The sequence below is a fragment of the Leclercia sp. AS011 genome, from assembly GCF_037152535.1.
Taxonomy (GTDB): Bacteria; Pseudomonadota; Gammaproteobacteria; order Enterobacterales; family Enterobacteriaceae; genus Enterobacter.
Window position 1 is genome coordinate 57672 of the sequence record NZ_JBBCMA010000007.1, and the last position, 113896, is coordinate 171567.

Sequence of the window (113896 nt, forward strand, 5' to 3'; positions counted from 1 at the left end):
TGAGCCATGACAAACTCTTTCGCCAGCGTCTCCAGCGATTTGCCGGTCTTCTCTATTTCGTCTTTCATCATTTCGGCAAAGCCGTCCGACATGGTCGGGCCTGGCAGGACGCTGTTGACGGTGACGCCGCTCCCGGCGACAAATTTTGCCAGCCCGCGCGCCAGCGACAGCTGGGCCGTTTTCGTCACCCCGTAGTGGATCATGTCCGCTGGAATATTGCAGGCCGACTCCGAGGAGATAAACACCACCCGACCCCAGCCTTTTTGCACCATGCCGGGCAGCAGGGCACGCGACAGGCGCACGCCGGACATCACGTTGGTTTGCCAGTAGTTATTCCAGGTCTCGTCGTCAGTGGCGTAAAAATCCTGCGGCCCGTAAATCCCGGCGTTATTCACGAGGATATCGACGTCCGAGGCGACCTTCAGCAGGGTCTCCACGCCGTCAGCGGTGCTGAGGTCAGCGATTGCCGCCCGCACCTGCACCCCGGGTATCTCCTGCTGTAGCTGCTGGATCCCCCGGTTGACCGAGTCGGTGCTGCGTCCGTTAACAATCACCTCTGCACCGCTTGCGGCCAGCCCTCTGGCGATGGCAAAGCCAATGCCGCCGGTGGAGGCGGTCACTAGCGCCACTTTTCCCGTAAGATCGATTTTCACGCTCTGCTCCTTGTCATATTTGAAGTTCAGACCGTTAAGCGTAGCAGTTCACCTTGACGACGGCTGGCTGAAGAGGTGCAGCAAGGTTTCAACCTGTTCATCGAGGGGGGCGAGCGTGCGTTTCACAATCAGATGCAGCGGCGTAGCACGGCGCATGCCGTGGTTGAGGGGCAACGTTTTCAGCACACCGCTTTCCAGCTGTGGCTGAATTCGCTCTTCCGGCAGCCAGCCATACCCCACCTGATACATCACCGCATCGATCGCTGCATCGATGGTGGAGAAGGTCCAGGCTTCGCCACCGGGGATCGCGGCGTAGTTCTGCCCGGCGATCTGGATCAGTGGCCAGGGGCGGAGCATTTCATCGGTGAGCGGTGCGTCCTGTTCAAACAGCGGATGATCCCGGTGCGCCACCGCGACAAAATCGATATTCATCAGCCACTCGCCGCGCCCGGTCACATCCTGGCGGCGGGTAAGCACCATCACGTCGGCTTCGCTCTGGAGCGGTGCTTCACCGGCATTCTCCAGTATTTCGGTCAGATGCACCTGGGTTTGCGGATAGCGCTGTTGAAACTGGCGCAGAATGGCAAACAGATGACGGCGAGGGAAAATGCTGTCCACCACCAGGTCCAGTCGGGTACGCATCCCGTTGCGTAACGTCGTGGCGCGCGTCTCCAGCAAGGTAAAGGCGTTTAGCAGCGGTTTGACCTGATTTAACAGCAGCTCACCTTCCGGGGTCAGCACCGCCTTACGCCCCGCCTGAACCAGGAGCGCCACGCCCAGCCGCTCCTGCAACAACGCCAGGTTATAACTGACGGAAGACTGGCTGCGGTGCGTCTCCTCTGCGGCGCGGGCAAAGCTGCCCAGCTTAACGACGCGTTCAAGCAGCGCCCACTGCTCAAGGGTAGTTTTGTGCATAACTCATCTAATTTTTGAATGAATTTGATTAAATCATAGCGTTATTCATCCAATTTTTGCAGGCGTAAGATGGCCTCATTGAAACAGAGGAGACACAGTATGAGCCATTTTGATAAACATGATTTGAGCGGTTTCGTCGGCAAACATCTGGTTTACACCTATGATAACGGCTGGAACTACGAGATTTACGTCAAAAACGAACAGACCCTCGACTACCGTATTCACAGCGGGATCGTGGCAAACCGTTGGGTCAAAGATCAGCAGGCTTATATCGTTCGCGTAGGCGAAAGTATTTATAAAATTTCGTGGACTGAACCGACCGGTACCGATGTGAGCCTGATTGTGAACCTTGGCGACAAGCTGTTCCACGGCACTATCTTCTTCCCGCGCTGGGTGATGAATAACCCGGAAAAAACCGTCTGCTTCCAGAACGATCATATTCCGCTGATGGTCTCTTATCGCGAGGCGGGCCCGGCCTACCCAACCGAGGTCATTGATGAGTTCGCCACCATTACCTTTGTGCGCGACTGCGGTGCTAATAACGATGCTGTTATTGACTGTGCTGCCAGCGAGCTGCCGGCAGACTTTCCGAATAATTTAAAATAAGCGGTTACAGAACCTGAAGCGCACCGTCATGGAGGGGGAAGGGCGTTGGCGTACAGACGGCGAGGCTGAGCTCGCCGTGCTGGAAGTGGCTGACGCTCAGGGACGAGGTAAAGGTGCTGTCGATGCTGACAATCTGCCAGGCGCTGCCGCCCCGCTGTTTGACGATCGCCTCTTTACGCGTCCAGATGCGCCAGAAGGCCGCCAGTTTTGCCTCGGGCGCTTCCCGCTCCAGCTCGGCGTGTTCCCTGACGCTAAAGACGGCGTTAGCCAGCGCCTGCCAGTTATCCCGCGGGCGGATCACTTCGATGTCGCAGCCCACTTCGCCCTCATCGCTTAACAGCAGGGCAATATCATCCCCGCTGTGGCTCAGGTTAAACCAGTACGGATGAGCATCGACGAAGGCGGGTTTCCCCTGTTCACCGAAGATGATTTCCGGCACCGGAGAGGGCGCCAGCGCCCGGGCGAGCAGCGTCCGCCCGGCCAGCCAGGGGATGCGACGCGCCCCCTGGGGCGCCTGTTCGGCCAGCGCTGACGCCAGAGGGTCAGCGCTGAGGGTAGAAATTTTTCCCAGCAGGAACTGGTACATAGTCACGCCCAGCGTTTAATGATAATGGAAGTGTTAATGCCGCCGAACGCGAAGTTGTTGCTTTGCAGATATTCGCAGTCAATGTGACGGACTTTTCCCATAATATAATCTAACGCACCGCATTGCTCATCCGGTTGTCTTAAATTGAGCGTCGGTACGAACCAGCCTTCACGCATCATCTCCAGGCTCATCAAGGCCTCCAGCGCACCGCAGGCCCCTAACGTATGGCCGAAATAGCTCTTCAGCGAGGAGAACGGTACGCGGTCGCCGAATACCGCGGCGGTGGCCTGACTTTCGGCAATATCACCCCGGTCGGTGGCGGTGCCGTGCGCCGAAATGTAGCCGATCTCCTGCGGACTGAGTCCGGCACTACTTAACGACTTCTCCATGCAGATCTGCATCGTCTCCCGCTGCGGCTGGGTGATATGCGCCGCGTCGCAGTTGGTGGCGAAGCCGACAATCTCCCCGTAGATGGTCGCGCCACGCGCCTTCGCATGCTCCAGATCCTCCAGAATCAGGGTTCCCGCCCCTTCGCCAATCACCAGCCCGTCGCGCTGGATATCGAACGGGGCCGGGGTGGCTTCCGGGGCATCGTTACGCTGGCTGGTGGCGAAAAGCGTATCAAATACCGCTGCTTCCGAGGGACAAAGCTCTTCTGCGCCGCCTGCCACCATGACCGTCTGATAGCCGTGTCGAATGGCTTCCCACGCATAGCCAATCGCCTGGCTGCCGGAGGTGCAGGCGCTGGAGGTAGGGATCACCCGCCCGCGCAGGCCGAAGAACAGACCGGTGTTGACCGCCGTGGTGTGCGGCATCATCTGCACGTAGGTGGTGCCGGTGATGTTGTTGGTGTGCTTCTCGGTGAGCATGGTGGCGAACTCGCTGACCGGCCCGGTGCTGCCGGTCGACGAGCCGTAGGCAATGCCGGTTTCGCCCTGGGTCAGGATCGGATCGTCAATCAGCCCCGCCTGCTCCAGCGCCAGTTCGGTGGCGCGGGTCGACAGCAAAGAGACGCGGCCCATGGCGCGGATGCGCTTGCGGGTGTAGTGATCCGGCAGGGTAAAATTATCAATCGGCGCGGCCAGTAGGGTATGAAGACCCTCATATATCGTCCACTCCGGCATCTTGCGCACCGCGTTTTTATAGTCCAGCAGGCGGGCAGAAATTGACTGCCAGTCTTCACCAAAGGCGGTGACACCGCCCATCCCGGTAATTACCACCCGACGCGTCATAGCATTCCTCCATTAATGGAAATGACCTGACGCGTCACGTAACCTGCAATATCCGACATCAGATAGCTGGCCAGCCCGGCGACTTCATCCGCGTGACCCATACGCTGCATGGGGATCATCGCCATGGCTTGATCCAGCGCGGCCTCTTCTATTTCGAGCATCCCGGTATCAATCAGCCCTGGCGCAATGCAGTTAACGGTGATTTTGCGCTTCGCCAGCTCAATCGCCAGGGCTTTGGTGGCCCCGATAATGCCCGCCTTTGCCGCGCTGTAGTTCACCTGACCGCGGTTGCCCATGATTCCCGACACCGACGACAGGGTAATAATGCGTCCGCCCTTGCGGGTGCCAATCATGGGCATGATGCAGGGGTGAATGACGTTGTAAAAGCTGTCGAGGTTGGTGTGGATCACGCTGTCCCAGTCCTCATCGCTGAGCGCCGGGAAGGCTCCATCCCGGACGATCCCGGCGTTGCTGACCACGCCATACCAGGGGCCGTTGGCCGCCATATCCTGCTCCAGCACCTCCCGGCACTGGGCGCGGTTGCCCACGTCAAACGAGAGCAGACGCCCGTTGCCCCCCGCCTGTTCAATGGCGTTCAGCGTGTCCTGTGCGCCTGCGACGTCGCGGTGGTAGTGAACCCCGAGGATAAACCCGTCGGCGGCAAGCTTGAGGGCGATAGCCCGGCCAATGCCTTTGCTGGCACCGGTGACCAGTACGGAACGACTCATTAACTTACCCCCTGTTTGAAAAGTGATGCTAATTCTTGCTGGCTGGGCTGGAAGGTGTTCACCCGCCCGGTTGCCAGCGTGGCCTCCCCGGTGAGGATGGCGCACTCGAAGCTGCTAAAGCGTTCATCCTGCATCAACAGCGTGGCCGTGATGGTTAATTCGCTGTTGGCCGCAAAGTGCCCGGCGGCGCACACCAGCTCGCGCGCGCCCAGCACCATGCCGAGCGAAATGCTCTCCTGGCCCTTCTGCTGACGATGCCAGCCTGACCAGATGCCAACGGTCTGGGCCATCAGCTCAAGGGCGTACCAGCCCGGCAGATCCCCTGCGCGAGTCAGAAAGGGTGCCAGCACCCCCTGCGGCGTGACCGTTACCCGGCAGGCGGCAGCGTCGTCAGTAACGCTCTCGACCGACTCCAGCAGCAGCATGGGCGCATCATGGGGTAGATAATCAGTGGGTGAGAGATAACTCATGACAGGCTCCCCAGCAGGATGCTGGCGTTATTGCCGCCAAAGGCGAAAGAATTGGACAAAATCACCGGTTTTTTCAACGCGGTGGGCTGATGCAGCAGGCCGCAGGCGGCGAGCGTCGGATCCGGCGCATAGCGGCTGAAATCCTGGGCGGGCAAGGGCAGATCGCGGGTCAGGATCAGCCAGCTCAGCGCGGCCTCGGTGATCCCCGCCGCCCCCAGCGTATGGCCGGTCAGATGCTTGGTTGAACTGCAGGGCACCGCCTCGCCAAACAGGTCGTGCACCACCTGGGATTCAATCTGGTCGTTAAGCGGTGTCGCAGTGCCGTGCAGGTTGATATAGCCCACCTCATCCGGCGTTAATCCGGCTTCGTTCAGCGCCTGGGTAATGGCGCGGATCGCCCCCTCTCCCTGTGGATGCGGGGCGGAAATATGGTACGCATCGCTCGACTCGCCGCTACCCAGCAGTGCCACCGGCTGCGGCTCGCGGGTGAGCACCATCAGGGCTGCCGCTTCGCCAATGGTGATCCCCCGGCGGTCGCGGCCAAAGGGCTCGCACAGCGTGGTGGAGAGCGATTCGAGGCTGTTAAAGCCATTCACCGGCATCCGGCTCAGGGTATCCGCGCCGCCGACGATAGCGATATCTGCCAGCCCGGCGTCGATCAGCCGACGCCCGCTGATGATGGCCCGGGCGCTGGAGGAGCAGGCGGTCGACAGGGTATAAGCCGGGCCGTCCAGACTGAGCCAGTTCGCCAGAAAGCGCGACGGATCGCCCAGCTCCTGTTGGGCGTAGCGCCAGTTGCCGCTGGCTTCGCCGTTCATCGACAGGTGCACATGCTTATCGCCCTCATCCAGCCCGGAGGTGCTGGTGCCCATGACCACCGCGATGCGGTCGCGACCGTAACGGGTAATAGCCGCGTCGACGACAGGCTGGATCTGCGCCAGCGCCGCCAGCAGGAGCTGATTATTGCGCGAATGGTGCGCGACCAGGCTATCCGGGATGGCGGGCAGTTCGCCGTCGACGCCGCCCAGCACCGCGTCCTGACCCTGCAACCAGCCGCTGCGCAGGCGCATGCCAGGGGCCACGCCGCGCGTCAGGTTAGCGGCGATCTCATCAGGAGAGTTGCCCAGGGCGTTGACCAGGCCAACGGCAGAAATGTAGATCATCTCAGTCATCCAGATATTGAAGGGTGATGTGATAGTGGAACACCCGCTGTTCGATGCTGATCGGCACGCGTTTGCCTTTGCGCTGCAGGTAGACGATCTCTGTCACCAGCTTACCGTCGGCATTGCGCAGCTCGCGGCGGTCGCCACTATCCTTCAGCGTCCAGCCCGTCGGCAGCTGCGGCAGCCAGGCGCTAATCGGCCAGTGGCTGAGCATCACGTCCGCCAGCACCTGGCTGGCCGGAGGGATCTCTGGCGCAACAATCGACTGTTCAGTATGGATGCCCGTTTCATTATAGGTGGCAAGGAACAGCCGGATCCCCACCGATGACAGCCCGGCGAGGGTCACTTTCCGCGCATCGGCATTCAGCATCACCAGCAGCGACTGGGTTTTGCCGTTTACGCTGGCGGTCAATAGCTGCTGGGAGCTTAGCGGCGGGGTCAGGCCCGGCGGCGGCAGCGTTACCCGGGTGCCCGGCTGTAGCCACGCCTGCGGGCGGGCATCGTCACTTTTCCGGGCGGTATGGCTGCAACCGACCAGCAGCAGCGCGCCGATCAGGGCGACGGCGCGGTAAAAAGGGGTACTCATTGTTTGCTCTCTTTTTTGTCTGGCATCGCCAGCGGTGCCAGCAGGAAGGCGGTAAAAATACCGCTGACCAGCACAATCCCAAAGCTGCTGATGGCCTGGGTAGCGCTGAATACCAGCATGCCGAGGGTCAACAGGGTGGTCATCATCGCCAGGGTGATGGCCAGCAGGGAGGTCAATGGCGTGCCGCGCGGGTTGTTGAAGAATAGCGTGTAGTTGATCCCAATGCCGAGGACCAGCACCAGCGCCAGCAGCGAAAACAGGTTCACCGGATGGCCGGTTATCGCCAGCGCAGCGAGACCGCAGCCCAGCGACAGCAGGGAAGGCACCAGGGTGATCAGCCCCTTACGCCAGCCGAGGCGCAGCATGGCCCCCCCGGCGATGGCCGCCAGGGCGACGGCCAGCAGTCCGGTGAGCACGCTGCGGTAGAGGGCAAAGAGGCTGTCGAAACTGGCCTTGCGATCCACCCACACCACGCCCGGATGTTGATTCGCCAGGTCGCGCAGTCCCGGGCTGTTTTTTACGCCATCCACCGGCACCAGCACGCCGCTTTCGCCGTCGGGCAACGTGAGCCACAGCAGACGCCAGCCTTCGCTGGCCGGGCTGGCAAGCCAGGCGTCGACCTCAACCGGCATGGCCTTCAGATCCGGCGACACGCTCGTCAGCCCGGCGTGTTGCAGTACCCTGCTGACGGCTGGTGCCGCCTGATGCAGCAGGGCCAGATCGCTCTCCTGCCGCGCCAGCGAGTTCAGCGGCAGGGTGCGCCATGAGGTCAGGTCACCCGCCTGCTGCGCCCGGGCCAGCGCCGGGGTAAAGGCCTCCAGCCGCTCCAGCGTCTGCTGGGACGATGCGCCATAGATCACAAACCATTTCTGATCGACACTCTGCCCGGTCAGGGCGGTAATGCGTTTCTCCTGGGCCAGAATAGCCTGCGGCAGGGCCTGCAGCTGGGCGATATCATCATCTACCCGCAGCGTGGCAATGCCCGCAACGGCGACCAGCGCCAGCGCAACCGGCAGGCCAACCGACACGCGCCTGTCGCGCCATGCCGCCAGCCAGCGCAGCATGGGCGTCTGCATTGGAACCGGACGCACCGGTAAACCCCGGCACAGCCACGGATGCCAGAAGATGACCGTCAGGCAGGCGGCGCTCAGCCCGGCGGCGGCAAACACCGCCATCTGGCGGATGCCCGGGAAGGGGGCCAGCATCATGATCAGATAGGCCGTCACGGTGGTGAGCAGCGCCAGCAGCAGAGCATTACGCACTTTCGCCAGGCTTTGCCACGGCGAGGCCTGGCCGCCGTGAACCATCCGCTCGGTCAGGTAATAGAGCGTGTAATCCGCCGAGATACCGATGATGCTCATGCTCATCACCAGCGTCATCAGATGCAGCTCACCAAACAGCAGCAGGGTCGTGACCGTGCCCGCCAGCGCGCCCATGGCGATGGAGATCAGGCACAGAAGCAGCGGGCGCAGGGAGCGGAACACCGCCACAATCAGCAGGATCACCCCCAGAACGGTGGCAACGCCGAGGGTCGAAATGTCCCGTCTGGCCTGCTGGCTGGCGTAGTCGCTGTAAAACACCGTCCCGCGCGACAGCAGCTGTGCCCGGGGATAGTGCGTTTTCAGCTGTCCCTCCAGCTCATGCAGCCGGGTGACAAGTTTATGGGTTTGCTGCATATCGAACGACGAACCGGCCAGCTCGCCGTGCAGCAGATACCAGTAATTTCCGGCCTCGTCTTTGGTCACCAGCCAGCCGTCCATCAGCCGCAGCTTCTGGCTGTTTTGTGCCAGCGAAAGCTGCGAGCCGCGCATCAGCATCAGCGGGTCGTTTTGCAGCTCTTTACCGCTGACGCCAGAGAAGGCGGAGTAGAGCTGGGATAAAATCCACTGCGCCTGCGCTTCACCGCCGTTTTGCAGGCGTGCGCGGGTGGCGGGGTCGATCAGGCCGTTGCGGTGCTGCCAGAAAAATTCACCCCAGGCCTTCTGCCCGGCGGCGTCCATCGGCCCTTTCACCTCGTGCAGAGCGCCTGACCCCTGCAACAGGCTCAGCCACTGCCGGGCCACCTGCGGGTCGGGTTGTTTACCGGGGCTGACCAGCCACACCAGCTGGCGATCCAGGCGCGTAATAAAGCCGTCGTTCAGGGCCGGGGGGATGGCCCCGAGGCTCTGTTTGGGCAGCATCGCCAGCACGCTGCTGTTCAGCCGCGCCCCCGGCAACAGCGTCAGCAGGATACCCAGCAGCGCCAGGCACAGCGCCGCCCACGCCAGCGCCGCACGGCGAGCGTTACGGGGCGGCAAAGCGTTGACGTTCGGCATCGGTCAGGCTGGCGGGGGTGAGCTGGTGGCGGGAGAGGACGATATCGGTCCGGTCGCCCTGCTTATCGTTCAGCACAATGGATTCCAGATACGTAGCGCCCCCCAGATCCAGCGAGGCGAAAATCTTGTCCAGCGGGGTGGTGGTAGGGGTCAGCACCAGCGACCAGCGGCCATTGCCGAGGTCTTTAAAATCGATGCGGAAGTTCTCCTCCAGCACCTTGCGATCCGCCTGGAACAGGGCGCGCAGCAGGTGGTTGAACTGGAACATCTGCGGGTTGTTTTCCGCGGTGATGGTCTGCGGCGGCTGGCCGTTGATAACCTGCACCATCCGGTTGTCGTCCAACAGCAGCGTCATCGGGAAGGGGGCTTTTTGATCCCACAGCAGACCGCTGTCGCGGGCGATCAGCATCTCGCCGTTGGAGCGCAGCGGCTGGGGCAGATCCTTGATGGTGCGGGTCTGCTCAAAGTGGGCGCGCACCACCGGCTGTTCGGTAAAGCGCTGCTGCAAGTCGTCCAGCGTCACGGCGCTGACGAACGGGCTTGCCAGCAGGGCAAGCAGCGGTAGCCATCTCATCGCGTCACTCCCATGCGCTCAAACAGGATTTGCGGGCTGACAAAACAGAGCTCGCGGCTCTTCTCTTCCACCGCCACCTGAATGGTGTAGCCGGTGGTGGTCCTTTTGCCGCTGGTGGCGTCAAAAATCTGATAGGCGATGCGCAGACGGTTCTCAAACTCTTCGATATGGGCCCGGACGCGGATCCGTTGCTCAAAGGTGAGGACATCGCGGTATTTCACCCGGGTGTCCACCACCGGCCAGAGATAGCCGGACGCCTTCATCTGGCGATAGCCATAATCGAACTGATTGAGCAGGGCCTCGCGGGCGATCTCAAAATAGCGGAAATAGTTACCGTGCCAGACCACGCCCATCATATCGACGTCGTGAAACGGTACGGTCAGCTCTACTTCGGTCGTAAAGCGGGGATCGGTCAGCACCCTTTACTCCTTCTCTTTTGCATCCGGCAGACGCCAGAAATCGAAAAAATTGAACCAGTCCAGCGGGGCCTGCAGCGCATAGTGCTCCAGCCGTTGGGCATAGCGGTCGACGGTTTGCTGTAACGCCTGCTGGCGCTCGCTGCGCGGTAACAGCAGCGGATCGGCAAAGTCTTCGCAGTGAATATGCAGCTTCTGCTGCTGGTGCAGGGCGAAAATCAGCATCACCGGGCAGCGCATCAGCGAGGCGAGAATAAAAGGCCCCTCCGGGAAGGGGGCAGGCTGGCCCATAAAGTGGCTCCACACCACGCGCCAGTTGCCGCCGCGCTGTGGATCGACGGCGATCCGATCCCCGACGATCGCCACCCATTCCCCGCGATCGATCTTCTCTTTCAGCAGGATGGCGGTCTCGGGGCCAATATCGGTCACCGGGATCAGGTTCAGCCCGGCCTGAGGGGCCATCTCCTGCATAATCTGTTTGAATCGCTGGGCGTTATCGCTGAAGACCAGCGCATTGATGGTCTTGCTGCCTTCAAGCTGCGCCAGCGCGCGGCAGGCCTCCACATCGCCGAGATGGGACGCCAGCAGCAGCTTGCCCTCGGGCACGCGAAGATCGAGCTTCTCCCGTGCGCCGGGGGCAAACACCACGTCCCGGCCCAGCTTCAGCTCGCCCCGCCAGCTGGCGACCTTATCCAGCATCGCATTGCCAAAACGCAGGAAGTGGAAAAAGCTGTTCAGGCGCGCGGGCTGCGGCTGCTGGCGCTGCGCCAGCGTCTCGCGCACCCGGGCAAGCCACTGCTGCGATGCCTGACGTGCCGGACGGGCCGTCAGCCAGTAGACGGCAATCACCGGCCACAGCAGGAGGGTAAAGGCCCTGCGGCCCAACAGCTGCCAGACCCGCAGCATCAGGCGCATACCGTACAGACCTTTCACCTCCTGCTGCTGCGCCCAGTGCGGGCTGCGGCGACGAAAGAGCAGGGAAGGGATGCGCGGCAGCATGCCGAAGAACAGCCGGGTGTGCATCCAGGAGATGCGCAGGTTGTCGTGCAGGGCATCGAAATGGGAGAGGCCATCCTGGGGATAGGTCACCCGGGTGGGCAGGAAATAGCTGGGATTGCCCTGCCAGTAGAGGCGCACCATCACTTCGGTATCAAAATCCATTCGCTTGCCGATGGGGACGCTGTTGATGACCTGTAGCGTCGGCGCGACCGGGTAGACGCGAAAGCCGCACATGCTGTCCTTGAGCTGCAATGAGAGGGTTTCGATCCACACCCAGACGTGGGTGATCCAGCGGCCATACAGGCGCGAGCGGGGGATCGAATCATCAAACTGCGGCTGGCCGGAGATCAGCGCCTGCGGGTGGCGTTTGGCCAGCGCCAGCAGCTGAGGGATATCCTCGATGGCATGCTGGCCGTCGGCATCCACCTGCACCGCATGGGTAAAACCGGCTCCGGCACAGACTTTCAGCCCGCGGATCACCGCCGCCCCTTTACCGCCGTTGTGCGTCAGCCGCACCAGCGTCACCTGGGCATTGTCAGCGGCCAGGCGGTCCAGCGCCTGACGGGTGTGGGCATCGCTGCCATCATCGACCACAATCACCGGCAGGTGAAACGGCGCCAGGCGGCGCAGGACGCTCGCCATCATCGCCCCGTGGTTGTAGCAGGGGATCAGGATGCAGGGGCGGAAGGTCAGCGACATAAGCGAATCTTCCCGCTGCTGGCCGTGTGGCGCAGTTCGCCGTCGTGGCGCTGATAGTTAAAGCTGAGCATCTGGCGCTCCGCATTCCAGTCGAGGACCAGCGTCACGGTAGCGCCAGGGAGCAGCGGCGCCTGGAATTTTACGTTCTGAATACTGTGAAAACGGTACTCCGGTGCCAGCAGCGTGGTGGCGTAGTGCATCACCCAGTCGACCTGGGCGACGCCCGGCAGCAGGGGCTGTACGGCAAAATGGCCCTGGAACCAGAACAGGGCCGGATCGAGATACAGGACAATCTCCAGGTGCTGCGGATGTGCCTGATGGCGCTCGATTTCATGGATTTTCATGAAATAACTCCTGTAACTGCGCATAGACACGCTTGTTCATACTGTTCACCGGCATCTCATCAATAATGCGCCAGTAACGGGGGATCGCCACCGGCTCGAGCCAAGGCCGCAGGGCGCGTCGCCAGGCGAGGATCTGCGCTTTACTGCCGCGCTGCTGCCACTGCTGACGCGCGGCGTCGCTCAGCACCAGCAGCACGCCAACGCCCTGCCGTCCGCCGCGATTGACCGCCAGTGCCGCCGCTTCGCAGATGCCGTCCAGCGCCAGCAGCCGCTGTTCGACCTCGGTCAGGGAGATGCGTTTCTCTTCAATTTTAACCACCCGACCCCGACGGCCAAGAAGGCTGAACTGGCCGTTATCCTCGAGGTGCAGAATATCGTCGAGCAGCACGCCGTCCGCCTCAACGATCAGCGGCGAGGTGACGCGCAGGGCGTCATTATCGCGGCTAAAGGTCACGCCGGGGAAGGGCTGCCAGGGGAGCGCATCGGCCTGACGATAGCGCCAGCCGAGGACGCCGGTTTCGCTACTGCCGTAAATTTCATCCGGCCAGATCCCCAGCCAGCGCTGGGTGTCGCAGGCCGACTCCCACGTCAGCACGCCGCCCGCGGAAATCAGCACGGCGACCGGCGGCGGGGCGAGCTGCGTATCAAGCCGTTTGAGGAACGCCGGGCTGCTGATAAACAGGTAACGCTTCGTGCGATCCAGCGCCGCCAGCTGCTCGGCGTAGGCGAGCCTCTCTGCGTGCAGCGGCAGCCCCAGCGACATCGGCAACACAATGCGAAACGTCAGGCCGTACAGATGCTGCGGTACTACCGAGGAGACGACATGACAGCCGTTCAGCCGTTCGCCAAAGCGGGCAGCCAACAGCCCGGCCTCCCGGTCGAGCTGGGCGAGGGTCTTGACGATCCGCTCAGGCGCGCCGGTCGAGCCGGAGGTGAACAGCTCCACCACGCGGGCATCATCAATCGCCGGCAGCGGCGTGAACGTCGGGGCACGGCGCTGGGCAGATCTGACCACCTTCAGGCGGCCACGGACGCTCAGCGTCCTGTCGCTCAACACCCCGCTGAACAGTTCTTGCTGCTCCTCCAGCTGCGACTCGCGGCTGTGCCCGGGCAGCACCGGGGTTTTGCCCGCATGCAGCGTGGCCAGCAGGGCGACGATAAACAGATAGCTGTCATCAAAGCAGAGTGCCCAGCGCTCCCCTTCCTGCTGCTGTAAGCTGGCGGTCAGGCTGCTGACGTCGTGGCGTAACTCCCCGAGCGTCCAGCTGCCATCGCCTGACCAGGCGACAGGGGTGTCGTCCGGGCGAGGGGCGTTCAGCCACTGGCTCAATGGCAGAGGTTTATGCATCTTTTTTAATCATCCGTTGCCGTACCAGCCACTCGCCTGCCATTAAGGTTCCCATCAGGATGTAGGCGATCATGCCGTTCCACAGCGTCCAGAGCTGCATGTCACCCCGCAGTACGGTGAACAGCGCCACGCTCCCGTTGAAGATGAAAAAGCCGCACCACACTTGGGTGACGATGCGGGTATAGCGCACACCGGACGGGGGTAAATTCGGTTCCCGCAGTCGCGCCAGCCGTTCAACCAGCGGCATCGCCGTCCACAGCGAACCACCAAACACGATCAGCATCGCCAGGTTAACGATCACCGGATAGAACAGCAGCCAGTGATGCGCTTTCAGCACAACGCTTGCCGCGCACAGGACGATGCCCGCGAGGGCAACGCTCTGCGTCACATAGCGCATCGGTCCGGCGAGATGCCGCGCCTGGCGAAAACGGAACAGCAGCAGGATCGCCATCAGCGGCAGCAGCCAGTGCAGGCTGTGGTGCGCCAACCCGAAGCCAATCAGAAACGGCCATGCGACCAGCATCAGCCCCGTCAACAGGGGGATGGCCGGGAAGGATCGTCCGCCACGCATGGGGGTCTCAGGCTTCGCGCAGAAGTTTTTCTACCGCATCCACAACGTCCTGAACGGTACGTACCGACTTGAAGGTTTCCGGTTTGATGCGGGCACCGGTTCTCTTCTGCAGGTGAACAACCATGTCGACGGCGTCGATGCTGTCCAGCTCCAGATCCTCATACAGGCGCGCCTCGGGGGTGATGGCGTCCGGGGCAACCTCAAACAGGGTGGTCAGGAGAGAGGTGACTTCCTGATAAACGGATTTGTGTTCTGTAGTCATGGTTAATTCAATCTCAGGCGCGTTGGGCGGTGATGAAGGAGGCCAGGGTGGCAACGGAGTAAAAATGCTGACGCATCTCTTCGCTTTCGGCAGATAACACCACGCCGTACCGGTTTTTTATCGCCAGTCCAAGCTCAAGGGCATCGATCGAGTCAAGGCCCAACCCATCGCCAAACAGGGCGGCATCCGTATCGATATCCTCTGCGGTCAATTCGTCCAGATTAAGGGTAGTAATAATAAGATTTTTAATTTCAAGGTAGAGCGCTTGCATCATTAATTCCTGACAAAGATTGAAGACCGGCTGTTAAGCGATGCTGCAGGTGCCGGTTAAGTTGCCTTGCCGCCAGAGCGGGCTCGTGGACGGCTGCATCGTAAAAATCATGAATATTGACCCGCTCACGGACATCGACCGTGAAAAAGGGTTTTTCTGGCGGTATGTCATACCACCGGCTGTGTTTATCAAGCAGATGCTCGCTGCAGTGGATGAGCACCACCCGCAGATCGCTGGCGCAACGCACGGCAATATTGGCCGCACCGCGTTGCAGCCTGATGGCTTTTCCCGCCTGGGTGCGCGTGCCTTCCGGGAAGATCAGCAGGGTGTCGCCCTGGGCCAGCCGCTGCTGGCAGGCGCTTAACAGGGTGTCGGCTTCGCTGTTGATCAGGTAATCCGCCGCGCGGATCGCTCCGCTGAGAAAGGGATTACGCAGCAGGGCGCCTTTCACCAGGCAGTCGGTTTCCGGCATCACCGAGGCGATAAGCACGTAGTCGATCAGCGTCGGATGGTTCGCCACCACCAGACAGCCGCGCTCCTGGCGCAGCAGGTCAAGGTTGTCAAAGCGGTAATCCAGCACGCCGAGGGCGCGGGCGACGGTTAAAAAAGCCCGGAAGCTGGCGGCAATACTGCGTCTGGCGAGGCGACGACGACGGGCGCGATCGCGCTGAACCAGGTTCAACAGGTTGAACCACACCAGCGACAGCAGCAGGCCGCCCGCGCCAAACAGCACGAAGCATAAGCCGGTCATCACCAGCCGCCAGCCGCGGCTGAGGGCCGCCCGGATACGTATCATGCCCGCGTCCACTGCCACAGCAGGCGCTCGCCGGGTACGTCAAACTGCCGTTCGTCACGCAGGTAGTGGCGCAGGAACAGCAGGCTCTGGGGCAGGGGGAGTTCTTCGATGCAACGGGCGGAGCGGGTTTCGCAGTGCAGGACGTCACCGGCTTCAATGACCAGCGCCAGGGCATAGGGCCAGGTCGGCATCCGGGCCGGAAGTGCGGCGCGATAAAAATCCGGCAGGGTGCCGTCGAAATCGACCATCAACACCCGTTTATAACCGGCATGCAGCAGGGTCAGCACCTCGCACAAACCCTGCTGGAAGGTATCCATCCCGGCAGAGAGCGATGACGAGACAATGGGCTGACGCGCGGCAATCGTCAGATTGCCCACCGCAGAGTTATGGACCGACATGGCGAAATCGGTAGGGGAAACATCCTGCCCGGTCGCCAGCGCATGCAGGAGACGATAGTTACGCTCCAGCTCGCCATGACGGCTGGTATAGACCACGGCATCGATGGCATGTTTTCGCACCATCGCCAGACCGCAATCGACCGCCAGCTTACTGCCGGAACTGAGGCGGCGGGCGGTCATCATCGGCAGATCGGACAGGGTTGCCTGCGGCGCAGCAGGATCGATGGCATGCAAACCCTGTGACCATGCCTGCCAGTGGCTGGCATCACTAAGGCCTGGCGCTCTGGCTTGCCAGTCGAGAATGTTAAGTGCAAATTTCATCTGCGCGCGTCCGCGATAAACCCGTTATCCAGTAACGCAGCCGGAGATCAGGTCGCGTTATTGTTTATTTTCTGACAAATCAATAAGGTGTGGCCGACCCCGAGATTGTCCTGCCGTTGTTCTACCCGGAAGCCTGCTTTCTCCAGATAGAGGTAAAATTTCTCTACGCTGTAAAAACGGCTGTTGCCGTTCGCCATACAGGTGAAATAGAGCGAGGTGGCGTTCAGGCTGAAGGAGGCCGCTTCGAATTTTTGCGCATCCCAGAACGGCTCCAGGATGCACAAGCGGGCACCTGGCTTCATTACCTTCGCCACGTTGCTCAGCAGGGCAACAATCTGATCGGGAGAGAAGCAGTCCAGAAACTGGCTCATCCACCAGATATCAGCGTCATCCGGCAGGGCAGCGTCGCTAAGCATATCGACAGGGTAGAGCTCAATACGATGAGATAATCCTGCTTTTGCGATATTTTCCCGGGCCAGTGCAATTTGCTGCGGCAGATCGAGCAGCGTCACGGTGACATTTTCATCGTAACGACAGCAGCGTAGCGCCCATTTACCCGTATTTCCGCCGACATCGTACAATTTTGTCGGCCTGCTTGCGAATATAAGGGGTAGCGCGGCCTCAAATGCGCCATCGGAATAGAAGTGATCGAAAGCAAACCAGCTCCGCTGCGCCTGTTCGGGGAGGGCGGAGAGCGCCGGATAAATGGTCGGCCACTCGCCAAAGACGGCGAGTCCGGCCGGTTTTTCCGCTTTCAGGGCATCGGCAAGATGAAACAGTCCCTGGTAGCAAACATCCTGGGTGAAATCCATGTTGATGCGGGTCATGGTGTCATGCAGCAGATAATGACCAATTTTGGCCAGATAATAGCGCCCCTCGCTGTGGGTCACTATCCGCCCGCTTAAGCCCATATCCAGCAACACGCCTGCACCATAGTCACTGAGGGTGCTGTTAGCCACGATCTCGTCATGCGTCGCGCCGCGCGGCCCCTGTGTGTCCAGCCAGGCGAGCACCCCGGTGTTACGCAGACAGAGCGCGGTCTGAAACAGCATCGGGGCAAAGGCGATACGTTGCGCTTCGGTGATGGCCTCAAGCGCGCTGAGGTTGTCCTTTTCGTACATGCGTTATCCCGGTAAGCGGCTTTTCGGACGGCCCGGGCCGAGCAGGATCGCCAGCTTGCTACCCCCCTGGGTGGTCTCCATCCAGATCTTACAGACGCTGGTCAGCGGAACGGACAACAACATCCCCACCGGGCCGAGCAGCCAGCCCCAGATCAGTAACGACAGGAACACCACCATGGTGGACATCCCCAGCCGGTGGCCCATCATTCGGGGCTCAACGATATTGCCCAGCACCATATGGACGATCAGGAACAGCGCCCCGACCATGGCGCACTCATAGAGGCCATTAAACAGAAACGCCTGGATCATCGGCGGGACGGCGGAGATCACCGCGCCAATATTGGGTACGTAGTTGAGCAGGAAGGCCAGCACGCCCCACATCAGGGCGAACTGCACCCCCAGCAGCGTCAGCCCCAGCCAGACAATCGCCCCGGTCCACAGGCTTAACAATGTTTTCAGCGCCAGATAGTGGGAAACACCCTTCAGTGCCCGGTGCAGACCGGCGATGTGGATCTGCGGATTATTGAGGGCAAAACGCATTTTGTAGGGCACGTGGCGCACTTCAAACAGCATAAAGACCACGGTCATCACCAGCAGCAGGACGCTGGCCATCGCCCCGGAAAGCTGGGTCATCAGCGCGGTGGCAAAGGTCATCACCTTTTCCGAGTCCATCCGCTTCAGCATTCGCTCCGGGGAGATATGCAGGTTGAGGAACGGGAACATCTGCTGCAGATCGACGAGTTTGCGCGTCAGCTCTTTGTTGTATTTCGGCAGCAGGGCGGCAAATTCATTGAGCGAGGCCGCCAGCACCCCAAACAGCGCCGTCAGGCCGATCAGCATCACCACCACCACAATGGTGATGGCCAGCGGGCGGCTGAACCCGCGACGCAAAAACCAGGTGACGAGGGGGTTAAGCACGATGGCGAAAAAGAGCGCCAGCAGCAGCTGGACGAGAATATCCGCGGCGGCGTGGATACCGGCGAGGATCACCACCAGGCAGGCCAGTTTGAGCAGAATGTGAAGACCGGATTTATCAGGCTGTGTAAGACCCGGCTTACCGGGTGGCGTGGTTAACATAGTGTTTCCTCTTATAAGATGCTCATAAGTGTAGTGCGCGCGCAGCGCTTCGGCGGAGGCCGTTAATCTTAAAGTCGCTGCTGCATTTCGGCCCCTGTCATGGTAATAGTGAAACACTGTTGTAAAAATTCTGGTGAACCTGATGCCCGAACCCGCCGCCGAACCGGCACTGAGTGGATTACGCCTCAACCTGCGTATTGTTTCCGTCGTTATTTTCAACTTTGCCAGCTACCTGACCATCGGCCTGCCGCTGGCCGTCCTGCCGGGCTATGTCCATGACATCATGGGGTTTAGTGCCTTCTGGGCCGGTCTGGTGATCAGCCTGCAATACTTCGCCACCCTGCTGAGCCGCCCCTATGCCGGGCGCTATGCCGACCTGTTTGGCCCGAAAAGCATTGTGGTGCTGGGGCTCTGCGGCTGCTTCCTGAGCGGGGTGAGCTATTTCCTCGCCGGGTTAACCAGCGCCTGGCCGATGGTGAGTCTGGTACTGCTCTGTCTGGGGCGGGTGATCCTCGGGGTCGGGCAGAGCCTCGCCGGAACCGGCTCCACGCTGTGGGGCGTCGGGGTGGTGGGGGCGTCGCATATCGGGCGGGTGATCTCCTGGAACGGGATTGTCACCTACGGCGCGATGGCGATGGGGGCCCCGCTTGGGGTGCTCTGCTATCGCTACGCTGGCCTGAACGGGCTGGCGCTCACCATTATGGTGGTAGCGCTGCTGGCGATCCTGTTTGCCCTGCCGCGACCGAAAGTCAAAGCCAGCAAAGGCAAGCCGATGCCGTTTCGCGCGGTGCTGGGGCGCGTCTGGCCCTACGGCATGGCGCTGGCCCTCGGCTCGGCGGGCTTTGGGGTGATCGCCACCTTCATTACCCTGTTTTACGCCGATAAAGGCTGGGACGGGGCGGCCTTTGCGTTGACCCTGTTCAGCTGTGCTTTTGTCGGCACGCGGCTGCTGTTCCCGAACGGCATCAACCGGCTGGGCGGGCTGAACATGGCCATCATCTGCTTCAGCGTGGAGATTATCGGCCTGCTGCTGACCGGCATCGCCGATGCGCCCTGGATGGCGCGGATCGGGGTTTTCCTTGCGGGGGCGGGCTTCTCGCTGGTGTTCCCGGCGCTGGGGGTGGTGGCAGTCAAAGCGGTGCCGCAGCAGAACCAGGGCGCGGCGCTGGCGACCTACACGGTATTTATGGATATGTCGCTCGGGATCACCGGGCCGCTGGCCGGGCTGGTGATGGCGTGGGCCGGGGTGCCGGTTATCTATCTGGCGGCGGCGGGGCTGGTGGCGGTGGCGTTACTGCTGACGTGGCGGCTAAAAAAAGGGCCTCCAGTGGAGGCCCCTTCGTCGTGATGGCTTACTGAATCACGAGGGTATTGATGATGTTCTCTGCGGCAGTTTGCGCTTTCTGCTGATCGTCAGCAGGCAGCGTGATCTGCAGGGTCAGCAGTTTGTTGTCCACTTTACCCAGCACCACGGAAGAGTAAGCGGTCTGGCCTTTGGCAGAGATAATGCTGTCCAGCTGTTGCAGCTTGTGGCCTTTCAGCTCGATGGCTTTGTTGGTCACTACCTGCAGCTGCGGGTCGCGGCTGCGCTGCTGATCTTCGAGACGTTTCGCCAGCACGCCCAGGTCTTCATTGGTGTCATCACCGACGATCACAATCACCGCTTTTTGCCCGGTGGCATCGGAATAGACGTGCATGTTGTTGGCCTGGGTACCCAGTTTGCCGCTCTGATCGGTCATATCCGCAGGCAGAGAGAAGCTGAGTTTGCCATCCATCAGGCTGACCGGTTGACCCGTGGCGTTGCTTTCAGCAGACGCAGCCTGAGCAGGCGTTTTGGTGTCGCTGTTATCACAGGCTGCCAGCCCCATCACCAGCAGGCCAATCCCGACATATTTAACCAGATTGCGCATTACATTCTTCCTTTCGATAAACGGCCATAACGGCGCATCAATCCATCTTATCACAACTGTTCAGGGGAACCCTTAACCAGCCTGCAATCCCGGGATTTCAGATTTATCCGCGAATCTTTTCAGCAACATATTCAGCAGCACGCCGTACATCGGCAGGAAGAAGACCAGGCTGATAAGCACCTTAAAGGCGTAGTCCACGAGCGCAATTTCCATCCAGTGCTGCGCCATGAACGCATCCGGGCTGCGCCAGAAGGCGATGAAGAAAAAGGCGAGGGTATCGCTGACGTTACCAAACAGCGTGGAGGCGGTTGGGGCCATCCACCAGCGATGGTTCTGCCGCAGGCGGTTAAACACGTGCACGTCGAGGATCTGCCCCAGCGCATAGGCCATAAAGCTGGCCGCGGCGATACGGGCGACGAACAGGTTGAAGTGGGTCAGCGCCTCAAAGCCCTGCCAGCTGCCCATATAGAACAGGGACGAAATCCCGTACGAGACAAACAGCGCCGGAAGCATGACGGCAAAGATAATGCGTCGGGCCAGCGGGGCGCCAAAGATACGGACGGTGAGATCGGTCGCCAGGAAGATAAACGGGAAACTGAACGCGCCCCAGGTGGTATGAAAACCAAAAACAGAGATCGGGAGCTGCACCAGGTAGTTACTGGAGGTGATCACCAGCAGATGAAAAAGTGAAAGCCAGAACAACGCTTTTACGCGCTGCGATTGAGAGAACTGCGTCATATTGTGACCTTTTTGAGTGTTGGGGTGAGGGAACCCAATAAAAACCGCCGCATCATACTGCTTTCATTCGGCTTTGCAATGGCTAATTTTCACGCAATCGTTAACCTGGTTTGCTTTGCCCGGCCTGCGGCGTAAACTACTGCCGTTTTTTATCTGAATGAGACGACGATGACCGATCTGTTTTCCAGCCCAGACCATACTCTTGACGCCCAGGGCCTGCGCTGCCCGGAGCCCGTCATGATGGTGCGCAAAACCGTGCGCATGATGCAATCCGGCGAAACGCTGTTAATTATCGCCGACGATCCGGCCACCACCCGCGATATTCCGGGCTTCTGTACCTTTATGGAACATGAGCTGCTGGCGCAGGAGACTGATGCCCTGCCTTACCGTTACCTGTTACGTAAAGGGTAGTTTTTGTAGGCCGGGTCAGGCGTAGCCGCCACCCGGCATGCCCGGCGGCGCTGCGCTTGTACGGGCTTACGATTGCCATTTCGTTTGACCTTCATCACCAAAATAAACCACCATTTCATTTTTTGGCGCTTTTTGTGAAGTGCTTCACCCTCGCTTTCCAGGCCGTAGTCTAGTTATTAAACGTATAACTAAAACGACGTTTCGATACCTACCCTCACTACCCTGGAGTTGACTCGATGAAAACGACCCTCAAGCCGTTGCTGGCCGCTCTGTGTCTGTCTGCTGTCGCTGCCTCAGTTTCTGCTCAAACCATCAAAGCTGCCGACGTGCATCCTGAAGGCTACCCGAACGTGGTAGCGGTGCAGCACATGGGTGAAAAACTCAAACAACAAACCGACGGCAAGCTGGAGATGAAAGTCTTCCCCGGCGGCGTGCTGGGGGATGAAAAGCAGATGATTGAGCAGGCCCAGCTGGGTGCCATCGATATCATCCGCGTCTCTATGGCCCCGGTGGCCGCGATCCTGCCGGATATCGAAGTCTTTACGCTGCCCTACGTCTTCCGCGACGAAGACCATATGCACAAAGTGATCGACGGCGATATCGGCAAGCAGATCGGTGAGAAGCTGACTGCCAACCCGAAATCCCGCCTGGTGTTCCTCGGCTGGATGGACTCCGGCACGCGTAACCTGATCACCAAGAATCCGGTAGTGAAACCGGAGGATCTGAAAGGGATGAAGATCCGTGTTCAGGGCAGCCCGGTGGCGCTGGCCACCCTGAAAGACATGGGGGCCAACTCGGTGGCGATGGGGGTCAGCGAAGTCTACAGCGGCATGCAGACCGGGGTGATTGACGGAGCGGAAAACAACCCGCCGACCTTCGTTGCCCATAACTACATGCCGGTGGCGAAAAACTACACCCTCAGCGGCCACTTTATCACCCCGGAAATGCTGCTCTACTCCAAAGTGAAGTGGGACAAACTGAGCGCCGACGAGCAGGAAAAGATTAAGACCCTCGCCCGCGAAGCACAGATGGAGCAGCGCAAACTCTGGCAGGCCTACAACACCCAGGCGCTGGAAAAAATGAAGGCCGGCGGCGTGCAGTTCCATGACATCGACAAGTCGGTGTTTATCAAAGCGACGGAGCCGGTGCGCGCCCAGTATGGCGATAAGCATCAGGATCTGATGAAAGCGATCGCTGACGTTCAGTAACCCTCTGCGTGGAGGACGTATGTCCGAACACTATCTGAAGTGGATGGATCGCCTGTACCTGCTCGCCATGGCCGTGGCGGGCGTTTCGTTGCTGGTGATGACCATCGTGATCCCGATTGGGATTTTTTCCCGCTACGTCCTCAATCGTGGCGAGTCCTGGCCGGAGCCGATTGCCATCATCTGCATGGTGACCTTTACCTTTATCGGCGCAGCGGTGGGCTACCGCGCCGGATCGCATATCGCAGTAAACATGCTCACCGACCGTCTGCCTGCGGCGTTAAAAACGCTGTGCGCCAAGGTGGTGGATGTGCTGATGCTGCTGATTTCGCTGCTTATCTTCTGGTACAGCTATCTGCTCTGCATCGAACTGTGGGAACAGCCGGTGGCGGAGTTCCCGGTTCTCACCTCCGGCGAGAGCTATCTGCCGCTGCCCATCGGTTCAGCGATCCTCATTTTGTTTGTTCTTGAGCGCCTGCTGTTTGGCTCCCAGGAAAACCGCCCGGTCGTGCTGATCGGCAACCACAGTTAAGGGGTGAATTATGGATGCGTTTGTTTTGCTCTTCACCCTCGCCATTTTGCTGGCGCTGGGGATGCCGGTGGCTTTTGCCGTCGGGTTAAGTGCAGTGGCCGGGGCGCTGTGGATCGATCTGCCGCTGGAGGCGCTGATGATCCAGATCACCAGCGGGGTGAATAAATTTACCCTGCTCGCGATCCCGTTCTTTATCCTCGCCGGGGCGATCATGGCGGAAGGGGGTATCGCCCGTCGGCTGGTGAACTTCGCCTATATCTTTGTCGGCTTTATTCGCGGCGGACTGTCACTGGTGAATATCGTCGCCTCGACCTTTTTCGGTGCGATTTCCGGCTCGTCGGTGGCGGATACCGCCTCCATCGGCAGCGTGATGATCCCGGAGATGGAGAAGAAGGGCTATCCGCGCGAATACGCCGCAGCGGTGACCGCCAGCGGCTCGGTGCAGGCGATCCTGATCCCGCCCAGCCACAACTCGGTGATCTACTCCCTGGCGGCAGGCGGGACGGTGTCGATTGCGACGCTGTTTATCGCCGGGGTGCTGCCGGGGCTGCTGCTCGGGCTGTGCCTGATGATCCTGTGCCTGGGCTTTGCCCATAAGCGCGGGTATCCGAAAGGCGAGCGGATCCCCTTTAAGCAGGCGCTGAGGATTTTCTTCGATGCCCTGTGGGGGCTGATGACGGTGGTGATTATCCTCGGCGGCATTTTGTCGGGGATCTTTACCGCCACCGAATCGGCGGCGGTCGCCTGCCTGTGGGCCTTCTTTGTCACCATGTTTATCTACCGCGACTACAAGTGGAGCGAGCTGCCGAAGCTGATGTGCCGCACGGTGAAGACGGTGACCATCGTGATGATCCTGATCGGCTTTGCGGCGGCGTTTGGCGCGGTGATGACCTACATGCAGCTGCCGATGCGGATCACCGAGTTCTTCACCTCGCTGTCGGACAACAAGTACGTGATCCTGATGTACCTCAACGTCATGCTGCTGCTGATTGGCACCCTGATGGACATGGCACCGATCATCCTGATCCTGACCCCGGTGCTGCTGCCGGTAACCAACTCGCTGGGCATCGATCCGGTGCACTTCGGGATGATCATGATGGTGAACCTCGGGATCGGGCTGATTACCCCGCCGGTGGGGTCGGTGCTGTTTGTCGCCAGTGCGGTGAGTAAGCAGAAGATCGAGAGCGTGGTCCGGGCGATGCTGCCGTTCTACGGCATGCTGCTGGTGGTGTTGGGGATGGTGACCTACATCCCGGCGATATCGCTGTGGCTGCCGCGGATGTTAGGCATGCAGTAGTGAAAATGCCGGGCGGCGCTGCGCTTGCCCGGCCTACGGTTCAAGGATATTGCGGTTTTGTAGGCCCGGTAAGGCGTAGCCGCCACCGGGCGCTTTTTTACCGACGACGCAACAGCCGCAGCGCGTTCGCCGTCACCAGTACCGTTGCCCCGGTATCCGCCAGCACCGCCAGCCATAATCCCGTCATCCCCAGCAGGGTAGTCACCAGGAATATCCCTTTCAGCCCCAGCGCGATAGCGATGTTCTGACTGATATTGGCGCGGGTGGCGCGGGCCAGACTTATCATCTGCGCCAGCCCGGTCAGGCGGTTGTGGGTCAGCGCCGCGTCGGCGGTCTCCAGCGCCACGTCGGTGCCGCTGCCCATCGCAATTCCAAGCGTGGCCGCTTTCATCGCCGGGGCGTCGTTAATCCCGTCGCCGACCATCGCCAGCGGCATGTCCGCATTCAGGGCCGTCACCGCCTGCACTTTATCGGCAGGCAGCAGCCCGGCGCGGAAATCGAGCCCCAGCTCACCGGCAATGGCCGCGGCAGCGCGTGGGTTATCGCCGGTCAGGATCACGCCGTTGACCCCTAGCTGATTCAGGGCCTGCACGGCCTCTTTCGCGTCTTCCCGCAGGGTATCCCGCAGCGCCACCAGACCTTTTGCCACGCCGTCCTGGACCACCATCACCACCGTCTGCCCGGCCTGCTCCAGGGTCCCGATGTGCGCCGCCAGTTGCGGAGCAGGGAATTTATCCGCGGCACAAATCAGCACCTTGCTGCCCGCGACCACGGCTTCAATTCCCGAGCCCATCAGCGCGCGCTGGTCGGTTGCCGCCGGAACAGCCAGCCCGCGAGCCTGCGCTTCCCGCACAATCGCCTGCGCCAGTGGGTGAGTTGAACCTTGCTCCACCGCAGCGGCCAGGGTGAGCAGATCCTGCTCGCGGATCGCGTGCGGATAAATGCCCGTCACCTGCGGCTTACCCACCGTCAGGGTGCCGGTCTTGTCGAATGCCACCTGCTGCACCTGCGCCAGCTGTTCCAGCGCGGCACCGCCCTTAATCAGCGCCCCACGACGAGCAGCGGCGGCCAACCCGGAGGTGATGGCCGCCGGGGTGGAGATCACCAGCGCACAGGGGCAGCCAATCAGCAGCAGAGTCAGCCCTTTGTAGATCCAGCCCTCCCAGGCGGCACCGAACAGCAGCGGCGGCACGACGGCCACCAGCAGCGCAATCAGCATAATCACCGGGGTATAGATCCGGCTGAAACGGTCGATAAAACGCTCCACCGGGGCACGGCGCTCTTCCGCCTCTTCGATCAGCTTCAGGATGCGGTCGATGGCGCTGTCGCCCGGTTCGGACAGCACCGTCAGCTGCACCAGACGATCGACGCTGGTGGCCCCTGCGGGGACTTTTTCCCCCGCCGCGCGATCGACCGGAATGGATTCGCCGGTCAGGGCGCTTTCGTCAAAACTGGCCGCAGCGGTGAGCAGCGTCCCGTCGGCAGGCAGACGGCCCCCGGCGGCAACTTCAATCACATCCCCCGGACGCAGCGCGGCAATGGGCACGGTTTTACGCTCGCCATTAATCACCTGCGTAGCCGTTTCCGGCTTCAGCGCCATCAGGGCGCTGACCCCTTTCCGCGCCCGGCTGGCCGCCCAGCCTTCGAGCCGCTCGCCAATCAGAAACAGCAGCAGCACCATCGCGGCTTCCGCCGTGGCACCGATAAACAGCGCCCCGATGGCGGCCACGCTCATCAGCGTCTCAATGGCGAACCAGCTGCCGCTTTTCATCAGGCGCAGCGCCTGACGGGCAACCGGCCAGAGCCCGACCAGAGTGGTGGCGATAAAGGCGAGGTTGCCGAGCGGGTGGTTGACCTGTTCCAGCCCCCAGCTTATGCCCATCAACAGAACAAGCGTGATGAGCGGCAGGTTGTCGCGCAGCACGGAGGCTTTTTCGGCGGGGGCATTTTCATTGCGCAGCGTATAGCCCGCACTGATCACCGCCGCTTCGACCTGGGCGCTGACGTTGCTGCCTGCATCGACCAGCAGTTTTTCGGTGGCAAACAGCACCTGGACGTGATTGACGCCCGCGACCTGGCGGACGGCGGTTTCCACCTTGCGGGCGCAGGCGGCGCAGTCCATGCCGTTGACCACCCAGCTGTAACGCTGGCCCTGAACAGGGGCCTCGGCTTCGGGCTGCACAGGAGCATGATCCGCAGCGCAGCAGGTCGCTTTGGCGGGAAGGGGGGCGAGCTTAAGCGCCGAAAACTGCGGCACTTTTTTAGGTGTTTCTGGAGTCGACATGGCACTCTCCGGCAATGATAATTTTCTCATTAACCGCAGTATGCACTCTGGAGTCGACTCCAGAGTCAAGCGCTATTTAAATATACAGCGAACGCACAATCAGGAAGTGCCCGGCGAAGTAGCAGGCTGCAGCGATGGCGTTATCGGCGCGGAAACGACGGCGATAGTGGCTACCCAGCCAGACGATATTCCCCAGCAGCAGGAGCGTAGCGCCGATGAAGGCCGACAGGGCCGGTGCCGTCGGGCGGAAGAACCACAGCTCGCCCGCCAGCCAGACCATCACCAGGGTCATAGCGATAAAGGTACACACCGCCCAGCGCAGCTCTTCCAGACGCGACCAGATCACGGCGATCAGCAGCGCGCCAATCACCAGCAACGCCAGCGGCAGCGGCCAGAAGAACGACAGGGTCATCTGGCTGGCGAAATAGATGGTGTAGAGCAGGTGCGATAAGAAGAACGCCCCCACGGCATACAGCAGACGCTGGCGCGGCAGTAGGGTCAGGGCATCACCGGCCAGCGACGCGCAGAGCCCGGCGAGCACCAGATAGCTGATGGCGTTAAACATTGGTGCCTGCCAGGCCAGCAGCAGGAGCAGCAACAAGGTAACGGGTTTAAACAGCCAGCGCTGCCAGGCAGGGCCGCGGTAGGACGCATCGACATACAGCCATGCGGAGAAACAGACAGCGATAAATGACCAAAGCATATTAAGTCCCTGTATCTGTTATTGTTGAATAAACAGTTTCACTTCAGTGTAGTGGTGCAGACGGGCCAATAGCAATGCACAGCGTGGCACGCTATTCTGATTTCAGCCTGGTCTTAAGGATTGTCCAATGAGCAAGATGCCGCTTTTTTTTATTATCGTGCTGGCAATTATCATCATTGCCGCCTCGTTTCGCTTCGTGCAGCAGCGCCGTGAAAAGGCGGATAACGATGCCGCCCCGCTGCAGCAAAAGCAGGTGGTGGTGAGCAATAAACGGGAAAAAGCGCTCAACGATCGCCGCTCGCGACAGCAGCAGGTCACCCCTGCCGGTACCAGTATGCGCTATGAAGCGAGCTTTAAGCCGGAGAGCGGCGGTCTGGAGATGACCTTTCGCCTCGATGAGAAGCAGTACCATCAGCTGACGGTAGGGGATAAAGGGACGTTAAGTTACAAGGGATCGCGGTTTGAAGGGTTTAGTCCGACGCCATGATTTGCCGGGCCTACGGGTGTTGTAGGCCCGGTAAGTATCGCGCCACCGGGCAGAAGGCCGCAGGTTATTTCTTCGCCTGCGCCTTAAACTTATTCATCCACACCAGCAGCTCGAACACGCCAAAAATAAACACCCGCAGCTGCTGCCAGCCGGTCATTTTCGGGCCATCTTTTGGCATGCCGTTTTTCAGCATCACCATCTGCAGGGCATGCATAAATGAGGTGAAGATCAGCGCCACGTTGACGAAGATATTCATCGGACGCGGGAAGGGGTGGACGAGGTTGAGCAGCAAAAAGGCCCAGACCCCGATCATCAGCAAACGACCCAGATTAATCAGTACCGGCATCAGTCTCTCCTTGTGATTGACGGTGATAAAGACGATAGGCGACCTGTCCGGCCACTTTTTCCCGGTGCAGATCCCAGTGGGCGGGCACCGGCGGTAAACCGTTCTCGACCTCACTCTCGACGTAGATTAGCGCATCATCCGCCAGCCAGCCGTTGTTTTCCAGCAGCGTTAAGGTCTCTTCCAGCAGCCCTTTGCGGAACGGCGGATCGACAAACACTACGTCGTGCGGCTTGCCCGCCTGCGCCAGGAAGGCGAGGGTGTTGGTATTCTCCACCTTTGCGTGCGCGGCTTTCAGGGTCACCAGGTTTTGCTGCAGCTGCTGGGCGACGCTGCGATCCATCTCCAGCAGCGTGGCGCTGGCGGCATAGCGTGACAGGGCTTCGAGACCCAGCGCGCCGCTTCCGGCGAAGCAGTCCAGGCAGCGGGCATCTACCATTGAAGGGGCCAGCCAGTTAAACAGCGTCTCGCGAACGCGGTCGGTGGTCGGGCGCAGGCCGGGGCTATCCGGTACCGGCAGTTTACGGCCTCGCCACTGGCCGCCGATAATGCGTATCTGGCCCATGGCGGCACGGTTGGGTTTCTTCATATCTTTGCTCGGGTACACCGACGGCCTGCGCTTGCAGGCGGTGATGTGCGTTAAGTTAAGTGATAAACTATTTCATCATTTTTTTAGCTTCCATGTATATAGCGCCAGTAATTAACCGCGAGGGGTGTAGTCGCAGATGGCAAAAGAGAAAAAACGTGGCTTCTTTTCCTGGCTGGGCTTTGGTCAAAAAGAGCAGGAAACCGAGCAGCAGAACGAAGAACAACAGATCGCCGAACAGCCTGCCGCTGTTGAACAGCCGCAGCCGGAAACCCCTGTTGAGACCGTCGCTGACGTAGAAGCAGAAGCGCGCACCCACAGCCAGCAAGAGACTGAAGCCTTCGCTGAAGAGGTGGTTGAGGTTACTGAGCATGTTCAGGAGAGCGAAAAACCGCAGCCGGTTGAGCCAGAGCCTGTGGTTGTTGAGCCGGAACCGGTGGCCGTGGTCGTGGAAGAGAGTGCCGAGCCGGTCGCCGAGGTTGAACATGAAGAGCTACCGCTGCCGGAAGAGATCCTCGACGAAATAGAGGAAGCGATCCCGGAAGAGTACCTGCCAGAGACCGAGGGTGAAGACGCCATCAGCGATGAAGAGCTTGAAGCTCAGGCGCTGGCGGCCGCGGCGGCAGAAGAGGCGGTCGTCGTCGTCCCGGTAGCCGAAGAGGAAGAGCCGGTTGAAGAGATGGCTCAGGAGCAGGAAAAACCGACCAAAGAAGGTTTCTTCGCGCGCCTGAAACGCAGCCTGATTAAAACCAAAGAGAACCTCGGTTCCGGATTTATCAGTCTGTTCCGCGGGAAGAAAATCGACGATGATCTCTTTGAAGAGCTGGAAGAACAGCTCCTGATTGCCGACGTTGGTGTGGAAACCACCCGCAAAATCATTACCAGTCTGACGGAGAGCGCCAGCCGCAAACAGCTGCGTGACGCCGAAGCGCTGTACGGCCTGCTGAAAGAGGAGATGGGTGAAATCCTCGCAAAAGTTGACGAACCGCTTAATATTGAAGGCAAAATGCCCTTTGTTATTCTGATGGTCGGCGTTAACGGCGTGGGTAAAACCACCACCATCGGCAAACTGGCGCGTCAGTTCGAACAGCAGGGCAAATCGGTGATGCTGGCGGCGGGTGATACCTTCCGTGCCGCTGCCGTTGAGCAGCTGCAGGTGTGGGGCCAGCGCAACAACATCCCGGTGATTGCCCAGCATACCGGGGCCGATTCCGCCTCGGTGATCTTTGACGCCATTCAGGCGGCCAAAGCGCGTCACGTGGATGTGTTGATTGCCGATACCGCAGGGCGTTTGCAGAACAAATCGCACCTGATGGAAGAACTGAAGAAGATCGTCCGCGTCATGAAGAAGCTGGACGAAGATGCGCCGCATGAAATTATGCTGACTATCGATGCCAGCACCGGGCAGAATGCTATCAGTCAGGCGAAGCTGTTCCATGAAGCGGTAGGACTGACCGGGATCACGCTGACCAAGCTGGATGGCACCGCGAAAGGCGGGGTAATCTTCTCGGTAGCCGATCAGTTTGGTATTCCTATCCGCTACATCGGTGTCGGCGAACGTATCGAGGATTTACGTCCGTTTAAATCGGGCGACTTTATTGAGGCACTTTTTGCCCGAGAGGATTAACAATGATTCGCTTTGAACACGTCAGCAAGGCCTATCTCGGTGGGAGACAAGCGCTACAGGGGATTAACTTCCACCTGCAGCCGGGCGAGATGGCATTCCTGACCGGCCACTCCGGCGCAGGGAAAAGTACCCTGCTCAAGCTTATCTGTGGGATCGAACGGCCCAGCGCCGGGAAAATCTGGTTTAGCGGTCACGACATCAGCCGCCTTAAAAACCGTGAAGTGCCGTTTCTGCGTCGGCAGATCGGCATGATTTTCCAGGATCACCATCTGCTGATGGACCGCACGGTATTCGACAACGTGGCGATCCCGCTGATTATTGCGGGTGCCAGCGGGGATGACATTCGTCGTCGCGTGTCCGCGGCGCTGGATAAGGTCGGGTTGCTGGACAAAGCGAAAAACTTCCCGATCCAGCTCTCCGGCGGTGAACAGCAGCGCGTGGGCATCGCCCGCGCGGTGGTGAACAAACCGGCGGTGCTGCTGGCGGATGAACCTACCGGTAACCTGGACGACGCCCTTTCCGAAGGGATCCTGCGTCTGTTTGAGGAGTTTAACCGCGTTGGGGTGACGGTACTGATGGCGACGCACGACATGGGGCTTATCTCCCGTCGTTCGTACCGCATGCTGACGCTGAGCGACGGTCATTTGCACGGAGGCCTCGGTGAATAAGCGTGACGCAATAAACCAGATGCGGCAGTTTGGCAGCAAGCTCGACCGTTTTCGTAAGTCGGCGGGCGGCCCGGGTGACGGCAACCGCAATGCGCCGAAGCGCAGCAAATCCGCGCCAAAACCTAACTCGCGCAAAACCAACGTCTTTAACGAGCAGGTGCGCTACGCCTTCCAGGGTGCGCTGCAGGATCTGAAAAGCAAACCGCTGGCCACCTTCCTGACGGTGATGGTGATTGCCATCTCCCTGACCCTGCCCAGCGTCTGCTACATGGTTTACAAAAACGTTAACCAGGCGGCGTCGCAGTACTATCCTTCCCCGCAGATCACCGTCTATCTCGACAAATCGCTCGACGATAACGCGGCGGCGCAGGTGGTAGGGCAGCTACAGGCGGAGCAGGGCGTCGAGAAAGTGAACTACCTGTCGCGGGATGAAGCCCTGGGCGAGTTCCGTAACTGGTCCGGCTTTGGCGGCGCGCTGGATATGCTGGAGGAGAACCCCCTGCCCGCGGTGGCGGTGGTGATCCCGAAACTGGATTTCCAGGGTACCGAGTCGCTGAACACCCTGCGCGATCGTGTCTCCCGCATCAACGGTATCGATGAAGTGCGAATGGACGACAGCTGGTTTGCCCGTCTGACGGCGCTGACCGGCCTGGTCGGGCGCGTGGCGGCGATGATCGGCGTGCTGATGGTGGCGGCGGTGTTCCTTGTTATCGGCAACAGCGTGCGTCTGAGCATCTTCGCCCGTCGCGACACCATTAACGTGCAGAAACTGATCGGCGCAACCGATGGTTTTATCCTGCGTCCGTTCCTGTATGGCGGCGCACTGCTCGGTTTTTCCGGCGCATTTCTTTCACTGATTTTGTCAGAAATTTTGGTGATGCGTCTCTCCGCAGCGGTCACCGACGTGGCGCAGGTTTTTGGAACTAAGTTCAATATCAGTGGCTTAGCCTTCGATGAGTGCCTGCTATTGCTGCTGGTGTGCTCGATGATCGGCTGGGTGGCAGCATGGTTAGCGACTGTGCAACATTTACGTCACTTTACCCCTGACTAAAAAATCTCTGATATAATCTTTCCCTGCATTGAGAATCACCATGCAGGGAAAGAGCCCCTGTTGACTCTGACCCCGCATAATCATCCCCATGTCACATTTTGTGCGTAATTTATTCACAGTTTCACTCGGAACTTGTGGATAAAATCACTGTCTGATAAAAGAGTGAATGATATTCTCGTTGCTCATTAATTCTGGCATGTTCGTTGCCTGATGGGGACAAACCGCCGCCAGAAAGAATCGATTGAGAGGAATGAATGACCAAAGAAATGCAAACTTTAGCTTTAGCCCCTGTTGGTAACCTGGAATCTTACATCCGGGCTGCGAACACCTGGCCGATGTTGACGGCCGAGGAAGAAAAGGAGCTTGCTGAAAAGCTGCATTACCAGGGCGATCTGGAAGCAGCTAAGACGCTGATCCTGTCTCACCTGCGCTTTGTTGTTCACGTTGCTCGTAACTACGCGGGCTATGGCCTGCCGCAGGCTGACCTGATCCAGGAAGGTAACATCGGCCTGATGAAGGCGGTGCGTCGCTTCAACCCGGAAGTGGGTGTGCGTCTGGTCTCCTTCGCCGTGCACTGGATCAAAGCGGAAATCCACGAATACGTGCTGCGTAACTGGCGTATCGTGAAGGTCGCTACCACCAAAGCACAGCGTAAGCTGTTCTTTAATCTGCGTAAAACCAAGCAGCGTCTGGGCTGGTTCAACCAGGATGAAGTTGAAATGGTTGCCCGCGAGCTGGGCGTTTCCAGCAAAGACGTGCGCGAGATGGAATCCCGTATGGCCGCGCAGGACATGACCTTTGATATGTCCTCTGACGACGACGCGTCCGACAGCCAGCCGATGGCTCCGGTCCTGTATCTGCAGGATAAATCGTCTAACTTTGCCGACGGCATTGAAGACGACAACTGGGAAGAGCAGGCCGCTAATAAGCTGACCTTCGCAATGGAAGGCCTTGACGAGCGTAGCCAGGATATCATCCGTGCCCGCTGGCTGGACGAAGACAACAAGTCCACCCTGCAGGAGCTGGCCGACCGCTACGGCGTCTCCGCTGAACGTGTGCGTCAGCTTGAAAAGAACGCCATGAAAAAACTTCGCGCCGCTATCGAAGCGTAATTTCCGCGAAGTCCCCGATAACCCTCGAATGCAGATTCGGGGGTTTTGTTTTTTTAACGCCTGTTCAGGCCGAATTCCCTCCTCTTCGCAAACACTTATCGCACTGTTGTGCGCTGACTCGTTAAAGCCTCGCTTACCTTATATTCATATCAAAATAGCTATTCCAAATAGATAAAAATGGGGTATGTTTTAGCAGAGTATGCTGAAAAGGCGCCTGCAGCAGACGCATAATCGAAATAAAGCGCCATAAAACAACATCACAACAAACACAATAACCACCACAATGGGGATTCTCAGGATGAATATGAAGGGTAAAGCCTTACTGGCAGGATGTATCGCGTTGGCATTCAGCACCATGGCTCAGGCTGACATCAAAGTGGCCGTGGTTGGCGCAATGTCCGGTCCGGTAGCGCAGTACGGAGACCAGGAGTTCACTGGCGCAGAGCAGGCGGTTGCCGACATTAATGCCAAGGGCGGTATCAAAGGCGAAAAGCTGCAGATCGTAAAATATGATGATGCCTGTGACCCGAAACAAGCGGTTGCGGTTGCCAACAAAGTGGTCAACGACGGTATCAAATACGTGATCGGCCACCTGTGCTCCTCTTCCACGCAGCCTGCGTCTGATATCTACGAAGACGAAGGCATTCTGATGATCACCCCTGCCGCCACCGCGCCGGAACTGACCGCCCGTGGCTACAAGATGGTGATGCGTACCACCGGCCTGGACTCTGACCAGGGCCCAACGGCAGCGAAATATATCGTTGAGAAAGTGAAGCCGAAGCGTATTGCTATCGTGCATGACAAGCAGCAGTACGGTGAAGGCCTGGCCCGTTCCGTGCAGGATAACCTAAAAAAATCCAATGCCAACGTGGTCTTCTTCGACGGGATCACTGCCGGTGAGAAAGACTTCTCTACCCTGGTGGCGCGTCTGAAGAAAGAGAATATCGATTTCGTCTACTACGGTGGTTATCACCCGGAGATGGGCCAGATCCTGCGTCAGTCCCGTGCTGCGGGTCTGAAAACTCAGTTTATGGGTCCGGAAGGGGTGGCGAACGTCTCCCTGTCTAACATTGCCGGTGAATCAGCTGAAGGCCTGCTGGTAACCAAGCCGAAGAACTACGATCAGGTCCCAGCGAACAAACCTATCGTGGATGCCATCAAAGCGAAGAAACAGGATCCAAGCGGTGCCTTTGTGTGGACCACCTACGCCGCGCTGCAAACCCTGCAGGCAGGCCTGAATCAGTCTGCTGAACCGGCTGACATCGCCACCTGGCTGAAAGCGAACTCCGTAGAGACCGTGATGGGGCCGCTGTCATGGGATGAGAAGGGCGATCTGAAGGGCTTCGAGTTCGGCGTGTTTGACTGGCATGCCAACGGTACAGCGACCGACGCCAAATAATTTTCCCGTCGCCTTTCGCGCCGCAGGTGCGTTGGCTACGTTATTCAACCCCGGTCACTTACTTATGTAAGCTCCCGGGGATTTCATAACTTGCCGCCTTCCTGCAACACGAAATGCCTGGGAAAATGCTGCGGAGAATCCAGGCCGGGTAAGGCGAAGCCGCCACCCGGCGTTTTTTTACCGCTTCTCCCACCCGTTATTCTGCGCCGTAAACCCCAGCGCCTGCATAAAGGCCGCCATCACGCCCCGGTCCTCCACGCCGATATCCGCCATCCACCACGAGGCCACGCTCGGGTTATCGCGCATCACTTCCTCAATCAAATATTGCCCCACGCCGCGACGGCGGGTGACTTCCCGCACGCGCAGGGAGTCCAGCGCCCCTTGCGTACCGCTCAGCGTCACCCGCACCGCGCCTAACAGCCGCTCGTTAAAGCGTGCCGCATAAATCCGGTGAGTTTCATCGACGGTGAGCGAGGAAGGAGAATATTCCGGCCAGATCTTGTTAAGGTCGATATGATCCTGGTCGCTAAAGTTCTCCAGACGGTGGATGGTCAGTTTCATTAGCTGCTTGTCCAAATCAAAAAGAGTGCTGGCAGTGTCTCAATTTATTCTGTCAGATGCTTCCACTTTTTAAACCCATTCCCTAGCTGATTACTTTTTTAGCGTTACGTTGTGCAGTCTTAAAACGTAGGGATCGAAAAATAAGCAGAATTTTAACCTAAAAGGCAGCGTTTTATTCGGCGCATTGTCCCGTTATTTTATGCTGCCAGTCGCGCGTTTAGTTGTTTATCTCTGCCTGATTTCAGAATATTATCTTTGCTTAATCGCCTGAAATATAGAGATTTTAGTCCGGTTTTTGCTAAAAAACTGCGCTAAACCATTAAAGGCAATAGCAAAAGTTGCGTTGTTTAATAAAAGTACAGAATGCTTTTTAACCATAATAAAACAAAATATATACATCACGTCACGAATGGGGATTCCTGGATGAGAATGAACGCGAAAACAGTAATCGCGGGGATGGTTGCACTGGCGATCTCCCATACCGCTGCGGCGGAAGATATTAAAGTTGCCATTGTGGGTGCTCTGTCCGGCCCCGTCGCCCAGTGGGGCGATATGGAGTTCAACGGCGCGCGTCAGGCAATTCAAGACATCAACGCCAAAGGCGGCATTAAGGGCGACAAACTGGTCGGCGTGGAATATGACGATGCCTGCGACCCGAAACAGGCCGTCGCCGTCGCCAACAAAATTGTTAACGATGGCATTCAGTATGTGATTGGCCATCTCTGCTCGTCTTCCACCCAGCCGGCGTCCGATATCTACGAAGACGAAGGCATTCTGATGATCACGCCAGGGGCCACCAACCCGGAACTGACCCAGCGCGGCTATCAGAACATCATGCGCACTGCCGGTCTGGACTCCTCTCAGGGGCCGACCGCCGCGAAATACATCATCGAAAACGTCAAGCCGCAGCGCATCGCCATCATTCATGATAAGCAGCAGTACGGCGAAGGGCTGGCGCGCTCGGTGCAGGACGGCCTGAAAAAAGGCGGCGCTAACGTGGTCTTCTTCGACGGCATCACCGCAGGCGAGAAAGATTTCTCGGCGCTGCTGGCCCGTCTGCAGAAAGAGAATATCGACTTCGTTTATTACGGTGGCTACTACCCGGAAATGGGCCAGATGTTGCGTCAGGCCCGTGCTGTCGGCCTGAAAACCCAGTTCATGGGGCCGGAAGGGGTGGGTAACGCCTCGCTGTCGAACATTGCGGGCGATGCGGGCGAAGGCATGCTGGTGACGATGCCAAAACGCTATGACCAGGATCCGGCCAACGCTGCTATCGTCGATGCCCTGAAAGCAGAGAAGAAAGACGCAAGTGGTCCGTATGTGTGGATCACCTATGCCGCCGTGCAGTCTCTGGCGACCGCCATGGATCGTACCGGCAGCAAAGCACCGCAGGATCTGATTAAAGATTTAAAAGCTCACGGGGCAAACACCGTGATTGGGCCGCTGAACTGGGATGAGAAAGGCGATCTGAAGGGATTTGAGTTTGGTGTCTTTAAGTGGCACGCCGACGGTTCATCCTCGGTCGCCAAATAATCATTATCCCACCGCCCGGCATGACCGGGCGGGACTAGAAAGGTTACCTTATGTCCGAGCAGTTTCTCTATTTCCTGCAGCAGATGTTTAACGGCGTCACGCTGGGAAGCACCTACGCACTGATCGCCATCGGCTACACGATGGTGTACGGCATTATCGGCATGATCAACTTCGCCCACGGCGAGGTATACATGATCGGCAGCTATGTCTCCTTTATGATTATCGCCGCGCTGATGATGATGGGCATCGACAGCAGCTGGCTGCTGGTCGCCGCCGGGTTTGTCGGGGCGATTGTGATTGCCAGCGCCTACGGCTGGAGTATCGAGCGGGTGGCCTATCGCCCGGTGCGGAGCTCCAAGCGCCTGATCGCGCTGATCTCCGCCATCGGGATGTCCATCTTCCTGCAAAACTACGTCAGCCTGACTGAAGGCTCCCGCGACGTGGCGCTGCCAAGCCTGTTCAATGGCCAGTGGATTGTCGGAGCCAGCGAAAACTTCTCTGCCTCTATCACTACCATGCAGCTGGTGATCTGGATTGTCACCTTCCTCGCCATGCTGGCCCTGACCCTGTTCATCCGTTACTCCCGCATGGGCCGCGCCTGCCGCGCCTGTGCTGAAGACCTGAAAATGGCGAGCCTGCTCGGCATCAACACCGACCGCGTGATTGCCCTGACCTTCGTGATTGGTGCGGCGATGGCGGCGGTGGCAGGTGTGCTGCTCGGCCAGTTCTATGGCGTAATCAACCCGTACATCGGCTTTATGGCCGGGATGAAAGCCTTTACCGCAGCGGTGCTGGGTGGGATCGGCAGCATTCCGGGGGCGATGATCGGCGGCCTGATCCTCGGCGTGGCCGAAGCGCTCTCCTCTGCCTACCTGAGTACCGAATATAAAGATGTGGTGTCGTTTGCGCTGCTGATTCTGGTTCTGCTGGTAATGCCTACCGGTATTCTGGGTCGTCCGGAGGTAGAGAAAGTATGAAACCGATGCATTTTGCCATGGCGCTGCTTTCGGCGGCGATGTTCTTCGTGCTGGCGGGCGTCTTCATGGGCGTCCAGCTGGAGCTGAGCGGCACTAAGCTGGTGGTGGGTTCCGCGTCCGATATCCGCTGGCAGTGGGTCTTTGTCGGCACCGCGGTGGTCTTCTTCTTCCAGCTGCTGCGCCCGGTTTTCCAGAAGACACTGAAAAGCGTCTCCGGGCCGAAGTTTGTGCTGCCAGCCATCGACGGCTCGACCGTTAAACAGAAGCTGTTCCTCGTAGCGCTGCTGGTGGCTGCCGTGGCCTGGCCGTTCATGGTCTCCCGCGGCACGGTGGATATCGCCACCCTGACCATGATCTACGTGATTCTGGGTCTGGGCCTGAACGTGGTGGTGGGGTTGTCCGGCCTGCTGGTGCTGGGTTACGGCGGCTTCTACGCCATCGGCGCTTACACCTTCGCCCTGCTGAACCACTATTACGGTCTCGGCTTCTGGACCTGTCTGCCGCTGGCGGGGTTGGTCTCTGCCGCCGCGGGCTTCCTGCTCGGCTTCCCGGTGCTGCGTCTGCGCGGCGACTACCTGGCGATTGTCACCTTAGGCTTCGGCGAAATCGTCCGTATCCTGCTGCTCAACAATACCGAAGTGACCGGCGGTCCGAACGGTATCAGCCAGATCCCGAAACCAACCTTCTTCGGCCTGGAGTTCAGCCGCTCCGCCCGTGAAGGCGGCTGGGATACCTTCAGCAACTTCTTTGGCGTGAAGTACGACCCGTCCGACCGCGTGATCTGGCTCTATCTGGTGGCGCTGCTGCTGGTGGTCATCACCCTGTTCGTGATTAACCGTCTGCTGCGTATGCCGCTGGGCCGCGCGTGGGAAGCGCTGCGCGAAGATGAGATTGCCTGCCGCTCGCTGGGCCTGAACCCGACCCGCATCAAGCTGACCGCCTTTACCATCAGCGCCGCGTTTGCCGGTTTTGCCGGGACGCTGTTTGCCGCGCGTCAGGGCTTCGTCAGCCCGGAATCCTTCACCTTTGCGGAGTCCGCTTTCGTGTTGGCGATTGTGGTGCTCGGCGGGATGGGCTCGCAATTCGCGGTTATTCTCGCGGCGATCCTGCTGGTGGTCTCCCGCGAGCTGATGCGTGACTTTAACGAATACAGCATGCTGATGCTGGGTGGTTTGATGGTACTGATGATGATCTGGCGTCCGCAGGGCTTGCTGCCGATGACCCGTCCACAGCTGAAACTGAAAAACGGGCAAGCGAAAGGAGAGCAGGCATGAGTCAGCCATTATTATCCGTTAACGGCCTGATGATGCGTTTTGGCGGCCTGCTGGCGGTCAACAACGTCTCGCTGGACCTGCATCAGAAAGAGATTGTCTCCCTGATTGGCCCGAACGGGGCCGGTAAAACCACGGTATTTAACTGCCTGACCGGCTTCTACAGGCCGACAGGCGGCACCATCATGCTGCGCGACCAGCACCTGGAAGGGCTGCCGGGCCAGCAGATTGCCCGTATGGGCGTGGTGCGTACCTTCCAGCACGTGCGTCTGTTCCGCGAAATGACGGTGATTGAGAACCTGCTGGTGGCACAGCATCAGCAGCTGAAAACCGGGCTCTTTGCCGGTCTGCTGAAAACCCCGGCGTTTCGCCGGGCGCAGGACGAGGCCCTGGATCGCGCTGCCACCTGGCTCGACCGTATCGGCCTGCTGCAGCACGCCAACCGTCAGGCCAGCAACCTGGCCTACGGCGACCAGCGTCGCCTGGAGATCATCCGCTGCATGGTGACGCAGCCGGAGATCCTCATGCTCGACGAACCGGCGGCAGGGCTGAACCCGAAAGAGACCAAAGAGCTGGACGAGCTGATTGTCGAGCTGCGTAACCATCACGACACCACCATCCTGCTGATTGAGCATGATATGAAGCTGGTGATGGGCATTTCTGACCGCATCTACGTGGTGAACCAGGGTACGCCGCTGGCGAACGGTACGCCGGAAGAGATCCGCAACAACCCGGACGTGATCCGCGCTTACCTGGGTGAGGCATAAGATGGAAAAAGCGATGTTAACGTTCGATAAGGTCAATGCGCACTACGGGAAGATTCAGGCGCTGCACGACGTCAGCCTGCACATCAATCAGGGCGAAATCGTCACCCTGATTGGGGCTAACGGCGCGGGTAAAACTACCCTGCTCGGCACCCTGTGCGGCGACCCGCGCGCCACCAGCGGGCGTATCGTCTTTGATGGTAAAGACATTACCGACTGGCAGACGGCAAAAATCATGCGTGAAGCGGTGGCGATCGTCCCGGAAGGGCGTCGCGTCTTCTCGCGCATGACGGTGGAAGAGAACCTGGCGATGGGCGGCTTTTTTGCCGAGCGCGAGCAGTTCCAGACCCGCATCAAGCGCGTCTATGATCTGTTTCCGCGCCTGTTTGAGCGCCGTATTCAGCGGGCGGGCACCATGTCCGGCGGGGAACAGCAGATGCTGGCGATTGGCCGCGCGCTGATGAGCCAGCCGCGTCTGCTGCTGCTCGACGAGCCGTCGCTCGGGCTGGCACCCATCATCATCCAGCAGATCTTCGACACCATCGAGCAGCTGCGAAAAGAGGGGATGACCATCTTCCTCGTGGAGCAGAACGCCAACCAGGCGCTGAAGCTCGCGGATCGCGGCTACGTGCTGGAGAACGGTCGTGTGGTGCTGGAAGACACCGGTGATGCGCTGCTGGCCAACGAAGCGGTGCGGAGTGCGTATTTAGGCGGCTGAGCCGTCTGTACCGCCCGGTGGCGCTACGCTTACCGGGCCTACGGGATCGCCCAGGCCGGGTAAGGCGAAGCCGCCACCCGGCTTTTTCACACATACCCCTTCACACAACCATCATCCCCCTGACGCCCTTTTGTCATATCGCTGTAAACAAACGGTTATTTTTCTGTAATTCGAGCATGTCATGTTACCTCGCGAGCACAAAACGCGTGATATCGCGCATCCGGCACAATAAGAGAGATGACAATGACATCGTTACGACACACAGCTTTGGGTCTGGCAATGGGTCTGGCTTTTGCAGCTAACGCAATGGCCGTCACCACTATTCCGTTCTGGCATTCCATGGAAGGGGAGTTGGGTAAAGAAGTTGACTCCCTGGCGCAGCGTTTCAACGACACCCACCCGGATTACAAAATTGTGCCGGTGTACAAAGGTAACTACGAGCAGAGCCTGAGCGCCGGTATCGCCGCGTTCCGTACCGGCAACGCCCCGGCGCTGCTGCAGGTTTACGAGGTGGGTACCGCCACGATGATGGCCTCCAAAGCCATCAAGCCGGTCTACGAAGTGTTCAAGGACGCGGGCATCAACTTTGATGAATCCCAGTTTGTGCCGACCGTCTCCGGCTACTACACCGATTCCAAATCTGGCCATCTGCTCTCTCAGCCGTTTAACAGCTCCACGCCAGTGCTGTACTACAACAAAGACGCTTTCAGGAAAGCCGGTTTAGATCCTGAACAGCCGCCTAAAACCTGGCAGGATCTGGCCGCGTACACCGCCAAACTGAAAGCCGCCGGGATGAAGTGCGGCTATGCCAGCGGCTGGCAGGGTTGGATCCAGATCGAGAACTTCAGCGCCTGGCACGGTCAGCCGGTCGCCACCGAGAACAACGGTTTCAACGGCACCAACGCGGTGCTGGAATTCAACAAGCCGGAGCAGGTGAAGCACATCGCCCTGCTTGCCGATCTGAACAAGAAGGGCGACTTCAGCTACTTCGGGCGTAAAGACGAGTCCACCGAGAAGTTCTACAGCGGCGACTGCGCCATCACCACCGCCTCGTCCGGCTCGCTGGCGGATATCCGTCACTACGCCAAATTTAACTACGGCGTGGGCATGATGCCGTACGATGCCGACTCGAAAGGCGCGCCGCAAAACGCCATCATCGGCGGGGCCAGCCTGTGGGTGATGCAGGGCAAAGACAAAGACACCTACAAAGGCGTAGCGGAGTTCCTCGACTTCCTCGCAAAACCAGAAAACGCGGCCGAATGGCACCAGAAGACCGGCTACCTGCCGATCACCAAAGCCGCATATGACCTGACCCGCGAGCAGGGCTTCTATGACAAGAACCCGGGCGCAGACATCGCCACGCGTCAGATGCTGAACAAGCCGCCGTTGCCGTACACCAAAGGGCTGCGCCTCGGCAACATGCCGCAGATCCGCACCATCGTCGATGAAGAGCTGGAGAGCGTGTGGACCGGGAAGAAAACCCCACAGCAGGCGCTGGATTCAGCGGTAGAGCGTGGCAACCAACTGCTGCGCCGCTTCGAGCAGTCGACCAAATCGTAATGTGAAATGCCGGGTGGCGGCTTCGCCTTACCCGGCCTACGTGAACCTGTAGGCCGGATAAGCGTAGCGCCATCCGGCGCTGTTCAGGAACTCAATCCCCATGTCATCTTCCCGTCCGGTGTTCCGATCCCGCTGGCTGCCGTACCTGCTGGTCGCGCCGCAACTGGTCATCACAGTTATCTTCTTTATCTGGCCTGCGGGCGAAGCGCTGTGGTACTCGGTACAAAGTGTCGATCCGTTCGGGCTCTCCAGCCAGTTTGTCGGCCTGGATAACTTCGCTGCCCTGTGGCACGACAGCTACTACCTCGACGCCTTCTGGACGACGATCAAATTCAGCACCCTGGTGACCGTCAGCGGTCTGCTCGCCTCGCTGTTCTTCGCCGCGCTGGTGGACTACGTGGTGCGCGGCAGCCGTCTGTATCAGACCCTGATGCTGTTGCCCTACGCCGTTGCCCCTGCGGTCGCCGCCGTGCTGTGGATCTTCCTTTTTAACCCCGGTCGCGGGCTGATTACCCATTTTCTCGGCGAGTTCGGCTACGACTGGAACCACGCCCAGAACAGCGGTCAGGCCATGTTCCTGGTGGTCTTCGCCTCGGTGTGGAAGCAGATCAGCTACAACTTCCTGTTCTTCTTTGCCGCGCTGCAGTCCATTCCGCGCTCGCTGGTGGAAGCTGCGGCGATTGACGGGGCGGGCCCGATCCGCCGCTTCTTCCGGCTGGCCCTGCCGCTGATCGCTCCGGTGAGCTTCTTCCTGTTGGTGGTCAACCTCGTGTACGCCTTCTTCGACACCTTCCCGGTGATCGACGCGGCCACCGCGGGCGGCCCGGTGCAGGCGACAACGACGCTGATCTACAAGATCTACCGCGAAGGCTTTGCGGGGTTGGATCTCTCCGCTTCTGCCGCGCAGTCGGTGGTGCTGATGTTCCTCGTCATCATCCTCACGGTGGTGCAGTTCCGCTATGTCGAAAGTAAGGTGCGCTACCAATGATTGAGAACCGTCGCGGGCTGACGATTTTTAGCCACACCATGCTGATCCTGGGGATCGTGGTGATCCTGTTCCCGCTGTACGTCGCCTTTGTCGCCGCCACCCTGGATCGCAACGCCATCTTTGAAACCCCGATGACGCTTGTTCCGGGCGGTCATCTCTTCGAGAACCTGGCGACCATCTGGACCCAGGGGGTCGGCGTTAACAGCGCCCCGTTCTGGCTGATGATGCTCAACAGCTTCATCATGGCGTTTGGCATCACCGTCGGCAAAATCACGGTGTCGATGCTCTCGGCCTTCGCCATCGTCTGGTTCCGCTTTCCGCTGCGTAACCTGTTTTTCTGGATGATTTTCATCACCCTGATGCTGCCGGTGGAGGTGCGTATCTTCCCGACGGTGGAGGTGATCGCCAGGCTCGGGATGCTCGACAGCTACGCGGGCTTAACCCTGCCGCTGATGGCCTCGGCGACCGCCACCTTCCTGTTCCGCCAGTTCTTTATGACCCTGCCGGACGAGTTGATTGAGGCCGCGCGTATCGACGGCGCCTCGCCGATGCGCTTTTTCCGCGACATCGTGCTGCCGCTGTCGAAAACCAACCTCGCGGCGCTGTTTGTGATCACCTTTATCTACGGCTGGAACCAGTACCTGTGGCCGCTGCTGATCATTCAGGACGTCAACCTCGGCACCGCCGTGGCAGGCATCAAAGGGATGATTTCAACCGGCGAAGGCACCACCCTCTGGAACCAGGTGATGGCGGCGATGCTGCTCACCCTTATCCCCCCCGTAGTCATTGTTTTAGCCATGCAGCGTGCGTTTGTCCGCGGCCTGGTCGATAGCGAGAAATAAAATGGCAGGTTTAAAATTACAGGCAGTCACTAAAAGCTGGGACGGTAAAACCCAGGTCATTCAGCCGCTGACGCTCGACGTGGCGGACGGGGAGTTCATTGTGATGGTCGGCCCATCCGGCTGCGGCAAATCGACGCTGCTGCGCATGGTGGCCGGGCTGGAGCGCGTCACCTCCGGGGATATCTGGATTGACCGCCAGCGCGTTACCGAGATGGAACCCAAAGATCGCGGTATTGCGATGGTGTTCCAGAACTACGCCCTCTATCCGCACATGAGCGTGGAGGAGAACATGGCTTGGGGATTAAAAATTCGCGGGATGGGAAAAGGCCATATCGAGGAGCGGGTGAAAGAGGCGGCGCGCATTCTGGAACTGGACGGCCTGCTGAAGCGCCGTCCGCGCGAGCTCTCCGGCGGCCAGCGTCAGCGTGTGGCCATGGGCCGCGCCATCGTGCGCGATCCGGCAGTGTTCCTGTTCGACGAACCGCTCTCCAACCTCGACGCCAAGCTGCGGGTGCAGATGCGTCTTGAGTTACAGCACCTGCACCGTCGTCTGAAAACCACGTCACTTTACGTCACCCACGATCAGGTGGAGGCCATGACCCTCGCCCAGCGGGTGATGGTGATGAACAAAGGCATCGCCGAACAGATTGGCACCCCGGTGGAAGTCTATGAAAAACCGGCCAGCCGCTTTGTGGCGAGCTTTATCGGCAGCCCGGCGATGAACCTGCTGGAGGGACGCATCAGCGCCGCGGGCACCCACTTTGAACTGGAGAGCGGCATGGCGCTGCCGATCAACTGGTTCTATCGCGGCTATGCCGGACGCAAAATGACGCTGGGTATCCGCCCGGAACATATTGCGCTAAGCTCCCAGTCGGCAGGCGGCGTGCCGCTGGTGATGGACACCCTCGAGATGCTGGGTGCCGATAACCTGGCGCACGGACGCTGGGGCGAGCAGAAGCTGGTGGTGCGCATGTCGCATCAGGAGCGCCCGCACGCGGGCAGCACGCTATGGCTGCATCTGCCGGAAAATCATCTGCACTTATTTGATGGCGAAACAGGACAACGCGTATGAGTTACTGGCCTTATCCCCACATCGTCGCCCACCGTGGCGGCGGTAAACTGGCTCCGGAGAACACCCTGGCGGCGATCGACGTCGGTGCGCGTTACGGCCACACCATGATCGAATTTGACGCCAAACTGTCGCAGGACGGGGAGATCTTTCTCCTGCACGATGACAATCTCGAACGCACCAGCAACGGCTGGGGCGTAGCGGGGGAACTGCCGTGGCGCGATCTGCTGAAGGTGGATGCCGGAAGCTGGTTCAGCGGGGAATTCAAAGGCGAGCCGCTACCGCTGCTGGCGGAAGTGGCCGACCGTTGTCGTCAACACGGGATGATGGCCAACATCGAAATCAAACCCACTACCGGCACCGGGCCGCTCACCGGCAAGGTGATTGCGCTGGCCGCACGTGAGCTATGGGAAGGGATGACACCCCCGCTGCTGTCGTCCTTTGAGATCGACGCCCTGGAAGCGGCACAGGCCGCAGCTCCCGAGCTGCCGCGCGGTTTACTGCTGGATGAGTGGCGTGAAGACTGGCGCGAGTTGACCACCCGGCTGGGCTGCGTGTCGATTCACCTTAACCATCGCCTGCTGGATGAGGCGCGAGTGAAGACGCTTAAAGCCGCCGGCCTGCATATCCTGGTCTACACCGTTAATCAGCCCCAGCGGGCAGCCGAGCTGCTGCGCTGGGGCGTGGATTGCATCTGTACCGATGCGATTGCCCTGATCGGTCCGGACTTTCAACCCTAAGGGTTACTCAGCATAGAGCCGTTCTGCTGCTGGGGCAGCATATGTTGCTGCTGCACGCCGCCGGACGACTCTGTGCCGCTCAGCATCCCGCCGCTGGTGTTAGGCAGAACCTGCACTCCCGGCTGGCTCTGCTGAACCCGCAGGGTATCGTTGTTCATCTGCGTTTGCAGATGCTGCTGCTGAACGCGGGTCTGCGTCTGAAGCTGCTGATTGAGCATCCCTGTCTGCTGCTGCTGCTGGATCATCATCTGATTTTGCATCCGCTGCTGGCTGGGGTTTTCATAGCCCGGCTGGTTGGGGTTGTTCAGGGTGTTGATGGGCTGCGCGAGCACGGCAAACGGCAGTAACGCCGCAACAAGAATCAGTCGTTTCATTGTTACTCCCTCCTTCTGAGGCCTCATATAAGTTTACCTCGGATCCTGCACTACGATGATTTTTTAAGAGTTATGAACCAGGCTTAAGCGGGAGCATGAGTCCCTGTACCTGGAGAATAACAATGATGAAACCAACGTTTTTACGCTGGGTAGCCATTGCTGCCCTGACGGCAGGCGGTACGTTTGGCGTGGCAGCGAATCCGCCTGCCGCGCCCCCGGTCTCTTACGGTGTGGAAGAAGATGTGTTCCATCCCGTGCGGGCGCAGAAGGGGATGGTCTCTTCGGTGGATGCCCTCGCCACCCAGGTGGGGGTGGATATCCTCAAGCAGGGCGGTAATGCGGTGGATGCGGCGGTGGCGGTGGGCTATGCGCTGGCGGTGACGCACCCCCAGGCGGGTAACCTGGGCGGCGGCGGGTTTATGATGCTGCGTACCAAAGATGGCACCACCACGGCGATCGACTTCCGTGAAATGGCACCGACCCAGGCCACGCGCGACATGTTCCTCGACGACCAGGGCAATGCCGACAGTAAAAAATCCCTCACCTCCCATCTGGCGACCGGCACACCGGGTACGGTAGCGGGCTTCTCGCTGGCGCTGGATAAGTACGGCACCCTGCCGCTGAACAAAGTGGTGCAACCGGCCATCAAGCTGGCGCGTGACGGCTTTGAGGTCAACGACGCCCTGGCCGACGATCTGAAGACCTACGGCAGCGAAGTGATCCCCAACCATGAGAACAGCAAAGCGATCTTCTGGAAAGAGGGCGAACCGCTGAAGAAGGGCGACAGGCTGGTGCAGACCAACCTCGCCAAAAGCCTGGAGATGATTGCCGAGAACGGCCCGGACGCCTTCTATAAAGGGGTGATTGCCGATCAGATCGCCGAAGAGATGAGCAAGAACGGCGGGCTGATCACCAAAGCCGATCTGGCGGAGTATAAAGCCGTGGAGCGCACGCCGATTAGCGGTGACTATCGCGGGTATCAGGTCTACTCCATGCCGCCGCCGTCCTCGGGCGGGATCCACATCGTGCAGATCCTCAACATTCTGGAAAACTTCGATCTGCATAAGTTTGGTTTCGGCAGTGCCGATACCATGCAGGTGATGGCCGAGGCGGAAAAATATGCCTATGCCGACCGCTCGGAGTATCTGGGTGACCCGGACTTCGTCAAGGTGCCGTGGCAGGCCCTGACCAATAAAGCCTATGCCAAAACCCTGGCCGACCAGATCGATATCAACAAAGCCAGACCTTCGAGCGAGATCCGCCCGGGCAAGCTGGAACCGTACGAGAGTAACCAGACCACCCACTTCTCGGTGGTGGATAAAGACGGCAACGCGGTGGCAGTGACCTACACGCTCAATACCACGTTCGGTACCGGGATCGTGGCGGGCAACAGTGGCATTCTGCTCAACAACGAGATGGATGACTTCTCCGCCAAGCCGGGCGTGCCGAACGTCTACGGGCTGGTGGGCGGGGATGCTAACGCCGTGGGGCCGAAGAAGCGTCCGCTGTCGTCCATGTCACCGACCATTGTGGTGAAAGACGGCAAAACCTGGCTGGTGACCGGCAGCCCTGGCGGGAGCCGCATTATCACTACCGTGCTGCAGATGGTGGTTAACAGCATCGATTACGGGATGAACGTCGCCGAGGCCACCAACGCGCCGCGCTTCCATCACCAGTGGCTGCCGGATGAGCTGCGGGTGGAGAAGGGCTTTAGCCCGGATACGCTGAAGCTGCTGGAGCAGCGCGGACAAAAAGTGGCGGTGAAAGAGGCGATGGGCAGCACCCAGAGCATTATGGTCGGGCCGGATGGCGCGCTGTATGGCGCATCGGATCCGCGTACGCCAGGGGATTTAACGGCGGGGTATTAAACCTTTTACCTCTCCCCAATGGGGAGAGGTATCTATGCTTACTTCATCCGCGCCATAAAATGCGCATCCACAAACTCGCCGTTACGCAGGGCGAACTTCTTCCCGGTGCCTTCCACCACAAAGCCATATTTGCGGTACAGGGCGATGGCGGAGGCGTTGTCGGCGAATACCGTCAGCTCGATGCGCTCAATGCGCAGCCAGTTGTCGCACAGGTTGATCATCTCCCGCATCAACGCGCTGCCCGCGCCGCGACCCTGCACTGCGGCTGAAACGCCGATTCCGAACGTCGCCACATGGCTGCGGCGTGGATTTTCCATCACGTCCAGTACCAGATGCCCGATAACCTGTTCGTCCAGGCAGGCTACCAGCTGACGTCTGCCGGGTTTTTGCGCGACGCGTTCTTTCCACATGTCCATGGAAGGGTGAGGTAGTTGTAGCGTGTCGTGATACACTCCTGGATGGGCGTTAATCAGGCGTAAAGCTTCGGCATCGGCGGCTTCAACGTGGCGTATCACTATCTCACTCATTCCTTCTTCCTCAGTCAGTTAGGTTCCCTTTCAACATCCATGAGTTTGAAATGTGAGTCAACCAGCATTTTTTGCAAAAAAGAAGTGGACAAGTGCGAATGAGAATGATTATTATTGTCCTGCATTCAGGAAGACCTCTACGGAAACCTGAAAGCACGACATTGCTCACATTGCTTCCAGTATTATTTTAGCCAGCTTATCGCTGGCTTTTTTTTGCCCTAAAGCTTTTGCAGCGGAATGAGATCGAGCGCGTCAGGCGTACTCTCCTTCATCAGGCCCACCACGTTGGTCTTCTCCGCGACAGCCGGTAACACCTCTGCCTGACCGGAAAACTGACCGCCTTTTTTAACCGCCAGAGTGCGGTAGGCAAGGGTTCCCGTGACCTGGCCATTCTCACAGATTTCAATGATATCGCCGCTGCACAGGCCGATTACCTTGCCATCAACGATCAGCTCCCGGCAGGTGATATTCCCCTCTACCTGGCCCCCACGCATGATCTTAATCAGGCTCTCTTTGGCATCGATATTGCCGATCAGCGTCCCGTGAACGTAGACGTGTCCACCGGAAACGACATTACCTTCAAAGCGCACATCGCTGGCGATAACGGTGGTGCCGTGTTTCTCCGGCACTGTGGGCTCTTTTTCAATAGCGGGCACTGGGGGAAGGATGAGTTCTGGCTTGGCAGTCTCGGTGGTTTTGCTCTTTTTAAACATGATTTTAACCTGATTGAGTAGAAGGGAGAGGCCAAAGCTCAGCAAGGAAAAGGCTGCAAACAGCCACGTCAGGAAGAGGGCACCTGAGCACCAGGCGACCAGCGCGAGCAGCCAGAAGAGAAGGGCGCTATTTAAGGCGAGATATTTTCTGTCCATAGAAAATGAGCGCGACTCCTTTCGCGAGCATGGGGTTTTGGCCGTCTCCTTATCCTGGTAATCTCGGACAGGATCAAGGTCCTGACCACGATTTTAGGAATCGTTATAGAAATATATTTCGCCGCCAGGTTGCGCTATGGTTGAAAGCAGAGACCTAAGCCAGGAAAACCACTATGACACTACACTGCGCATTTATTGGATTTGGCAAAAGCACCACCCGCTATCACCTTCCGTATGTACTTACCCGTAAAGCCAGCTGGCATGTGGCGCATATCTTCCGCCGCCACCCGAAACCGGAAGAGCAGTCCCCCCAGTACTCCCATATTCATTTCACCAGCGATCTCGACGAGGTGCTGAACGACCCGGAGGTCAAGCTGGTGATCGTCTGCACCCATGCCGACAGCCACTTTGAGTATGCGAAACGCGCCCTGGAAGCTGGTAAAAATGTGCTGGTGGAAAAACCCTTTACCCCGACGATGGCCGAAGCGAAAGAGCTGTTCGAACTCGCCCGTAGCAAAGGGCTGACCGTGAGCCCGTATCAGAACCGTCGCTTTGACACCTGCTTCCTGACGGCGAAACAGGCGATTGAGAGCGGCAAATTGGGTGAGATCGTCGAGATCGAGAGCCACTTCGATTACTACCGTCCGGTGGCGGAGACCAAACCAGGCCTGCCGCAGGATGGCTTTTTCTATGGCCTCGGCGTCCACACCCTGGATCAGATCATCTCCCTGTTTGGCCGTCCGGACCATGTCTCCTACGACATCCGCAGCCTGCGCAATAAAGCCAACCCGGATGATACCTTCGAAGCCCAGCTCTTCTACGGCGACCTGAAAGCGATCGTCAAAACCAGCCATCTGGTGAAGATCGACTACCCGAAATTCATCGTCCATGGCACCAAAGGCTCGTTCATCAAGTACGGCATCGACCAGCAGGAGACCAGCCTGAAGGCCAACATCATGCCGGGCGAAACGGGGTTTGCGGCGGATGAGTCCGTGGGCGTGCTGGAGTACGTCAACGAGGCGGGCGTGACGGTGAAAGAGGAGATTAAACCGGGCACCGGCGACTACGGCCAGGTCTACGATGCGCTCTATGAAACCCTGACCAAAGGTACCCCTAATTACGTCAAGGAAATTGAAGTGATGACCAATCTGGAAATCCTTGAACGGGGCTTTGAACAGGCCTCACCTGCCACGGTAACCCTTGCCAGATAAGCCTGAATGACTCCTCTGCGTTTGTTCAGATATTTTGAACAGAGGAGTCAATTTTCACCCTCTATGATCCCAGGTCGATTGCGTCCACACTTACTCCATCGAAACGAACTGAGGGTAAAAACAATGATCTTCTTACGCAAAGCAAACGACCGCGGTCACGCAAATCATGGTTGGCTGGACTCATGGCACAGCTTCTCGTTTGCCGATTATTATGACCCGAACTTTATGGGTTTCTCGGCACTGCGCGTCATTAACGACGACGTAATCGATGCTGGCCAGGGCTTTGGTACCCACCCGCACAAAGACATGGAAATCCTGACCTATGTGCTGGAAGGCGCGGTTGAGCACCAGGACAGCATGGGCAACAAAGAGCAGGTGCCGGCGGGCGAGTTCCAGATTATGAGTGCGGGTACCGGGGTGCGTCACTCCGAATACAACCCGAGCAAAACGGAAAAACTGCACCTGTATCAAATCTGGATCATTCCAGAAGAAACCGGCATCACGCCGCGCTACGAGCAGCGCCGCTTCGATGCGACACAGGGCAAGCAGCTGGTTCTGTCGCCGGATGCCCGTGACGGCTCGCTGAAAGTGCATCAGGATATGGAACTCTACCGCTGGGCGCTGGCGAAAGACGAGCAGTCTGTGCACCAGATCGCCGCGAACCGCAAAGTGTGGATCCAGGTGGTGAAAGGCGAAGTGACCATCAACGGCACCAAAGCGACCACCAGCGATGGTCTGGCCATCTGGGATGAGCAGGCGATCTCCGTGCATGCCGACAGCGCCGCTGAGATTCTGCTGTTCGACCTGCCGCCGGTCTAAATCCTGAATAAAAAGTCTGGCCTTCCCCAATCCCAGGGGAAGGTTGGTCTTTGTCCGTGATAAACTGAGGGAATCTATCACTACCGGTTTCTCTCAGGACGATGAAAAAGAAAAGACCCGTACTTCAGGATGTAGCCGATCGCGTCGGTGTGACTAAAATGACGGTCAGCCGTTTCTTACGTAATCCGGAACAGGTTTCCGTGGCGTTACGTGGCAAGATTGCCGCTGCTCTCGATGAACTGGGTTATATCCCCAACCGCGCCCCCGATATTCTCTCCAATGCAACCAGTCGTGCGGTAGGCGTCCTGCTTCCCTCCTTAACCAACCAGGTCTTCGCGGAAGTGCTCCGCGGCATCGAAAGCGTTACCGATGCGTTTGGCTATCAGACCATGCTCGCTCACTACGGCTACAAACCGGAACTGGAAGAGGAACGTCTGGAGTCGATGCTTTCCTGGAACATTGACGGCCTGATCCTCACCGAACGCACCCACACGCCACGCACGCTGAAGATGATCGAAGTGGCGGGCATTCCGGTGGTGGAGCTGATGGACAGCCAGTCCCCCTGTCTCGATATTGCCGTCGGGTTCGATAACTTCGAAGCCGCCCGCCAGATGACGGCGGCGATCATCGCCCGCGGTCATCGCCATGTCGCCTATCTTGGCGCACGTCTGGATGAACGTACTATTATCAAACAGAAGGGATACGAGCAGGCGATGCTCGACGCCAGCTTAACGCCCTACAGCGTGATGGTAGAGCAGTCCTCCTCCTACACCTCCGGCATTGAGCTGATGCGCCAGGCGCGTCGCGAGTACCCGCAGCTTGATGGCATTTTCTGTACCAACGATGACCTCGCGGTCGGTGCCGCCTTTGAATGCCAGCGTCTGGGGCTGAAGATCCCCGACGATATGGCGATCGCCGGTTTTCACGGTCACGACATCGGCCAGGTCATGGAGCCGCGTCTGGCGAGCGTCCTGACCCCGCGTGAGCGCATGGGCCGTATCGGTGCGGAACGCCTGCTGGCGCGCATTCGTGGCGAAGCGGTGACGCCTAAAATGTTAGATTTAGGTTTCACGCTGTCACCAGGTGGATCTATTTAGCGTGACAAGTTTGAACTAGCTCACACTTATTCACTTCGCGCACGTTTGGATATTGCTTCTCGTCAGCCCCGGCAGGACAATGTTACCGATAACTGTTACCCGTAACAATCGACTGAGGGACATACTTTGAGCACCACAAATCCTGATCACCACGTTTATGTCCTGATGGGCGTTTCCGGTAGCGGTAAGTCTGCCGTTGCCAGCGAAGTGGCGCATCAAATTCATGCTGCGTTCCTTGATGGGGACTTCCTCCATCCGCGCAGCAACATCACCAAGATGGCCTCTGGCGAGCCGCTGAACGACGACGATCGTAAGCCGTGGCTGCAGGCGCTGAACGATGCCGCCTTTGCCATGCAGCGCACCAACAAAGTGTCGCTGATCGTCTGCTCCGCGCTGAAAAAGACCTACCGCGACCAGCTGCGTGAAGGTAACGCTAACCTCTCCTTTATCTACCTGAAGGGCGATTTCGACGTGATCGAATCCCGTCTGAAAGCGCGTAAAGGGCACTTCTTCAAAACCCAGATGCTGGTGACGCAGTTTGAAACCCTGCAGGAACCGGGCGCGGACGAAAGCGATGTACTGGTCGTGGATATCGATCAGCCGCTGGACGGTGTTGTCGCCAGCACCATTGAGGTCATTAACAAAAGGCAATAAGTTTTGAGTACGTTAACGCTTGTTTTAACAGCAGTCGGCTCCGTGCTGTTGCTGCTGTTTTTGGTAATGAAGGCCCGTATGCACGCCTTTGTTGCTTTGATGGTGGTTTCTATTGGTGCAGGTCTCTTTTCCGGAATGCCGCTCGACAAAATCGCTGCGACCATGGAAAAAGGGATGGGGGGCACGTTAGGCTTCCTGGCGATTGTGGTCGCGCTTGGCGCGATGTTTGGCAAAATCCTGCATGAAACTGGCGCGGTCGATCAGATCGCCGTCAAAATGCTGAAATCCTTCGGCCACAGCCGGGCGCACTACGCGATTGGCCTGGCCGGTCTGATCTGCGCGCTGCCGCTGTTCTTTGAGGTGGCGGTGGTGCTGCTGATTAGCGTGGCCTTCTCCATGGCACGCCATACCAAAACCAACCTGGTGAAGCTGGTGATTCCTCTGTTTGCCGGTGTGGCAGCGGCGGCGGCATTTCTGCTGCCGGGGCCTGCACCGATGCTGCTGGCCTCGCAGATGCACGCCGACTTCGGGTGGATGATCCTGATTGGCCTGTGCGCCGCGATCCCGGGGATGATTATCGCCGGTCCGCTGTGGGGCAACTTCATCAGCCGTTACGTTGAGCTGCACATTCCGGATGACATCACCGAGCCGCACCTGGGCGAAGGCAAAATGCCATCCTTCGGCTTCAGCCTGTCGCTGATCCTGCTGCCGCTGGTGCTGGTTGGCCTGAAAACCATTGCCGCGCGCTTTGTACCGGTGGGTTCTTCGGCTTACGAGTGGTTTGAATTTATCGGCCATCCGTTTACCGCGATCCTGGTCGCCTGTCTGGTAGCCATTTATGGCCTGGCGATGCGTCAGGGGATGCCGAAAGACCGGGTGATGGAGATCTGCGGTGCGGCGCTGCAGCCGGCGGGTATTATCCTGCTGGTGATCGGTGCGGGCGGGGTGTTCAAGCAGGTGCTGGTGGATTCCGGCGTCGGCCCGGCTCTGGGTGAAGCCCTGACCGGGATGGGCCTGCCGATTGCGGTGACCTGCTTCGTGCTGGCTGCGGCGGTGCGTATCATCCAGGGCTCCGCGACCGTGGCCTGCTTAACCGCCGTCGGTCTGGTGATGCCGGTAATTGAACAGCTGCATTACTCCGGTGCGCAGATGGCCGCGCTGTCTATCTGTATCGCGGGTGGTTCGATTGTGGTCTCTCACGTCAACGACGCAGGCTTCTGGCTGTTCGGTAAATTCACCGGCGCGACGGAAGCGCAAACCCTGAAAACCTGGACGCTGATGGAAACCATCCTTGGCACGACAGGGGCAATTGTCGGGATGATTGCGTTTACGCTATTGAGCTAGTGTTTCTTGTCTCCCTCTCCCTGTGGGAGAGGGTTGGGGTGAGGGCATCAGGCCGCAGAGCGGGTATGTTTGTCGGGTGGCGGCTTCGCCTTACCCGACCTACAAAACTACAAAACCTCGAACCGTAGGCCGGGTAAGCGCAAGCGCCACCCGGCTTTTTTGTGTGTGCAGGGGAACATGCGGCTCCGTTGGTAGTTCCGTTCACCTTACGTTCAATGCTTCTCTGTATGCCACGTCACCCGTGAACGTGTCAGGGAGGCTCGCCGCCGCCCCCCTGACCACCCCGGCTCCCGGCCAGGAAAATCGCCGCTTCGCGGTACCCTCAGCTTATTCCTTCCGGCTATCGGGTCGGGGGCGATCCTACATCCCTGTAGGTCGCCCCCTCTCGGCGCATCCCTGCGCCTCGCCCCGGCCTCCAGTCAACGCTTCGGCGATTTTCAGCCGGACCAGGGTGCCGCTGTAGCTTTTTCACTTAACTGTGATGTGTTAATTGCGTTAAGTACGCAAAAACTAAAGCAGCGGTACAACGCCTTCTTCGGTGCGCAGCCAGCGCTGTGCTTTCAGCGTATCGCTATAAAATTCCACCAGCTTCTGGAGTAAATCTCCCGCCACTCTTTCATCACTTTTTGACAGCGATTGATTCAGGAGTAGCTGTGTTAAAAGCTGGCAATAGCGTCCCACCGGATCCACTTCCGGTTCAAATACGGGCAGCTCCAGCGGTAGGTCAACCACCGTCAGGCTCGCTTTTAAATGCTCTGGCACAGGCTCAAGCAGCGTTGGCTGAAGCAGAGCAAGACAGGCGGAAAGGCGTCCGCACAGCGCCATCTTCTGAGTCGGATCGTCGCATTCAACCAGTACGTCAACAAATCGCGCGCAGTTGTCTGCCAGCTCGGTGAAATCAGTGTTGTGATCGAATGGTATAGTGAATAAAGAGTGAGAAAAGGTGTGTTCCATAAATATCCCTCTGATTGAGAAGCAATGATGAGATATTCAGGGGACCAACCCTGACGCATGATTTTGCAGGCGTGGCGAGAAGATACCCCTTTGCTGATGGTGTATCAAGCGAAGCTCTGGAAGGCTGCTCGCATAACCAGAAATTAAATCTTCAGCGACGAAAATAGTCCGTTAAGCACAACAGCCGCAGCGGCACCCTTGTCCGGCTGAAAATCGCCGAAGCGTTGACTGGAGGCCGGGGCGAGGCGCATGGACGCGCCGAGAGGGCATAGCCTGCATGGATGCAGGCTGGTGCCCGACCCGATAGCCGGAAGGAATAAGCTGAGGGTACCGCGAAGCGGCGATTTTCTTGCCGGGAGCCCGGGTCGCCAGGGTGGTGGCGATTGAGCCACCCTGGCACGTTCACCGGTGCGGATGTAACAGAGAAGCAAGGAACGTAAGGTGAACGGAACTACCGCCTGAGCCGCATGTTCCCGGACCGTACATCCTAAAGGAGCGTGCTACCCCCTCATCCATGCCCGAATCCCATCCAGGAACATCTGCGTTGCCATCATCACCAGAATCAATCCCATCAGCCGTTCCAGGGCATTAACCCCTTTCTCGCCCAGCAGGCGCAGGAACAGCGACGATTGCAGCAAAATGATAAAGGTCCCGCCCCAGGCGATCAGCAGGGCAATCACCAGATGGCTCATCTGATTCGGATACTGATGCGACAGCAGCATCAGCGTCGCCAGAATCGTCGGCCCGGCGACCAGCGGAATAGCCAGCGGCACAATAAAAGGCTCTTCCCCTGCAGGCAGGCCGCTGCTGCTGCCTTCGCTGCTCGGGAAAATCATTTTGATGGCAATCAGAAACAGAATAATCCCGCCGGAAATAGAGACCGTTTCAGCGCGTAAATTCAGGAAGGCGAGGATTTTTTCGCCAGCAAACAGGAAGATAAACATCACCAGCAGGGCGATGAGCAGCTCGCGGATCATGATTGCCCGACGGCGCTTCGGCTCGGTGTGCTTCAACACCGACATGAAAATAGGCAGATTTCCGAGTGGATCCATAATTAGGATCAATAAAACAGCGGCGGAAATGATTTCACTCATCGTAGGTTATCCCTGATACTTGTATGGTTATTACGATGATTAGCGCTTTTTCTGATAGCCGGACAATCATCGATTAATTTCGCTTGCGACTTTGGCAGCATTTTGTAATGTGAAGCATATCCCAGTTCAATACTGGCTTGCATAAACAGCACACACCCTCTGCAGGAAAAAAATGCTATGAAAAACGTTGGTTTTATCGGCTGGCGCGGTATGGTCGGCTCTGTACTCATGCAACGCATGGTTGAAGAGCGCGATTTCGACGCTATCCGCCCGGTCTTCTTCTCCACTTCCCAGCTTGGCCAGGCTGCACCGTCCTTTGGGGGTACCACAGGCACGTTGCAGGATGCTTACGATCTGGAAGCGTTGAAGGCGCTGGACATTATTGTCACCTGCCAGGGCGGCGATTATACCAACGAAATTTACCCAAAGCTGTGTGAAAGCGGCTGGCAGGGCTACTGGATTGACGCGGCCTCTTCGCTGCGCATGAAAGACGATGCGATCATCATTCTTGACCCGGTGAACCAGGACGTCATCACCGACGGCCTGAACAACGGCGTCAAAACCTTCGTGGGCGGTAACTGTACCGTCAGCCTGATGCTGATGTCGCTGGGCGGTCTGTTTGCCCAGGATCTGGTGGAGTGGGTCTCTGTGGCGACCTACCAGGCGGCCTCCGGCGGCGGCGCGCGCCATATGCGTGAGCTGCTGACCCAGATGGGCCAGCTGCACCACAGCGTCGCGACAGAGCTGGCTAACCCGGCGTCTGCGATCCTCGATATCGAGCGTAAAGTCACTCAGCTGACCCGCAGCGGCGAGCTGCCGGTGGATAACTTCGGCGTACCGCTGGCCGGTGGCCTAATCCCATGGATCGACAAGCAGCTGGACAACGGCCAGACCCGCGAAGAGTGGAAAGGCCAGGCCGAGACCAACAAAATCCTGCGTACTTCTTCCGCGATCCCGGTTGATGGCCTGTGCGTGCGCATCGGCGCGCTGCGCTGCCACAGCCAGGCGTTCACCATTAAACTGAAAAAAGATGTGTCTATTCCGACGGTGGAAGAGCTGCTGGCGTCTCACAATCAGTGGGCAAAAGTCATTCCTAACGATCGTGACATCACCATGCGCGAGCTGACGCCGGCTGCGGTCACCGGCACATTATCTACCCCTGTAGGACGCCTGCGTAAACTAAATATGGGCCCGGAATATCTTTCCGCTTTTACCGTCGGCGACCAGCTTCTGTGGGGTGCCGCCGAGCCGCTGCGTCGGATGCTACGCCAGCTGGCGTAATAAATACTTAATACTTTGGGGTGATTTATCACCCCTTTTTTTGCGTACTAAAGGACGAAAACGCAAATGATTCATTATTTTTCGGGAGTCATATAAAGCGTTGGCTATGCTTTATGCGGGATGTCACATATTCCGCCTGGAGGTTGGATGGAACAGAGAGGATGCACAAGGTGCTGTTCCGTCCAGGTCACATTAAGGTCGTACCCGGTGCGCGACAGGGGCGGCAACTAAAAAAACAGGATGAATACCATGTCCGTTCGTATTGATAGAGACGTGATTAATGCGCTTATTGAGGGTCACTTTGCGGATCCCTTTTCTGTACTTGGCATGCACCGCACTGACGCCGGACTGGAAGTCCGGGCACTGCTACCTGACGCGACGGAAGTGTGGGTAATCGAACCTAAAACCGGGCGCAAGGTCGGTAAACTCGAATGTATCGATTCACGCGGCTTCTTCGCTGGCGTGATGGCCCGCCGTAAGAATCTCTTCCGTTATCAACTCGCCGTCATCTGGCATGGTCAGCAGAACCTGATCGACGATCCCTATCGCTTCGGTCCGCTGCTGCAGGAGATGGATGCCTGGCTGCTGTCTGAAGGTACGCACCTGCGTCCCTACGAGACCCTCGGCGCCCACGCCGACACCATGGATGGCGTAACCGGCACCCGCTTTACCGTCTGGGCTCCGAATGCCCGCCGCGTGTCGGTGGTGGGGCAGTTCAACTACTGGGATGGCCGTCGCCACCCGATGCGCCTGCGTCGTGAGACCGGCATCTGGGAGCTGTTTATCCCCGGCGCGCAAAACGGCCAGCTGTACAAATACGAGCTGATCGATGCCCACGGCAATCTGCGTATCAAAGCCGACCCCTATGCCTTCGAAGCGCAAATGCGCCCGGAGACCGCGTCGCTCATCTGTGGCCTGCCCGAGAAAGTCGCTCAGAGCGAAGAGCGCGTCCGCGCCAACCAGTTCGATATGCCGATCTCCATTTATGAAGTCCATCTGGGCTCCTGGCGTCGCCATACCGATAACAACTTCTGGCTCAGCTACCGGGAGCTGGCCGACCAGCTGATCCCGTATGTGAAATGGATGGGCTTTACCCATCTGGAGCTGCTGCCGATTAACGAACACCCCTTTGACGGGAGCTGGGGCTATCAGCCGACCGGCATGTATGCCCCGACTCGCCGCTTCGGTACCCGGGACGACTTCCGCTACTTTATCAACGCCGCACACGCCGCCGGGCTGAACGTGATCCTCGACTGGGTGCCGGGCCACTTCCCGTCCGATGATTTTGGCCTGGCCGAATTCGACGGGACAAACCTGTATGAGCACAGCGATCCGCGCGAAGGCTACCATCAGGACTGGAACACCCTGATCTACAACTATGGCCGTCGGGAAGTGACCAACTATCTGGTGGGCAACGCCCTCTACTGGATCGAGCGCTTCGGCATTGATGCCCTGCGCGTGGACGCCGTCGCCTCGATGATCTACCGCGACTACAGCCGTAAAGAGGGAGAGTGGATCCCGAACGAATTCGGTGGCCGGGAAAACCTCGAAGCCATTGAGTTCCTGCGTAACACCAACCGTATTCTCGGGGAGCAGACGCCGGGCGCGGTAACCATGGCGGAAGAGTCTACCGACTTCCCGGGCGTCTCCCGTCCGCCATCCATGGGCGGCCTCGGCTTCTGGTTCAAGTGGAACCTCGGCTGGATGCACGACACCCTGGATTACATGAAGCTGGATCCGATTCATCGTCAGTATCACCACAACAAACTGACCTTCGGCATGCTCTACAACAGCACCGAAAACTTTGTCCTGCCGCTCTCTCACGACGAAGTGGTCCACGGCAAAAAATCGATTCTTGACCGCATGCCGGGCGACGCCTGGCAGAAGTTTGCCAACCTGCGCGCCTACTACGGCTGGATGTTTGCCTTCCCGGGCAAAAAATTAATGTTTATGGGCAACGAGTTCGCCCAGGGCCGGGAGTGGAACCACGATACCAGCCTCGACTGGAACCTGCTGGAAGGGGGCGACAACTGGCACCACGGCGTTCAGCGCCTGGTGCGCGACCTGAACCATACCTACCGTCACCACAAGGCCCTGCACGAGCTGGACTTTGACGATTACGGCTTTGAGTGGCTGGTGGTGGACGACAACGAACGCTCGGTGCTGATCTTTGTCCGCCGTGACAAGGTGGGTAACGAAATCATTGTCGCCAGTAACTTCACCCCGGTGACGCGCCATCACTACCGTTTCGGCATCAATCAGCCGGGCAAATGGCGTGAGGTGCTGAACACCGACTCCATGCATTACCACGGCAGCAACGCGGGCAACGGCGGGCTGGTGCAGAGTGACGATCAGGAGAGCCATGGCCGACCACAATCCCTGAGCCTGACCCTGCCGCCGCTGTCGACGATCTGGCTGGTCCGGGAGGGGGAATGACGCAGCTTGCTGCAGGCAACCCGGCACCGCTCGGTGCACGCTACGATGGTAAAGGGGTGAACTTCACCCTCTTTTCCGCCCATGCGGATCGGGTTGAACTCTGCGTGTTTGACGATAAGGACATTGAACACCGTTACGATCTGGTGGCCCGCAGCGGCGATATCTGGCATGGCTACCTCGAGCATGCCCGGCCCGGCACCCGCTATGGCTTCCGGGTACATGGCCCCTGGGAACCGGCCAGAGGGCTGTTCTTCAACCCGGCCAAGCTGCTGCTCGACCCCTGTGCGTATAAGGTTGAAGGCACGCTGGAAGACGATGTTCTGCTGCACAGTGGCAAAGTGACCGCCGATCACCGGGACAGTGCCCCGGTGGCACCCCGCAGCGTGGTGGTCAGCGACGATCGTTACGACTGGGAAGAGGACGCTCCCCCCAACACGCCCTGGGGCAAGACGGTCATCTATGAAGCCCACGTGAAAGGGCTGACGTATCTGCACCCTGGCATTCCGGAGGCGCTCCGCGGGACCTACCAGGCGCTCGGCCACCCGGTGATGATTGCGTATTTTAAGCATCTCGGGATCACCGCCCTGGAATTATTACCGGTGGCGCATTTTGCCTCCGAGCCGCGTCTGCAACGCCTGGGTCTCAGCAACTACTGGGGCTACAACCCGATGGCGATGTTTGCTCTGGATCCGCGCTATGCCTCGCATCCTGAGCGAGCCCGGGATGAGTTTCGTGATGCGGTGAAGGCGCTACACGAAGCCGGTATTGAGGTCATTCTGGATATCGTGCTGAACCACAGCGCGGAGCTGGATCTGGAGGGCCCGACGTTCTCCCTGCGCGGAATTGATAACCCTAGCTATTATTGGTTAAGAGAGGATGGCGATTACCACAACTGGACCGGCTGCGGTAACACCTTAAATCTCAGCCATCCGGCGGTGGTGCAGTACGCGCATGAATGCCTGAAGTACTGGGTGGAAACGTTCCATATTGACGGCTTTCGTTTTGACCTGGCCCCGGTGATGGGACGCACGCCGGAATACAGCCCGCAGGCACCGCTGTTTGAAGCGATTAAGAACTGCCCGCTGCTCTCGGGCGTGAAGCTGATCGCGGAGCCCTGGGATATTGGTCCTGGCGGCTACCAGGTGGGGAATTTCCCGCCGCTGTTTGCCGAGTGGAACGACCACTACCGTGACGCCGCGCGCCGCTTCTGGCTGGCGCGCGATCTGTCACTCGGGCAGTTTGCCGGGCGTTTTGCCGCTTCCAGCGATCTGTTCAAGCGCAACGGGCGACTGCCCTCCGCGTCGATTAACCTGGTCACCGCGCACGATGGGTTCACCCTGCGTGACTGCGTTTGTTTCAATCAGAAACACAATGAAGCGAATGGCGAAGAAAATCGTGACGGCACCTTCAATAACCACAGTTTTAACCATGGTATCGAAGGATTAAGTGGCAATCTGAATGTGATTGAGCGACGCCGCGCCAGCGTGCACGCGCTGCTCACCACGCTGCTTTTGTCGCAAGGAACGCCGATGTTGCTGGCAGGCGATGAACATGGCCACAGCCAGCACGGTAACAACAATGCATATTGCCAGGACAACCCGTTAACCTGGCTGGACTGGCAACAGGCCAACAGTGGATTAGCCGACTTTACCGCTGCGCTGATCCATCTGCGTCAGCAGATCCCGGCGCTCACCCTGAACCAGTGGTGGGAAGAGGGCGATGGGCATGTTCGCTGGCTAAATAAAAAGGCGCAACCCCTGGACGCGCGTGAGTGGCAGAGCGGCGTGCCGTGTCTGCAAATCCTGCTCTCAGAAAGCTGGCTGATTACGCTTAACGCCACAGATGAGGTCGCAGAACTTGTTTTACCCGAAGGAGAGTGGCGGGCTATCCCTCCCTTTGCCGGAGAAGATAATCCGGTCGTTATGACTGCCTGGCATGGGCCTGCGCACGGTGTATGTGTATTCCAGAGATGATAATAAAAGGAGTTGATCATGGTTAGGTTAGATAAGAACGACCCTCTCATGTTGGCGCGTCAGCTGCCATTGAAGTCTGTTGCCCTGATTCTTGCTGGCGGCCGCGGTACCCGATTAAAAGATTTAACGATTAAGCGCGCCAAGCCCGCCGTCCACTTTGGCGGTAAATTCCGTATTATCGATTTTGCCCTGTCAAACTGCCTGAACTCAGGCATTCGCCGTATTGGCGTCATCACCCAGTACCAGTCACACACCCTGGTGCAGCATATTCAGCGCGGCTGGTCGTTCTTCAGTGAGGAGATGAACGAGTTTGTCGACCTGTTACCTGCCCAACAGCGCGTGCACGGCGAAAACTGGTATCGCGGTACCGCCGATGCGGTGACGCAAAACCTCGACATTATTCGTCGCTATGACGCCGAGTACGTGGTGATCCTCGCCGGGGACCACATCTACAAGCAGGACTACTCGCGCATGCTCATCGACCATGTCGAAAAAGGGGCGCGCTGCACCGTAGCCTGTATGCCGGTGCCCGTTGCCGAAGCGACGGCCTTTGGCGTGATGGCGGTGGACGAAAACGACAAGGTGATCGAGTTCGTTGAAAAACCGGCGAACCCACCGTCAATGCCGGGAGATGACACCAAATCGCTGGCCAGCATGGGGATCTATGTCTTTGATGCAGATTACCTTTATCAACTGCTGGAAGAGGACGACAAGGATGAGAAATCCAGCCACGACTTCGGTAAAGATATCATCCCGAAAATCACCAAATCTGGCATGGCCTATGCACATCCATTCCCACTCTCCTGCGTGCAGTCCGATCCGAAGTCAGAACCTTACTGGCGTGATGTCGGTACCCTGGAGGCGTACTGGAAGGCTAACCTCGATCTGGCCTCGGTGACGCCGGAGCTGGACATGTACGACCATAATTGGCCGATCCGTACCCATATGGAGTCCCTGCCGCCGGCGAAATTTGTCCAGGACCGCTCGGGCAGCCACGGCATGACGCTGAACTCGCTGGTCTCTGGCGGGTGCATTATTTCGGGCTCGGTGGTGGTGCAGTCGGTGCTGTTCCCACGCGTGCGGGTGAACTCCTTCTGCAACATTGATTCGTCAGTCTTGTTACCCGACGTCTGGGTTGGCCGCTCGTGCCGCCTGCGTCGTTGCGTTATCGACCGTGCCTGCGTCATTCCGGAAGGCATGGTAATTGGAGAAAACGCGGAAGAGGACGCGCGCCGTTTCTACCGCTCAGAAGAAGGCATCGTGCTGGTTACGCGTGAAATGCTGCGTAAACTGCAGATCAAACAGGAGCGATGATGCAGGTTTTACACGTTTGTTCTGAGATGTTCCCGTTGCTGAAAACCGGCGGGTTGGCGGATGTGATTGGGGCGCTACCGGCGGCGCAAATTGCCGGTGGGGTCGATACTCGCGTGCTGTTACCCGCTTTTCCCGATATCCGTCGCGGCATCCCTGACGCCCAGATTGTCAGCCGCCGCGACACCTTTGCCGGGCGCATCACATTACTGTTTGGTCATTACAACGGCGTGGGCATCTACCTGATTGATGCCCCGCACCTGTATGACCGCCCAGGGAGCCCGTACCACGACACCAACTTATTTGCCTATACCGATAACGTGCTGCGTTTCGCGCTGCTCGGCTGGGTTGGGGCGGAGATGGCCTCCGGGCTGGATCCGTTCTGGCGTCCGGACGTGGTGCACGCCCACGACTGGCACGCCGGGCTCGCTCCGGCGTATCTGGCGGCGCGTGGCCATCCGGCGAAGTCGGTCTTTACCGTGCATAACCTGGCCTATCAGGGGCTGTATTTAGCCAAACATATGGATGACATCGATCTGCCATGGTCGTTCTTTAATATCCATGGGCTGGAGTTTAACGGGCAGATTTCGTTCCTCAAGGCCGGGCTGTACTACGCGGATCACATCACCGCCGTGAGTCCGACCTATGCGCGGGAGATCACCGAGCCGCAGTTTGGCTACGGCATGGAGGGGCTGCTCGCACAACGCCAGCGCGAAGGGCGTCTGTCGGGCATTCTCAACGGCGTGGATGAAAAAATCTGGAGCCCGGAGTCGGATCTGCTGCTGACCGCGCGTTACAACCGCGATTCCGTAGAAGATAAGGCCGAGAACAAACGTCAGCTGCAAATTGCCATGGGGCTGAAGGTCAACGAGAAGGTACCGCTGTTTGCGGTGGTGAGCCGTCTGACCAGCCAGAAAGGGCTCGATCTGGTGCTCGAGGCGCTGCCGGGCCTGCTGGAGCAGGGCGGACAGCTGGCACTGCTGGGCGCGGGCGATCCGGTATTGCAGGAGGGCTTCCTTGCGGCGGCCGCCGAGCATCCGGGTCAGGTTGGCGTTCAGATTGGCTATCACGAAGCGTTTTCGCACCGCATCATGGCGGGCGCCGACGTTATCCTGGTGCCGAGTCGCTTTGAGCCCTGCGGCTTAACCCAGCTGTATGGTCTGAAGTACGGCACGCTGCCGCTGGTGCGGCGTACCGGCGGGCTGGCGGATACCGTATCCGACACCTCGCTGGAGAACCTGGCAGACGGAATCGCCAGCGGATTTGTCTTTGAGGACAGTAATGCCTGGTCGCTGTTACGCGCGATTCGTCGTGCCTTCGTGTTGTGGTCTCGTCCTTCTTTGTGGCGTTTTGTTCAGCGCCAGGCGATGGCCATGGATTTTAGCTGGCAAGTTGCGGCGCAGTCCTACCGCGATCTTTATCAACGCTTGATGTAACAATGCTGGAATCAGAGATATGAATGCACCTTTTTCCTATGCGTCTCCCACGGTAAGCATTGAGGCGTTAAAGCACTCAATCGCTTACAAGCTGATGTTCATCATCGGCAAAGATCCGGTGATTGCTAACAAACACGAGTGGCTCAACGCCACGCTGTTTGCCGTGCGTGACCGGCTGGTTGAACGCTGGCTGCGCTCTAACCGCGCCCAGCTCTCACAGGAGACCCGCCAGGTTTACTATCTGTCGATGGAGTTCTTGATTGGCCGCACCCTCTCCAATGCGCTGTTGTCGCTGGGTATCTATGACGACGTCAAAACCGCACTGGAAGAGATGGGGCTGGATTTAGAGGAGCTGATCGACGAAGAGAACGACCCCGGCTTAGGCAACGGCGGTCTCGGTCGTCTGGCAGCCTGCTTCCTCGACTCGCTGGCGACGCTCGCCCTGCCGGGACGCGGCTACGGTATCCGCTACGATTACGGTATGTTCAAACAGAACATCGTCGACGGACGGCAGAAAGAGTCCCCGGACTACTGGCTGGAGTACGGCAACCCGTGGGAGTTCAAGCGTCATAACACCCGCTACAAAGTGCGCTTTGGTGGACGTATCCAGCAGGAAGGCAAAAAGAGCCGCTGGGTCGAAACCGAAGAGATCCTCGCCGTGGCCTACGACCAGATTATCCCGGGCTACGACACCGATGCCACCAACACGCTGCGTCTGTGGAACGCCCAGGCCAGTAGCGAGATTAACCTCGGTAAATTCAATCAGGGCGACTATTTCGCGGCGGTGGAGGACAAAAACCACTCCGAGAATGTCTCCCGCGTCCTGTACCCGGATGACTCTACCTACTCCGGGCGCGAGCTGCGTCTGCGTCAGGAGTACTTCCTGGTCTCTGCGACCATTCAGGACATCCTGAGCCGCCACTACCAGCTGCATAAAACCTACGCCAACCTGGCGGAAAAAACCGCTATCCACCTTAACGACACCCACCCGGTGCTGTCGATCCCGGAGCTGATGCGCCTGCTGATCGACGAACATAAGTTCAGCTGGGACGAGGCGTTTGAGGTGACCTGCCAGGTCTTCTCCTACACCAACCACACGTTGATGAGCGAAGCGCTGGAGACCTGGCCGGTGGATATGCTCGGCAAAATCCTGCCGCGCCACCTGCAGATCATCTTTGAGATCAACGACTTCTTCCTGAAAACCTTGCAGGAGCAGTACCCGCACGACACCGGCCTGCTGAGCCGCACCTCGATCATTGATGAGTCCAATGGCCGCCGGGTGCGTATGGCGTGGCTGGCGGTGGTGATTAGCCACAAGGTTAATGGCGTGTCGGAACTGCACTCCAACCTGATGGTACAGTCGCTGTTTGCTGACTTTGCCAAAATCTTCCCGATGCGTTTCTGCAACGTCACCAATGGGGTGACGCCGCGCCGCTGGCTGGCGCTGGCTAACCAGCCGCTCTCCGACGTGCTCGACGAGAACATCGGCCGCAACTGGCGTACCGATTTAAGCCAGCTGAGCGAGCTGGAGCAGCACGCCGATTTCCCGACGGTGAATAAGGCGGTGCGTGATGCCAAGCTGCTGAATAAAAAGCGGCTGGCGGTGTGGATGGCGCTGCATCTCAACGTGGTGGCCAACCCGAAAGCGCTGTTCGACGTGCAGATCAAACGTATCCACGAGTACAAACGTCAGCTGATGAACGTGCTGCACGTGATCACCCGTTACAACCGCATCAAAGCCGATCCGGATGCCGACTGGGTGCCGCGCGTGAACATCTTCGCCGGGAAAGCGGCCTCGGCCTACTACATGGCGAAGCACATCATTCACCTGATCAACGACGTGGCGAAGGTGATCAACAACGATCCGCAGATTGGTGACAAGCTGAAGGTCGTCTTTATCCCGAACTACAGCGTGAGTCTGGCCCAGCTGATTATCCCGGCAGCCGATCTCTCGGAGCAGATCTCCACCGCGGGCACCGAAGCTTCCGGCACCAGTAACATGAAATTTGCCCTCAACGGCGCGCTGACCATCGGCACGCTGGATGGTGCCAATGTCGAGATGCTGGAGCACGTGGGCGAAGAGAATATCTTCATCTTTGGTAACACCACGGAAGAGGTGGAGGCCCTACGTGCGAAGGGCTACTCGCCGCGTGATTACTACGAGCAGGATGAAGAGCTGCGTCAGGTGCTGACGCAGATTGGTACCGGGGTCTTCAACCCGGACGAGCCTGGCCGCTACCGCGACCTCGTGGATTCGCTGATTAACTTCGGTGACCACTACCAGGTGCTGGCAGACTACCGCAGCTATGTGGATTGTCAGGACAAGGTCGACGAGCTGTATCGCAAGCCGGAAGAGTGGACCACCAAAGCGATGCACAACATCGCCAACATGGGCTACTTCTCCTCCGATCGCACTATCCAGGAGTATGCCGAGACCATCTGGCATATTGATCCGGTGAAACTGTAAAAAAAGCCCGGTGGCGCTACGCTTACCGGGCCTACATGTTCGTCTCTTTGTAGGCCGGGTAAGGCGAAGCCGCCACCCGGCTTTTTCACGATGCTAACGACAACTCACGCTTTCCCGTACGCTCGGCCAGCCACAGGGCTACGCGGGACTGCTGCTCCGCATTCAGCCACATCCCCTCTTTGGTACGACGCCACAGCGCATCGTCCGCGCGGCGTACCCACTCGTGGTCGGCTAAATAGCGTAACTCTACCTCGTAGAACTCGTGACCAAAATGCTCGCCCAGATCGCTGAGATCCTTCGCGTCATTCAGGATCAGCTCACTGTTGCTGCCGTAGGTGCGGGCAAAGTGGCGGGCCATGGATTCGCTGATAAACGGATAGCGACGGCGCAACTTCGCTGCATAGTCATCGCGGTTGCCGCCGATGTCGCCGCCAGGCAGCACCGCGCCTTTGGTCCATGCCGGACCGATACCCTGATAGAACGGTGCCAGTTTTTCCATCGCATGCTCAGCCAGCTTGCGATAGGTGGTGAGCTTGCCGCCAAACACTGACAGCAGCGGCGCTTTGCCGTGGTCATCGTGAATATCGAGGGTGTAATCACGAGTGATGGCCTGCGGAGAGTCGGACTCGTCATCGCACAGCGGACGCACCCCCGAGTAGCTCCAGACCACATCGTCCCGCGCCAGCGGCTTCTTAAAGTGGGCGTTATAGACCTTCAGCAGATAGCTGATTTCACTCTCGTCGATAGCGACGCTTTTCGGATCGCCTTTGTACTCCACGTCGGTGGTACCAATGATCGAGAACTCATCCATCCACGGGATCACAAACACGATGCGCTTGTCTTCGTTTTGCAGAATATAGGCCTGCTTCTGGGTATGCACCCGCGGCACCACGATATGGCTGCCCTTGATCAGACGGATGCCATACGGCGACGGGAGCTGCATCCCCTGGTCGAAGAACTGCTTCACCCATGGGCCGGTGGCATTCACCAGACCGCGCGCCTGCCAGCTGAAACGCTCGCCGGTATCAATATCTTCGGCTTCGACGATCCACAGCCCGTTTTCGCGACGGGCAGAGACGGCGCGGGTGCGGGTTTTCACCTCGCCGCCTTTGCGTTCAACCATTTGCGCGTTAGCGAGCACCAGACGGGCATCATCCACCCAGCAGTCGGAATATTCGAATCCGCGCACGATTTCAGGCTTCAGCACCGAGTCTGCGCCAAAACGCACACCGGCAGAGGCGGGCAGGCTGGTACGTTTGCCCAGGTGATCGTACATAAACAGACCAATGCGGATCATCCAGGCCGGACGCAGATGCGGGCGGTGCGGCAGACGAAAACGCATTGGGGTGGCGATATGCGGGGCCATTTTCAGCAGCACTTCGCGCTCGGCCAGCGCCTCACTGACCAGGCGGAACTCGTAGTGCTCCAGATAACGCAGGCCACCGTGGATCAGCTTAGAGCTGGCGGAGGAGGTGGCACAGGCGAGATCCTGCGCTTCCAGCATCAGGACAGATAGCCCGCGCCCGGCCGCGTCCGCCGCGATGCCCGCCCCGTTAATTCCGCCACCGATAACAATCAGATCTTTGGTTTCCATTGTATCCTCACGCACTTTCGTAAAAGCTCAAAAATGTTCGATATCGCTCATATTAGCAAAGGAAATGGATTTTAGTAACATCAAAAAAACAAATTTGAGTGATATAGCTAACATAATGGCGTTTACCCGCCGCCAGGACGTACACTAGCCGATAAGATAGTGAGGGCATCAGGCCGCACTGCACCTGCACACATAACAGAGAGCACCATGGAACATTTTGAATGTATTAACGTAGAAGAAGCCCACCAGAAAATGCACCAGGGACTGGCGGTGCTGGTGGACATCCGCGATCCGCAAAGCTTCGCCATGGGCCATACGCCGGGCGCGTTTCACCTGACCAACGCCTCCCTGAGCGAATTTATGCGCGAGAACGATTTCGAGACCCCGGTGATGGTGATGTGCTATCACGGCAACAGCAGCAAAGGCGCGGCGCAATACCTGCTCCAGCAGGGCTTTGAAGCGGTCTACAGCGTTGACGGCGGATTCGATGCCTGGCACCGTCATTTCCCGGCAGAAGTCGAGCACGCGGACATTTAGGGTATATACTGTCCCCTTTTGTGTGGAATAAGCGACTGCCGCCGATGCTGATGATTACCTCTTTTACCAACCCGCGCGTCGCCCAGGCGTTTGTCGACTATATGGCGACGCAGGGTGTTATCCTCACCATTCAACAACATACCCAGACCGACGTCTGGCTGGCGGATGAGAGCCAGGCCTCCCGGGTCAATGCCGAGCTGGCGCGTTTTCTCAAGAACCCCGGCGATGCGCGCTATCTGGCGGCAAGCTGGCAGGCAGGCCATACCAGCAGCGGGCTGCACTACCAGCGCTTCCCTTTCCTGGCGACCCTGCGCGAACGCGCGGGGCCCTTTACGCTGGGGTTGATGGCGGCCTGTATCCTGGTCTTCATTCTGATGAGCGTGGTGGGCGATCAGCAGGTGATGCTGATGCTGGCCTGGCCATATGACGCCTCCGTTGAGTTTGAGTTCTGGCGCTACTTCACCCACGCGCTGATGCACTTCTCGGTGCTGCATATCCTCTTTAACCTGCTGTGGTGGTGGTATCTCGGCGGGGCGGTGGAGAAGCGGCTCGGCAGCGGCAAGCTCATCGTGTTGACGCTGATCAGCGCGCTGCTCAGCGGCTTTATCCAGCATAAGTTTGGTGGCCCGTGGTTTGGCGGCCTCTCCGGCGTGGTCTACGCCCTGATGGGCTATGTCTGGCTGCGCGGCGAGCGCGATCCCGCGAGCGGCATCTATTTGCAGCGCGGTTTAATGACCTTCGCATTAATCTGGATTATTGCCGGATGGTTTGATCTGTTTGGCATGGCGATTGCCAACGGCGCACACGTGGCCGGACTGGCGGTCGGGCTGGCGATGGCGTTTGCCGATACGCTAAATGCGCGAAAACGAACATAATTCTGGCAGGGAACTCTGATGAAACAAACACAACGTCATGATGCCATTATCGATCTGGTGAAAAAGCAGGGATACGTCAGCACGGAGGAGCTGGTGGAGCAGTTTGCCGTCAGCCCACAGACCATTCGTCGGGATCTCAACGACCTGGCCGATCAGAACCGCATCCTGCGCCACCACGGTGGCGCGGCGCTGCCGTCCAGTTCGGTGAACACCCCCTGGCACGACCGCAAAGCGACGCAGACGTCTGAGAAGGAGCGCATCGCCCGTAAGGTGGCGAGCCAGATCCCGAACGGCGCGACGCTGTTTATCGACATCGGCACCACGCCGGAAGCGGTGGCCCACGCCCTGCTGAACCATGAGAACCTGCGGGTCGTCACTAACAACCTCAACGTCGCCACCACCCTGATGCAAAAAGAGGACTTCCGTATCATCCTCGCGGGGGGTGAGCTGCGCAGCCGTGACGGCGGGATTATTGGTGAAGCGACCCTCGACTTTATCTCCCAATTCCGCCTCGACTTCGGCATCCTCGGCATCAGCGGCATCGATACCGACGGCTCGCTGCTGGAGTTTGACTACCATGAAGTGCGCACCAAGCGGGCGATCATTGAGAACTCGCGCCACGTGATGCTGGTAGTGGATCACTCGAAGTTTGGCCGTAACGCGATGGTCAATATGGGCAGCATCAGCATGGTGAACGCGGTCTATACCGACGTGATGCCGCCTGAAGGGGTGCTGAAAGTGATTCGGGATAATAAGTTGCAGTTAGAGCTGTGCTGAATTCATGTCGGGTGGCGCTGCGCTTACCCGACCTACAAAACCGTAGGCCCGTGCAAGCGTAGCGCCGCCGGGCAATGAATTACACCCCGTACCCCATCATCTTCAACAGCTGCTGCGCATGCAGCACCGCATCCTGGCGGTGGGCGACGCCCAGCTTCTGATACAGATTCCGGATATGCGTTTTGATGGTGGTGGCCGCCACGGCCAGCTCACCGGCGATCTGCTCGTTGCTGTAACCTGAGTAGATCAGCCCCAGCACCTGCCACTCACGCTGGGTCAGCGGGCTGGTGCGGATCAGCTCCGGGACTTCCGGATGGGTCAGCAGACGCTCCACGAAGGTCTCATCGAAATGGGCGAATTTGTGGCGGTGATGCTGGTTAATCTCCCGCAGGATGCGCTGGGCGCGGTGCTGGTCCAGCTCCGGCAGGGTATTAAGCTGAATGAGCTGGCGCAGCTGCTGCGCCATAGTCTCGCCTTCAATCACAAAGTGGCTGATAAACCCGGTGCGGTTCGCCAGCTGCAAGGCTTCCAGCAGCACGCGCTGGGCATCGTTTTTGCGTCCGGCCTGCCAGTAGAGCTGGTTCTGCAGCAGCAGGTTGCGGTTCAGATCGCTCATCAGACGCAGGCTGCGGGCGTTTTCGTTTAACTCTTCCAGCACCATCTCCGCCGGTTCGAATTCGCCTAACAGGATCTGCGCCCGGGCAATGTTGCGCCACTGGCTCTGCAGGAAGTGGTTATTGGCAAACTCCGGCTTCGGCGTCTGGCGCAGCCAGTTGGCCGCCGATTTCTTGTTGCCGGTCATCTGCCAGTAAATTACCCGGACCTTATCGGCGTTGGACACCCAGTCGCTGTGATACTGACCGTTGCCGAGCAGGTTCTCCAGACGGTTAAGGTGGTTACGGGCGTTATCCAGATCGCCGCGCGCCAGCGAGCACTGAACCAGCAGGCCCAGACACTGCAGCTGCTGCTGCGGCTGATAGGTGGAGAGCACGTCGACCCCATGACGGGCGGTGCTTTCGGCTTCGTCCAGGCGGGACCAGGCCCACAGCAGCTGAGCGCGAATGCGCAGCAGGAACTCGTGCATCGGCAGCTGTTCCAGGTGCTGATCTCGGATCAGGGTGAAGGCTTTCTCCTGGGTCTCCCAGGCGGCCTGCAGGAAGCCCTGAGCAAACAAAATTTCGCTCTGCTGGATCAGACTCCACAGGGCGTAGTGCCAGACGTCATGACGGCGCGCCATCTGCTCGGTTTGCTGCATCAGCGACAGGGAGCGGGTAAGGTCGCCCTTACAGTGCAGCACTTCCCCGTGCACCGAGGTGGCGACGATGCGGCTGTAGAAGTTCGCCAGCGGCAGCTCCTCCAGCGCCCCCAGCGCCAGGCGCTGAGCCTCATCCGGGTTACCGTCGTTAATGGCTACCTGCGCGCGCAGGGCGTTGAATTCGCCGTACAGGGCCGCGTCCATCTCGCCTTTCATCTCCTGCTCGGCGCGGGCCAGCAGGGTATTCACTTCGCTGTAGCGGTGCTGGCTCTGCATCAGCCAGGCCTGCAGCAGCACCAGACGCGGGTTCTCCAGCAGGCTCTCCCACGGCAGCGCTTTTAATGACTCCTCCAGCAGGGCCAGCTCGCTGTGGTTAAACAGGCTCCAGGCGTGGTTGAGCAGAATATCGCGCAGCATATGGGCATCCCCCGCCGCCAGGGCGTGGTGAATGGCCTCGCTCGGGAAGCCCTGGGCCATCCAGCTCTCGGCGGCGGCGCGGTGGACTTCCGGTAATTCGGTTGCCAGCTCCCACTGGCAGCGCTGGCGCAGGAAGCTGCCAAACAGCGGGTGGTAGCTGAACCACTCCCCGGAGTCGTCCATGCGCTGCAGGAACAACCCCTGACGTTCGATCTCTTCCAGACGCATCTGGCCGTTGTCTTCGCCGGTGACGCGCACAATCAGCGCATCGTTCATCGAGCGCAGCAGGGAGCTTTTCAGCAGGAACTGACGGGTGGATTGATCGACGCTGTCGAGCACCTCATCCACCAGGTAATCGGAGAGATGGCTGGCATTGATCCCCGACAGACGACGGGCGGACTGCTGCGTCGAACTGTTGTTATGCCGGGCCGACAGGGCAATCAGCTGCAGGGCGGTTGCCCAGCCTGCCACGTCGTCACACAGGCGGCTGCTCTCAGCCACCTCGATAGGGGATTTCAGGCGGCAGTCAAAGAACTGCTTCGCTTCCTGATGGGTAAAGGAGAGCTGCTGGCTGCCGATTTCCAGCAGCTGGTCGCGCACGCGCAGGTTGGCAATGCCCAACTGCGGCAGGTTACGCGACAGGATCACCAGGGTCAGGTTTTCTGGCTGGTGGCGCAGGAAAAAGCGCATCGACTCGTGAATAACCGGGTTGGTGATCAGGTGGTAGTCATCAATAACCAGATAGAGCGGGCGATGCCATTCGGCCAGCTCGATAAACAGTTGCGAAAACAGGGAAGAGAGGCTGGCGTACTGGCGCTTCTGCACCATCACTTCGCTGGTCACACAGTGGCCGTTGGTCGCCTGCTGAATGGCAGCGATCAGATAGCTGGCAAAACGCTCCTGCTGGTTGTCGCCCTCATCGAGGGAGTACCAGCCAAGATCGGTCTTGCCGGAAGCCCACTGTGAAATGAGCGTCGTTTTGCCGTAGCCTGCAGGGCTCGTTACCAGCGCCAGTCGGAAATTGTTCGCGCCGGAAAGTTTCGCCAGCAAGCGTTCGCGGACCACAGTATGGTCAAGACGAACCGGGCGACTTAATTTAGACGGAATCAACATAGTTTTCACTTCACTGTGTGGAAATCGAGATTTTTGATTTTTTTTGCGCTTCGTAATTAATGCATATAAGGTCGGTCAGAAACCCTTTTATTGCAAGTTATGTCCGGGTTTTATGTCCCTTAATTTGCACTCTGTCACAAAAATATATCGACGGGGGAGGGAACTTTCCCGATGGGCCTCGAAAGCGCATGGATACTGGCGTGGCGTGTTTTCGGGAGGTTAAGCATAAAAAGGAATATAGAAGCCGAAAGGCGGTGAAAAGTTAATAGCGTGGCGGGATGGTCACTCACCTGAAATAACATACTGCGATGCAGTAAATTCTGAACAATATTACGTCGGGTAAGTAATTATTTCTGTGTGCCTCTATTTCAGGCGAAACCGCATTTCATTTTTTTGATTCCCTTCCCGGAAATCGTGGCCTGAATGCCCCACACTTTCGCCGCAGAAAGTGGCCGCGATCACACTTTAGTGCTCATCCCCGCTACTCCTCCCTGTCTAATCCCCGGCAGGAGGAGGAAGAGGCATGAGGAGCCAGGCACACTAGCACCAACGCCTCATTTTCTCTCTACAGGATGCAGATTCCCTATGTCACAGCCTACTTTCAACAAAGCTCAATTCCAGGCTGCCCTGACGCGTCAGTGGCAGCGTTTTGGTTTACATGCCGCCGAAGACATGACCTCCCGCCAGTGGTGGCAGGCCGTCAGCGGAGCGCTTGCCGAGCTGCTGAGCGCTCAACCCGCGGTGAAGCCCGTCAAAGGCCAGCGCCACGTTAACTACATCTCCATGGAGTTCCTGATTGGCCGTCTGACCGGCAACAACCTGCTGAACCTCGGCTGGTATCAGGAGGTCAGCGATGTGCTGAGCACGCACAACATCCACCTGACCGACCTGCTGGAAGAGGAGATCGATCCGGCGCTGGGCAACGGCGGTCTGGGTCGTCTGGCGGCCTGCTTCCTCGACTCGATGGCGACGGTAGGCCAGTCGGCGACCGGCTACGGTCTGAACTATCAGTACGGCCTGTTCCGTCAGTCCTTTGCCGACGGCCAGCAGATGGAAGCCCCGGACGACTGGCATCGCGGCAGCTACCCGTGGTTCCGCCACAACGAAGCGCTGGACGTGCAGGTCGGCATTGGCGGTAAAGTGACCAAAGCGGGCCAGTGGGAGCCGGGCTTTACCATTACCGGCCAGGCCTGGGATCTGCCGGTGCTGGGCTACCGTAACGGCGTGGCACAGCCGCTGCGCCTGTGGCAGGCGACCCATGCGCATCCGTTCAACCTGACCAAATTCAACGACGGCGATTTCCTGCGTGCTGAGCAGCAGGGCATCGACGCCGACAAGTTGACCAAAGTCCTCTACCCGAACGATAACCATCTGGCGGGCAAGAAGCTGCGCCTGATGCAGCAGTACTTCCAGTGCGCCTGTTCCGTGGCCGACATTCTGCGTCGCCATCATCTGGCGGGCCGCAAGCTGGCCGAGCTGGCGGATTACGAAGTGATCCAGCTCAACGACACCCACCCGACCATCGCCATCCCGGAACTGCTGCGCGTGCTGATCGACGAGCACCAGATGAGCTGGGACGATGCCTGGGCGATCACCAGCAAAACCTTCGCCTACACCAACCACACCCTGATGCCAGAGGCGCTGGAGTGCTGGGACGAGAAGCTGATTAAAACCCTGCTGCCGCGCCATATGCAGATCATCAACGAGATCAACAACCGCTTCAAAAAGCTGGTTGATAAAACCTGGCCGGGCGATAAAGCGGTATGGGCGAAGCTGGCAGTAGTGTTCGACAAGCAGGTTCGCATGGCTAACCTGTGCGTGGTGAGCGGCTTTGCGGTGAACGGCGTGGCCGCGCTGCACTCCGACCTGGTGGTGAAAGATCTGTTCCCGGAATATCACCAGCTGTGGCCGAACAAGTTCCACAACGTCACCAACGGCATCACGCCGCGTCGCTGGATCAAACAGTGCAACCCGAAACTGGCCGCGCTGCTGGATTCCTCGCTGGAGAAAGAGTGGGCCAACGATCTCGACCAGCTGATCAACCTGGAAAAGTATGCCGACGATGCGGCGTTCCGCGAGACGTACCGCACCATCAAGCAGGACAACAAGGTGCGCCTGGCGGCGTTTGTCAAAACCCGCACCGGGATTGAAATTAACCCGAACGCGATCTTTGATATCCAGATTAAACGTCTGCACGAGTACAAGCGTCAGCACCTGAACCTGCTGCACATTCTGGCCCTGTACAAGGAGATCCGCGAGAACCCGCAGGCCGACCGCGTACCGCGCGTGTTCCTGTTTGGTGCGAAAGCGGCCCCGGGATATTACCTGGCAAAAAACATCATCTTCGCTATCAATAAAGTGGCCGACGCGGTGAACAACGATCCGCTCGTGGGCGACAAGCTGAAAGTGGTCTTCCTGCCGGATTACTGCGTCTCGGCGGCGGAGCTGCTGATCCCGGCGGCGGACGTCTCTGAGCAGATTTCTACTGCGGGCAAAGAGGCCTCCGGCACCGGTAACATGAAGCTGGCCCTGAACGGCGCGCTGACCGTCGGAACGCTGGACGGTGCCAACGTTGAGATTGCCGAGCAGGTGGGCGACGAGAACATCTTTATCTTCGGCCATACTGTGGAAGAAGTGAAAGCCATCAAAACCAAAGGTTACGACCCGGTGAAATGGCGTAAAAAAGACAAACTGCTGGATGCGGTGCTGAAGGAGCTGGAGAGCGGCAAATATAGCGACGGCGACAAACATGCGTTCGACCAGATGCTGCACAGCATCGGCAAACAGGGCGGCGATCCGTACCTGCTGATGGCCGATTTTGCCGGCTACGTTGAGGCGCAAAAACAGGTCGATGTCCTGTATCGCGACCAGGAAGCCTGGACCCGGGCGTGCATTCTGAACACCGCGCGTTGCGGCATGTTCAGCTCTGACCGTTCAATCCGCGACTACCAGGCCCGTATCTGGCAGGCAAAACGCTAAGGAAGCGCGATGGAAAGTAAACGTCTCGATAATGCCGCCCTGGCGGCGGGGATCAGCCCCAGCTATATCAATGCTCATGGTAAACCGCAGTCTATTGGTGCTGAGACCAAGAGGCGTTTGCTGGATGCCATGCACAAAGCCAAACCCGTCGCGAAAGCGGCGGTCACCGCCGTCCCGAACGTGATGGTCTATACCGCGGGCAAAAAGATGCCCCTGATGATTGAAGGCAGCGGCGACTTTAGCTGGCTGCTGACCACCGAAGAGGGGCATCAGCACAAGGGCCACGCCACGGGCGGCAAAAATCTCAACCTGCCGGCAAAACTGCCGGAGGGTTATCACACCCTGACGCTGACGCAGGATGCTCATCGCTGGCACTGCCGGGTGATCGTCGCGCCAAAACGCTGCTACGAGCCGCAGGCGCTGAAAGAGGGCAAGAAGCTGTGGGGTGCCTGCGTGCAGCTCTACACGCTGCGCTCCGAGGTGAACTGGGGCATTGGCGACTTCGGCGATCTGCAGAAGATGCTGGCCGACGTCGGCAAGCGCGGCGGGGCCTTTATCGGCCTCAACCCGATCCATGCCCTCTATCCGGCGAACCCGGAGAGCGCCAGCCCATACAGCCCGTCCTCCCGCCGCTGGCTGAACGTGATTTACATTGACGTCAACGCCGTGGAGGATTTCCGCAACAGCGAGGAGGCGCAGGCCTGGTGGAAGATGGATACCACCCAACAGGCGCTGCAACGCGCCCGCGACGCCGAGTGGGTTGATTATGCCAGCGTCACCGCGCTGAAGATGGCCGCACTGCGCATGGCGTGGAAAGGCTTTGCCCGGCGTGACGACGAACAGATGGCAGAGTTCCGGGCGTTTGTTGCCCGGGAAGGGGAGAGCCTCTACTGGCAGGCAGCGTTTGACGCCCTGCACGCGTATCAGGTGAAAGAGGACGAAATGCGCTGGGGCTGGCCGGTGTGGCCTGAGCAGTATCAGTCCGTTGACTCCCCGGCGGTGAAAGCGTTTTGCGAAACGCATACCGATGAGGTCGATTTCTACCTCTGGCTGCAGTGGCTGGCCTACAGCCAGTTTGCCGCCTGCTGGCAGGAGAGCCAGGGCTACGGCATGCCGATCGGCCTGTACCGTGACCTGGCGGTGGGCGTCGCCGAAGGTGGAGCAGAAACCTGGTGCGATCGCGAGCTCTACTGCCTGAAAGCCTCCGTCGGCGCGCCACCGGATATCCTGGGCCCGCTGGGTCAGAACTGGGGCCTGCCGCCGATGGATCCGCACGTCATCGCGGCCCGTGCCTATGAGCCCTTTATCGAGCTGCTGCGCGCTAACATGCAGAACTGCGGCGCGCTGCGTATCGACCACGTGATGTCGGTCCTGCGCCTGTGGTGGATCCCGTACGGTGAAACCGCCGACCACGGGGCCTACGTGCATTATCCGGTCGACGATCTGCTCTCCATCCTTGCGCTGGAGAGTAAGCGCCATAACTGCATGGTGATCGGGGAAGATCTCGGCACCGTCCCGGTGGAAATCGTCAGCAAGCTGCGTGACAGCGGCGTTTACTCCTACAAAGTGCTCTATTTTGAAAACGACCTTGAGAAGAACTTCCGCGCGCCGGAGGCGTATCCAGAACAATCAATGGCAGTCGCGACGACGCATGACCTTCCTACGCTTCGTGGCTGGTGGGACAGCGGCGACCTTACCCTGGGCAAAACGCTGGGCCTCTACCCTGACGAAGTGATGCTGCGCGGCCTGTATCAGGATCGTGAGCTGTCGAAGCAGGGGCTGCTGGATGCATTGCACGCGCACGGCTGCCTGCCGAAGCGTACCGGGCACAAGGCATCGTTGATGTCGATGACCCCGACGCTTAACCGCGGGTTACAGCGCTACATTGCCGACAGCAACAGCGCCCTGCTGGGCCTGCAGCCGGAAGACTGGATTGATATGGCGGAGCCGGTGAACATTCCGGGCACCAGCTATCAGTACAAAAACTGGCGTCGCAAGCTGTCTACCTCTCTTGAGGCGATGTTTGCCGATGACGGGGTGAACAAGCTGATTAAAGATCTGGATAAGCGGCGAAAAGCGGCTGCGAAGAAGTGATAAAAAAACCCGCCTGATGGCGGGTTTTTTATTGACCTTGTAGGCCGGGTAAGGCGTAGCCGCCACCCGGCAACGGTCACATCAAACCACCGTACCCAACAGCAGGCACCCAATCAGCCCGCACACGGAGATGATGGTTTCCAGCATCGACCAGGACCGGATGGTCTCGCCGATGGTCAGGTTGAAGTACTCCTTGAACAGCCAGAAGCCCGGGTCGTTAACGTGAGAGAAGATCACGCTACCGGAACCGACCGCGATAACCATCAGCTCAGGGCTGACGCCGGTGGTAGCAATCAGAGGGGCAACGATACCGCCCGCAGTGATAGCTGCAACGGTTGCCGAACCCAGCGCGATACGCAGAACCGCCGCGATAGACCATGCCATCAGGATAGGGGAGATGTTGGTTTCATGCATCATGGAGGCGATGTACTTGTCCACGCCGCTATCAACCAGAACCTGTTTGAACGCACCGCCACCGCCGATAATCAGCAGCATCATGGCGATGATTTTGATGGACGAGCCCAGGGTATCGTTAATCTGATCCATGGAACGACCACGGTTCAGACCGAAGGTGAACATGGCAATCAGGACCGCAATCAGCGTCGCCATCACCGGGTCACCGAGGAACTCCGCCACGCCGAGAACCGGATGGCCTTTCGGCAGGATCATTTCACAGACAGCACGCAGAGCCATCAGCACCACCGGAACCAGGGAGGTCCAGACGCTGACGGCAAAGCTTGGCATTTCTGCTTCAGTAAAGGTTTTCGCGTTGTACAGACCTTCCGGGATCGGCTTGTCGATGCCTTTCAGGGTGCGGGCAAATACCGGGCCAGCCAGAATGACGGTTGGGATCGCCAGGATGGTACCGAACAGCAGGGTTTTACCCATGTCCGCATGGAAGATGGTGGCGATAGCGGTCGGGCCCGGGTGCGGCGGCAGGAAGCCGTGGGTCACGGACAGCGCCGCAGCCATTGGCACACCGACATACAGCAGCGGGATGCTGGCAGAGGCAGCGATGGTGAACACCAGCGGCAGCATCAGCACGAAGCCCACTTCGTAGAACAGCGCAAAACCGACGGTGAAGCCGGTTAAGACCACGGCCCACTGAATGTTGTTTTTGCCGAATTTTGCAATCAGCGTGGTCGCGATGCGCTGTGCGCCACCGCAGTCAGCCAGCATTTTGCCGAGCATAGCGCCGAAGCCCATGATCAGCGCGAGGCTACCGAGCGTACCGCCGACACCGGCTTTAATGGAGCTGATAACTTTTACCAGCGGCATCCCTTGCATCAGGCCGACAGCAAGGGCCACCAGTACAAGGGCAATGAAGCCGTTCATTTTGAAACGGATCATCAGGAGCAGTAACAGGACTACACCGATAGCGACGATGACTAATGGCATGATTATCTGGCCTTTAAAATTGTTATGGGTAACGTCATTGTTTCAACGACATATTAATGTTGCCCCAACTGGGAACAGCGAACTTCCTGGCACAAAGACAGGCTGCCTTCTAAATCATTAAGCTTAGTCGGTCGGCGTAAGGTGTTTAAGTGCCCACGAGAATGATACGGGTAACATGGGCGGATTGAGAATCACCCTGGCGGCCAAAATGTGAATTCTGAGACGCAGGTCATGTTATAAGGCAGGGGAAAAAAGGGGGGATTAGCCCGGTAAGCGTAGCGCCACCGGGCAAACAGACGGGCAATCAGTAGTAGGAGTGTTCGCCACGCTGGTGTTCGGTGAGGTCGCGCACGCCTTTCAGCTCAGGGAACTCGTTCAGCAGCTGCTTCTCGATCCCCTCTTTCAGGGTCACGTCGACCATGGAGCAGCCGTTACAGCCGCCGCCAAACTGCAGAATGGCCAGACCGTCTTCGGTGATCTCCATCAGGGTGACGCGACCACCGTGGCCGGCCAGCTGTGGGTTGATCTGGGACTGCAGCAGGTACTCAACGCGCTCCATCAGCGGGGCGTCGTCGGTCACTTTGCGCATTTTAGCGTTCGGTGCTTTCAGGGTTAACTGGGAACCCAGCTGGTCGGTCACAAAATCAATTTCCGCATCTTCCAGATACGGGGAGCTCAGCTCATCGACATAGGCAGTGAGTTGCTCAAATTTCAGGGCAGTGTCAGTTGCTTCCACAGCATCCGGTGGGCAATAAGAGACGCCGCATTCTGCATTCGGGGTGCCCGGGTTGATCACGAACACGCGGATCTGGGTCCCTTCTTCCTGATTTGCCAGCAGTTTGGCAAAGTGCGCTTGTGCAGCATCGGAAATACGGATCATAGCATTGGCCTAATAGTTGACTAAAATACCTGGGTATAATACGCCCAACCTGAGGGCGCTACAAGGTTCGACACAGACACCATACCTGAACCGACGCCGCGCCGCTTCGCAAAAGCAGGCGGGAGAGCTCCGCGACGGTAGCGCCTGTTGTCACGACATCATCCACCACTGCGATATGGCGTCCGGCGACCGGTAATTCAAGCGCAAAAGCGTGCTGGAGGTTACGTTTACGCAGTCTGGCGCTGAGCTGATGTTGGACCGGGGTGGCGCGGATCCGGCGAATGGCCTCGGGAACATAGCGGCAGTTTAGCCAGCGGGCCAGCGGACGACAGAGCAGGTCGCTCTGGTTAAACCCGCGCCGCCAGTGACGCCGGGACCACAGCGGCACGCACACCAGCATATCCACACCCGGTAAGCCCCGGCTGCGCCTGGCGCGCAGGAGCGCCAGCAGTAACAGCCTGGCCAGCGGTTTTGCCAGCTGGCTGCGGCGGGAAAACTTCAGCTGATGCACCAGCTGGCTCAGCGGCGGCGTATAGCCGCTCACCGCCACCAGCGCCTGCCACGGCGGCGGTCTGCGCAGACAGCGCCCGCAGGGCAGGTGAGGGTGGATGGCCGGTAAGCCGCAGCGGGGACAAACGCCGCCACGCTCCGCCAGCCCCTTTTCGCACACCGAACAGACGCCCCAGTGGCTGAGCGTAAGCGGCATCCGGCATAGCCAGCACAAGCCGGGCACTGTTAGCATAGACAACCTCCTTGTGAAAAAAGAGAACAGTAATCGATGAACAACCTTTGGTGGCAGACCGTCGGGACAGGAAATTGTCATCTTGTGCTGCTGCACGGATGGGGGCTGAATGCCGAAGTCTGGCGTTGCATTAGCGAGGAACTCTCCTCGCAATTCACGCTGCACCTGGTGGATCTGCCGGGGTTTGGCCGCAGCCGTGATTTCGGTGCCATGCCGCTGGCCGACATGGCGGAGCAGGTGCTGGCTCAGGCCCCGGATAAGGCGATCTGGCTGGGCTGGAGCCTTGGTGGGCTGGTGGCGAGCCAGATTGCCCTGACCCATCCTGAGCGCGTGCAGGCTCTGGTGACCGTGGCATCCTCCCCCTGTTTTAGCGCCCGGGCAGAGTGGCCGGGGATCAAACCCGAGGTGCTGGCCGGGTTCCAGCAGCAGCTGAGCAACGATTTCCAGCGCACGGTGGAGCGTTTCCTGGCCCTGCAGACCATGGGTACAGAGACCGCGCGGCAGGACGCCCGCACGCTGAAGGCCACGGTGCTGTCATTGCCGATGCCGGAAGTGGCGGTGCTGAATGGTGGGCTGGAGATCCTGAAAACGGTCGATCTGCGTGAGCCGCTGGCGTCGCTGACGCTGCCGCATCTGCGCATCTATGGTTATCTCGACGGGCTGGTGCCGCGCAAGGTGGTGCCGCTGCTCGACGCCCTGTGGCCGCAAAGCGAATCGCAGGTGATCGCTAAAGCTGCCCATGCGCCTTTCATCTCGCATCCGGAGGCCTTTTGCGCCGCCTTAACGGCGCTGCGTCAGCGAATTCTCTGATTGTTTTATCTTCATAATGGAAAAAGTCGTCAGCCGCTACGATACTTATTTCTGTCGTGGTGGCGGTAACGCCAGCGATAAACACAATTACCAATCGATGGAGAGTATGGATATGAAACTTGTCACAGGAATTGTCGCTTCACTGGTTATTGGATCGCTGTCTTTTGGCGCTTTTGCGGCGAAAGAGCTGCAACGCGATGAAGCTAAAAAGATGAATCTGACGAAGGTCGGGGACGTTTCTACTTCTGACAAAACCGCGCCGATGGACGCCAAAAAAGAGCTGTCTGATAAAGCAGATGAAATGGGCGGCACTTACTACGTGATTACCAGCGGCACGAAGAACGAAAAAGATATTCGTGCCACGGCAGAAGTGTTCAAGTAACTTCCCGCTGATGGCCGGGTGGCGCTTCGGGTTACCGAAGCGCCCACCACTCCCTGAGGCAGGCTTTTCCTTCAGGACAGCTTTTACAGCTGCCGGATAAGCAGCCGTCGGCATCCTCCTGGATGCGCTGCGCTTTCCCCATCGCCTCCAGACGTTGCAGCATGGCCTCGATCATCGCCTGCGGCGTGCGCAGGACCTGGCTGAGCTGGGTGGCCTCCATTCTCCCCTGCAGCGCCAGTAAATCACGAACCTCAATTAACGATGCCATGTTGCCTCCTAATGACAGTCGCTGGCCGGGCTATCACAGCAGGCCGCTGCGGTTCTGCCTTTCGCCAGCAGGTTGACGTCCACGCGGCTGCGCGCCCGGCGCAACAGGCCCATCACCACTACGTTAAACAGCACCACCGCCAGGATACAGGTCATGCTGTACTGCGGATGCTGGCTGAAGTTCACCGTCTGGTAGTACACCGTTGCCAGTGACCAGGCGATATTCAGCCCCCACAGGACCGAGAAGCCCATCCAGCCGCGGCTCGATTCGCGAGCGATGGCCCCCATCACCGAGATGCACGGAATGTAGAGCAGGACGAAGATCAGGTAGCTGTAGGCCGCCGAGGCGCTGCCAAACTTCTCGCTCATCACGCCCATCGCGCCGGTTGCCATCTCTCCGTCGCCTTTGCTGGCTTCAATCGGGTTCGCCAGCACGCTCAGGCTGAAGGTCTCTTTCAGGCTCTGCCAGGTTTCATCCACGGCGCTGAACAGTTCGTCCCCGAGGTGGAACTCCGCCGGGTTGAATTCCTGTTCCTGAATATTTTCTGCGGTGTAGAGGGTGTTGAGCGTGCCGACCACCACCTCTTTCGCCATCGCGCCGGTGAACAGCCCGACGGTGGCCTGCCAGTTGTCTTCATGCACGCCAATCGGTTTGAACAGCGGGGTGATAACGCGGCTGACGGAGGCCAGCGCCGAGTCGTTAATGTTGTCCGCCGCCTGGCCGCTGAGGGTAAAGCTGTTCAGCGCGCTGAGGAAGATGCTGACCACCACAATCACTTTACCCGCCCGCAGAACAAAGCCTTTCAGCCGCTGCCAGGTCTGGATCAGCAGGCTTTTCAGATGCGGGACGTGGTAGACCGGCAGCTCCATCACGAACGGCGTGGCTTCACCACGCATAATAGTGTGTTTGAGCATCAGACCGGTGAGGATCGCCATCACGATGCCCAGCACGTACAGGGAGAAGACCGCCAAAGCCCCCTCCTGACCAAAGAAGGCGGCGGCAAACACCGCAAAGATCGCCAGACGAGCACCGCAGGACATAAACGGTGCCATCATGATGGTCATCAGCCGTTCGCGGGGCGCATCCAGGGTGCGGGCACCCATCACCGACGGGACGTTGCAGCCGAAGCCGACAATCAGCGGCACAAAAGATTTACCCGGCAGACCGAGGGCCTGCATCAGGCGATCCATCACGAAGGCCGCGCGGGCCATGTAACCGGAGTCCTCAAGGAACGACAGGAACAGATACATCATGCCGATCTGCGGCACCAGCGGCAGGACGGTGTTGATCCCGCCGCCCAGCCCCTGGGCGAGGAAAATGGTCAGCCACTCCGGCAGGTGCAGGGTGTAGCCCAGCCACTGAATGCCGTGAATGAAGATCGCCACCGAGCCGACATCAAACAGCGGCTGTAGCGCGCCGCCGATGTTGATGGCCAGCAGGAACATCACGTACATCACCAGCAGGAACACCGGCAGGCCGAGGAAACGGTTGAGGATGACGGTGTCCATCGCCCGGGTAAAGCGGCTCGGCTCGGCGGTGAGGGCGTTGCTGACCACGTCGCAAATGGCGGCGATGCTCTGATAGCGGGCATCGGCAATGTGCAGGGCCGGGTCGTCCAGCTCGTCGTTCAGGCGCGCGAGGGAGACATCCAGATACTGCGCGGCATCACCGGCATAGGCGCGGCTGTAGATGTCCCCTTCCAGCATCTGCAGGCCCAGCCAGTGACGCTGTTTAAACGGCATGCTGTGCGCCATCTCCTGAGCGAGGATCCCCGCTTCCCGCAGCAGCGGCTGGGCGTAATGCACCAGCTCCACGTCGGCATTGCGGGTATGGCGGTCGATGGCCAGCTTAAGGGCGTCGATCCCGCGGGCGCGGGTGGAGACCAGCGGCACCACCGGGCAACCCAGGCGGGCGGAGAGGGCGTCAACGTCGATGCGGATCTGCTGCTTCTCCGCGATATCGAGCATGTTCAGCGCCACCACGCAGGGGATGCCCAGCTCCAGCAGCTGCAACGTCAGGTAGAGGTTGCGCTCAAGGTTCGAGGCATCCACCACGTTGATCAGCAGGTCGGCGTCGCCGCTCAGAATGTAGTGACAGGCGATCTGCTCATCCAGCGAGGTCTGGGAGGAGATGGTGGTTAACGAGTAAGTGCCGGGCAGATCGACGAGGGTGACCTGATTATCGGTGGTCGCAAACTGGCCCTCTTTCCGTTCGACCGTGACACCCGCCCAGTTTCCTACCCGCTGGCGTGCGCCAGTAAGCTGGTTAAATAACGTGGTCTTGCCGGAATTTGGATTACCAATTAAGCCAATGGTGAGTTTTTTCATTCTGTTCGACTCGCTACGGGAGCTGGCGTGTTATTGAGACAGGGCTTCAACTTCTATTAAAGCGAGATCTTTCTTACGCAGAACCAGATTCACTCGACGGGTTTCGATATGCACCGGATCGCCCAGCGGCGCAACGCGCACCACCTGGAAAGAGGAGCCGGGTAGCATCCCTAAAGAGAGCAGTTTCTGCCGGTAGGCCGGGCTTATTTCGCGGGTGAAGCCGGTAATTTTCCACGCGCTGTCTGGAGTGAATTGCATAGTGCCTACTTAACGGAAGGTTAAATAATCAACAGACACAATGGTAATGAGAATGGTTTCTATCATCAATATTAAATATGTGACGGAATGTAGCCAGAGCCATTAATTTGCAGGCTGCTTGACCTTGCTCAATATTTGCGGAAGAAGTGAATGTGTTATTTGTTAATAAAGTGCTGACGAGGAGTTTTTTATTTGCGGAATGATTAAATAAAAAATAACAAATAAACCCTCTCCTCAAAGAGGAGAGGGGAAATGATTAACGCTTTTTACCCATCGCCGCCGCCAGCGCATCCATCATCGCGCTGTTGCCGGAGGGCTGTGCTTCACGCCCGCGCGGTTTCGCCGCCGGACGCTGCTGCTGACGCGCATCGCTGTTACCGCCGCCGCGACGGGCATTGGTCTCGCCAGGCTGCTCGTCCAGACGCATGGTCAGGGCGATACGCTTGCGCTGCAGGTCCACCTCCAGCACTTTGACCTTCACGATGTCGCCAGCTTTCACCACGGTGTGCGGATCTTCCACGAACTTGTCGGCAAGGGAGGAGATATGAACCAGACCATCCTGATGCACACCGATATCGACAAAGGCACCAAAGTTGGTGACGTTGGTGACTGCACCTTCCAGCACCATACCGGGCAGCAGGTCGTTCATGGTCTCCACGCCTTCGGCAAACTGCGCGGTTTTGAACTCCGGACGCGGGTCGCGGCCCGGCTTCTCCAGCTCTTTGATGATGTCGGATACCGTCGGCACGCCGAATTTCTCATCGGTGAAGTCGACCGCTTTCAGATTACGCAGCTCGCTGCTGTTGCCCATCAGGGTCTTCAGCGCCTGCTGGGTGGCCGCCAGAATACGTTCCACCACCGGATAGGCTTCCGGGTGAACGGTAGAGGCATCCAGCGGGTTGTCGCCGTGGTTGATACGCAGGAAGCCCGCGCACTGCTCGAACGCTTTCGGCCCCAGACGGCTTACCTTCAGCAGCTGCTGACGGTTCTGGAACTGGCCGTTCTCATCACGCCAGGCGACGATGTTCTGCGCCATCATGCGGGTTAAACCGGCCACGCGGGTCAGCAGGGCGACGGAGGCGGTGTTCAGGTCAACGCCGACGGCGTTCACGCAGTCTTCCACCACCGCGTCCAGCTTACGCGCCAGCTGCGTCTGGCTGACGTCGTGCTGGTACTGGCCCACGCCAATGGATTTCGGGTCGATCTTCACCAGCTCGGCCAGCGGATCCTGCAGGCGACGGGCGATAGAGACCGCACCGCGCAGGGAGACGTCCAGATCCGGGAACTCCTGCGCCGCCAGCTCGGAGGCTGAGTACACGGACGCGCCCGCTTCGCTGACAATCACTTTCTGGGCCGTCACTTTCGGGAACTGCTTTTGCAGATCGAGGAAGAAACGCTCGGTTTCACGGGAGGCGGTACCGTTGCCGATCGCCACCAGCTCCACGTTATGCTTTTCGCACAGCGCCGCCACGGCCACGGCCGCTTTGGCTGCCTGGCCGGTGTGCGGGTAGATGGTGTCGGTAGCAACCAGCTTGCCGGTGCCATCTACCACCGCTACTTTCACGCCGGTACGCAGGCCCGGATCGAGACCCATGGTGGCGCGCAGGCCCGCCGGAGCGGCCATCAGCAGATCGTGCAGGTTACGGGCAAAGACGTTAATCGCCTCATCTTCGGCGCGCTCGCGCACGGTGCCCATCAGTTCGGTTTCGAGGTGCATCAGCACCTTGATACGCCAGGTCCAGCTTACTACTCCTTTGCGCCAGCTATCCGCCGGGGCATTGTTCAGGCGCAGGCCGAGATGGTCGGTGATGATCTGCTCGCCGTGGCTCTCTTTCGGCGGCTCGTCAAACTGCGGGTCGGCGTTGAGGGAGAGCTGCAGCACCCCTTCGTTGCGGCCGCGGAACATCGCCAGCGCGCGGTGAGAAGGGGTGGTAGAAATCGGTTCGTGGTGATCGAAGTAGTCGCGGAATTTCGCCCCTTCTTCCTCTTTGCCGCTCACCACGGTGGAGACGATATGGGCATTCTTCCACAGGTAGTCACGCACTTTTGCCAGCAGGGCGGCGTCTTCGGCAAAACGCTCCATCAGAATGTAGCGTGCGCCGTCGAGAGCGGCTTTGGTGTCGGCCACGCCTTTTTCGGCATCGATAAACTTCGCGGCTTCGGTTTCCGGGTCGTGGGACGGCGTGGTCCACAGCAGATCCGCCAGCGGCTCAAGGCCCGCTTCAATGGCAATCTGCCCGCGGGTGCGGCGTTTCTGTTTGTACGGCAGGTAGAGGTCTTCGAGTTCGGTTTTATTCAGGGTACCGTTGATGGCTTTGGCCAGCTCGTCGGTCAGCTTGCCCTGTTCACCGATGGATTTCAGGATCGCCTGACGTCTGTCTTCCAGTTCACGCAGATAGCCAAGGCGGGTCTCCAGGTTACGCAGCTGCGTATCATCCAGACCGCCAGTCACTTCCTTACGATAACGTGCGATAAACGGCACGGTGTTCCCTTCATCAAGCAGGCGAACGGCAGCTTCTACCTGTTCAGCCCTGGCCTGAAGTTCACCCGCAATAATGCGGCAGAGCGAATCTTTCATCATGGCTATTTCATCTTGTGGGTCGAAAAATCAGGGGATAGTTATACGGACTGGCACGGCAAAATGCCAGCCGCTGCGCCAGGCTCTCAGATTGTTCCGGCGGGTTATTTCACATAGTCGATGGCGTTCACATACCAGGTCGCTTCCCCGGCGGGGGTCTGCACGACGGCCAGATCGCCGACCTCTTTTTTCAGCAGCGCCCGGGCCATTGGCGAGTCGATGGAGATGTAATCCTTACGACCAAAAATTTCATCGTAGCCGACAATTCGAAAGCGCTTGAGATCGCCGTCGTCGTTTTCGATCTCCACCCACGCGCCGAAGAAGACTTTGCCCTCCTGCTGCGGGGAGTAATCGACAATTTTCAGGTGCTCAAGGCATTTGGTCAGATACCGCACCCGGCGGTCGATTTCGCGCAGCCGTTTCTTGTTGTACTGGTAGTCGGCGTTTTCGCTGCGATCGCCCAGGCTTGCGGCCCAGGTCACTTTTTTTGTCACCTCCGGGCGCTCTTCCCGCCACAGCGTGTCCATCTCTTTCTTCAGATTTTCATACCCTTCGCGGGTGATCAGGGGCGTTTTCATACTCTGGCCTTACGACTTAGGTTGCATACCTTGCGCACATTACGTATCACTTAGCGTAACAGACAAGATTAATAATGAGTTATGTGACGAATTGTGCAGATAAGCTCCTGTAAAATATGCTTTGTAACAATTTCGACTAGAATTTATACCAGAATTAGCTGGTCGTGGACGTGCACTTTTTTAGAATACGCTGTTCAAGATTATCCGAACCTTTGGGAGTACTGACAATGCAAGAGAATTATAAGATTCTGGTGGTGGATGACGACATGCGCCTGCGCGCGCTGCTCGAGCGTTATCTGACCGAGCAGGGCTTCCAGGTTCGTAGCGTCGCCAACGCCGAACAGATGGATCGCCTGTTAACCCGCGAATCCTTCCACCTGATGGTGCTGGATCTGATGCTGCCGGGCGAAGATGGGCTCTCCATCTGCCGTCGTCTGCGCAGCCAGAGCAACCCGATGCCGATCATTATGGTGACGGCGAAAGGGGAAGAGGTTGACCGTATCGTGGGCCTCGAAATTGGCGCCGACGACTACATTCCAAAGCCGTTTAACCCGCGTGAGCTGCTTGCCCGTATCCGTGCCGTACTGCGTCGTCAGGCGAACGAACTGCCGGGTGCGCCGTCCCAGGAAGAGGCGGTGATCGCCTTCGGTAAGTTCAAGCTGAACCTCGGTACCCGCGAGATGTTTCGTGAAGATGAGCCTATGCCGCTGACCAGCGGTGAGTTCGCGGTGCTGAAAGCCTTAGTCAGCCACCCGCGCGAGCCACTCTCCCGCGATAAGCTGATGAACCTGGCCCGTGGCCGCGAATATTCCGCGATGGAGCGTTCCATCGACGTGCAGATCTCCCGCCTGCGTCGCATGGTGGAAGAGGATCCGGCGCATCCGCGCTATATCCAGACCGTCTGGGGTCTGGGCTACGTGTTTGTCCCGGACGGCTCTAAAGCATGAGGCGAATGCGTTTCTCGCCGCGTAGCTCGTTTGCCCGCACTCTGTTACTGATCGTCACCCTGCTGTTTGTCAGCCTGGTGACGACCTACCTTGTGGTGCTGAACTTTGCGATCCTGCCGAGTCTCCAGCAGTTTAATAAGGTCCTGGCCTACGAAGTACGTATGCTGATGACCGATAAACTGCAGCTGGAAGATGGCACGCAGCTGGTGGTGCCACCGGCGTTTCGCCGGGAAATCTACCGTGAGCTGGGGATATCGCTCTATTCCAACGAAGCGGCGGAAGACGCAGGCCTGCGCTGGGCGCAACACTACGAATTCCTCAGCCAGCAGATGGCGCAGCAGCTGGGCGGCCCAACGGAAGTGCGCGTTGAGGTCAACAAAAGCTCGCCGGTAGTCTGGCTGAAAACCTGGCTCTCACCCAACATCTGGGTGCGCGTCCCGCTGACCGAAATCCATCAGGGCGACTTCTCGCCGCTGTTCCGTTACACCCTGGCGATCATGCTGCTGGCGATAGGCGGCGCGTGGCTGTTTATTCGTATCCAGAACCGACCACTGGTCGACCTGGAGCACGCGGCGCTGCAGGTCGGTAAAGGCATTATCCCGCCTCCGCTGCGCGAGTATGGCGCGTCGGAAGTGCGCTCGGTAACCCGGGCGTTCAATCATATGGCGGCAGGGGTTAAGCAGCTCGCCGATGACCGTACCCTGCTGATGGCCGGGGTCAGCCATGACCTGCGCACCCCGCTGACGCGTATTCGCCTCGCCACCGAGATGATGGGCGAAGAGGATGGCTACCTGGCGGAGTCCATCAACAAGGACATCGAAGAGTGCAACGCCATTATCGAGCAGTTCATCGACTACCTGCGCACCGGGCAGGAGATGCCGATGGAGATCGCGGAACTGAATGCGGTGCTGGGCGAAGTGGTGGCCGCCGAGAGCGGTTACGAGCGTGAGATCGAAACCGACCTGCAGCCGGGTGATATCACCGTGCGCATGCATCCTCTCTCCATCAAGCGTGCGGTGGCGAATATGGTGGTCAATGCCGCTCGCTACGGTAACGGCTGGATCAAGGTCAGCAGCGGGTCTGAACTGAACCGCGCCTGGTTCCAGGTGGAGGACGACGGTCCGGGGATCAAGCCGGAGCAGCGGAAACATCTCTTCCAGCCCTTTGTGCGTGGCGACAGCGCGCGCAGCACCAGCGGCACCGGTTTAGGCCTGGCGATTGTGCAGCGTATCGTGGATAACCATAACGGCCTGCTGGAGATTGGTACCAGCGAGCGGGGCGGGTTGAGTATCCGCGCGTGGCTGCCGGTTCCGTTTACGCGTGGGCAGGTGAAAGAGAGCTAAAAAATAAGCCGGGTGGCGGCTTCGCCTTACCCGGCCTACGTTCAGGTTTTTTATAGGCCGGGTAAGCGCAGCGCCACCCGGCACAGTCTCTACAGCTTAGGCCCCGCACTCACCAATGCCGCACCCGCTGGCGTATCGGTGTACTTCTCGAAGTTTTCCACGAACAGTTTCGCCAGAGTAGTGGCTTTTTCCTGCCACTGCTCCGGTGACGCGTAGGTGTTGCGCGGGTCGAGAATATGGCTGTCCACGCCCGGCAGTTCGGTCGGGATCGCCAGGTCGAACATTGGCAGGGTGAAGGTTTCCGCTTCGTCCAGGGAACCGTTCAGAATGGCGTCGATAATGGCGCGGGTATCTTTGATGGAGATACGTTTGCCGGTGCCGTTCCAGCCGGTGTTCACCAGATACGCCTGAGCACCTGCGGCCTGCATGCGTTTCACCAGCACTTCGGCGTACTGGGTCGGGTGCAGCGACAGGAAGGCTGCGCCGAAGCAGGCGGAGAAGGTTGGGGTCGGCTCAGTCACGCCGCGCTCGGTACCGGCCAGCTTGGCGGTAAAACCGGAGAGGAAGTGATACTGGGTCTGGCTGGCGGTCAGGCGTGAAACCGGCGGCAGCACGCCGAACGCGTCGGCGGTGAGGAAGATCACCTTGGTCGCGTGGCCTGCTTTCGACACCGGCTTAACAATGTTGTCGATGTGGTAGATAGGGTAGCTGACGCGGGTGTTTTCGGTTTTGGACGCATCGTCAAAATCGACCGACCCGTCGGCACGCACCGTCACGTTCTCCAGCAGCGCATCGCGGCGGATCGCCTGGAAGATATCCGGCTCCGCTTCTGCCGACAGACGAATAGTCTTGGCGTAGCAGCCGCCTTCGAAGTTGAATACCCCGTCATCATCCCAGCCGTGTTCGTCATCGCCGATCAGGCGGCGTTTCGGATCGGTGGAGAGGGTGGTTTTACCGGTGCCGGACAGGCCGAAGAACACCGCCACGTCGCCTTTCTCGCCCACGTTCGCCGAGCAGTGCATCGAGGCAATGCCCTGGAGCGGCAGCAGGTAGTTCATCACCGAGAACATCCCTTTCTTCATTTCGCCGCCGTACCAGGTCCCGCCGATCAGCTGGATACGCTCCGTCAGGTTAAAGGCGACGAAGTTTTCTGAGTTCAGACCCTGCTCTTTCCAGTTCGGGTTGGTGCATTTCGCACCGTTCATCACCACGAAGTCAGGTTCGAAGCTCTGCAGCTCTTCATCGGTGGGGCGAATGAACATGTTCTTCACGAAATGCGCCTGCCAGGCGACTTCGGTGATAAAGCGAACGGAAAGGCGGGTGTCGGCGTTGGCGCCGCAGTAAGCATCGATGATGAACAGACGCTTGCCGGAGAGTTGTTGGGTGACGAGGGTTTTCAGCTGCTGCCAGACTTCCGGGGAGATCGCTTTATTGTCGTTCTTCCCTTTGCCGTTATCCGCCCACCACAGGGTGTCGCGGGTGGTGTCGTCACGGACAATGTACTTATCTTTCGGCGAACGGCCGGTAAAAATACCGGTGTCGACAGCGATAGCGCCGGTGGTCGTCAATATACCGCGTTCGTATCCTTCCAGTGCTGGATTGAGCTCTTCCTGATACAGCGTATCGTAATCGGGGTTGTAGACGATATCGTGAGCGTCGTTGATACCATAAGCCTTGAGATCCTGCGGGGTTAAACCATTAACACGCATATCACTGCTCCTTAGCCAATATATACTGCCTGAAATTGTAGGGTTTTTCCTCGAATGTTAACCGCGACCGGGCTCATAGATTTGCGTATCTGGACAAAAACCCTTTATGACGGAAAACGCTGTGACTCCTGTCACTTCGCGGAGCAGATTATGGCAGGAATCACTTTTTGGTTGGCGAAAATGTTCTGAAAAGGTTAATTGCTGGTAAATTTAACTACGAGAATGTGAGTGTAAGCGCATACATGAAAGAAAATTACGAAAGACTTACATTACTGATAACGATTCAGCAGAACTGGCAGGAATAGTGAATAAAAAGAAAGGGTAGCCGAGCAGAGGGAAAGGTCAACTGCCCCCTTCAGAGGGCAGTTAACGGGACAACTTAGTGCAACTGAGGATCGGCCGGGGAGGCGTTATTACGGATCTCAGCAATGTCCATCGCGTTGAAGACGTAATGCGAACCGCAATAGTCGCAGTGCATGTCGATCTCGCCCTCTTCGGCCATGATGCTGTCGATCTCTTCATCCGGCAGGGTTTTCAGCGCGCCCGCACAGCGTTCACGGGAGCAGGTGCATTTGAACTCGACGTCCTGCGGATCGTACAGCGTCACCTCTTCTTCGTGGTACAAACGCCACAGCACTTCGTTCGCTGGCAGAGTCAGCAGCTCTTCGGCTTTGATGGTTTCGGTCAGCGTTGCCAGATGCTCGAAATCATTGGTCTGAGCATCCTGCGCAGGCAGCACCTGGAGCAGCATACCGCCGGCTGCAGGCTGGCCATCCACTTCACCGGTACGGATGAACAGGCGGGTTGGCAGCTGTTCGGAACGCATGAAGTAATCTTCCAGGCAGGCGGCAAGCGTATCGCCTTCCAGACCGACCACGCCCTGATAGCGTTCACCCTCTTCCGGAGAGATGGTGATCACCAGGTAGCCGTTACCGACCAGGGTTTTCAGGTCTGCGCCTTCCGGGATCTCGCCCTGTACGCGCGCCACGCCGCGCATCTGCTGCTGGTTATTGCCGTTGATCACCGCCAGGCTCATCGGGCCATCACCCTGCAGCTGCACGGTAATATCACCGGCAAATTTCAGGGTGGCGGTCAGCAGGCTGGTGGCAACCAGCAGCTCGCCCAGCACGGTTTTGACCGGCTGCGGGTAGTTGTGGTTTTCCAGGATCTGTTTCCAGGTTTCGGATACCGTCACCAGCTCGCCGCGAACGGCAAATTGTTCAAACAGATAGCGGTGTAATTGGTCGTGTTGGGCCATAGTCATCTCTCGTTCAGCAAGAATCACTCATTCTCGCCATTTTTAAATTTAATCAGATCGCGACGCTCTTTCTTGTCCGGTCGCCTGTCGGGATGCGGCATGGTCAGGGCATTCAGCTTGCGCGCCTGCGCCATCTTCTCGCGCTTTTCAACGCTTTCTGCCGTCTCTTCATACAGGGTGCTGGCTTCCGTTGCCGGGCGACGCTGTTCGGTGACGTTTTTCACGATCACCGTCCGTTCGTCGTTGCCCTGACGCAGGGTCAGGGTGGCGTTCAGCTCCACGAGCTTGCTCGGTTTGCTGCGCTGCCCGTTGTAATGCACTTTGCCGCCTTCAATCATTTCCCGGGCGAGGGCGCGCGTTTTGTAAAAGCGGGCAGCCCACAGCCATTTGTCCAGTCTTACCCCTTCGGAGGGCTTCTCTTTCATGGCTTCTCCTTCACGGTGAGTGAGGGGATCATCCGGCGATAGTCGTTCAGCCCCGGATGCCGCAGATAGCTTTTTTCAGCCAGGCCAGAATCAGGATTGGTGACGCCAAGGCAATAGCGAATGCCAAATTTTGCCGCCGCATCCAGAATGGGTTCGCTGTCATCAATGAACAACGTTCTTTCTGGCTGCAGGCCGGTCTCTTCTGCCACCGCCTGCCACAATCGCTGATCCTCTTTCGGATAACCAAATGTGTGGGTGGAAAGTAATAAATCAAGGTGTGAGGCCAGGCCGGTATGTTCCAGCTTCACCGCCAGATTATGCGGATGCGCGTTGGTCAGCAGTATGCGCCGCTTGCCGCTCGCTTTCAGGGCATCGAGAAAGGGAACGGTATCTTCACGCAGCACGGCGTGCGGGCCCTGCGCGGTGGTCATCGCGCAAATATCCAGACCGAGGCGTTCGCTCCAGTAGTCCAGGCAGTACCAGTTTAGCGTATGTTGTACGGCGGTATATTGCTGGCGGATGAATTCCTGCGCCTCTGCCGGGGAGATCCCCTGCTGCTCGCCGTAGGTCTCCGGCACCAGTTTTTGCCAGAAGTGGTTATCAAAAGCGAGATCGAGCAGCGTGCCGTCCATATCCAGCAGGACGGTATCGACCTCCTGCCAGGCGATATCAAAATGCATGGGGGAAAACTCCAGCCAGAAGAAACGTGCGCGACAGGGTAGCATATCCTGCCGCGCGGGAGCGTTATCCGATCAGGCTCTCAGGCGCGGGGATAAGCTTCGGGTTGAGGCAATTTTCGTAGTATTGCTGAATATCTGCCAGGCGGGTGCGCGAGCGCTGGTAGCGGCGCAGCGCCATAAAGGCGTTCCAGAGCATGCAGACCAGCATCGTCAGCATCAGCAGCGAGGTGGCAATGTAGCGCCATAACCCGGCGCTGTCCGGCATGCTGTGCAGTTCGACATGGCGGGTGCCGTTAGCATCGGTAAAGAGGCCCGTCACAATCCCTTCGGCGCTGAACGGCGTGCGCATCAGCATCTGGGCCAGGCGCTGGAATTCTCCCCACTGCTCCTGGGCCGGGTAATCATACAGCGCCACTGACGGGTAGGGCTGATCGACCAGCTCGCTGCCTTCGTCACTGACGATCACAAAGCCGCCGGGAGCCGGGCTGTTAAGCGCCTGCGCGGCACGTGAGGTTTCGCGCATGACGAACGGCGCGGTGGAGGTGGCAACTAGGTTTTCCAGCGACTCCGCGCTGACCGGACGCAGCAGCACGTTGACGCCATCGAGACGGCCGCCATCGGCACGTTTCACCAGCGCCTCCCAGTCTTTGCTGTTGCCGAGGTTCACCAGCGCATTTTTCAGCCGGACGCACTCATCCTGTTCTGCACAGAGCTCCTGGGTTTTCATCACGATATCGCCGAAGTCATCCAGCAGGATCATGCCCGATTTCTGAATGGCCGAGCGTAATGCCGGACTGACGCGTGAATTATCTTCCGGTTTGGGATGCAACTGGCTCGACAGCGCCTGAGTCAGGGCCGTGGCTTTGTTGACGATGTCGGATTCCGGCAGCGGCAGGGGTGCCGCGTCATTCCAGATCACCTGCGAGCAATCAAACGGCGTAAAAGGTGAGCTCTGGCGGGCGTTCCAGGTGCCAGGAGCGTGGATATTACACATCCCGGTACCCTTCAGACGCAGCGTATCGCCAATGCGCACGCCCGCACTTTCGAGCTCCCCGACGCTGGTGGCCTCGATGGTCTGGGCACCTTTAATCCACGACAGGGTAAATTTGATCGGCATATCCAGCGGGACGAAGAGAACCAGCATCGCCAGCACCAGCCCGGCACCACCGGCAATTACCGTGCTGCGCAGCCAGTGCTGTAGCGGGAAGTTTTTGACCTCGTCATGCAGGGATAAATAGCGGCCCTGGCGCACGACGTGCCGATCCAGATAGATATCAATATCGGTTTTTTGCCCTAAATCCTGCGCCAGCCAAGGCTGCCAGTGGCGCGGATAGATCAGGTCGATAATCCCCAGCGAGATATTGTTGACGTGATCCTGATCGTTTTCGCCAAACAGGCCCCAGCGCTTTGGTGTGCCGCGCAGGCAGTGGATCTCACGCAGCGCAGTTTTAGCGGGCGGGGCAAATAATCCCCAGAGGCCCGCCGCCAGCAACAGCACGCCGCCTCCGGCAAGCCAGGGGGCAAAAACATCCGGGCTCATCAGACAGAAGAAGAAGAGCAGGAACGCGGCGACAATCAGCAATGCTTCGCGAATGCCGTCCGGGCGGCTCAGGGCGTACTCTTCGTGGGTCTCCTGACGAATATTCAGCAGCTCAATCTGCTCGGTCTCTTCGCCACGAATCGACGCCTGGGTGGAACTGACGTGCTCCAGTGAAAAGTGGGGCGCTTCCTGAACATACTCGGCGATGGAGTGACCATTGAGGGCAATCACCAGCGGGATGGAGTCGGTGTGGATCAGCTCAACGCTGTTTTCATCATTGATATACTGTTCCCAGGACGGCGGCAGATGGACCTCAGCCGAGTCGAGGTAGTAACGCCATTTATTGGGATCGTCAGTGGTAATACCGTAGCGGGTAATGGAGCGCGTCACGCAGAGCACGGTATTGCTCTGGGCATTGAGGCTTAACGAAACCGGCGCGGCGCTGGCACCTGTCGCCGGTGTCTGCTGGATACGGTTAAAGGACTCAAGATATTGCTCAATCGCGCTGCGTTCTTCAGCGGTGAGCTTACGGGTATTCGCCCCGGCAAAGGCATTGAGATAAGGCAGGCGATATCGACGCTGCGCCCGACGCCTGTACAACCACCCTGCAATGAATGCGCAGGCCAGCATAGCAGCGATGACAATCAAAATGGTGCTCATGCTTTCCCCATCTTACTTTTTCTTACAGGTGTAGTCAGTAGCACCTTTTTAACAGTGAACGCGTATCTGTGGTTGGCTATCGGCATGTAAGGTGTTGAACTTGAGCAATATGAAGCGCATCCCAGTGATCGCTGATGATAGCAAAGCTAATCCTGTCGGGATATCAGCAAATTCCTGGAATAATTTCAAGCTCTTGACATTTTACCTGAAATAAGGAATGAATCTGCACAGGTTACATAAATGTAAATAAAACGCGATTGACATTGCCGAAACCGTGCGGCGTATCGCACAATGACGCCAGTTCACTCAGCAAAGACCCATCAAAATGAGCAAACCCTTACAAAAGCCCACCATCCTGAATGTTGAGACCGTCGCCAAATCGCGTCTGTTTAATGTTGAAAGTGTGGACCTGGAGTTCAGTAACGGCGTGCGCCGCGTCTACGAGCGTATGCGTCCCTCCACGCGCGAAGCCGTCATGATTGTGCCCATTGTTGACGAGCATCTGATCCTGATCCGCGAGTACGCGGTGGGGACCGAATCTTACGAACTTGGCTTCTCTAAAGGGCTGATCGATCCCGGTGAATCGGTCTACGAGGCCGCGAACCGCGAGCTGAAAGAAGAGGTAGGGTTTGGTGCGAATGAGCTAACCTTCCTGAAAAAGCTCAGCATGGCTCCCTCCTATTTTTCCAGCAAAATGAATATCGTGCTGGCGGAAGATCTCTATCCGGAATCGCTGGAAGGGGATGAACCCGAGCCGCTGCCGCAGGTACGCTGGCCGCTGGCGCATCTGATGGATCTGCTGGAAGAGCCTGATTTTAACGAAGCCCGGAACGTGAGCGCGCTGTTTCTGGTGCGGGAGTGGCTGAAAGGGCAGGGCAGGTTGTAGCAGAAGTCCCCCTCTCCCATCGGGAAAGGGGGTTGTCGTTTAGAACAGCTCTTGTGTCTCGCCGTTATCAATCAGCGTCGTACCCACCTCATGCACCGCCTGATGCGTCGGCTGTGTGCCTTCGATGAAATACTCTTCCCGACTGCTGCCGCCATTGGATAGCTGACCGCTGTAGCGATCGATATTGACCGTCACCACGCCAGGCGGGGGCGTTAATGGCTGCTCCGGCACGCCGTCCAGCAGCATCTTCATAAAGGCATCCCACGCCGGCTGAGCACTCTTGGCCCCGCCTTCGTAACCGGAAATCTGATCTTTGATCGCCCCGGAGGCGGTGGTACGGCCTAAATCACGGCGGTGATCGTCAAAGCCGATCCACACCGAGGTCACCGCACCTGGACCGTAACCTGAGAACCATGCATCTTTCGAGCTGTTGGTGGTCCCGGTCTTGCCGCCGATATCCTTGCGCTGCAGATCGCGACCGGCGCGCCAGCCCGTACCCTGCCAGCCCGGCTCGCCAAAGATATTACTGTTCAGCGCGCTTTTGATCAGGAACGCCAGCGGGGTGTTAATCACATGCGGGGCGTACTCCTGAGCCCCGGTCTGCGCCACCAGCGCCTGGTTAGCCTGCTCGAGCTGCGGCTGCGGCACTACCGCGTTTTGCTGCGCCTGGGAAACAGCAACGTCTTCCATGTCCTGGTTGTTCAGGGATTCTGATTTTGGCGTATCGCCATAAATCACCGGAATATCACACTCGGCGCAGGCAATTTTCGGTTTGGCTTCGAACAGAACGCCGCCCTGATCGTTCTCGATTTTGCTGATGAAGAACGGATCGACCAGGAAGCCACCGTTCGCCATCACCGCGTAACCGCGCGCAACCTGCAGCGGGGTAAAGGAGGCCGAGCCCAGCGCCAGCGACTCGGTATGCACGATGTTCTGTGCCGGGAAGCCGAAACGTTGCAGATACTCCGCCGCATAATCGACGCCCATGGCGCGCATGGCGCGAACCATCACCACGTTCTTCGACTGCCCCAGACCCTGACGCAGACGAATCGGCCCGGCGTATTCTGGCGGTGAGTTTTTCGGCCGCCAGTCGGAACCGGCCCCGGCATCCCAGCGGGAGATCGGCACGTCGTTGAGGACACTGGCGAGGGTCAGGCCCTTGTCCATTGCCGCGGTGTAAAGGAACGGCTTGATATTAGAACCGACCTGGCGCAGCGCCTGGGTGGCACGGTTAAATTTACTCTGGTTGAAATCGAAACCGCCCACCAGCGCCAGCACCGCGCCGTTATGCGGGTCGATGGAGACCAGCGCGGAGTTAACGTCCGGGATCTGCCCCAGCCACCAGGCGTCGTTAACCTGACGAACCCAGATCTGCTGACCCACCTGCACCGCATCGGTTACCTTGCGCGGAGTGGCACCCTGCTGGGTGTCAGACCGGTATGGACGCGCCCAGCGGATGCCCTCCATGCGCAGCGACACCGAGGTTCCGTCCGCGAGCATCGCCGTGGCTTCCTGCGGATTGGCCTGGGTCACCACTGCCGCGACAAACGGCCCGTAGCCCGGAAGGGGTTTCAGGGTATCGGTGATCTTTTTGCTGTCCCAGGCGGATTCACCCACCTTCCACAGCACGTTTGACGGGCCGCGGTAGCCGTGGCGCATATCGTAATCAATTACGTTGTTACGCACCGCCTGCTGCGCGCCCTGCTGGACGTTGCGGGTGATGGTGGTGTAGACGCGGTAACCATCTTCGTAGGCATGCTCGCCGTAGCGGGAGACCATCTCCTGACGCACCATCTCGCTGAGATAGGGCGCAGAGAAGGCAATTTCCGGCGCATGGTAGTTGGCGTCAATCACGTCGTTGCGCGCCTGATCGTACTGGGTCTGGCTGATATAGCCTTCGCTCAGCATACGCGACAGCACCACGTTGCGGCGTGCGGTCGCGCGATCCAGGGAGTAGAGCGGGTTGAAGGTGGAGGGTGCCTTCGGCAGACCGGCGATGGTCGCCATTTCACTCAGGGTTAACTGGTCAATGGATTTACCGAAATAGACCTGCGCCGCCGCGCCCACGCCGTAGGCACGGTAGCCGAGATAGATCTTGTTGAGGTAAAGCTCGAGGATCTCATCTTTATTCAGCATCTGCTCAATGCGGATCGCCAGGAACACTTCCTTGACCTTACGCATCAGCGTTTTTTCCGGGCTCAGGAAGAAGTTTCGCGCCAGCTGCTGGGTGATGGTACTCGCACCCTGAGAGGCATGACCTGAGAACAGCGCCACGCTGGCGGCACGGAAAATCCCCACCGGATCGACGCCATGGTGCTCATAAAAACGGCTGTCCTCGGTGGCAATAAAGGCTTTTACCATTACGGGTGGGATCTGATTCAGGGTCAGCGGGATACGGCGCTTCTCGCCGTACTGGGCGATAAGCTCGCCGTCCGTGCTGTAGACCTGCATCGGGATCTGGAGTCGTACATCACGAAGCGTCGCGACGTCAGGCAGTTGCGGCTCAATATATTTGTACAAACCAAAAATCGAGCCTGCTCCAAGCAGAATGCAACAGACTGCAAGGATCAATAAATACTTTACGAACTTCACTGGAGATTTCCCATTTAGTTTGAACTGGGCAGTTTCTAAACAATCGCGCGGTAGTATAAAGGCAAGCCTGTAGCATTGATATAGCCGTCATCCCGCGGGACGATAAGGAGATCGTGAAACATGGCGTTTAAAACCTGGCATACAGGCGTTCATATTCAACAGGATAAGGTTCTGGCCGTCGCGCTGGTGCGCGAGAAGTCGGGGTGGGGATTGCGCCGCTGGTGGCAGATCCCCCTGGCGGCGGGAATTATCCGCGACGGGCAAATTCTTCAGCCCGAACAACTGGCTGCGGCGCTGCGTGAGTGGCGTCAGATGCTCCCTCATCAACATCACATCTTTCTCGCCTTTCCGGCTGCCCGCACCCTACAGCGCACGCTGCCGCGCCCGTCGATGACCCTGCGCGACAGCGAGCAGACCGCCTGGATCGCCTCGGCGATAAGCCGTGAGCTGGAGATGCCCCCCGATGCCCTGCGGTTTGATTATGTGGAAGATACCTTCAGCCAGTCTTATCACGTGACGGCGGCACAGAATAAGGAGATCGCCACGCTGCTGGAGCTGGTGCGGGTGTTGCGACTGCGGCTGGCCTCGGTCACGCCCGACGCCGGGGCGCTGACGCATCTGCTGCCCTTTGTGCAGGCCCCGGCTCAGTGCGTGGCCTGGCGCGACCGGGACCAGTGGCTCTGGGCGATGCGCCACCAGTGGGGCAGGCGCGGACTGGCGGAGGCCCCGGACGTCGATCGGCTGGCGGCCCTGCTGGCACTCAGGGTCGACGAAATCGCCTGTTGTGGGGCGGGTAACTTCGATCCCTGGTGCGTTCTGGCCCGCACGCAGCCGCCGCTACCTGAAAATGGGGCGGATTTCAGCGTCGCGCTGGCGCTGGCAACCGGAGATTGCCCGCAATGAGAACGGCCAATCTTCTGCCCTGGCGTGAGCGGCAGCGGCGTTGCTGCCTGCGCTTCTGGGGGCTGATGTTTACCGGCTCGCTGCTGGTGACCCTGATGCTCTGTGCGGCCAGCCGGGCCAGCGATCCTCTGATGGCCCACGCCAGTGCGCTGCGGCATACCAGCGACCTTGCCCTGCGTCAGGGGCTGGAGCAGCGGCAAAAGCAGTGGACGGCGTTACAGGCCCGGCACCAGCAACAGCAGCGCTGGGCGCGGCACAAAGCGAAGACGGAAGCCTGGCAACCGGCACTGATCGCCTTATCCCGCCTGCTGCCGGAGCAGGCCTGGCTGGCGCAGCTGCGCTTCCAGCAGTCGACCCTTTCGCTTACTGGCTACGCCGCCACGCTGCCCGCGCTCGGGGCGCTTGAGACAAGGCTTCAACAGATGCCGGGCTTTACCCCCGCTGCGCCGGGGGAGATGCGGCAGGATCCCCAGGGACGCTGGCAGTTCAGCTGGACGCTGACCCGCAAGGAGGGTGCTGATGCGGATGCCTCCTGAGAGCTGGTATGCCATGACGCCGCGCGGGCGCTGCCTGTGCTGGGGTGTCAGTTCAGCGTTACTTCTGATCTGCGCCACCCTATGGCAGGGGGGAATGCAGGAGCAGCCGGTAGCGACGCAGCAGGCCAATGCCCGGCTGTGGACCGCGGTGCGTAAGCTCTCACCTCCTGACGGCGCGCAGCCTGCCGTGACGGCACGGCCTTTTTCGCCGCTGGAGTTTGATACTGACGAGCTGCGGATGGTCCGCTGGCAGCCCGGGGGCAGAGGGGGCGAACTGGTGATTGAGGCGACCTGGGGGCAGATCCCCTCGCTGTTTATCACCCTCGCCCGGCGCGACGTTGCGGTGGATCGCTTTAGCATTCAGCCAGAGCACAACCGTTTACAGATAGTCATGCAGCTGGAGCGCCAGGATGCGGGTTAAGTGCGGTTTGCTGCTATTACTGCCGCTGCTTCTCGGCATGCGCGATCCCTTTCAGCCTCCGGCCTCACGCTGCCCGGACACCGTGCTGCGGCAGTGGCGTTATGTCGGGGTAGTGCTGGGTAAGTTGCCAGTGGCGATCGTCAGGGATGAAACCTCGCGCTGGCTGCGTCTGCGGCCCGGTGACACCCTGGCGCAAGGCGGGCGAGTGAAGGCGCTGGATGAAAAGGAACTGGTCATCGACATGCCCGGGGCATGTGAGCCTCCGCAGTGGCGATGGCAACGACAAGGAAAGAAACAGGATGAAAACAGGGATCGTGGGATTACTGCTGATAGGCAGTCAGGCGCTGGCCGCGGAGCCCGCCCCGGTAAGTCTGGTCGTGGATGAAGTACCGGTTGCCCAGCTTTTGCAGGCGCTGGCGGAGCAGGAGAACCGCAACATCATTATTTCCCCGGAGGTCAGCGGCAGCGTCTCTCTGCGCCTGCATGAGGTGCCCTGGCTGCAGGCGCTCCAGACGGTAGTCACCAGTGCCGGGCTGGTGATGCGCCAGCAGGCGGGCATTTTTTATATCCACACCGCCGCCTGGCAGCAGCAACAGCAGACCAAAAAAGAGGCCGAGCAGACCAAACGGCAGCTCAGCGCGCCGCTGGAGGCCCGCAGTTTTTCTCTCTCTTACGCCGATGCGGGAGATTTACAGTCGGCTGCGGAAAAGCTCCTCAGCCCGAAGGGCTGCCTGGCGGTAGACAAACGCACCAATCGCCTGCTGGTGCGCGACACCCGGGCTGCGCTGGAGGCGTTACATCACTGGGTGGCGCAAATGGATATTCCCGTGGCTCAGGTAGAGCTGGCCGCGCATATCGTTAGCATAAGTGAAAAAAGCCTGCGCGAGCTGGGGGTGAAGTGGAATCTGGCCCAGGGGCAGGATGCCGGTAAGCCGGGTCAGCTGACGATGCTCAGCAGCGATCTGGCCGTCAACAGCGCCACTGCCCAGGTGGGGTTTAATATCGGGCGCATCAATGGCCGGCTGCTGGATCTCGAGCTCTCCGCCCTGGAACAAAAACAGCAGGTCGATATTATCGCCAGCCCGCGCCTGCTGGCGTCGCACATGCAGCCCGCCAGTATTAAGCAGGGCAGCGAGATCCCCTATCAGGTCTCCAGCGGTGAGAGCGGTGCGACCTCGGTGGAGTTTAAAGAGGCGGTGCTGGGCATGGAGGTCACGCCAGTGGTGCTGGCCAACGGGCGCGTGCGCCTGAAGCTGCGCATCAGCGAGAACGCCCCGGGCCAGATCCTGCAGCAGGCCGATGGCGAAACCCTGGCAATCGATAAGCAGGAGATTGAAACTCAGGTCGAGGTGAAAAGCGGCGAAACGCTGGCCTTAGGCGGGATTTTTTCTCAGAGGCATAAAACCGGCAGCGAAAGTGTGCCAGGCTTGAGCCGTATTCCTTTACTGGGATCGCTTTTTCGCCATCAGGGGAAAGACAACGAACGCAGGGAGTTAGTGGTTTTTATCACCCCTCGTCTGGTTGCAACGCCCTAATGTCCCGCGATGCCCTGCGTGATTTTGCATTCTGTTTGTTGCAGATGTTTGACGTGGGGCATGAATTAGCATACAAGGAGTACCGATTTGAGAATCAGCTTACTCAATCACACTCCTTAATAACTTAAGCGGCAAGCAGGGTGATTTAATCTGTTGCCAAACAAGCCGGAGTATTGAGATAATTTTTAGTCTGACTCTCGCTCTATCGCATATGAGGTTTCAGTTCATGTCCTGCTACGCCCGATACCGGTGAAGCGGGTTTACCATTAACGAATAGTCTTAGTAGTACCGAAAAAATGGCAGAGAAACGCAATATCTTTCTGGTTGGGCCTATGGGTGCCGGCAAAAGCACTATTGGGCGCCAGTTAGCTCAACAACTCAATATGGAATTTTACGATTCTGATCAAGAGATTGAGAAACGAACCGGAGCTGATGTGGGCTGGGTCTTCGATGTAGAAGGCGAAGAGGGTTTCCGTGACCGTGAAGAAAAAGTCATTAATGAACTTACGGAAAAACAGGGCATTGTGCTGGCTACTGGCGGCGGCTCTGTAAAATCTCGCGAAACTCGCAACCGTCTCTCCGCCCGCGGTGTCGTGGTCTATCTTGAAACGACCATCGAAAAACAACTGGCGCGTACGCAGCGTGATAAAAAACGCCCGTTGCTGCAGGTTGAGACGCCTCCACGTGAAGTTCTGGAAGCCCTGGCTGGTGAACGCAATCCGCTGTACGAAGAGATTGCCGACGTCACCATTCGCACAGACGATCAGAGCGCTAAAGTGGTCGCAAACCAGATTATTCATATGCTGGAAAGCAACTGATTCTGGCTTTATATACACTCGCCTGCGGGTAAAAGCATTTAAGGTGGATGTCGCGCTATGGAGAGGATTACAGTCACTCTCGGTGAACGGAGTTACCCTATCACTATCGCGGCTGGTTTGTTTAACGACCCAGCTTCCTTCTTACCACTGAAAGCGGGTGATCAGGCAATGCTGGTCACCAACGAGACTCTGGCTCCGCTTTATCTCGACAACGTGCGTCAGCGCCTTGAACAGGCTGGCGTGAAGGTCGACAGTGTGATTCTGCCTGATGGCGAGCAGTATAAAAGCCTGACGGTACTGGATACCGTCTTTACCGCATTACTGCAAAAACCGCATGGTCGCGATACTACACTGCTGGCGTTAGGCGGCGGTGTTGTTGGCGATCTTACGGGGTTTGCTGCGGCAAGCTATCAGCGTGGCGTCCGTTTTATTCAGATCCCTACCACGCTGTTGTCGCAGGTCGACTCTTCTGTTGGCGGCAAAACGGCCGTTAACCATCCGCTTGGCAAAAACATGATTGGCGCGTTCTACCAGCCCGCTTCGGTGGTGGTGGATCTCGACTGTCTGCAAACGCTGCCTCAGCGTGAGCTGGCCTCGGGCCTGGCGGAAGTGATCAAGTACGGCATTATTCTCGACGGCGCGTTCTTTAGCTGGCTGGAAGAGAACATGGATGCCTTACTGCGCCTGGATGGTCAGGCGATGGCGTACTGTATTCGTCGCTGCTGTGAGCTGAAAGCAGAAGTCGTGGCCGCAGACGAGCGCGAAACAGGCTTACGTGCTTTACTGAATCTGGGGCACACCTACGGTCATGCTATCGAAGCCGAAATGGGCTACGGTAACTGGCTGCATGGCGAGGCCGTTGCGGCGGGGATGGTTATGGCCGCGCGCACCTCGGAGCGTCTGGGTCAGTTCAGCAAGGCGGATACGCAACGCATTATTACGCTGCTTGAGCGTGCCGGGTTACCGGTGACGGGGCCGCGTGAAATGTCAGCGCAGGCCTACTTGCCGCATATGATGCGTGATAAAAAAGTATTAGCAGGCGAGATGCGTCTGGTGCTCCCGCTTGCGATAGGTAAGAGTGAAGTGCGTGGCGGTGTGCCGCACGATGTGGTTCTTGGCGCTATTGCTGATTGCCAGCAGGCGTAACTATTAGAAAGGTCCGGCTGCGGTAAAATGTAGCCATTTTGCTTCAGGTGATGTGCAAAGTCGTAGGCATAAGCCTTTTAGTGGGGTGTTAAATGGATGAATTCAAACCAGAAGACGAGCTGAAACCCGATCCCAGCGATCGTCGTACTGGTCGTACTCGCCAATCTTCAGAACGTGATAACGAGCCGCAAATTAACTTTGACGAGGTCGATCTCGAAAACGATGATCCTCGTCCTTCGCGTGGCCGTGCTGCCCGCGACGAGCGTGAAGAAGAGGACTATGAGTCTGAAGATGATTCAGTGGACGAAGCGCCCGTAGAGCGTCGCCCGCGCAAGCGTAAAGCCGCTCCGGCGAAGCCCGCTTCCCGCCAGTACATTATGATGGGTCTGGGCGTGCTGGTCCTGCTGCTGCTGATCATCGGCGTCGGCTCGGCACTCAAAGCCCCGTCGAGCAATCCAGCCGATCAGAACGCCTCTGTTGAGAAGAGCGTCGATCTGTCCGGCAATGCGGCCGATCAGGCCAACGGTACCCAGCCTGCACCGGGCACGACTTCTGCCGAACAGAGTGCCGGGAATACCCAGCAGGAGATCTCTCTGCCGCCAGTCGCGTCTACACCAACCCAGGGCCAGGCACCGGCAACCCCGGAAGGCCAGCAGCGTGTTGAAGTGCAGGGCGATCTGAACAACGCGCTGACGCAGCCGCAGAACCAGCAGCAGGTCAACAACGTTGTGGTTAACTCCACGCTGCCGACCGAGCCTGCAACCGTGGCGCCAATCCGCGGTGCGAGCGGGCAACAGCAGACGGCGGCGACAGAATCTGCGCCACGCCAGACTAAGCCGGCCCAGCATCAGGAACGTAAGCAGACGGTCATTGAGCCGAAGCGTGAAGTGAAGCCGCAGCCAGTGGCCAAAGCGGAAGAGCCGAAAGCGACCGCTCAGCCGAAGCGCAGCGAAACCGTGATCAACGCTCCGGCGAAAACGCCTGCTGCAACAGCGACGGCACCGAAAGCGACTGCAACGTCAGCCCCGACCGCGACCGCCTCGGCACCAGCAGCGGCAGCAGCCCCTGCGGCCACCGCCGGTACTGGTAAAACAACCGGCAACGTGAGTTCGCTGAAATCGGCCTCATCCAGCAACTACACGCTGCAGTTGAGCAGTTCTTCCAGCTATGACAACCTCAACAGCTGGGCGAAAAAGTCGAACCTGAAAAACTTCGTTGTCTATGAGACTACCCGTAACGGTCAGCCCTGGTATGTGCTGGTGAGCGGCGTCTATGCTTCGAAAGATGAAGCAAAACGCGCGGTCGCAACACTGCCTGCTGATGTTCAGGCGAAAAACCCATGGGCGAAGCCGATCCGTCAGGTTCAGTCCGATTTGAAGTAATCTGTGAAGCGCAGGATGCTGTCGGAGCTTTCTCCACAGCCGGAGAAGGTGTAATCAGTTAGTCAGCATGAAAAAAAATCGCGCTTTTCTGAAATGGGCAGGGGGGAAATACCCCCTGCTCGATGATATTAAACAACGCCTGCCTGCGGGCGAGTGTCTTGTCGAACCCTTTGTGGGCGCGGGTTCGGTGTTCCTCAACACCGACTACTCCCGCTATATCCTTGCGGATATCAACAGCGACCTCATCGACCTCTATAACATCGTGAAGCTGCGTACCGACGAGTACGTAGATGAGGCGCGTAAGCTGTTTACCCCCGAGAACAACAACCCGGACGTTTACTACGCGCTACGCGCTGAGTTTAACCAGAGCCAGGATAAGTTCCGTCGGGCGCTGCTGTTCCTCTACCTCAACCGCCACGGCTATAACGGCCTGTGCCGGTATAATCTGCGTGGTCAATTCAACGTGCCTTTTGGTCGCTACAAGCGCCCTTATTTCCCGCAGGCTGAGTTGTATCACTTTGCTGAAAAAGCGCAGAATGCGGAGTTCCATTGCCTCTCGTATGAAGAGTGTATGGAGAAAGCGGACGCTGAATCGGTGGTCTACTGCGATCCGCCTTACGCCCCTCTGTCGGCAACGGCAAACTTTACCGCTTATCACACCAACAGCTTCAGCCCTGCCGAGCAGGCGCGTCTGGCGGAAATGGCGGAAAAGCTGGTCAGCAAAAGAATTCCGGTGTTAATTTCGAATCACGACACGCCTGATACGCGCGAATGGTACAAAGCCGCGGATCATTATCAGGTCAAAGTCCGGCGCAGCATCAGCAGCAACGGCGGTACACGTAAAAAGGTGGACGAACTGCTGGCTCTCTATCTACCCTGAGCCGTTTCGCCCGCCATTAAACAAAGTTCAAGGAGATGCGGATGAAACAGTATTTGATTGCACCCTCAATTCTTTCGGCTGATTTTGCCCGGCTGGGCGAAGACACCGCGAAAGCCCTGGCTGCCGGTGCGGATGTCGTTCATTTCGACGTTATGGATAACCACTACGTGCCTAACCTGACCATCGGCCCGATGGTGCTGAAGGCGCTGCGCAACTACGGGGTGACCGCCCCTATTGACGTACATCTGATGGTGAAGCCGGTCGACCGCATCGTGCCGGATTTTGCCGCCGCGGGTGCCAGCATCATCACTTTCCATCCTGAAGCTTCTGAACACGTTGACCGCACCCTGCAGCTTATCAAAGAGCATGGCTGTAAGGCGGGCCTGGTGTTCAACCCGGCTACCCCGCTGAGCTACCTCGATTACGTGATGGATAAACTGGACGTGATCCTGCTGATGTCCGTTAACCCGGGCTTCGGCGGCCAGTCTTTCATTCCACAAACCCTGGATAAGCTGCGCGAGGTGCGCCGTCGCATCGACGAATCTGGCTTTGATATCCGTCTCGAAGTGGACGGTGGCGTGAAGGTGAGCAATATCGGTGACATCGCTGCCGCGGGCGCTGACATGTTCGTGGCCGGTTCGGCGATTTTCGATCAGCCGGACTACAAAAAAGTCATTGATGAAATGCGCAGCGAACTGGCGAAGGTAAGTCATGAATAATTTGCAGGCAATTCGGGGCGTTGCGTTTGACCTCGACGGCACGCTGGTAGACAGCGCGCCGGGCTTAACCGCGGCGGTTGACCAGGCGCTGTATGCGCTGGAGCTGCCGGTAGCGGGCGAAGAGCGCGTGATAACCTGGATTGGTAACGGGGCCGACGTGCTGATGGAGCGCGCGCTGACCTGGGCGCGTCAGGAACGCGCCATCCAGCGTGCGGCGCAGGGCAAACCTGGCGTCGATCACGCGGATATCCCACAGGAAGAGCAGATTCGCCTCCTGCGTAAGCTGTTCAACCGTTTCTATGAAGAGACGGTGGAAGAGGGCAGCTTCCTGTTCCCGGACGTGGCCGGCACCCTGAGCGCGCTGCATGCGAAAGGCATGCCGCTCGGGCTGGTGACCAACAAACCTACGGCCTTCGTTGGGCCACTGCTTGAAGCGCTGGATATCGCTAAATACTTCTCGGTGATTGTCGGCGGCGATGACGTGCAGAATAAGAAGCCGCATCCCGAACCACTGCTGCTGGTGGCAGGAAAATTATCCTTGTCGCCGGACGCGCTGCTCTTTGTCGGGGATTCGCGCAATGATATTCTGGCGGCCAGGGCAGCAGGCTGCCCGTCCGTAGGCCTGACCTATGGCTATAACTACGGTGAATCCATTACGCTGAGTGAGCCGGATTTCGTCTTCGACCACTTCAAAGATTTACTGCCCGTTCTCGGGCTTTCGCACAGTGAAAATCAGGAATTGAAAAATGACTAAGCCCATCGTATTTAGTGGCGCACAGCCCTCAGGTGAACTGACCATTGGCAACTATATGGGTGCGCTGCGTCAGTGGGTGGGCATGCAGGATGACTATCACTGCATCTACTGCATCGTTGACCAGCACGCCATTACCGTGCGCCAGGATCCGCAGCAGTTGCGTAAAGCAACGCTCGACACCCTTGCGCTGTACCTGGCCTGCGGTATCGATCCTGAGAAAAGCACCATCTTCGTTCAGTCTCACGTGCCGGAACACGCTCAGCTGGGCTGGGCCCTGAACTGCTACACCTATTTCGGCGAGCTGAGCCGCATGACCCAGTTCAAGGATAAATCTTCCCGTTACGCTGAAAACATCAACGCCGGTCTGTTCGACTATCCGGTCCTGATGGCAGCTGACATTCTGCTGTATCAGACCAACCAGGTGCCGGTGGGTGAAGACCAGAAGCAGCACCTGGAGCTGAGCCGCGATATTGCCCAGCGTTTCAACGCGATTTACGGCGATGTGTTTAAAGTGCCAGAGCCGTTCATTCCAAAATTCGGTGCGCGCGTGATGTCGCTGCTGGAGCCGACCAAGAAGATGTCCAAGTCAGATGATAACCGCAACAACGTTATCGGCCTGCTGGAAGACCCGAAATCGGTGGTTAAAAAGCTCAAGCGTGCGGTGACCGATTCCGACGAGCCGCCTGTTGTGCGCTACGACGTGCAGAACAAAGCGGGCGTCTCCAACCTGCTGGATATCCTCTCCGGTGTCACCGGCCAGAGCATTCCTGAGCTGGAGCAGCACTTCGAAGGCAAAATGTACGGTCACCTGAAAGGTGAAGTGGCGGATGCGGTCTCCGGTATGCTGACCGAACTGCAGGCGCGCTACAACCAGTTCCGTAACGACGAAGCCTTCCTGCAGAAGGTGATGAAAGACGGTGCCGAGAAAGCCAGTGCGCGCGCTTCTGAGACGCTGAAAGCGGTGTACGAAGCGATTGGGTTTGTTGCGAAGCCGTAAGGTTTTGTAGGCCGGGTAAGGCGCAGCCGCCACCCGGCGAGACAACCGCACGAATAAAAAAACCGGGGAATCCCCGGTTTTTTTATGCCTGAAAAATACTTACTGATTTGCCGCCGGGCCACAGCCACCGATGATCTTGGAGATGGAGATCGCCGGGTGCAGCAGGTAGTCGTAGCTGCAGTTATTTTTGGTGTTTTGCACGTGGCCGGTGCACGCCGTCAGGGTAGTTAAGATGCCTGCAACCAGGGCAATCTTTGCCAGTTTGAACATAACGCTTCCTTGTCTGTAACATGAGGGAATATATAGAAAATATGCTTTCGCGGAAGGTATGTTATCGACAGAGGTAAGAGAGGAGTAGTCCATAACAGGACTACTCATTTTGCGGGGAATATGTTCAGTCTGGCTTAGTGGTTTGAGAACCAGTTGAGCTTGTCGCGCAGGGCCACCACGCGGCCTACGACGATCAGCGCCGGGCTTTCAACCTGCTGCGCCAGATCGCCCAACTGGGTTAACTCACCACTCACCACGCGCTGTTTGATCGCGGTACCGTTTTCCACCAGCGCAACCGGCATATCCGCCTCCATGCCGTGTTCAAGCAGCTTAGCCTGAATGGTCGCCGCCTGGTTCAGCCCCATATAGAACACCAGGGTCTGTTTCTCGGCGGCCAGGTTATGCCAGTCCAGCTCGCTGCCGGTTTTCAGGTGGCCGGTGACCAGGCGCACGCTCTGGGCGTAATCACGATGGGTCAACGGAATGCCCGCATAGGCAGAACAGCCGGAGGCAGCGGTAATGCCCGGCACCACCGAGAACGGAATGCCCGCCTCACAGAGGGTTTCCAGCTCCTCACCGCCGCGCCCGAAGATAAAGGGATCGCCCCCTTTCAGGCGCACCACGCGTTTACCTTTTTGCGCTTCACGCAGCAGGATCTGGTTAATCTCTTCCTGCGGCACGCAGTGGTAGCCCGCACGTTTGCCAACAAACACCCGATCCGCATCGCGGCGCACCAGGTTCATGATGTCGTCGGAGACCAGACGGTCATAGACCACGATATCCGCCTGCTGGATCTGCTGCAGCCCTTTGAGGGTCAGCAGGCCGGCATCGCCCGGACCGGCACCCACCAGCACCACTTCGCCCCGGTGATCGAGCGGAGCATTGATCAGCTGCTCGGTGGTTTCCTCCACGGCTTTCCGATCCTGATTTGCCAGCGACTGCGCCAGTCGATCGTTGACGAAGAATTTTTCCCAGAAGCGGCGACGTTCGCCCACGGTGGCGAACTGCTTTTTCACGCGCGAGCGCAGCTGCCCGGCATACTGCGCCACCTGGCCCAGATGCTGGGGCAGGATCGCTTCCAGCTTTTCGCGCAGCAGGCGCGCCAGTACCGGGGAAGTCCCGCCGGAGGAGACGGCGACCATCAGCGGCGAACGGTCGATAATCGACGGCATGATAAAGCTCGCCTCTTTCGGCGCATCCACCACGTTGCAGAAGATCCGCCGCGCTTCACAGGCGTTGCTGACACGCTGGTTAACCGCATCGTCGTCGGTGGCGGCAATGGTCAGCCAGCAGGTATCGAGCAGAGATTCCTGGAACTCACCCTCGACGAGGGTGAGCATCCCTTCCTGCGCCCACACGGTGAATTGCGGGGCGAAGGCAAGGGCATTGACGGTGAGCCGGGCACCTGCCTCTAACAGCAGGCGGGCTTTGCGTTCAGCCACATCGCCACCCCCTACCAGCAGGCAGTCGCGATGACGTAATTGACAGAATATAGGCAGGTGATCCACGACATTACCTCTTCTTACGGGTTGGCTTTCGCCTGAACGGTTGCGATGGTAGCCGGAGTCGGACGCTCCGCTTTAGGGGTAGCATACCAGTAACCCCAACCCATAAATACAACCCCAGAAAGGGTATTGCCAAGCGTTACCCACAGCAGGTTATGGCCGATACCTGACAGGGTATAAGCTTCGCTGTGGTGACCGAACCAGGAGAGGGCAAACAGCGTCATGTTAGCAACGGAGTGCTCGTAGCCGGAGGCGATAAAGGCCAGCAGACACCACCAGATGGCGATAAATTTCGCGGCACCTTCGGTACGGATCGCCATCCAGATGGCAAGGCAGACCAGCCAGTTGCAGAGCGCACCTTTGAAGAACAATACCATCGCCGGTGCGGAGGTTTTCGCCAGCGCGACGGTGTGCACGAGGCTGGTATCTACTGGCAGCAGGCTGCCGCCGCCCCAGCTGTAGAGCAGGGCGACAAACATCGAGCCGACCAGGTTGCCGAGCCAGGTTTGCGGCAGGATCGCCCACATCTGACCCTGAGTGATGGTGCCCGCTTTAACGCCCAGCGTCAGGAACATGGTGTGACCGG

Annotated in this window: 108 protein-coding genes (2 of these 108 only partly in view); 56 read left to right on the top strand and 52 right to left on the bottom strand. The window is 58.7% G+C overall.

The genetic code is table 11. From position 1 onward, the window contains the following. Positions 1-653 carry the 5' portion of an SDR family NAD(P)-dependent oxidoreductase gene (locus WFO70_RS19995; RefSeq protein WP_337018698.1) on the bottom strand. 142 nt of this gene lie to the left of the window's left edge, so the window shows 653 of its 795 coding nt (coding positions 1-653); its start codon is at positions 651-653; the stop codon falls past the left edge of the window. 48 nt (positions 654-701) lie between these two features. Further along, positions 702-1568, bottom strand: coding sequence for a LysR family transcriptional regulator (locus WFO70_RS20000; protein WP_337018700.1), 867 nt, complete (start codon positions 1566-1568; stop codon positions 702-704). A gap of 99 nt (positions 1569-1667) precedes the next feature. Between WFO70_RS20000 and WFO70_RS20005 the strand changes: the two genes are divergently transcribed. After that, positions 1668-2174, top strand: a complete 507-nt coding sequence (locus tag WFO70_RS20005) for a phenolic acid decarboxylase (RefSeq protein ID WP_106995291.1) — start codon at positions 1668-1670, stop codon at positions 2172-2174. A 4-nt stretch (positions 2175-2178) separates the two neighbouring features. Here the strand turns inward: WFO70_RS20005 and acpT are convergent, their stop codons facing one another. The 19 genes from acpT to WFO70_RS20100 are packed head-to-tail and all read right to left on the bottom strand — an operon-like array spanning position 2179 to position 18451. Further along, the gene (acpT, locus tag WFO70_RS20010) at positions 2179-2760 is read right to left on the bottom strand and encodes a 4'-phosphopantetheinyl transferase AcpT (protein WP_337018703.1); all 582 of its coding nucleotides are present in this window, start codon (positions 2758-2760) and stop codon (positions 2179-2181) included. A 2-nt stretch (positions 2761-2762) separates the two neighbouring features. Beyond that, the gene (locus tag WFO70_RS20015) at positions 2763-3992 is read right to left on the bottom strand and encodes a beta-ketoacyl-ACP synthase (RefSeq protein ID WP_337018705.1); all 1230 of its coding nucleotides are present in this window, start codon (positions 3990-3992) and stop codon (positions 2763-2765) included. Beyond that, the gene (locus WFO70_RS20020; RefSeq protein WP_337018707.1) at positions 3989-4720 is read right to left on the bottom strand and encodes a 3-ketoacyl-ACP reductase FabG2; all 732 of its coding nucleotides are present in this window, start codon (positions 4718-4720) and stop codon (positions 3989-3991) included. The genes WFO70_RS20015 and WFO70_RS20020 overlap by 4 nt, the downstream gene beginning before the upstream one ends. Next, positions 4720-5190, bottom strand: a complete 471-nt coding sequence (locus tag WFO70_RS20025; RefSeq protein ID WP_337018709.1) for an ApeP family dehydratase — start codon at positions 5188-5190, stop codon at positions 4720-4722. The genes WFO70_RS20020 and WFO70_RS20025 overlap by 1 nt, the downstream gene beginning before the upstream one ends. Continuing rightward, positions 5187-6353 (bottom strand): beta-ketoacyl-[acyl-carrier-protein] synthase family protein, encoded by a 1167-nt coding sequence (locus WFO70_RS20030; protein ID WP_337018711.1) that lies wholly within the window; start codon positions 6351-6353, stop codon positions 5187-5189. The genes WFO70_RS20025 and WFO70_RS20030 overlap by 4 nt, the downstream gene beginning before the upstream one ends. Before the next feature lies 1 nt (position 6354). Next, positions 6355-6939, bottom strand: coding sequence for a DUF3261 domain-containing protein (locus WFO70_RS20035; RefSeq protein WP_337018713.1), 585 nt, complete (start codon positions 6937-6939; stop codon positions 6355-6357). Further along, positions 6936-9254: an MMPL family transporter gene (locus tag WFO70_RS20040; RefSeq protein ID WP_337018715.1), complete on the bottom strand. Its 2319-nt coding sequence runs from the start codon at positions 9252-9254 to the stop codon at positions 6936-6938. Before WFO70_RS20040 ends, WFO70_RS20035 begins: the two co-directional genes overlap by 4 nt. Beyond that, positions 9223-9828, bottom strand: a complete 606-nt coding sequence (locus WFO70_RS20045) for an outer membrane lipoprotein carrier protein LolA (RefSeq protein ID WP_337018717.1) — start codon at positions 9826-9828, stop codon at positions 9223-9225. The genes WFO70_RS20040 and WFO70_RS20045 overlap by 32 nt, the downstream gene beginning before the upstream one ends. Beyond that, positions 9825-10247: an acyl-CoA thioesterase gene (locus tag WFO70_RS20050; protein ID WP_337018719.1), complete on the bottom strand. Its 423-nt coding sequence runs from the start codon at positions 10245-10247 to the stop codon at positions 9825-9827. The genes WFO70_RS20045 and WFO70_RS20050 overlap by 4 nt, the downstream gene beginning before the upstream one ends. 3 nt (positions 10248-10250) lie before the next feature. Continuing rightward, complete coding sequence (locus tag WFO70_RS20055; RefSeq protein WP_337018721.1) at positions 10251-11942, bottom strand: glycosyltransferase family 2 protein; 1692 nt, start codon at positions 11940-11942, stop codon at positions 10251-10253. After that, complete coding sequence (locus WFO70_RS20060) at positions 11933-12286, bottom strand: ApeI family dehydratase (protein ID WP_337018723.1); 354 nt, start codon at positions 12284-12286, stop codon at positions 11933-11935. The genes WFO70_RS20055 and WFO70_RS20060 overlap by 10 nt, the downstream gene beginning before the upstream one ends. Further along, positions 12273-13634: an AMP-dependent synthetase gene (locus WFO70_RS20065; RefSeq protein ID WP_337018725.1), complete on the bottom strand. Its 1362-nt coding sequence runs from the start codon at positions 13632-13634 to the stop codon at positions 12273-12275. The genes WFO70_RS20060 and WFO70_RS20065 overlap by 14 nt, the downstream gene beginning before the upstream one ends. Next, a complete protein-coding gene (locus WFO70_RS20070) occupies positions 13627-14205 on the bottom strand; it encodes a hypothetical protein (protein ID WP_337018727.1) in 579 nt (192 codons plus the stop codon). Before WFO70_RS20070 ends, WFO70_RS20065 begins: the two co-directional genes overlap by 8 nt. Positions 14206-14212: 7 nt before the next feature. Next, on the bottom strand, positions 14213-14467 hold the full coding sequence (locus tag WFO70_RS20075; protein ID WP_337018728.1) for an acyl carrier protein: 255 nt from the start codon (positions 14465-14467) through the stop codon (positions 14213-14215). A 13-nt stretch (positions 14468-14480) separates the two neighbouring features. Continuing rightward, positions 14481-14738 (bottom strand): phosphopantetheine-binding protein, encoded by a 258-nt coding sequence (locus WFO70_RS20080; RefSeq protein WP_337018730.1) that lies wholly within the window; start codon positions 14736-14738, stop codon positions 14481-14483. Further along, entirely contained in the window at positions 14719-15534 is an 816-nt protein-coding gene (locus tag WFO70_RS20085) for a lysophospholipid acyltransferase family protein (protein ID WP_337018732.1), read from the bottom strand. The genes WFO70_RS20080 and WFO70_RS20085 overlap by 20 nt, the downstream gene beginning before the upstream one ends. Continuing rightward, positions 15531-16253: a beta-ketoacyl synthase chain length factor gene (locus tag WFO70_RS20090; RefSeq protein ID WP_337018734.1), complete on the bottom strand. Its 723-nt coding sequence runs from the start codon at positions 16251-16253 to the stop codon at positions 15531-15533. Before WFO70_RS20090 ends, WFO70_RS20085 begins: the two co-directional genes overlap by 4 nt. 47 nt (positions 16254-16300) lie before the next feature. Beyond that, complete coding sequence (locus tag WFO70_RS20095) at positions 16301-17374, bottom strand: class I SAM-dependent methyltransferase (protein ID WP_337018737.1); 1074 nt, start codon at positions 17372-17374, stop codon at positions 16301-16303. A gap of 3 nt (positions 17375-17377) precedes the next feature. Beyond that, positions 17378-18451 carry an AI-2E family transporter gene (locus tag WFO70_RS20100; RefSeq protein ID WP_337018739.1) on the bottom strand — a complete coding sequence of 358 codons (1074 nt, stop codon included), beginning with the start codon at positions 18449-18451 and terminating at the stop codon, positions 17378-17380. 142 nt (positions 18452-18593) lie between these two features. Between WFO70_RS20100 and WFO70_RS20105 the strand changes: the two genes are divergently transcribed. After that, positions 18594-19799, top strand: a complete 1206-nt coding sequence (locus WFO70_RS20105) for an MFS transporter (protein WP_337018741.1) — start codon at positions 18594-18596, stop codon at positions 19797-19799. 4 nt (positions 19800-19803) lie between these two features. Here the strand turns inward: WFO70_RS20105 and WFO70_RS20110 are convergent, their stop codons facing one another. Together WFO70_RS20110 and WFO70_RS20115 are read right to left on the bottom strand one after the other, a co-directional pair. Beyond that, complete coding sequence (locus WFO70_RS20110) at positions 19804-20361, bottom strand: DcrB family lipoprotein (RefSeq protein WP_337018743.1); 558 nt, start codon at positions 20359-20361, stop codon at positions 19804-19806. Between the two features lie 72 nt (positions 20362-20433). Further along, positions 20434-21099 (bottom strand): 7-cyano-7-deazaguanine/7-aminomethyl-7-deazaguanine transporter, encoded by a 666-nt coding sequence (locus WFO70_RS20115; protein ID WP_337018745.1) that lies wholly within the window; start codon positions 21097-21099, stop codon positions 20434-20436. Positions 21100-21267: 168 nt separating this feature from the next. Between WFO70_RS20115 and tusA the strand changes: the two genes are divergently transcribed. The 4 genes from tusA (at position 21268) to WFO70_RS20135 (ending at position 24544) form a co-directional block, all read left to right on the top strand. Next, complete coding sequence (gene tusA, locus WFO70_RS20120) at positions 21268-21510, top strand: sulfurtransferase TusA (protein WP_337018747.1); 243 nt, start codon at positions 21268-21270, stop codon at positions 21508-21510. Between the two features lie 236 nt (positions 21511-21746). Then, entirely contained in the window at positions 21747-22718 is a 972-nt protein-coding gene (locus tag WFO70_RS20125; RefSeq protein ID WP_337018749.1) for a TRAP transporter substrate-binding protein, read from the top strand. 19 nt (positions 22719-22737) lie between these two features. Further along, positions 22738-23247, top strand: a complete 510-nt coding sequence (locus WFO70_RS20130) for a TRAP transporter small permease (protein ID WP_337018751.1) — start codon at positions 22738-22740, stop codon at positions 23245-23247. 10 nt (positions 23248-23257) lie between these two features. Continuing rightward, positions 23258-24544 (top strand): TRAP transporter large permease, encoded by a 1287-nt coding sequence (locus WFO70_RS20135; RefSeq protein WP_337018753.1) that lies wholly within the window; start codon positions 23258-23260, stop codon positions 24542-24544. Positions 24545-24641: 97 nt separating this feature from the next. Here the strand turns inward: WFO70_RS20135 and zntA are convergent, their stop codons facing one another. Further along, on the bottom strand, positions 24642-26828 hold the full coding sequence (zntA, locus tag WFO70_RS20140; protein WP_337018755.1) for a Zn(II)/Cd(II)/Pb(II) translocating P-type ATPase ZntA: 2187 nt from the start codon (positions 26826-26828) through the stop codon (positions 24642-24644). Between the two features lie 76 nt (positions 26829-26904). Continuing rightward, on the bottom strand, positions 26905-27531 hold the full coding sequence (locus WFO70_RS20145) for a lysoplasmalogenase (RefSeq protein WP_039032500.1): 627 nt from the start codon (positions 27529-27531) through the stop codon (positions 26905-26907). A gap of 127 nt (positions 27532-27658) precedes the next feature. On the opposite strand from WFO70_RS20145, the gene WFO70_RS20150 reads away from it, so the two are divergent. Then, positions 27659-28018, top strand: a complete 360-nt coding sequence (locus WFO70_RS20150; RefSeq protein WP_337018758.1) for a DUF2500 domain-containing protein — start codon at positions 27659-27661, stop codon at positions 28016-28018. Positions 28019-28082: 64 nt separating this feature from the next. Here WFO70_RS20150 and WFO70_RS20155 read toward each other — a convergent pair whose 3' ends face one another. Continuing rightward, on the bottom strand, positions 28083-28364 hold the full coding sequence (locus WFO70_RS20155) for a DUF1145 family protein (RefSeq protein WP_032614948.1): 282 nt from the start codon (positions 28362-28364) through the stop codon (positions 28083-28085). Further along, positions 28348-28950 carry a 16S rRNA (guanine(966)-N(2))-methyltransferase gene (gene rsmD / locus WFO70_RS20160; protein WP_337018760.1) on the bottom strand — a complete coding sequence of 201 codons (603 nt, stop codon included), beginning with the start codon at positions 28948-28950 and terminating at the stop codon, positions 28348-28350. Before rsmD ends, WFO70_RS20155 begins: the two co-directional genes overlap by 17 nt. 136 nt (positions 28951-29086) lie before the next feature. On the opposite strand from rsmD, the gene ftsY reads away from it, so the two are divergent. The 5 genes from ftsY to WFO70_RS20185 all read left to right on the top strand — a co-directional run bounded on the left by ftsY (position 29087) and on the right by WFO70_RS20185 (position 34804). After that, positions 29087-30574 carry a signal recognition particle-docking protein FtsY gene (ftsY, locus tag WFO70_RS20165; protein ID WP_337018762.1) on the top strand — a complete coding sequence of 496 codons (1488 nt, stop codon included), beginning with the start codon at positions 29087-29089 and terminating at the stop codon, positions 30572-30574. 2 nt (positions 30575-30576) lie between these two features. Continuing rightward, complete coding sequence (gene ftsE / locus WFO70_RS20170; protein ID WP_106995258.1) at positions 30577-31242, top strand: cell division ATP-binding protein FtsE; 666 nt, start codon at positions 30577-30579, stop codon at positions 31240-31242. Further along, complete coding sequence (gene ftsX / locus WFO70_RS20175; protein WP_337018765.1) at positions 31235-32293, top strand: permease-like cell division protein FtsX; 1059 nt, start codon at positions 31235-31237, stop codon at positions 32291-32293. The genes ftsE and ftsX overlap by 8 nt, the downstream gene beginning before the upstream one ends. Positions 32294-32547: 254 nt before the next feature. Then, positions 32548-33405 (top strand): RNA polymerase sigma factor RpoH, encoded by an 858-nt coding sequence (gene rpoH, locus WFO70_RS20180; protein ID WP_106995256.1) that lies wholly within the window; start codon positions 32548-32550, stop codon positions 33403-33405. Between the two features lie 298 nt (positions 33406-33703). After that, positions 33704-34804, top strand: a complete 1101-nt coding sequence (locus WFO70_RS20185; RefSeq protein WP_337018767.1) for a branched-chain amino acid ABC transporter substrate-binding protein — start codon at positions 33704-33706, stop codon at positions 34802-34804. Positions 34805-34981: 177 nt separating this feature from the next. On the opposite strand, the gene panM is transcribed toward WFO70_RS20185, so the two are convergent. Then, positions 34982-35365 (bottom strand): aspartate 1-decarboxylase autocleavage activator PanM, encoded by a 384-nt coding sequence (panM, locus tag WFO70_RS20190; protein ID WP_337018769.1) that lies wholly within the window; start codon positions 35363-35365, stop codon positions 34982-34984. 423 nt (positions 35366-35788) lie between these two features. On the opposite strand from panM, the gene livK reads away from it, so the two are divergent. The 10 genes from livK (at position 35789) to ugpQ (ending at position 45827) form a co-directional block, all read left to right on the top strand. Further along, the gene (livK, locus tag WFO70_RS20195) at positions 35789-36898 is read left to right on the top strand and encodes a high-affinity branched-chain amino acid ABC transporter substrate-binding protein LivK (RefSeq protein ID WP_337018770.1); all 1110 of its coding nucleotides are present in this window, start codon (positions 35789-35791) and stop codon (positions 36896-36898) included. 50 nt (positions 36899-36948) lie between these two features. Further along, positions 36949-37875: a high-affinity branched-chain amino acid ABC transporter permease LivH gene (gene livH / locus WFO70_RS20200; protein WP_039032510.1), complete on the top strand. Its 927-nt coding sequence runs from the start codon at positions 36949-36951 to the stop codon at positions 37873-37875. After that, the gene (livM, locus tag WFO70_RS20205) at positions 37872-39149 is read left to right on the top strand and encodes a branched chain amino acid ABC transporter permease LivM (RefSeq protein WP_337018772.1); all 1278 of its coding nucleotides are present in this window, start codon (positions 37872-37874) and stop codon (positions 39147-39149) included. Before livH ends, livM begins: the two co-directional genes overlap by 4 nt. Further along, complete coding sequence (gene livG, locus WFO70_RS20210) at positions 39146-39913, top strand: high-affinity branched-chain amino acid ABC transporter ATP-binding protein LivG (RefSeq protein WP_337018774.1); 768 nt, start codon at positions 39146-39148, stop codon at positions 39911-39913. The genes livM and livG overlap by 4 nt, the downstream gene beginning before the upstream one ends. A gap of 1 nt (position 39914) precedes the next feature. After that, positions 39915-40628, top strand: a complete 714-nt coding sequence (gene livF / locus WFO70_RS20215; RefSeq protein WP_337018776.1) for a high-affinity branched-chain amino acid ABC transporter ATP-binding protein LivF — start codon at positions 39915-39917, stop codon at positions 40626-40628. A 243-nt stretch (positions 40629-40871) separates the two neighbouring features. Further along, entirely contained in the window at positions 40872-42188 is a 1317-nt protein-coding gene (gene ugpB, locus WFO70_RS20220) for a sn-glycerol-3-phosphate ABC transporter substrate-binding protein UgpB (RefSeq protein WP_337018778.1), read from the top strand. 100 nt (positions 42189-42288) lie between these two features. Next, positions 42289-43176 (top strand): sn-glycerol-3-phosphate ABC transporter permease UgpA, encoded by an 888-nt coding sequence (gene ugpA, locus WFO70_RS20225; RefSeq protein ID WP_285129047.1) that lies wholly within the window; start codon positions 42289-42291, stop codon positions 43174-43176. Next, complete coding sequence (ugpE, locus tag WFO70_RS20230; RefSeq protein ID WP_337018782.1) at positions 43173-44018, top strand: sn-glycerol-3-phosphate ABC transporter permease UgpE; 846 nt, start codon at positions 43173-43175, stop codon at positions 44016-44018. Before ugpA ends, ugpE begins: the two co-directional genes overlap by 4 nt. Before the next feature lies 1 nt (position 44019). Then, positions 44020-45090: a sn-glycerol-3-phosphate import ATP-binding protein UgpC gene (locus tag WFO70_RS20235; protein WP_337018784.1), complete on the top strand. Its 1071-nt coding sequence runs from the start codon at positions 44020-44022 to the stop codon at positions 45088-45090. After that, on the top strand, positions 45087-45827 hold the full coding sequence (gene ugpQ, locus WFO70_RS20240) for a glycerophosphodiester phosphodiesterase (protein WP_337018786.1): 741 nt from the start codon (positions 45087-45089) through the stop codon (positions 45825-45827). Before WFO70_RS20235 ends, ugpQ begins: the two co-directional genes overlap by 4 nt. Here ugpQ and WFO70_RS20245 read toward each other — a convergent pair. Beyond that, a complete protein-coding gene (locus WFO70_RS20245) occupies positions 45824-46201 on the bottom strand; it encodes a DUF2756 family protein (protein ID WP_337018788.1) in 378 nt (125 codons plus the stop codon). The genes ugpQ and WFO70_RS20245 overlap by 4 nt on opposite strands. Positions 46202-46323: 122 nt before the next feature. Here WFO70_RS20245 and ggt point away from each other — a divergent pair, with 122 nt between their 5' ends. Then, positions 46324-48069: a gamma-glutamyltransferase gene (ggt, locus tag WFO70_RS20250; RefSeq protein WP_337018790.1), complete on the top strand. Its 1746-nt coding sequence runs from the start codon at positions 46324-46326 to the stop codon at positions 48067-48069. A gap of 38 nt (positions 48070-48107) precedes the next feature. Here ggt and yhhY read toward each other — a convergent pair whose 3' ends face one another. Both yhhY and WFO70_RS20260 read right to left on the bottom strand, forming a co-directional pair. Next, the gene (gene yhhY / locus WFO70_RS20255; RefSeq protein WP_337018792.1) at positions 48108-48596 is read right to left on the bottom strand and encodes an N-acetyltransferase; all 489 of its coding nucleotides are present in this window, start codon (positions 48594-48596) and stop codon (positions 48108-48110) included. Between the two features lie 218 nt (positions 48597-48814). Further along, positions 48815-49465 (bottom strand): bactofilin family protein, encoded by a 651-nt coding sequence (locus WFO70_RS20260; protein ID WP_337018793.1) that lies wholly within the window; start codon positions 49463-49465, stop codon positions 48815-48817. Positions 49466-49638: 173 nt separating this feature from the next. On the opposite strand from WFO70_RS20260, the gene WFO70_RS20265 reads away from it, so the two are divergent. From WFO70_RS20265 to gntU, 5 genes are all read left to right on the top strand, one after another. After that, positions 49639-50676, top strand: a complete 1038-nt coding sequence (locus WFO70_RS20265; RefSeq protein ID WP_337018795.1) for an oxidoreductase — start codon at positions 49639-49641, stop codon at positions 50674-50676. A 123-nt stretch (positions 50677-50799) separates the two neighbouring features. Next, positions 50800-51495 (top strand): pirin family protein, encoded by a 696-nt coding sequence (locus WFO70_RS20270; RefSeq protein WP_337018797.1) that lies wholly within the window; start codon positions 50800-50802, stop codon positions 51493-51495. A 101-nt stretch (positions 51496-51596) separates the two neighbouring features. Next, positions 51597-52592: a gluconate operon transcriptional repressor GntR gene (gntR, locus tag WFO70_RS20275; RefSeq protein ID WP_337018799.1), complete on the top strand. Its 996-nt coding sequence runs from the start codon at positions 51597-51599 to the stop codon at positions 52590-52592. A gap of 126 nt (positions 52593-52718) precedes the next feature. Further along, positions 52719-53246, top strand: a complete 528-nt coding sequence (gene gntK / locus WFO70_RS20280; RefSeq protein WP_337018801.1) for a gluconokinase — start codon at positions 52719-52721, stop codon at positions 53244-53246. 3 nt (positions 53247-53249) lie between these two features. Continuing rightward, complete coding sequence (gene gntU / locus WFO70_RS20285; protein ID WP_337018803.1) at positions 53250-54590, top strand: gluconate transporter; 1341 nt, start codon at positions 53250-53252, stop codon at positions 54588-54590. 510 nt (positions 54591-55100) lie between these two features. Here the strand turns inward: gntU and WFO70_RS20290 are convergent. Both WFO70_RS20290 and WFO70_RS20295 read right to left on the bottom strand, forming a co-directional pair. Then, on the bottom strand, positions 55101-55544 hold the full coding sequence (locus WFO70_RS20290) for a hypothetical protein (protein ID WP_337018805.1): 444 nt from the start codon (positions 55542-55544) through the stop codon (positions 55101-55103). Positions 55545-56044: 500 nt separating this feature from the next. Then, positions 56045-56638, bottom strand: coding sequence for a YhgN family NAAT transporter (locus WFO70_RS20295; RefSeq protein ID WP_337018807.1), 594 nt, complete (start codon positions 56636-56638; stop codon positions 56045-56047). A 177-nt stretch (positions 56639-56815) separates the two neighbouring features. Here WFO70_RS20295 and asd point away from each other — a divergent pair, with 177 nt between their 5' ends. From asd to glgP, 6 genes are all read left to right on the top strand, one after another. Then, positions 56816-57919, top strand: a complete 1104-nt coding sequence (asd, locus tag WFO70_RS20300) for an aspartate-semialdehyde dehydrogenase (protein ID WP_337018809.1) — start codon at positions 56816-56818, stop codon at positions 57917-57919. Between the two features lie 249 nt (positions 57920-58168). Then, positions 58169-60355, top strand: coding sequence for a 1,4-alpha-glucan branching enzyme (glgB, locus tag WFO70_RS20305; protein WP_337018811.1), 2187 nt, complete (start codon positions 58169-58171; stop codon positions 60353-60355). Further along, on the top strand, positions 60352-62328 hold the full coding sequence (gene glgX / locus WFO70_RS20310) for a glycogen debranching protein GlgX (RefSeq protein WP_337018813.1): 1977 nt from the start codon (positions 60352-60354) through the stop codon (positions 62326-62328). The genes glgB and glgX overlap by 4 nt, the downstream gene beginning before the upstream one ends. 18 nt (positions 62329-62346) lie before the next feature. Beyond that, positions 62347-63642, top strand: a complete 1296-nt coding sequence (gene glgC / locus WFO70_RS20315) for a glucose-1-phosphate adenylyltransferase (RefSeq protein ID WP_337018815.1) — start codon at positions 62347-62349, stop codon at positions 63640-63642. Then, a complete protein-coding gene (gene glgA, locus WFO70_RS20320; RefSeq protein ID WP_337018817.1) occupies positions 63642-65075 on the top strand; it encodes a glycogen synthase GlgA in 1434 nt (477 codons plus the stop codon). Before glgC ends, glgA begins: the two co-directional genes overlap by 1 nt. 19 nt (positions 65076-65094) lie before the next feature. Further along, positions 65095-67542, top strand: a complete 2448-nt coding sequence (gene glgP / locus WFO70_RS20325; RefSeq protein ID WP_337018819.1) for a glycogen phosphorylase — start codon at positions 65095-65097, stop codon at positions 67540-67542. An 85-nt stretch (positions 67543-67627) separates the two neighbouring features. Here the strand turns inward: glgP and glpD are convergent, their stop codons facing one another. Further along, complete coding sequence (gene glpD, locus WFO70_RS20330; protein WP_337018821.1) at positions 67628-69136, bottom strand: glycerol-3-phosphate dehydrogenase; 1509 nt, start codon at positions 69134-69136, stop codon at positions 67628-67630. A 207-nt stretch (positions 69137-69343) separates the two neighbouring features. Between glpD and glpE the strand changes: the two genes are divergently transcribed. Genes glpE through WFO70_RS20345 form a run of 3 tightly spaced genes read left to right on the top strand, consistent with a single transcriptional unit; the run spans position 69344 to position 71325 of the window. Continuing rightward, a complete protein-coding gene (gene glpE, locus WFO70_RS20335) occupies positions 69344-69673 on the top strand; it encodes a thiosulfate sulfurtransferase GlpE (RefSeq protein WP_337018822.1) in 330 nt (109 codons plus the stop codon). A 44-nt stretch (positions 69674-69717) separates the two neighbouring features. After that, positions 69718-70548: a rhomboid family intramembrane serine protease GlpG gene (glpG, locus tag WFO70_RS20340; protein ID WP_337018824.1), complete on the top strand. Its 831-nt coding sequence runs from the start codon at positions 69718-69720 to the stop codon at positions 70546-70548. An 18-nt stretch (positions 70549-70566) separates the two neighbouring features. Then, positions 70567-71325, top strand: coding sequence for a DeoR/GlpR family transcriptional regulator (locus tag WFO70_RS20345; RefSeq protein ID WP_262661720.1), 759 nt, complete (start codon positions 70567-70569; stop codon positions 71323-71325). Between the two features lie 79 nt (positions 71326-71404). Here the strand turns inward: WFO70_RS20345 and malT are convergent, their stop codons facing one another. Then, positions 71405-74110, bottom strand: a complete 2706-nt coding sequence (malT, locus tag WFO70_RS20350) for an HTH-type transcriptional regulator MalT (protein WP_337018827.1) — start codon at positions 74108-74110, stop codon at positions 71405-71407. Between the two features lie 585 nt (positions 74111-74695). Between malT and malP the strand changes: the two genes are divergently transcribed. Together malP and malQ are read left to right on the top strand one after the other, a co-directional pair. Next, positions 74696-77089, top strand: a complete 2394-nt coding sequence (gene malP, locus WFO70_RS20355; RefSeq protein WP_337018829.1) for a maltodextrin phosphorylase — start codon at positions 74696-74698, stop codon at positions 77087-77089. Between the two features lie 9 nt (positions 77090-77098). Continuing rightward, positions 77099-79183, top strand: coding sequence for a 4-alpha-glucanotransferase (gene malQ, locus WFO70_RS20360; protein WP_337018831.1), 2085 nt, complete (start codon positions 77099-77101; stop codon positions 79181-79183). Positions 79184-79264: 81 nt separating this feature from the next. Here the strand turns inward: malQ and gntT are convergent, their stop codons facing one another. The 3 genes from gntT to gntX form a co-directional block, all read right to left on the bottom strand. Next, the gene (gene gntT, locus WFO70_RS20365; protein ID WP_337018833.1) at positions 79265-80581 is read right to left on the bottom strand and encodes a gluconate transporter; all 1317 of its coding nucleotides are present in this window, start codon (positions 80579-80581) and stop codon (positions 79265-79267) included. A gap of 304 nt (positions 80582-80885) precedes the next feature. Further along, complete coding sequence (gene nfuA / locus WFO70_RS20370; protein ID WP_142487392.1) at positions 80886-81461, bottom strand: Fe-S biogenesis protein NfuA; 576 nt, start codon at positions 81459-81461, stop codon at positions 80886-80888. 58 nt (positions 81462-81519) lie between these two features. Further along, a complete protein-coding gene (gene gntX, locus WFO70_RS20375) occupies positions 81520-82203 on the bottom strand; it encodes a DNA utilization protein GntX (RefSeq protein WP_337018836.1) in 684 nt (227 codons plus the stop codon). Positions 82204-82239: 36 nt separating this feature from the next. On the opposite strand from gntX, the gene bioH reads away from it, so the two are divergent. Together bioH and WFO70_RS20385 are read left to right on the top strand one after the other, a co-directional pair. Next, positions 82240-83013 (top strand): pimeloyl-ACP methyl ester esterase BioH, encoded by a 774-nt coding sequence (gene bioH, locus WFO70_RS20380; protein WP_337018840.1) that lies wholly within the window; start codon positions 82240-82242, stop codon positions 83011-83013. A 112-nt stretch (positions 83014-83125) separates the two neighbouring features. Continuing rightward, positions 83126-83395, top strand: a complete 270-nt coding sequence (locus WFO70_RS20385; RefSeq protein WP_250589551.1) for a YdgH/BhsA/McbA-like domain containing protein — start codon at positions 83126-83128, stop codon at positions 83393-83395. A 31-nt stretch (positions 83396-83426) separates the two neighbouring features. Here WFO70_RS20385 and feoC read toward each other — a convergent pair whose 3' ends face one another. The 5 genes from feoC to greB form a co-directional block, all read right to left on the bottom strand. Continuing rightward, complete coding sequence (feoC, locus tag WFO70_RS20390) at positions 83427-83663, bottom strand: [Fe-S]-dependent transcriptional repressor FeoC (protein WP_337018842.1); 237 nt, start codon at positions 83661-83663, stop codon at positions 83427-83429. Positions 83664-83671: 8 nt separating this feature from the next. Beyond that, the gene (gene feoB / locus WFO70_RS20395; protein WP_337018844.1) at positions 83672-85990 is read right to left on the bottom strand and encodes a Fe(2+) transporter permease subunit FeoB; all 2319 of its coding nucleotides are present in this window, start codon (positions 85988-85990) and stop codon (positions 83672-83674) included. 30 nt (positions 85991-86020) lie between these two features. Further along, positions 86021-86248, bottom strand: coding sequence for a ferrous iron transporter A (gene feoA, locus WFO70_RS20400; protein WP_010436417.1), 228 nt, complete (start codon positions 86246-86248; stop codon positions 86021-86023). A gap of 256 nt (positions 86249-86504) precedes the next feature. Then, positions 86505-88829 carry a Tex family protein gene (locus WFO70_RS20405; protein ID WP_337018846.1) on the bottom strand — a complete coding sequence of 775 codons (2325 nt, stop codon included), beginning with the start codon at positions 88827-88829 and terminating at the stop codon, positions 86505-86507. 101 nt (positions 88830-88930) lie between these two features. Beyond that, positions 88931-89404, bottom strand: a complete 474-nt coding sequence (gene greB / locus WFO70_RS20410) for a transcription elongation factor GreB (RefSeq protein WP_337018848.1) — start codon at positions 89402-89404, stop codon at positions 88931-88933. Between the two features lie 227 nt (positions 89405-89631). On the opposite strand from greB, the gene ompR reads away from it, so the two are divergent. Both ompR and envZ read left to right on the top strand, forming a co-directional pair. Next, complete coding sequence (ompR, locus tag WFO70_RS20415) at positions 89632-90351, top strand: osmolarity response regulator transcription factor OmpR (RefSeq protein WP_001157751.1); 720 nt, start codon at positions 89632-89634, stop codon at positions 90349-90351. Continuing rightward, positions 90348-91694: a two-component system sensor histidine kinase EnvZ gene (envZ, locus tag WFO70_RS20420; RefSeq protein ID WP_142487383.1), complete on the top strand. Its 1347-nt coding sequence runs from the start codon at positions 90348-90350 to the stop codon at positions 91692-91694. Before ompR ends, envZ begins: the two co-directional genes overlap by 4 nt. A gap of 89 nt (positions 91695-91783) precedes the next feature. Here the strand turns inward: envZ and pckA are convergent, their stop codons facing one another. From pckA to WFO70_RS20445, 5 genes are all read right to left on the bottom strand, one after another. Next, on the bottom strand, positions 91784-93403 hold the full coding sequence (gene pckA, locus WFO70_RS20425; protein ID WP_337018850.1) for a phosphoenolpyruvate carboxykinase (ATP): 1620 nt from the start codon (positions 93401-93403) through the stop codon (positions 91784-91786). A 379-nt stretch (positions 93404-93782) separates the two neighbouring features. Then, complete coding sequence (gene hslO, locus WFO70_RS20430; RefSeq protein ID WP_337018852.1) at positions 93783-94661, bottom strand: Hsp33 family molecular chaperone HslO; 879 nt, start codon at positions 94659-94661, stop codon at positions 93783-93785. Positions 94662-94684: 23 nt separating this feature from the next. Further along, positions 94685-95086: a ribosome-associated heat shock protein Hsp15 gene (hslR, locus tag WFO70_RS20435; protein WP_142487380.1), complete on the bottom strand. Its 402-nt coding sequence runs from the start codon at positions 95084-95086 to the stop codon at positions 94685-94687. Beyond that, a complete protein-coding gene (yrfG, locus tag WFO70_RS20440) occupies positions 95083-95766 on the bottom strand; it encodes a GMP/IMP nucleotidase (protein WP_337018853.1) in 684 nt (227 codons plus the stop codon). Before yrfG ends, hslR begins: the two co-directional genes overlap by 4 nt. Positions 95767-95830: 64 nt before the next feature. Beyond that, positions 95831-97966, bottom strand: coding sequence for an intracellular growth attenuator family protein (locus tag WFO70_RS20445; RefSeq protein WP_337018855.1), 2136 nt, complete (start codon positions 97964-97966; stop codon positions 95831-95833). A gap of 325 nt (positions 97967-98291) precedes the next feature. Here WFO70_RS20445 and nudE point away from each other — a divergent pair, with 325 nt between their 5' ends. Next, positions 98292-98852, top strand: a complete 561-nt coding sequence (gene nudE, locus WFO70_RS20450) for an ADP compounds hydrolase NudE (RefSeq protein WP_325933988.1) — start codon at positions 98292-98294, stop codon at positions 98850-98852. A 39-nt stretch (positions 98853-98891) separates the two neighbouring features. Here nudE and mrcA read toward each other — a convergent pair whose 3' ends face one another. Beyond that, a complete protein-coding gene (gene mrcA, locus WFO70_RS20455) occupies positions 98892-101444 on the bottom strand; it encodes a peptidoglycan glycosyltransferase/peptidoglycan DD-transpeptidase MrcA (protein ID WP_337018859.1) in 2553 nt (850 codons plus the stop codon). A 120-nt stretch (positions 101445-101564) separates the two neighbouring features. Here mrcA and pilM point away from each other — a divergent pair, with 120 nt between their 5' ends. From pilM to trpS, 12 genes are all read left to right on the top strand, one after another. After that, positions 101565-102347, top strand: a complete 783-nt coding sequence (gene pilM / locus WFO70_RS20460; RefSeq protein WP_337018861.1) for a pilus assembly protein PilM — start codon at positions 101565-101567, stop codon at positions 102345-102347. Then, complete coding sequence (locus tag WFO70_RS20465) at positions 102344-102883, top strand: PilN domain-containing protein (RefSeq protein WP_337018863.1); 540 nt, start codon at positions 102344-102346, stop codon at positions 102881-102883. The genes pilM and WFO70_RS20465 overlap by 4 nt, the downstream gene beginning before the upstream one ends. Next, positions 102867-103304 carry a HofO family protein gene (locus WFO70_RS20470; protein WP_337018864.1) on the top strand — a complete coding sequence of 146 codons (438 nt, stop codon included), beginning with the start codon at positions 102867-102869 and terminating at the stop codon, positions 103302-103304. The genes WFO70_RS20465 and WFO70_RS20470 overlap by 17 nt, the downstream gene beginning before the upstream one ends. Beyond that, positions 103294-103689, top strand: a complete 396-nt coding sequence (locus tag WFO70_RS20475) for a HofP DNA utilization family protein (protein ID WP_337018866.1) — start codon at positions 103294-103296, stop codon at positions 103687-103689. Before WFO70_RS20470 ends, WFO70_RS20475 begins: the two co-directional genes overlap by 11 nt. Then, on the top strand, positions 103604-104839 hold the full coding sequence (gene hofQ / locus WFO70_RS20480) for a DNA uptake porin HofQ (protein WP_337018868.1): 1236 nt from the start codon (positions 103604-103606) through the stop codon (positions 104837-104839). The genes WFO70_RS20475 and hofQ overlap by 86 nt, the downstream gene beginning before the upstream one ends. Positions 104840-105135: 296 nt before the next feature. Further along, positions 105136-105657, top strand: coding sequence for a shikimate kinase AroK (gene aroK / locus WFO70_RS20485; RefSeq protein ID WP_010436374.1), 522 nt, complete (start codon positions 105136-105138; stop codon positions 105655-105657). Between the two features lie 57 nt (positions 105658-105714). Further along, a complete protein-coding gene (gene aroB / locus WFO70_RS20490) occupies positions 105715-106803 on the top strand; it encodes a 3-dehydroquinate synthase (protein ID WP_077226865.1) in 1089 nt (362 codons plus the stop codon). Between the two features lie 92 nt (positions 106804-106895). After that, on the top strand, positions 106896-108185 hold the full coding sequence (gene damX / locus WFO70_RS20495; protein WP_337018870.1) for a cell division protein DamX: 1290 nt from the start codon (positions 106896-106898) through the stop codon (positions 108183-108185). 67 nt (positions 108186-108252) lie between these two features. Next, entirely contained in the window at positions 108253-109065 is an 813-nt protein-coding gene (gene dam / locus WFO70_RS20500; RefSeq protein ID WP_337018871.1) for an adenine-specific DNA-methyltransferase, read from the top strand. A 41-nt stretch (positions 109066-109106) separates the two neighbouring features. Continuing rightward, entirely contained in the window at positions 109107-109784 is a 678-nt protein-coding gene (rpe, locus tag WFO70_RS20505; RefSeq protein ID WP_032614789.1) for a ribulose-phosphate 3-epimerase, read from the top strand. After that, positions 109777-110538, top strand: a complete 762-nt coding sequence (gene gph / locus WFO70_RS20510) for a phosphoglycolate phosphatase (RefSeq protein WP_337018873.1) — start codon at positions 109777-109779, stop codon at positions 110536-110538. Before rpe ends, gph begins: the two co-directional genes overlap by 8 nt. Continuing rightward, complete coding sequence (trpS, locus tag WFO70_RS20515; protein WP_337018875.1) at positions 110531-111535, top strand: tryptophan--tRNA ligase; 1005 nt, start codon at positions 110531-110533, stop codon at positions 111533-111535. Before gph ends, trpS begins: the two co-directional genes overlap by 8 nt. Positions 111536-111634: 99 nt before the next feature. Here the strand turns inward: trpS and WFO70_RS20520 are convergent, their stop codons facing one another. The 3 genes from WFO70_RS20520 to nirC all read right to left on the bottom strand — a co-directional run. Then, entirely contained in the window at positions 111635-111805 is a 171-nt protein-coding gene (locus WFO70_RS20520) for a YhfL family protein (protein ID WP_032614785.1), read from the bottom strand. Positions 111806-111939: 134 nt separating this feature from the next. Next, positions 111940-113313 (bottom strand): siroheme synthase CysG, encoded by a 1374-nt coding sequence (gene cysG, locus WFO70_RS20525; protein WP_337018877.1) that lies wholly within the window; start codon positions 113311-113313, stop codon positions 111940-111942. 14 nt (positions 113314-113327) lie between these two features. Further along, positions 113328-113896 carry the 3' portion of a nitrite transporter NirC gene (gene nirC / locus WFO70_RS20530; RefSeq protein WP_337018880.1) on the bottom strand. Its footprint extends 241 nt past the window's final position, so only the last 569 of its 810 coding nucleotides appear in the window; the start codon falls outside the window, past its right edge — the gene reads right to left on this strand; its stop codon occupies positions 113328-113330.

Excerpts from the sequence above, each read along its gene's own strand:
- WFO70_RS20470 (WP_337018864.1), top strand. The coding sequence starts at position 102,867 with ATGCGGATGCCTCCTGAGAGCTGGTATGCCATGACGCCGCGCGGGCGC.
- ggt (WP_337018790.1), top strand. The coding sequence starts at position 46,324 with ATGATGAAACCAACGTTTTTACGCTGGGTAGCCATTGCTGCCCTGACG.
- pckA (WP_337018850.1), bottom strand. The coding sequence starts at position 93,403 with ATGCGTGTTAATGGTTTAACCCCGCAGGATCTCAAGGCTTATGGTATC.
- WFO70_RS20055 (WP_337018721.1), bottom strand. The coding sequence starts at position 11,942 with ATGTCGCTGACCTTCCGCCCCTGCATCCTGATCCCCTGCTACAACCAC.
- glgC (WP_337018815.1), top strand. The coding sequence starts at position 62,347 with ATGGTTAGGTTAGATAAGAACGACCCTCTCATGTTGGCGCGTCAGCTG.
- yhhY (WP_337018792.1), bottom strand. The coding sequence starts at position 48,596 with ATGAGTGAGATAGTGATACGCCACGTTGAAGCCGCCGATGCCGAAGCT.
- ugpE (WP_337018782.1), top strand. The coding sequence starts at position 43,173 with ATGATTGAGAACCGTCGCGGGCTGACGATTTTTAGCCACACCATGCTG.
- feoC (WP_337018842.1), bottom strand. The coding sequence starts at position 83,663 with ATGGCATCGTTAATTGAGGTTCGTGATTTACTGGCGCTGCAGGGGAGA.
- gntX (WP_337018836.1), bottom strand. The coding sequence starts at position 82,203 with ATGCTAACAGTGCCCGGCTTGTGCTGGCTATGCCGGATGCCGCTTACG.
- panM (WP_337018769.1), bottom strand. The coding sequence starts at position 35,365 with ATGAAACTGACCATCCACCGTCTGGAGAACTTTAGCGACCAGGATCAT.
- WFO70_RS20040 (WP_337018715.1), bottom strand. The coding sequence starts at position 9,254 with ATGCCGAACGTCAACGCTTTGCCGCCCCGTAACGCTCGCCGTGCGGCG.
- WFO70_RS20030 (WP_337018711.1), bottom strand. The coding sequence starts at position 6,353 with ATGATCTACATTTCTGCCGTTGGCCTGGTCAACGCCCTGGGCAACTCT.
- glgP (WP_337018819.1), top strand. The coding sequence starts at position 65,095 with ATGAATGCACCTTTTTCCTATGCGTCTCCCACGGTAAGCATTGAGGCG.
- WFO70_RS20245 (WP_337018788.1), bottom strand. The coding sequence starts at position 46,201 with ATGAAACGACTGATTCTTGTTGCGGCGTTACTGCCGTTTGCCGTGCTC.
- WFO70_RS20105 (WP_337018741.1), top strand. The coding sequence starts at position 18,594 with ATGCCCGAACCCGCCGCCGAACCGGCACTGAGTGGATTACGCCTCAAC.
- pilM (WP_337018861.1), top strand. The coding sequence starts at position 101,565 with ATGGCGTTTAAAACCTGGCATACAGGCGTTCATATTCAACAGGATAAG.
- glpD (WP_337018821.1), bottom strand. The coding sequence starts at position 69,136 with ATGGAAACCAAAGATCTGATTGTTATCGGTGGCGGAATTAACGGGGCG.
- asd (WP_337018809.1), top strand. The coding sequence starts at position 56,816 with ATGAAAAACGTTGGTTTTATCGGCTGGCGCGGTATGGTCGGCTCTGTA.
- hslR (WP_142487380.1), bottom strand. The coding sequence starts at position 95,086 with ATGAAAGAGAAGCCCTCCGAAGGGGTAAGACTGGACAAATGGCTGTGG.
- WFO70_RS20005 (WP_106995291.1), top strand. The coding sequence starts at position 1,668 with ATGAGCCATTTTGATAAACATGATTTGAGCGGTTTCGTCGGCAAACAT.
- gph (WP_337018873.1), top strand. The coding sequence starts at position 109,777 with ATGAATAATTTGCAGGCAATTCGGGGCGTTGCGTTTGACCTCGACGGC.
- glgB (WP_337018811.1), top strand. The coding sequence starts at position 58,169 with ATGTCCGTTCGTATTGATAGAGACGTGATTAATGCGCTTATTGAGGGT.
- feoA (WP_010436417.1), bottom strand. The coding sequence starts at position 86,248 with ATGCAATTCACTCCAGACAGCGCGTGGAAAATTACCGGCTTCACCCGC.
- WFO70_RS20465 (WP_337018863.1), top strand. The coding sequence starts at position 102,344 with ATGAGAACGGCCAATCTTCTGCCCTGGCGTGAGCGGCAGCGGCGTTGC.
- nfuA (WP_142487392.1), bottom strand. The coding sequence starts at position 81,461 with ATGATCCGTATTTCCGATGCTGCACAAGCGCACTTTGCCAAACTGCTG.
- acpT (WP_337018703.1), bottom strand. The coding sequence starts at position 2,760 with ATGTACCAGTTCCTGCTGGGAAAAATTTCTACCCTCAGCGCTGACCCT.
- gntT (WP_337018833.1), bottom strand. The coding sequence starts at position 80,581 with ATGCCATTAGTCATCGTCGCTATCGGTGTAGTCCTGTTACTGCTCCTG.
- WFO70_RS20060 (WP_337018723.1), bottom strand. The coding sequence starts at position 12,286 with ATGAAAATCCATGAAATCGAGCGCCATCAGGCACATCCGCAGCACCTG.
- WFO70_RS20295 (WP_337018807.1), bottom strand. The coding sequence starts at position 56,638 with ATGAGTGAAATCATTTCCGCCGCTGTTTTATTGATCCTAATTATGGAT.
- trpS (WP_337018875.1), top strand. The coding sequence starts at position 110,531 with ATGACTAAGCCCATCGTATTTAGTGGCGCACAGCCCTCAGGTGAACTG.
- WFO70_RS20020 (WP_337018707.1), bottom strand. The coding sequence starts at position 4,720 with ATGAGTCGTTCCGTACTGGTCACCGGTGCCAGCAAAGGCATTGGCCGG.
- bioH (WP_337018840.1), top strand. The coding sequence starts at position 82,240 with ATGAACAACCTTTGGTGGCAGACCGTCGGGACAGGAAATTGTCATCTT.
- WFO70_RS20125 (WP_337018749.1), top strand. The coding sequence starts at position 21,747 with ATGAAAACGACCCTCAAGCCGTTGCTGGCCGCTCTGTGTCTGTCTGCT.
- WFO70_RS20025 (WP_337018709.1), bottom strand. The coding sequence starts at position 5,190 with ATGAGTTATCTCTCACCCACTGATTATCTACCCCATGATGCGCCCATG.
- ompR (WP_001157751.1), top strand. The coding sequence starts at position 89,632 with ATGCAAGAGAATTATAAGATTCTGGTGGTGGATGACGACATGCGCCTG.
- damX (WP_337018870.1), top strand. The coding sequence starts at position 106,896 with ATGGATGAATTCAAACCAGAAGACGAGCTGAAACCCGATCCCAGCGAT.
- WFO70_RS20270 (WP_337018797.1), top strand. The coding sequence starts at position 50,800 with ATGATCTTCTTACGCAAAGCAAACGACCGCGGTCACGCAAATCATGGT.
- malQ (WP_337018831.1), top strand. The coding sequence starts at position 77,099 with ATGGAAAGTAAACGTCTCGATAATGCCGCCCTGGCGGCGGGGATCAGC.
- livK (WP_337018770.1), top strand. The coding sequence starts at position 35,789 with ATGAGAATGAACGCGAAAACAGTAATCGCGGGGATGGTTGCACTGGCG.
- malP (WP_337018829.1), top strand. The coding sequence starts at position 74,696 with ATGTCACAGCCTACTTTCAACAAAGCTCAATTCCAGGCTGCCCTGACG.
- WFO70_RS20080 (WP_337018730.1), bottom strand. The coding sequence starts at position 14,738 with ATGCAAGCGCTCTACCTTGAAATTAAAAATCTTATTATTACTACCCTT.
- ftsY (WP_337018762.1), top strand. The coding sequence starts at position 29,087 with ATGGCAAAAGAGAAAAAACGTGGCTTCTTTTCCTGGCTGGGCTTTGGT.
- livH (WP_039032510.1), top strand. The coding sequence starts at position 36,949 with ATGTCCGAGCAGTTTCTCTATTTCCTGCAGCAGATGTTTAACGGCGTC.
- zntA (WP_337018755.1), bottom strand. The coding sequence starts at position 26,828 with ATGTCGACTCCAGAAACACCTAAAAAAGTGCCGCAGTTTTCGGCGCTT.
- aroK (WP_010436374.1), top strand. The coding sequence starts at position 105,136 with ATGGCAGAGAAACGCAATATCTTTCTGGTTGGGCCTATGGGTGCCGGC.
- WFO70_RS20520 (WP_032614785.1), bottom strand. The coding sequence starts at position 111,805 with ATGTTCAAACTGGCAAAGATTGCCCTGGTTGCAGGCATCTTAACTACC.
- glpG (WP_337018824.1), top strand. The coding sequence starts at position 69,718 with ATGCTGATGATTACCTCTTTTACCAACCCGCGCGTCGCCCAGGCGTTT.
- rpoH (WP_106995256.1), top strand. The coding sequence starts at position 32,548 with ATGACCAAAGAAATGCAAACTTTAGCTTTAGCCCCTGTTGGTAACCTG.
- WFO70_RS20075 (WP_337018728.1), bottom strand. The coding sequence starts at position 14,467 with ATGACTACAGAACACAAATCCGTTTATCAGGAAGTCACCTCTCTCCTG.
- gntR (WP_337018799.1), top strand. The coding sequence starts at position 51,597 with ATGAAAAAGAAAAGACCCGTACTTCAGGATGTAGCCGATCGCGTCGGT.
- WFO70_RS20095 (WP_337018737.1), bottom strand. The coding sequence starts at position 17,374 with ATGTACGAAAAGGACAACCTCAGCGCGCTTGAGGCCATCACCGAAGCG.
- WFO70_RS20265 (WP_337018795.1), top strand. The coding sequence starts at position 49,639 with ATGACACTACACTGCGCATTTATTGGATTTGGCAAAAGCACCACCCGC.
- livG (WP_337018774.1), top strand. The coding sequence starts at position 39,146 with ATGAGTCAGCCATTATTATCCGTTAACGGCCTGATGATGCGTTTTGGC.
- rsmD (WP_337018760.1), bottom strand. The coding sequence starts at position 28,950 with ATGAAGAAACCCAACCGTGCCGCCATGGGCCAGATACGCATTATCGGC.
- WFO70_RS20045 (WP_337018717.1), bottom strand. The coding sequence starts at position 9,828 with ATGAGATGGCTACCGCTGCTTGCCCTGCTGGCAAGCCCGTTCGTCAGC.
- WFO70_RS20345 (WP_262661720.1), top strand. The coding sequence starts at position 70,567 with ATGAAACAAACACAACGTCATGATGCCATTATCGATCTGGTGAAAAAG.
- WFO70_RS20290 (WP_337018805.1), bottom strand. The coding sequence starts at position 55,544 with ATGGAACACACCTTTTCTCACTCTTTATTCACTATACCATTCGATCAC.
- WFO70_RS20110 (WP_337018743.1), bottom strand. The coding sequence starts at position 20,361 with ATGCGCAATCTGGTTAAATATGTCGGGATTGGCCTGCTGGTGATGGGG.
- dam (WP_337018871.1), top strand. The coding sequence starts at position 108,253 with ATGAAAAAAAATCGCGCTTTTCTGAAATGGGCAGGGGGGAAATACCCC.
- ugpA (WP_285129047.1), top strand. The coding sequence starts at position 42,289 with ATGTCATCTTCCCGTCCGGTGTTCCGATCCCGCTGGCTGCCGTACCTG.
- WFO70_RS20130 (WP_337018751.1), top strand. The coding sequence starts at position 22,738 with ATGTCCGAACACTATCTGAAGTGGATGGATCGCCTGTACCTGCTCGCC.
- WFO70_RS20115 (WP_337018745.1), bottom strand. The coding sequence starts at position 21,099 with ATGACGCAGTTCTCTCAATCGCAGCGCGTAAAAGCGTTGTTCTGGCTT.
- hslO (WP_337018852.1), bottom strand. The coding sequence starts at position 94,661 with ATGGCCCAACACGACCAATTACACCGCTATCTGTTTGAACAATTTGCC.
- glgA (WP_337018817.1), top strand. The coding sequence starts at position 63,642 with ATGCAGGTTTTACACGTTTGTTCTGAGATGTTCCCGTTGCTGAAAACC.
- WFO70_RS20260 (WP_337018793.1), bottom strand. The coding sequence starts at position 49,465 with ATGGACAGAAAATATCTCGCCTTAAATAGCGCCCTTCTCTTCTGGCTG.
- WFO70_RS20445 (WP_337018855.1), bottom strand. The coding sequence starts at position 97,966 with ATGAGCACCATTTTGATTGTCATCGCTGCTATGCTGGCCTGCGCATTC.
- WFO70_RS20385 (WP_250589551.1), top strand. The coding sequence starts at position 83,126 with ATGAAACTTGTCACAGGAATTGTCGCTTCACTGGTTATTGGATCGCTG.
- livF (WP_337018776.1), top strand. The coding sequence starts at position 39,915 with ATGGAAAAAGCGATGTTAACGTTCGATAAGGTCAATGCGCACTACGGG.
- WFO70_RS20150 (WP_337018758.1), top strand. The coding sequence starts at position 27,659 with ATGAGCAAGATGCCGCTTTTTTTTATTATCGTGCTGGCAATTATCATC.
- rpe (WP_032614789.1), top strand. The coding sequence starts at position 109,107 with ATGAAACAGTATTTGATTGCACCCTCAATTCTTTCGGCTGATTTTGCC.
- envZ (WP_142487383.1), top strand. The coding sequence starts at position 90,348 with ATGAGGCGAATGCGTTTCTCGCCGCGTAGCTCGTTTGCCCGCACTCTG.
- WFO70_RS20090 (WP_337018734.1), bottom strand. The coding sequence starts at position 16,253 with ATGAAATTTGCACTTAACATTCTCGACTGGCAAGCCAGAGCGCCAGGC.
- tusA (WP_337018747.1), top strand. The coding sequence starts at position 21,268 with ATGACCGATCTGTTTTCCAGCCCAGACCATACTCTTGACGCCCAGGGC.
- glgX (WP_337018813.1), top strand. The coding sequence starts at position 60,352 with ATGACGCAGCTTGCTGCAGGCAACCCGGCACCGCTCGGTGCACGCTAC.
- WFO70_RS20135 (WP_337018753.1), top strand. The coding sequence starts at position 23,258 with ATGGATGCGTTTGTTTTGCTCTTCACCCTCGCCATTTTGCTGGCGCTG.
- nudE (WP_325933988.1), top strand. The coding sequence starts at position 98,292 with ATGAGCAAACCCTTACAAAAGCCCACCATCCTGAATGTTGAGACCGTC.
- ugpB (WP_337018778.1), top strand. The coding sequence starts at position 40,872 with ATGACATCGTTACGACACACAGCTTTGGGTCTGGCAATGGGTCTGGCT.
- WFO70_RS20475 (WP_337018866.1), top strand. The coding sequence starts at position 103,294 with ATGCGGGTTAAGTGCGGTTTGCTGCTATTACTGCCGCTGCTTCTCGGC.
- WFO70_RS20035 (WP_337018713.1), bottom strand. The coding sequence starts at position 6,939 with ATGAGTACCCCTTTTTACCGCGCCGTCGCCCTGATCGGCGCGCTGCTG.
- WFO70_RS20185 (WP_337018767.1), top strand. The coding sequence starts at position 33,704 with ATGAATATGAAGGGTAAAGCCTTACTGGCAGGATGTATCGCGTTGGCA.
- WFO70_RS20070 (WP_337018727.1), bottom strand. The coding sequence starts at position 14,205 with ATGCGTGGCGGACGATCCTTCCCGGCCATCCCCCTGTTGACGGGGCTG.
- WFO70_RS20155 (WP_032614948.1), bottom strand. The coding sequence starts at position 28,364 with ATGCCGGTACTGATTAATCTGGGTCGTTTGCTGATGATCGGGGTCTGG.
- WFO70_RS20405 (WP_337018846.1), bottom strand. The coding sequence starts at position 88,829 with ATGATGAAAGATTCGCTCTGCCGCATTATTGCGGGTGAACTTCAGGCC.
- aroB (WP_077226865.1), top strand. The coding sequence starts at position 105,715 with ATGGAGAGGATTACAGTCACTCTCGGTGAACGGAGTTACCCTATCACT.
- greB (WP_337018848.1), bottom strand. The coding sequence starts at position 89,404 with ATGAAAACGCCCCTGATCACCCGCGAAGGGTATGAAAATCTGAAGAAA.
- WFO70_RS20065 (WP_337018725.1), bottom strand. The coding sequence starts at position 13,634 with ATGCATAAACCTCTGCCATTGAGCCAGTGGCTGAACGCCCCTCGCCCG.
- WFO70_RS20145 (WP_039032500.1), bottom strand. The coding sequence starts at position 27,531 with ATGCTTTGGTCATTTATCGCTGTCTGTTTCTCCGCATGGCTGTATGTC.
- glpE (WP_337018822.1), top strand. The coding sequence starts at position 69,344 with ATGGAACATTTTGAATGTATTAACGTAGAAGAAGCCCACCAGAAAATG.
- ugpQ (WP_337018786.1), top strand. The coding sequence starts at position 45,087 with ATGAGTTACTGGCCTTATCCCCACATCGTCGCCCACCGTGGCGGCGGT.
- malT (WP_337018827.1), bottom strand. The coding sequence starts at position 74,110 with ATGTTGATTCCGTCTAAATTAAGTCGCCCGGTTCGTCTTGACCATACT.
- ftsE (WP_106995258.1), top strand. The coding sequence starts at position 30,577 with ATGATTCGCTTTGAACACGTCAGCAAGGCCTATCTCGGTGGGAGACAA.
- hofQ (WP_337018868.1), top strand. The coding sequence starts at position 103,604 with ATGAAAACAGGGATCGTGGGATTACTGCTGATAGGCAGTCAGGCGCTG.
- yrfG (WP_337018853.1), bottom strand. The coding sequence starts at position 95,766 with ATGCATTTTGATATCGCCTGGCAGGAGGTCGATACCGTCCTGCTGGAT.
- WFO70_RS20100 (WP_337018739.1), bottom strand. The coding sequence starts at position 18,451 with ATGTTAACCACGCCACCCGGTAAGCCGGGTCTTACACAGCCTGATAAA.
- livM (WP_337018772.1), top strand. The coding sequence starts at position 37,872 with ATGAAACCGATGCATTTTGCCATGGCGCTGCTTTCGGCGGCGATGTTC.
- feoB (WP_337018844.1), bottom strand. The coding sequence starts at position 85,990 with ATGAAAAAACTCACCATTGGCTTAATTGGTAATCCAAATTCCGGCAAG.
- WFO70_RS20015 (WP_337018705.1), bottom strand. The coding sequence starts at position 3,992 with ATGACGCGTCGGGTGGTAATTACCGGGATGGGCGGTGTCACCGCCTTT.
- WFO70_RS20235 (WP_337018784.1), top strand. The coding sequence starts at position 44,020 with ATGGCAGGTTTAAAATTACAGGCAGTCACTAAAAGCTGGGACGGTAAA.
- WFO70_RS20085 (WP_337018732.1), bottom strand. The coding sequence starts at position 15,534 with ATGATACGTATCCGGGCGGCCCTCAGCCGCGGCTGGCGGCTGGTGATG.
- WFO70_RS20000 (WP_337018700.1), bottom strand. The coding sequence starts at position 1,568 with ATGCACAAAACTACCCTTGAGCAGTGGGCGCTGCTTGAACGCGTCGTT.